Origin of the sequence: Stenotrophomonas sp. LST15-1-1.1, assembly GCF_040815575.1 — a bacterium.
Lineage (GTDB): Bacteria > Pseudomonadota > Gammaproteobacteria > Xanthomonadales > Xanthomonadaceae > Stenotrophomonas > Stenotrophomonas lactitubi_B.
Window position 1 is genome coordinate 339,373 of sequence record NZ_JBFPNJ010000029.1, and the last position, 110,889, is coordinate 450,261.

Consider the following 110,889-nt stretch of genomic DNA (forward strand, 5'->3'; position numbering starts at 1 on the left):
CTGGCCAACGGCGGCAAGCTGATCGCGCCGACCTTCGTCAAGGGCCAGCGCAACGAGGCACATCAGATCATCGACGAGAACGTCGCCAAGCAGGTGGTGGCGATGATGGAAACGGTGGTCACCCAGGGCGGCGCCAAGCAGGCGGCGGTGCTGGGCTATCGCGTGGCCGGCAAGACCGGTACCGCGCGCAAGACCGGCCCCGGCGGTTACGAGCGTGGCCACTACAACGCGCTGTTCGCTGGCGTGGTGCCGGCCACCAATCCGCGGTTCGCCACCGTCATCGTCATCAACGACCCGCAGGGCGGCAAGTTCTTCGGCGGCCTGGTGTCGGCGCCGGTCTACCACAACGTGATGGAAGGCACCCTGCGCCTGATGGACGTGCCGCTGGACGACTTGCAGTCGTGGCTGGCTGCGCAGCAGTCCGGAAAGATCGGGCATTCGGCCTCGGTGCTGCCGGTGCCGCCGGCCGAAGCCGCGCTGCCGGTGGATGCCGCCGCTGAATTCGATGCCGCGCTGCCCAGCGCGCAATCCCATGTGCCGCCCGCTACGGGAGGCACGCAATGAGTCCTTCGATGTTGCTTTCGCAGTTGCTTCCGGACGTGGCCCTGGCGGGCCATGATCCCGTTCTGACCGGCCTGGTGCTGGACAGCCGTGCCGTGCGCCCCGGCAATGCCTTCGTCGCCATCGCCGGTTTCGGCGCGCATGGCCTGGGCTTTGTCGAGCAGGCGCGCGCAGCCGGTGCCGGCGCCATCCTGTTCGAAGCACCGGCGCCCGCCGAACTGCCTGCACCGGCCGATGCCATCGCCGTGCCGGACCTGCGTGCGCGCTTGGGTGCGATGGCCGACCAGTTCCATGGCGCGCCTTCGCGGGCGATGACCATGGTTGGCGTGACCGGTACCAACGGGAAGACCTCCACCGTGCAGCTGCTGGCCCAGGCCTGGCACCTGCTCGGTACGCCCAGTGGCAGTATCGGCACGTTGGGCGCCGGACTTTATGGCGCGGTCGAGCCGACCGGTTTCACCACCCCGCTGGTGCTGCAGATGCATGCGCTGCTGGCACAGCTGCGCGACGACGGCGCGCGTGCGGTGGCGATGGAAGTCAGCTCGCATGCGCTGGACCAGGGCCGCGTGGATGCCGTGCACTACGACGTGGCGGTGTTCACCAACCTCACCCGCGATCACCTCGATTACCACGGCGACATGGCCAGCTACGGCGCGGCCAAGGCGCGGTTGTTCCACCGCCCGGGCCTGAAGGCGGCGGTGATCAATATTGACGATGCGTTCGGTCGCCAGCTGTTTGCCGGCCTGCCGGCGGGCGTGCAGGCGATCGGCCTGAGCTCGCGCGGTGCCGACGGCGCCAGCGTGCGCGCCGAAGCGCTGCAGCTGGATGGCCGCGGCATCGGGTTCGAGCTGATCATCGACGGCCAGCGCGCTGCGGTGCAGTCGCCGCTGCTGGGCCGCTTCAACGTGGACAACCTGCTGGCCGTGGCCGGCAGCCTGCATGCGCTGGGGCATCCGCTGCCGCGCATTGCCGAGGTGCTGTCGGCGCTGCAGCCGATCCGTGGCCGCATGAACCGCCTCGGCGGCGAAGACGGCCTGCCGACCGTGGTGGTCGACTACGCACACACCCCCGACGCGCTGGAACAGGCACTGGACAGCCTGCACGGCCACCTGCAGGGCACGCTGTTCTGCGTGTTCGGCTGTGGCGGCGAGCGCGATACCGGCAAGCGTCCGCAGATGGCTGCGATTGCCGAACGCCTGGCCAACCAGGTCATCGTCACCGACGACAACCCGCGTGGCGAAGATGGCGACGTGATCGTGGCCGACATCCTGGCCGGCTTCGCTGATGCCTCGACCGTGACCGTGCAGCGCAACCGCGCGCGCGCGATCGGCCTGGCGGTGAAGCGCGCCGGTGCCGGCGACATCATCCTGATTGCCGGCAAGGGCCATGAGCCGTACCAGGAAGTGAATGGCGTGCGCCATGACTTCGACGACACCGAAGTGGCCGCCGCGGCATTGGCCGCCAAGGTCGGTGTGCTTTCGGCGACGCGCATGGATGCGCTAGTGGCCCGGCCGCAGGACGCGGAAGAGGGCCCGCAGGCCGGGGAGGGCGCGGCATGAAGCGCACCCTGCTTTCGCTGATCGCGCACTGGGCCGGTGGCGAGATCCACGGCGACGACGTAGCCATCGATGCCATCAGCAACGATACCCGCAGCCTTGGCCCGGGCAGCCTGTACGTAGCGCTGCGTGGCGAACGCTTCGACGGCCATGACTTCGCCGCTGACGCGCAGGCACGTGGCGCCAGCGCGCTGCTGGTCGAGCGCCTGCTGCCGCTGGACCTGCCGCAGGTGCTGGTGGCCGACAGCGAGCGCGCGCTGGCGAAGATCGCCGCCGGCATGCAGCGCGACCGTGCCACCGAACTGTTCGCCATCACCGGCAGCAACGGCAAGACCAGCGTGAAGAGCCTGCTGCTGGCGATCCTGCAGCAGGTGGCCCAGCACGCGCAAAAGGTCGTCTACGCCAACCCGGGCAACCGCAACAACGAGATCGGCCTGCCGCTGGCAGTGATCGACGCACCGGAAGATGCCGACTACGCCGTCTACGAGATGGGCGCCGGCAAGCCGGGCGACATCGCCTACCTGACCGACATCGCGCGCCCGCGCTATGCCCTGGTCAACAACATCGCCCCGGCGCACCTGGAGCGGATGGGCAGCCTGCTCGGCGTGGCCGTGACCAAGGGCGCGATCTACGCCGCACTGCCGGCCGATGGCGTGGCCGTGATCAATGTCGACGACGCCTACGGGCGCTGGTTCGAACAGCATTTCATCGGTACCCCGGCACGTTGCCGGGTGCTGCGCTATGGCCTGGAACACACCGCCGACGTCACCGCGCGCGACATCCGCGCCGGTGCGCAGGGCAGCCGCTTCACCCTGGTCACGCCGATGGGCGAGGCGGGCGTGGTGCTGGGTCTGCCGGGCCGCCACAACATCAGCAATGCACTGGCCGCCGCCAGCCTGGCGCTTGCCGCCGGCATCGAACTGTCGCTGGTTGCCACAGGCCTGGCCGAAGCGCAGCCGGTGCCGGGCCGCCAGATTGCCCATCAGCTGCACAACGGGGCGGTGCTGGTGGACGACAGCTACAACGCCAACCCCGGTTCGCTGGCCGCCGCCATCGACGCACTGGCCGCCGCACCGGAAGAGGGCTGGCTGGTGCTGGGCGACATGCGCGAGCTGGGCCCCGATGCCGAGGCACTGCATGCACAGGCGGGTCTCCGCGCGCGTGCTGCCGGCCTCAAGCGCCTGTATGCATTGGGTCCGCTCAGTGCCGCCGCTGCCGCCGCGTTTGGCGAGGGCGGACGTCATTTCACCACCCATGACGCGCTGTCGCAGGCGCTGAAGGACGAGCTGCACGCCGGCGTGCGCTGCCTGGTCAAGGGTTCCCGTGGCAGCGCCATGGACACGATTGTCAAAGCGCTGCTGGCGCAAGGAGAGGAATCCCCGCATGTTGTATGAACTGGCTCGATGGTTGCAGCAGTTGGAGAGCCTGTTCGGGCTGTTCAACTACCAGACGTTCCGCGCCATCCTTGCCGCGTTGACGGCGCTGTTCCTGTCGCTGTGGCTCGGCCCGGCGATGATCCGCAAGCTTGCCCAGTTCAAGGGCGGCCAGCCGATCCGGACCGATGGTCCGCAGACCCATTTCTCCAAGGCCGGTACGCCGACCATGGGCGGTTCGCTGATCCTGCTCACCGTCACCCTGTCGGTGCTGATGTGGGCCGACCTGCGCAACCGCTACGTGTGGCTGGTGCTGGCGGTGATGCTGTGCTTCGGCGCCATCGGCTGGTACGACGACTGGATCAAGATCGTCCGTCGCGACCCGAACGGCCTGAAGTCACGCTGGAAGTACCTGCTGCAGTCGATCTTCGGCCTGGCTGCGGGCATCTTCCTGTTCCAGACCGCCGACGTGCCGGCGGCGCTGACCTTCTACATCCCGATGTTCAAGTCGGTGGCGCTGCCGCTGGCCGGCATCGGCTTCGTGGCCATCGCCTATTTCTGGATTGTCGGCTTCTCCAACGCGGTCAACCTGACCGACGGCCTGGATGGGCTGGCGATCATGCCGACCGTGCTGGTGGCCTGCGCGCTGGGCGTGTTCGCCTATGCCTCGGGCAACGCCGTGTTCGCCAACTACCTGCAGATCCCGCAGATTCCGGGCGCTGGTGAGCTGGTCATCATCTGCGCGGCAATCGCTGGCGCAGGGCTGGGCTTCCTCTGGTTCAACACCTATCCGGCCATGGTGTTCATGGGCGATATCGGCGCGCTGTCGCTGGGCGCGGTGCTGGGCACCATCGCGGTGATCACGCGCCAGGAACTGGTGCTGGTGATCATGGGCGGCGTGTTCGTCATCGAAACGCTGTCGGTGATGATCCAGGTCGCCTCGTTCAAGCTGACCGGCAAGCGCGTGTTCCGCATGGCGCCGATCCATCACCACTTCGAGCTGAAGGGCTGGCCGGAGCCGCGCGTGATCGTGCGCTTCTGGATCATCTCCGTCGTGCTGGTGCTGATCGGCCTGGCCACGTTGAAGGTACGCTGATGAATGACCTGTCGCACCAGGCAACACGCCTTGAGGCCATCGGTGGCAGCTACGACAAGTGGCTGCTCGGCGCGATGATCGCGCTCACCGGGCTGGGCGTGGTGATGGTCGCGTCCAGTTCGATCGCGTTGATGAGCAGCCCGTTCTACTACCTCAACCGCCACCTGATCTTCCTGGCGGTCGGCATCGTGCTGGCCATCATCGCCGCGCGCACCGAGCTGAAGACCATCGAGCAGTACAACCAGATGCTGCTGCTGGGCTGCTTCGCGCTGCTGGTGGTGGTGTTCATTCCCGGCCTGGGCAGCAGCGTCAACGGCGCCCGCCGCTGGATCAACCTGGGTATCTCCAAGTTCCAGACGGTCGAAGCGGTGAAGGTGCTCTACATCGTCTGGCTGTCCAGCTACCTGGTGCGCTTCCGCGACGAGGTCAACGCCACCTGGCCGGCGATGCTCAAGCCGCTGGGCGTGGCCGGTGCGCTGGTGGTGCTGCTGCTGCTGCAGCCCGACTTCGGTTCGTCCACCCTGCTGCTGGCGATCACTGCCGGCATGCTGGTGCTGGGCGGCGTGAACATGCCGCGCATGTCGATGCCGGTGGTGATCGGCCTGGTGGGCATGAGCGCGCTGGCGATCATCGAGCCGTACCGCATGCGCCGCATCACCTCCTTCCTCGACCCGTGGGCCGACCAGCAGGGCGACGGCTACCAGCTGTCCAACGCGCTGATGGCGGTGGGCCGCGGCGAGTGGACCGGCGTCGGCCTGGGCAATTCGGTGCAGAAGCTGTACTACCTGCCCGAGGCACATACCGATTTCATCTTCTCGGTCACTGCCGAGGAATTCGGCTTCCTCGGCACCTGCACGATCGTGGCCCTGTATGCGCTGCTGGTCGGCCGTACGTTCTGGCTCGGCATGCGCTGCGTGGAAATGAAGCGCCACTTCTCCGGCTACATCGCCTTCGGCATCGGCCTGTGGATCAGCATGCAGACCTTCGTTTCGATCGGCGTGAACCTGGGCATCCTGCCGACCAAGGGCCTGACCCTGCCGCTGATTTCGTCGGGCGGTTCGTCGGTGCTGATGACCTGCGTGGCGATGGGTCTGCTGCTGCGCGTGTCGTATGAGCTGAAGCGTGCCGAGCGCCGCCAGGCCGTGCGCATGGGCGCCGCCGACGACGTTGCTGGCCCGGCTCCGGCCGAGGCGCCAGCCGCACCGGTGGCGAAGAAGGTGCCGATGGCCGCCGAACCGGCCGCTGCGGAGCCGGCCGCCGTGCGCGGCACCAGCCGCCTGCAGTCGCGCGTCGAACCTACCTTCGGGAGGCTCGGATGAGCGCGGCCCAGAACAGCGCCCGGCCGGTGATGATCCTGGCCGGTGGTACCGGCGGGCATATCTTCCCGGGCCTGGCCGTGGCCCGCGTGCTGCGCGCCCGTGGCGTGCCGGTCACCTGGATGGGTGCTGATGGCGCCATGGAAACCCGCCTGGTTCCGCAGCACGGCATCCACATCGATACGCTGGCCATCACTGGTCTGCGTGGCAAGGGCAAGCTGGCGCTGCTGGCCGCACCGTGGCGCCTGATGCGCGCGCTGCGTGCGGCCGGCCTGATCATCCGTGATCGCCAGCCGCGTGCGGTGGTCGCCTTCGGTGGCTTCGCCTCCGGCCCCGGTGGCATGGCCGCGCGTCTGCACGGCCTGCCGTTGATCGTGCACGAACAGAATCGCGCGCCGGGCCTGACCAACCGCATCCTGTCGCGCTACACGCGCCGCCTGCTGACTGGTTTCCCGGGCACTTTTGCTGCACGCGAGGAATTCGTGGGCAATCCGGTGCGCGCCGAAATCGCCGCCGTCGCGCCACCGGAACAGCGGCTGGCCGATCGCAGTGGTCCGCTGCGCCTGCTGGTGCTCGGCGGCAGCCAGGGTGCTCGCGCGCTCAACAGTGGCGTGCCGCAGGCACTGGCCGCGCTCGGTGCGCAGGTGCCGGTGGTGGTGCGTCACCAGAGTGGCGAGAAGCTGCATGCCGAAGCGGTCGAGGCCTATGCCAAGGCCGGCGTGCAGGGCGACGTGACGCCGTTCATCGCCGACATGGCCGAAGCCTTCGCCTGGGCCGACCTGGTGGTGTGCCGTTCCGGCGCATCCACGCTGGCTGAACTCTGTGCGGTCGGCATCGGTAGTGTGCTGGTGCCATTCCCCGCTGCCGTCGACGATCACCAGACCCGCAATGCGGAGTATCTGGTCGAGCGCGACGCGGCCGTATTGCTGAAGCAGGACGAAACGCTGGCAGACGGCATTGCCGCGCTGCTGCGTGATCTGTCCGAAAATCCCGCCCGCCGCATGCAGATGGCGCAAGCCGCGCGTGCCCTGGCCAAGGTCGATGCCGCCGAGCGCATCGCCGATATCATTCTCGAGGAAGCTGTATGAAGAAGGCACGCTCCAGCGCCTGCCCTGCGCGAGGCCGCGCATGATCCGCCGCCTGCATGACACCAACGATCTGGTGCGCGCGTTCCCGCGCGTGCATTTCGTCGGCATCGGTGGCACCGGCATGAGCGGCATCGCCGAAGTGATGCTGACGCTTGGCTATGAAGTGTCCGGCTCGGACAACGCCGACAATGCTGCCACCCGGCGCCTGGCCGGCCTGGGCGCGCGCATCATGCGCGGCCATTCGGCTGCCAACGTGCTGGGTACGGACTGCGTGGTGGTCTCCAGCGCGATCCGCGAAGACAACCCGGAGCTGATGGAAGCACGCAGCCAGCGCATTCCGATCATGCCGCGCGCGGCGATGCTGGCCGAACTGATGCGCTTCCGCCGCGGCATCGCCGTGGCCGGTACCCATGGCAAGACCACCACCACCAGCCTGACCGCTGCGGTGCTGAGCGAAGGCGGGCTGGACCCGACCTTCGTGATCGGTGGCCAGCTGCTGGCAGCCGGTGCCAACGCCAAGCTCGGCGGTGGCCAGTGGCTGGTGGCCGAGGCCGATGAGAGCGACGGCAGCTTCCTGCGCCTGAATCCGTTGATGTCGATCATCACCAACATCGATTCCGACCATCTGGAGAACTACGGCAACGACTTCGCCCGCGTGCAGGCGGCGTTCGCCGAGTTCCTGCAGCGCCTGCCGTTCTACGGCCTGGCAGTGCTGTGCATCGACGACCCGGAAGTGGCCGCACTGGCCGCCAAGACCCCGCGCCACGTGATGAGCTACGGCATGAGCCCGCAGGCCGACGTGCGCGCCGAGAGCGTGGTGCAGGAGGGTTCGCGCATGCGCTTCACCCTGCGCCTGCCGCAGGGCACCAGCCAGGAAGTGGTGCTGGCGCTGCCGGGCAAGCACAACGTGCTCAATGCGCTGGCCGCTGCGGCGGTGGGCTGGCAGCTGGGCGTGTCTCCGGACACGATCGCGCGTGCGCTGGCCAGCTTCGCGGGCGTCGGTCGCCGCTTCAACGATCTGGGCGAAGTGACCACCGCCACGGGTGCCAAGGTCCGCATCATCGACGACTACGGTCACCATCCGAGCGAGCTGGAAGCGGTGTTCGCCGCTGCCCGTGGCGGCTGGGCCGACAAGCGCCTGGTGGTGGCCTTCCAGCCGCACCGCTACAGCCGTACCCGCGATCAGTTCGACAAGTTCGCCGCGGTGCTGTCGAGCGTTGATGCGCTGGTGCTGAGCGAGGTCTACCCGGCCGGTGAAGAGCCGATCGCCGGCGCCGATTCGCATGCGCTGGCCCGCGCCATCCGTGCGCGTGGCCGCAGCGAGCCGGTGGTGGTCGGCAAGGCGTCCGAACTCGCCACCGTGCTGCCCGACGTGCTGCAGGACGGTGATCTGCTGCTGATGATGGGTGCCGGCGACATCGGCGCCGTCGCAAGCCACATTGCCGTGGAAGGCTTCAAGGCGGAGGGCGAGGCGTGAGCACGCTGACCTTCCCGCCGCTGCGCAGCACCGACCCGGCCGTGTTCGGCCGCGTTGCCGTGCTGCTCGGTGGCAGTTCCAGCGAACGTGAGGTGTCGCTGGATTCGGGCCGCAACGTACTCGAAGCGCTGCAGTCGCGCGGCGTCGATGCGGTCGCCATCGACGGCATTCCGGCGCTGGCCAAGGCGCTGGCGGCCGGCGGCATCGATCGCGTGTTCAACATCCTGCACGGCCACAACGGTGGTGGTGAGGACGGCATCGTGCAGGGCCTGATGGACGCGTTCGGCGTGCCCTACACCGGCTCCAACGTGCTGGGCTCGGCCTTGAGCATGGACAAGATCCGCACCAAGCAGGTGTGGCTGTCGCTGGGCCTGCCGACCCCGCAGTACCGGAAGGTCGATGCGTCCACCGTGCATGCGCTGGCGGCCGAACTCGGCCTGCCGGTGGTGGTCAAGCCGGCCAACGAAGGCTCCAGCGTGGGCATCAGCCGGGTCACCGACGACGCCGGCCTGGACGAAGCGGTGGCCTTGGCCGCGCGCTACGACGGCCAGCTGCTGATGGAGCAGATGGTGGTCGGTGATGAACTGACCGTGGCCATCCTGGGCGATGTCGCGCTGCCGTCGATCCGCATCGTGCCCAAGGGCCAGTGGTACGACTACAACGCCAAGTACATCGCCGAAGACACCCAGTACCTGTGCCCGGGCCTGGATGGCGATGACGAAGAGGAGATCCGCCGCATCGCGCTGGCGGCCTTCCGCGCCGCAGGCTGCCGTGGCTGGGGTCGCGTGGATGTGATGCGTGACCGCGCCAGCGGCCGCTTCTTCCTACTGGAAGTGAACACCGCGCCGGGCATGACCAGCCATTCGCTGGTGCCCAAGGCGGCCGGGCAGGCTGGCATCAGCTTCGAGGAACTGGTGTGGCGCGTGCTGGAACAGACCCTGGAGGCATCGCACGCATGAACGCGGTGCTGCGCATCTTCGTCTGGCTGTTGGCACTGTCGGTGGTTGCACTGCCGGTGGTGGCCGTGGTCAATGGCTGGGTCGGCGCCGAGCGCTGGCCGCTGGCGAAGCTGCGCGTGCACGGTGAGTTCAAGCGGGTGCCGCCGGAACAGCTGCAGCAGGTGCTGCTGCCGTATGCACATGCCGGTTTCTTCGCGGTCAAGCTGCAGGACGCGCAGGACGCACTGGAAAAACTGCCGTGGGTGGAAAGCGCGCAGGTGCGCAAGCAGTGGCCGGACGTGCTGGAAGTGACGCTGGTCGAGCACAAGCCGTTCGCACGCTGGGGCGAAGGCCGCCTGCTGTCCGAGCAGGGCAAGCTGTTCCCCACGCCGAAGAAGCTGGCCGACCTGCAGCTGCCCGAGCTGGATGGCCCGGACAGCCAGACCGAGGAAGTGGTCAAGCTCTACAACGATTCGCGCGCGCTGTTCGCGCCGGCTGGCGTCGATGTGCGCCGGCTGACCATGGACGCGCGCGGCAGCTGGTCGCTGTTGCTGAGCAACGGCACTGAAGTGGTGGTCGGCCGCGACGACGCACGTTCGCGCCTGCAGCGCTTCGTGCGCGTGCTGCCGCAGCTGGCCAACCAGGCCGCGCCGATCGAGCGCGCCGACCTCCGATATACCAATGGTTTCACGCTGAGCTGGGGCACTCCGGCCGCCCCCGCCAATGCACCGGGCACCCCGGCACGAAGGACGCAGGAAAGAACATGAATCGCAAGGGTGACAAATCGCTGATCGTCGGCCTGGATATCGGCACCTCCAAGGTGGTGGCGCTGGTGGGCGAGTATTCGCCGGGCAATCCGATCGAAGTGATCGGCATCGGTTCCCATGAGTCGCGCGGCCTCAAGCGCGGCGTGGTGGTGGACATCGAATCGACCGTGCAGTCGATCCAGCGTGCGGTTGAAGAAGCCGAGCTGATGGCCGGCTGCGAGATCCGCTCGGTGTATGCCTCCATCTCCGGCAACCACGTGCAGTGCAAGAACTCGCCCGGCATCGTGCCGATCCGCGACGGCGAAGTGACCTGGGGCGACCTGGATCGCGTGCTTGATGCGGCCAAGGCCGTGGCGATCCCGGCCGACCAGAAGATCCTGCATGCGATCCCGCGCGAGTACGTGCTGGATGATTCGCAGGAAGGCATCCGCAACCCCGTCGGCATGACCGGCGTGCGCCTGGAGGTGCATGCGCACCTGGTGGTGTGCGCGCAGTCGGCCGCCGCCAACATCAGCAAGTGCGTGCAGCGCTGTGGCCTGCAGGTGGATGACCTGGTGCTGTCCTCGCTGGCCTCCAGCGTGGCGGTGCTGACCGCCGACGAGCGCGAGCTGGGCGTGGTGCTGGTCGACATGGGCGCCGGCACCACCGACATCGCGGTGTTCGTGCAGGGCGCGATCTGCCACACCGCCTCGCTGCCGATCGCCGGCGACCACGTGACCAACGACATCGCGCACATGCTGCGCACGCCGACCCCGGAAGCCGAGCAGATCAAGGTGCGCTATGCGTGTGCCCTGGCTCAGCTGGCCACCGCCGAGGAGAGCATCCAGGTGCCGTCGGTGGGTGATCGTCCGCCGCGCCGCATGCCGCGCCACGCGCTGGCGCAGGCCGTGCAGGGCCGCTACGAAGAAATCTTCGAAATGGTGCAGGCCGAACTGCGCCGCTCCGGCTTCGAGGAACTGGTGCGCGCCGGCATGGTGCTGACCGGTGGTGCCTCGAAGATGGAAGGCGTGGTCGAACTGGCCGAGGAAATGCTGCAGATGCCGGTGCGCGTGGGCATCCCGCAGCACGTCACCGGGCTGGGCGAAGTGGTGGGCAACCCGGTGCACGCCACCGGCGTGGGCCTGCTGCTGATGGGCAGCCAGATCGAGCATCCGCGCCGGCCGTCGCTGCCGACTGGTCGCGCTGGAAGCATGTTCAAGAAACTCAAGACCTGGTTCCGCGGCGAATTCTGACGCGGAGCCTGCACCACCCGGGCTCGCCCGGTTGCAACACCGGCAACACGACGCAACACCGGCAACACATAACCCACACAGCCGCAACGACGGCATGCAGCACGAAGGCAGGACGCCCGAACGCCCATGCAATCGAAAGCGGATACAACGAGGACACGGACATGGCGCATTTTGAACTGATCGAAAAGATGGCACCCAATGCGGTGATCAAGGTTGTTGGCGTGGGCGGCGGCGGCGGCAATGCCGTGGCGCACATGGTCAACTCGGCGGTGGATGGCGTGGAATTCATCACCGCCAACACCGACTCGCAGGCCATCAAGAATTGTGGTGCCAAGCTGCAGCTGCAGCTGGGTACCAATGTCACCAAGGGCCTGGGTGCAGGCGCGAATCCGGAAGTCGGCCGCCAGGCTGCGCTGGAAGACCGTGAGCGCATCATGGACGCGCTGCAGGGCGCGGACATGGTGTTCATCACCGCGGGCATGGGCGGTGGCACCGGTACCGGCGCTGCGCCGGTGGTGGCACAGCTGGCCAAGGAAATGGGCATCCTGACCGTGGCCGTGGTCACCAAGCCGTTCCCGTTCGAAGGCCGTCGCCGCATGCAGGTCGCGCTGAAGGGCATCGAAGAACTGAGCCAGCACTGCGACTCGCTGATCACCATCCCTAACGAGAAGCTGATCACCGTGCTGGGTCGCAACGCGACCATGATCCAGGCCTTCCGTGCCGCCAACGACGTGCTGCAGGGCGCCGTGCAGGGCATCGCCGACCTGATCGTGCGTCCGGGCCTGATCAACGTCGACTTCGCCGACGTGCGCACCGTCATGTCCGAAATGGGCCTGGCGATGATGGGTACCGGTACCGCCCGCGGCGATGACCGCGCGCAGGCCGCAGCCGAGTCGGCCATCCAGAACCCGCTGCTGGACGATGTGAACCTGGCCGGTGCCAACGGCATCCTGGTCAACATCACCGCCGGTGCCGACTTCACCATGGCCGAGTTCGACGAGATCGGCCGCACCATCGACGGCTTCGCTTCGGAAGACGCGACTGTGGTGGTGGGTACCGTGCTCGATCCGGACATGCAGGACGAAGTGCGCGTGACCGTGGTCGCCACGGGCCTGAACCGCGTCTCGGCCAGCAAGACCCAGCGTCCGGGCGAGCGTGCACCGATCAAGCTGGTCCGCAACGCCACCACCGGCCAGCCGGAGTTCGGCGAGTTCGACAACGGCGGTGATGCGGTGTCCAAGGCTGTCGGCGGCATGGGCCTGGGCCTGCGTCGGGCCAGCAGCGACAGCGTGGCGGCTTCCACCCCGTCGGCTCCGGCATCCTCGGCCCCGGCCGCGGCGGAACTGCCGAACGATTACCTGGACATCCCGGCGTTCCTGCGCCGCCAGGCGGACTGATCGACGCTGCCCGGGGCTTGTCCCCCCCGGGTTGCGCCACCATGTCCTGAAAACGCGGGCGCCGGGCCAGGATGGGCCCGGCCGCCCTGCTTCACGCGCGTCCTACCGGCGCGCCGGTGTGTCCTGCCGGCGTTTCAGCCGGGGTAGGGGACCCTGCGTGTTAATCTACTGTGTCACTTCCGGTCGTCCCCCCATGATCCAGCAACGCACCCTCAAGAACACGATCCGCGCCACCGGCGTAGGCCTGCACAGCGGTGACAAGGTCTACATGACCCTGCGTCCGGCGCCGGTCAACCATGGCATCGTGTTCCGGCGCGTGGACCTGGACCCGGTGGTGGAAGTACCTGCGAAGGCCGAGCTGGTCACCGAAGTGACCCTGTGCACCGGCCTGACCTGCAACGACGCCAAGATCCAGACCGTCGAACACCTGATGTCGGCCCTGGCCGGCCTGGGTGTGGACAACATCATCGTCGAACTGTCCTCGGCCGAGCTGCCGATCATGGACGGTTCGTCCGGCCCGTTCGTGTTCCTGCTGCAGTCGGCAGGCATCGTGGAACAGGATGCGCCCAAGCGCTTCATCCGCGTGCTGAAGACCGTGGAAGTGACCGAGGGCGACAAGGTGGCCCGCTTCACCCCCTACGAGGGTTACAAGCTGGGCTTCACCATCCAGTTCGACCACCCGATGATCCCGGCCAAGCAGTCGCGCCAGGAAATCGAGTTCTCGACGATGGCCTACACCAAGGAAATTTCCCGCGCGCGCACCTTCGGCTTCATGCGCGATCTGGAATACATGCGCGAGCGCAATCTCGGCCTCGGCGGTTCGATGGACAACGCCATCGTGCTCGATGAGTTCCGCGTGCTCAACGAAGACGGCCTGCGCTACGCCGACGAATTCGTGCGCCACAAGATCCTCGATGCGATCGGCGACCTCTATCTGGCCGGCGGCCAGGTGCTGGGTGCGTACGAGGGCTTCAAGTCCGGCCACGCGCTCAACAACAAGCTGGTGCGGGCGCTGATGGCCGATGCCACCGCCTGGGAATGGGTCACCTACGACTCGCCGGCGGTGCCGGACCCGGTGGTGTACGCCACGCCGGCCTATGCCTGATTACACAAGTCATTGAATTTGGATGAAAAAACGCCGCCTTCCAGGGCGGCGTTTGCGTTTCCGACGTTCCTTGAGGCCCTGGCGCAGTGGGTGACGCGACGGCCGGGCCGGGGTCACGGTTTTGTGAACCTGTTGGATCCGAAGCCTGAATTTAACGTTGTTTTAACAACAATCTAACGACTGCCCCACCGGGGCCAGCTAGGATGCGACCCGGCCCCCGAAATGTTTCACGCTGCGGTGACACGCGCGACGGGGAGTGGAGCAGGACGCTCCGCTGCTTTCAGGTTTCCCGCTTCGGTTTCGAAGGAAGGTCCTGCAGAGCTGCCAAGGCGTCGCGTAGCCCTTTGTGCGTGGCGGCTGAAACTGCGTGGGGTCCATTCCGGTTGTCGAGCGCTGGGGAGCGCGTGGGAGTGGGAGACGCAGTCTTGACGGTCACCTTGGTGGCCTTCAGCCCGATGGACCGGGCCGCGTCGAGCAACTGGGCTTCGGCAAGCCGCAACTTGGCATGCCAGACCGGGGACTCGACGAGAAAAACGAGGTGTTCCCCGTCCACATTGGCCAGCCGGCAACGGCTGCGCAGAGGTGGCGGCAACTGGGGGCGCAACTGACGGTCCAGCGCGTCGAGCCATAGGGCACGCCGCAGCGGGTTCCCGCTTTTGTCCGCCATCACTACATCCAGGGCCGGTTTCGGTCTGGATGCGGGACGAACGCTGGATTTCGGCTCAGACATGAAAACTCACTGATGGCATTCAAAAAGATCGTAATCAAAACGCGTGAAGGACAGGCCAAATCGGCGCTCACGCGTTTGCGGTTCTACTTCGAGGACCGCCCCCGAGCCCTGCTGGGCAGCGTGCTCGGCGCAGGTTGCATTATCGGCCTTGCCGGCGGCATTGGCGCCAGTGCGCTCAATGATTCGCGCCTGCAGGCCAAGGTCGAACGCCAGGAGGCCGAGCTGGCCAAGGTCCAGCGCGATGCGCAGACCCAGGTCAACGCGCTGGCCGCCCGCCTCGGCGAGCTGCAGGCGCAGGCCACCCGCCTGAACGCCCTGGGCGAGCGGCTGACCCAGATGGGCAAGCTGGAAGACGGCGAATTCGACTTCAACGAGACCCCCGGCCTCGGTGACGGCGATGCCGGCGGCCCGACCGCCGACATCCCGGTGAAGGACGTCAACGCCGACTTACAGGTGCTGGAGCAGCGCTTCGCTGCTTCAGGCCGCCAGTTGTCGGTGATGGAATCGCTGATGTTCGACCACCAGCTGCAGCAGAACGCCGTGCCCTCGCGCATGCCGATCCGCAACAGCTACGTCACTTCCGGCTTCGGTACCCGCGCTGACCCGTTCGGTCGCGGTGCCGCCACCCACAAGGGCATGGACTTCCATGCCCGCGTCGGTGACCCGGTGATGGCCGTGGCCGATGGCGTGGTCAGCTTCTCCGGGGTCAAGGGCGGTTACGGCAACGTGGTCGACGTCGATCACGGCAATGGCTACGTCACCCGCTACGCGCACAATTCGCGCCTGGTGGTGAAGGTCGGCGACCTCGTCCGCGCTGGCCAGGAAGTGGCCAAGGCCGGTTCCACCGGTCGTTCGACCGGCGCCCACGTGCACTTCGAGGTGTGGGAGAACGGCAACGTGGTCAACCCGCGCAAGTTCCTCGGCGATGGCGGCAATACCCCGGTCGGCCGCATCACCCGCGGTTGATTCCAACGCCGGGCGTGGCCCGGCGCTACCGGCACGCCGTCGGATGCCGGCGGTAGCGCGGGGCCATGCCCCGCGAGCGCGAAGCGCGGCCGCCAGGACCCCGGTCCCGGCCGCCTGGACGACCGCAAAGGGTTGAAACCCCTGCCGCCCATCCCAAGCTACAATGGGTGTTGCCATCGACAGGGCGCCAGGCGCCCTGTTTCGTTTGCGGCGGACGGATCCTCCCGGAGCCGTGCGGCATTCCCATCCAACCCGGTTCCTTCAATGATCAACAGCCTGCTTACCCGCGTATTTGGCAGTCGTAATGAACGACAGCTGCGCCAGCTCAACCGCATCGTCGCCAAGATCAATGCGCTGGAGCCGGAGATCGAGAAGCTTTCCGACGAGCAGCTGCAGGCCAAGACGCCGGAGTTCAAGCAGCGCATCGCCGGTGGCGAAGCCCTGGACAAGGTGTTGCCGGAAGCCTTCGCGGTCTGCCGCGAGGCCGGTCGACGCGTGCTGGGCATGCGCCACTACGACGTGCAGCTGATCGGCGGCATGGTGCTTCACCTGGGCAAGATCGCAGAAATGCGCACCGGTGAAGGCAAGACCCTGGTGGCGACCCTGCCGGTGTACCTCAACGCGCTGGAAGGCAAGGGCGTGCACGTGGTCACCGTGAACGACTACCTGGCCCGCCGCGATGCCGCGCAGATGGGCAAGCTGTACAACTGGCTGGGCCTGAGCGTGGGCGTGGTCTACCCGGGCATGCCGCACAGCGACAAGCGTGAAGCCTATGGTTCGGACATCACCTACGGCACCAACAACGAATTCGGTTTCGACTACCTGCGCGACAACATGGCGCTGTCCAAGGCTGACCGCTACCAGCGCGGCCTGCACTACGCCATCGTCGACGAAGTCGACTCCATCCTGATCGACGAAGCGCGTACCCCGCTGATCATCTCCGGCCCGGCCGACGATTCCCCGGAGCTGTACATCCGCGTCAACCGCATCGTGCCGAACCTGGTCAAGCAGGAAGCGGAAGACGGTGAGGGCGACTTCTGGGTCGATGAGAAGGGCAAGCAGGTGCACCTGTCCGAAGCGGGCATGGAGCACGCCGAGCAGCTGCTGGTCGAAGCGGGCATCCTCGATGCCGAGACCGAAGGCCTGTACGCGGCGCAGAACCTGACCGTGGTCCATCACCTCAACGCTGCGCTGCGCGCACACGCGATCTACCAGCGTGATGTGGACTACATCGTGCGCGATGGGGAAGTGGTCATCGTCGACGAATTCACCGGCCGTACCCTGGCCGGCCGCCGCTGGTCCGACGGCCTGCACCAGGCGGTGGAAGCGAAGGAAGGCGTGCCGGTGCAGCGCGAGAACCAGACGCTGGCGAGCATCACCTTCCAGAACCTGTTCCGCATGTACAAGAAGCTGTCCGGCATGACCGGTACGGCCGATACCGAAGCGTTCGAATTCCAGAGCATCTACGGCCTGGAAGTGGTGGTGATCCCGACCAACCGCCCGACCATCCGCAAGGACAGCCCGGACCAGGTGTTCCTCAACCGCAAGGGCAAGTTCAATGCGGTGCTGGCCGACATCGAAGAGTGCGCCAAGCGTGGCCAGCCGGTGCTGGTGGGTACCACCTCGATCGAAACCTCGGAAATGCTGTCCGAGCACCTGCGCAAGGCGGGTGTGAAGCACGAGGTGCTCAACGCCAAGCAGCATGACCGCGAAGCGACCATCGTCGCCAACGCCGGTCGTCCGGCGGCCGTGACCATCGCCACCAACATGGCCGGTCGTGGTACCGACATCGTGCTGGGTGGTTCGCTGGAAGCGGAAATCCACGAGCTGGGCGAAGGCGCGACTGACGAGCAGAAGGCCGCGATCAAGGCCGAATGGCAGAAGCGCCATGACGCGGTCAAGGCGGCGGGCGGCCTGCACATCGTCGGCACCGAGCGCCACGAATCGCGTCGTATCGACAACCAGCTGCGCGGCCGTTCGGGCCGCCAGGGTGACCCGGGTTCGTCCCGCTTCTACCTGTCGCTGGAAGACAACCTGATGCGCATCTTCGCCTCCGACTGGGTGCAGAAGGCCATGCGCATGATGGGCATGAAGGAAGACGACGTCATCGAGGACCGCCTTGTCAGCCGCCAGATTGAAAAGGCGCAGCGCAAGGTCGAGGCCCACAACTTCGACATCCGCAAGAACCTGCTGGATTTCGACGACGTCAACAACGACCAGCGCAAGGTGATCTACGCCCAGCGCGATGAACTGCTTGACGCCGAGTCGGTGAAGGACAACGTCGATGGCATCCGCGACGACGTGATCTTCGACATCGTCGCCCGCTTCGTGCCGCCGAACTCGGTGGACGAGCAGTGGGACCTGCGTGGCCTGGAAGCCACCCTGCAGTCGGACTTCGGCGTGGACATGTCGCTGACCGATCTGGTCAAGTCGCACGAGGAACTGGACGCCGAAGGCATCACCGCCAAGGTGCAGGAACGCATCAACCAGCACTTCGCCGAGAAGGAAGCGGGTGTGGGCGAAGAGACCATGCGCGCGCTGGAGAAGCACGTGATGCTGACCGTGCTCGACCAGAGCTGGAAGGAGCACCTGGCGCGCATGGATTACCTGCGCCAGGGCATCTACCTGCGCGGTTATGCGCAGAAGCAGCCGAAGCAGGAATACAAGAAGGAAGCCTTCGAGCTGTTCTCGGACATGCTGGAGAACGTCAAGCGCGAAGTAGTGACCCTGCTGGCTCGTGTGCGCATCCGCAGCGACGAGGAAGTGCAGGCCCTGGAAGCGGCCGAGCGCCAGCAGGTGGAAGCCCGCCTGAAGCAGTCGCAGTTCCAGCATCAGGACGCAGGCGGCTACAGTGCCGATGAGGAAGCGGCGCAGGTCGAGGCCGCCCAGCTGCAGCGTGACGAGCCGAAGATCGGTCGCAACGATCCGTGCCCGTGCGGCAGCGGCAAGAAGTACAAGCACTGCCACGGCCAGCTGAGCTGACCCCCGGAGAGCCCCGCGAAAGCGGGGCTTTCCTGTTATGGGCCTTGAAGCGTTCGGCGATTGCGCCGGTGCCCCGGTTTTCGGCATGCTCCCCCCCATGCCTTCCCCGAAACGATCGATCCACGTCGTAGCCGCCGTCATCACTGACGCCCGCGGCCGCATCCTGCTCAACCGCCGTACCGAAAGCCGCGACATGGCCGGCCTCTGGGAATTCCCGGGCGGCAAGCGCGAGCCCGGCGAGACCTCCGAACAGGCGTTGGTGCGCGAGCTGCACGAGGAGCTGGGCATCGAGGCCGAGGTGGGCGACTGGATCATGGACGTGCCGCAGCGCTACCCCGACAAGGACCTGACCCTGGAAGTGCGGCACGTGCGCAGCTGGAAGGGCGCCCCGCGCGGACGCGAGGGCCAGGCCATCACCTGGGTGGCGCCGGACAAGCTGGTCCGCTATTCCATGCCGCCGGCTGACCTGCCGGTGGTGGCCGTACTGCGCCAGCCAGACTGCTACCTGATCACCCCCGCACCAGAGGCGGATGAGGGTGGCCTGCAGCGTTGGCACGGCCAGCTGCAGCAGGCGGTCGCTTCGGGGCAGCAACGCATCCAGCTGCGCCTGCCCGCTGAGCATCCGCAGCGGCAGGGCATGATCGAGCAGGCTGTGCGCACGCATCGGCGCGGCGTGCAGTGGTTGCTCAACCGCGATATCGAGCTGGCACGCAACCTCGGCGTCGGCGTGCACCTGGGCAGCGAGCAGCTGCAGTCACTGCAGGAACGGCCGCTGCCGGCCGGGCAACTGGTGGCCGCCTCCTGCCACGATCTTGAACAGCTGTTGGCGGCACAGCGGCTCGGCTGCGATTTCGCGGTGCTGGGGCCGGTGCAGGCTACTGCGAGCCATCCCGATGCAGTGCCGTTGGGGTGGGAAGCCTTCGCCGCGATGCGCGCGCAGGTCTCGCTGCCGATCTACGCGCTTGGCGGCATGACACCGCAGCACGTGGCCGAAGCACGGCGTCATGGCGGGCAGGGCATCGCCGCCATCCGCGGCCTGTGGCCGGCGTAGCGCCATAGGTGGGATCGGATCCCCGCGAAGCGGGGCTCTGACCTCTTCGCTCGAATCCGGGGTCGGAGCCCTTTCCGCTGGAAAGGGATCCGACCCCTCACCGCAGACAGTAGATCCACGCCATGCGTGGATGGCGGTTCCGCAGCATCAGCTCACAACGTGATCCAGAAACACCCATATTGCCGCCGCAGCCCAAGCACGGTCGCCGCGCGCGTGGCGCTGCCCGGCAGGGTCTGCTCCAACCGGAGCCCGATCGGATGTCGCCGCGCAGTCGGTAGCGGCTCCGTCTCCGAATCCTGTGCGGCGATGTCCTGGCCCTCAACCATATCCTGCTGCGGATACACCGGTACCACATCCACCAGCGGCCGCCGCACCACCGATTCCAGCTGGCCAAGAATCCGCTGTGCGCCCGCATCGGACACCGCGCCCCACAGGTACAGCGAAGAGAGCCGGTTCACATCACCGATGGCGACCGCCGTGTGCAGGGCCTGCACCAGTTCACTCAACCGACGTGGGCAGCTGCTGCCGAGGCTGTCGCGCTGCAGGGTACTGCCGGAAGGCCCCGGTGGCGGACGCCGGGACTGCGCGCCCAGGCTGTCGCAGGGACGGTCGGTATAGACGCTTTGCCCCTGCGGATCGGTGCAGCGGTTCAAGCGCGTGGGCTGCGCCTGTGCGACGGCGCAGACGCCGGGCAGCAGCAGGACCAGCAACAGGGGCAGAGCGACCTTCATCTACGCAGCGTAGCGCCGAATGCGATAACGCAGCGTACTTTTCAGCCATGCAGCAACCTCAGTACCGAGACCGTCGGCTTGGCCAGGTTCAAGGTGTAGAAGTGCAGGCCCGGTGCGCCGCCTTCGACCAGGCGCTGGCAAAGCTTGGCCACCACTTCGGCACCGAACGCGCGCACCGATTCGGCGTCGTCACCGTAGGCCTGCATCTTGCGACTGATCCAGCGCGGGATTTCCGCACCGCACTGTTCGGAAAAGCGGCGCAGCTGGCTGAAGTTGGAGATCGGCATGATGCCCGGGGTGATCGGCACCTGCACGCCAAGCCGCTGCACTTCGTCGACGAAGTGGAAGTAGGCATCGGGGTTGAAGAAATATTGGGTGATCGCCGCATCAGCGCCCGCGTCGATCTTGGCCTTGAAGTGCTTCAGGTCGAGCAGGGCGTCCTGCGCCTGCGGATGCGTTTCCGGATACGCGCCCACTTCGATACGGAAGGCATCGCCGTGCTCGGCGCGGATGAAGGCGATCAGTTCGGAGGCGTAGCGCATGTCGCCGGGGAAACCCATGCCCGAAGGCAGATCGCCGCGCAGCGCGACCAGGCGCCGGCAGCCGATGGCGCGGTACAGCTTGAGCAGCTCTCGGATCTCCTGGCGGGTGCCACCCACGCAGGACAGATGCGGTGCCGCATCGAAGCCGTGGTGCTGGTTGAGATGGCGCACGGTCTCGGAGGTGTAGCTGAGGGTCGAGCCACCGGCGCCGAAGGTACAGGACACGTACTCCGGGGCATATGCCTTCAGCCTGGCCGCGGCACGGTCCAGCTGGGTGCGCTGTTCGTCGGTCTTGGGCGGATAGAACTCGAAGCTGATGGCGGTCATGGCAGGGGCAGCGGCGACGGGTGGGAAAGAGTATATCGCTTCATCAAGATGGATGTTCAGCAGGTGACTGGCTCAGCCCATCCCGGGCAGACGACCGTTCGCCCCGCTGACGGGCCGTTGCTCCGTAATCGCAACCGGGGCACCGGAAGCGGAGCCACGCTGGCCCCATTCCCGGCACCACCCACCTGATGAAGGAGCAGACGATGAAGATCTTCCTGGCGTTCTGGTACGCGATGAAGGCAATGGCGCGGCTGGCGTTGGTCGGCATGGCGATGGCGGTGCTTGGCTCGGGCCCGGCCCATGCCACCGCCGTCGACAAGGCCGCCGTTCCAGGCACAGTGCAGGTCGAGGTGGTCGGCAAGGGGCGTCCGTTGCTGATGATTCCCGGCCTGAACAGCAGTGCCGAGGTCTGGCGCGAGACCTGTCTGGCGCTGAGGGACGTGCAGTGCCATCTGGTGCAGCTGCCGGGTTTTGCCGGTGCGGCGCCTGCCGATCCGCGCCCGGCAGATTTCCTGCCGTCGATGCGCGATGAGCTGCTGGGCTATCTGCAGGCGCAGCACCTGCCGAAGGTTGCCGTGATCGGCCACAGCCTGGGAGGCGTGCTGGCGATGCAGATGGCTCTGAAGGCACCCGATGCCGTCGGTCCGCTGGTGATCGTGGATTCGCTGCCGTTCTATGCGGCGGTGATGAACCCGCAGGCTACCGCGCAGAACGTGGGGATGATGGCCGGGCAGTTGCGCGAAGGCCTGCTGGCGGCCGATGAGGCCAGCTTCAATGCACGCAACGACGCGACCGCCAAGGTCCTGACCCGCAGCACGCAGCATCTGCCGGAGCTCCAGCGCTGGGGGCGCGACAGTGATCGCACGAGCATGGCCGATGCGATGTACTCCATGCTGGTGCGCGATCTGCGTGAGGACATCGCCGGTATCAACACGCCGGTGCTGGTGCTGGGCAGCTGGGCCGCTTACCAGTCAATGGGTGGTACGGAAGCCAGTACCCGTGCGCAGTTCCAGGCGCAGTACGCGAAGCTGCCGGGTGTGCAGATCGAGATGAGCGCACAGGGCTACCACTTCCTGATGTGGGATGATCCGCGCTGGCTGCAGGAGCAGCTGCGCCGCTTCCTTGCCGCGCATTCCTGACCGCTGTATGCCCATCCTCTCGCCGCCAAGGCTGCCCATGGACGCCACCACGCCACCCCGTCGCTTCTGGACCCTCAACGCGCTGGCGTGGGCAGGCTATGCGGCGTACAGCCTGTGGCTGGGGGTGCGTGTCGGCGGCGGCACGCTGTTCAGCGGCGTGGTGTTGATCTCTCTCAGCATTGCCGTGTCCCTGTGGTTGTGCAGCGGCGCGCTGCGTTCGGTCGCGCTGCGACAGCGCTGGTGGGATGGCAGTCTGGGCAGCCTGGTGCTGAAGCTGGCCGCTGGCGTGGTGGTCGGCGCCAGCATTGCACAGGGGCTGACGGCGGCCTTGCTGCTGCCGGCACTCACCATGGGCTGGGTCCAGTTGCCCGGTGGACATGCCGACTATCAGCTGTCGTCGGTCGTGCTGTACTGGATGAACACCGCCTTGTTCCTGGTGATGTGGACGGGCCTGTGGGCGGGCCTGCATGGCCTGCGCCGCGCGCGCCACAGCGAGCTGGCGCGGTTGCGCGTGGAGGCGGAGCGCAGCGCCCTGGAGCGCGATGCGTTGCGTGCGCGGCTGAATCCACATTTCATGTTCAACGCATTGAACAACCTGCGCGCGCTGATCCTGGAGGATCCCGAGCGTGCCCGCGACATGGTCACCCGCCTGTCGCGCACGCTGCGCCACGCATTGGCACACAACCGCAGCGAGCAGGTGACCCTGGCCGAGGAGCTTGCAGTGGTCGATGACTACCTGGCCATCGAGGCGATCCACTTCGAACAGCGACTGCTGGTGCGGCGGGAGATAGCCGCAGAAGCTGTGCAGGCACATCTGCCAGCAATGGCACTACAGCTGTTGGTGGAGAACGCGATCAAACATGGCATTGCCAGCCGCGCGGGCGGCGGAGATGTACATATCCGTGCGTCGCTGGAAGATGGCCTGCTGCGCCTGCAGGTGGACAACCCGCTTGGCAACGCCAATGAACCCACCCTTGGCCATGGTGTCGGCCTGGCCTACCTGCGCACGCAACTGGGTACGCGTGGCCGTTTCGCCCTGCAGCCGATCGGCGACCGTATGCAGGCCCTGCTGGAGATTCCGCAATGACGGCCGTGCTGCGTGTGTTGATTGTCGACGATGCACGGCTGGCGCGGCAGGAGCTGCGCACGCTGCTGTCGTCGCTGCCATGGGTGCAGTGCGTGGGCGAGGCCGACGACGTGCCGGCCGCGCGCGAAGCCATCGCCACGCTGGCACCGGACCTGGTGCTGCTGGACGTGCAGATGCCCTCCGGCAGCGGCTTCGATGTACTGGACGGGCTGGAAAGGGTGCCTGCGGTGGTGTTCGTCACTGCCTATGACACTTACGCAGTACGCGCATTCCAGGCCAACGCGCTGGACTACCTGGTCAAGCCGGTGGAAGCCCCGCGCCTGCTGGAGGCGCTGGAGCGTGCACGCCAGCATGCGGAGCTGAGTACCGAAGCTCCAAGCAGTCACGGAACGTTGGGCGCGCAGGACCAGGTGTTCGTGCGGGAAGGCGAGCGCTGCTGGTTCGTGGCCGTTGCCGAGATCCGCCGGTTGGTGGTGGATGGCAACTACACGCGGCTGTGGTTCCGCGACCAGAACGCGTTGCTGGCCCGTAGCCTGAGCGCGTTGGAAGCACGCTTGCCGCCGGATCTTTTCTTTCGTGCCAACCGCAACACGCTGGTCAACCTGCGGCGCATCCGTGCGGTCGCGCCGAGCATCGGCGATGGTTACGATCTGGCGCTGGATGATGGCAGTGAAGTCGAGGTATCACGGCGGCAGGCACGGGAGCTGCGCGAGCGTATGGCGCTGTAGACGGCACCATACGGTTGGGCGAATCATCCCTGCATCGGCAAGCCGCGCAGGATCGCCCGCACGCCAAGGGTGTGTCGTTCGATCCGCAGCTGCAGGCCATGGTGATCGCACAGGCGACGCATGATGTCCAGGCCGAGACCGTTGCCCAGGCTGTCCGGGCCTTTTTCAAAAGGGCGTGGATCGGGCCAGTGACCAAGGGATGCGTCGCTGCCGGTGCTGTTGTACACCGACAGTTCGCCTGCTTCCATGCTGATGCGCACATGTCCCAGCGGTGTATGGGCGAAGGCATTGCCGATCAGATTGGCCAGCACCACGCGCAGCGCCGGTTCCGGCGCGCAGAGCGCCGCATCGTCGGCCAACGTCATCTGCACCTCCACCGGCCGTGCGCCAAGCAACGGCGCCTGTTCAACGATGACCCGCTCCAGCAGTGGCACCAGACGTACCTGCCCGGCGGGGGGCGCCTCGTCCTCGCGGGCCAGGGCCAGCAGTGCCGCCACCGCCTGCTGAAGCTGCAGCGCGGACAGGCGTATATGCTGCAGGTGCTGCTGACCGCGCTCGGACAGCCCGGGTTCGTGCAGCAACTGGCCGGCAGCGCTGGAAATCACCGCCAACGGTGTGCGCAGTTCGTGGCTGGCATCGCGGGTGAAGGCGTGTTCGCGGGCAACAAAGGCGGCCACCCGGGCGGACAGCCGGTCCACGGCACGCGCCAGCACACCGATCTCGTCATCGTCGAAGTGAGCAGCCAGGGCGGTGTCTTCCCGTGGCAGCAGTGGCAACGCCTCAACGTGCGCCACGAGCGAGTACAGAGGGCGCGTGCCACGGCGCGCAAGCCACACGCCCAGCAGGATCGCCAGCAGCACCATCACCAACGCGGTGCCGGCCAGCAGGGCCACTACTTCATCGCGGATCGGGCGCACCGCCAGTTGAGAGCTCACCTCGGCGATCAGCCAGGCAGGCCGTGACGGCGGTGGCGGATCCATGCGTCGCACGTGGTAGTGCCGGCCCTCGTCGCCGCTGAATTCAGAACGCCACGGCTCCTGGGTGAATGTGGTCTGCAGATCGCTTGGGAACGCGCTCGTGTCCTGATAAAGGCGGATGGCCGCATCACCCGGCGCCCGCCATCGACCCGTAGCTGCATGGACGGCGAGCTGCGCCGTCGCTTCACGGGCCAGCTGTGCATTGAAAACGCTGTCTTCCACGGCGTACATGAAGACAAGCGAATACAGCCCGAACACCGCAGCAATGAAGAGGGTGAAGGACGTAAACGCGACGACCAGGCGGCGGCGCAGGCGCTGGATCGGCCGCCGCTTCATGGCGAAGCCTCCAGCCGGAAGCCGACGCCGTGCACGGTACGCAGCATCTCACCGTCGAATGGCCGGCCCAGTACCTGGCGCAGCAGGTACAGATGCGAGCGCAACGGATCGGAGGGGGGCGCTTCATCTCCCCACAGGCGTTGCACCAGTTCGCTGCGGGTGACGGTGCGCGGCCAGGCTTCGGCCAGCGCCAGCAGGATGCGTTGTGGAACCTGCTGCAGCTCCAGCGGCGTGCCCGCGCGCCAAGCCTGGCCACTGCGCCGGTCGATGCTCAACGCACCGATCTGCAGCAGGTTCGGTTGACCCACGCGATGGCGCCGGGCGAGGGCAAGGCAACGGGCCAGCAGCTCTGCATCGTCGAACGGCTTGACCAGGTAGTCGTCCACGCCGGCAGCGAACCCCTGCAGCTTGTCGTCGATCGCATCGCGTGCAGTCAGCATCAACACCGGCACATGGCGGTCGCTGCATTCACGCAACCGCTGGCACAAGGTGATGCCGTCGATGCCAGGCAGTCCCACATCGAGCAGCAGCACGTCCGGTGGTGTTGCCAGCGCCAGCCGCAGGCCGACCTGGCCGTCGGCGGCGAAGTCGACCTGATGGCCCTGGGCCTGCAGCAGGTCGACGATGGCCGAGGCCAGCGGCAGGTTGTCTTCGATCAACAGCAGGCGCAGGCGCTCGGCGTCCATGATCAGGGCTGCATGCGGGCCAGGAGAGCCTTAGCTTCGTCCAGCTGCGGCTGCTTTTCCAGCAGTGCCAGCAACTGCTCGCGTGCCTGGGTCGTCCTGCCAAGGCGCCAGTGCGCATCGGCGATGGCCACGTCCAGTCGCGGTTCCTGCATGTGCGGGCGGGCCAGCTGCATGATGGTCAGTGCATTGGCGACCTGAGTGCCGTCGGCTGCGCCCTGCAGCTGCACGTACCCGAGCATGCCGATCAGCTCCACATGGAAATCGGTGCTGCGCTCAGCCAGCTGCCGCGCTGCGCTGTCATCGCGCCGCTGCAGGTGCTGCTCGACCAGGGCCATGCTGCGTTCGTCGCGCCAGGGCTCGCGCGTTGCAGGAGTGCGACCGCTGGCACGCACGAAGGCATCGGTGAGGGCTGCGGTCGAGAACGGGTTCTGCCCGGTCAGCAGCCGGCCATCGACCACCACCTTGGGCATCATCAGCGGTGCCTCCTGCCAGTGCGCCCCCAGTTCGCGCATGCGCGGCTCCAGCTGGAAGCTGAACTCCTTCGCCCAGCGCTTGCCGAACTGGGTTTCCTCTTCCTCGGTGAAGCCGGTCATCGTCCGGCCCTGCACAAGCGGGCGTCCATTGCCCAGGCGTACTTCCGCCAATGCTGCGGGGCCGTGGCAGACGGCCGCAACGACGCCGCCCTGTTCCCAGATGCTGGCGATGGTCTTCTGCAGGGCGATATCGCTTGGCAGGTCGAACATCGCGCCCTTGCCGCCGATCACCAGCACGCCCTGGTAGTCGGCGGCACGAAGCTGGTCTGTGGGAAGCGTGGCAGCCAGCTTGGCAACGGCCTGCTGATCGGCAAGCAGCGCCGCATTGAATGCTTCGGCGGGGTTGTACTTGTCTGCTTCCACGGCACCGCCGCGGGGGCTTGCCACATCGATGGCAAAGCCGTTGCGCTTGAGGATCAACCAGGCTTGGGCGAACTCGTCCATCTCGAAACCGGGACGGCTCTTGCCCTGCTCGCGGCCCTCGCTGCTGACCACCAGCAGCACGCGCGGCGGCTCTGGGGGGGCGGGGTCCGCCAGAACGGCCAACGGCAGCAGGACCAGCGCCAGCAGGTGGCTCGGGTTGAATCGGAACATGCTCGTCTCTCCTGGGGTGTGCGGCGCAGTGTGCGCGGTAGATGTGAAGCAGACTTCAAGCACGCCGGCGGTTAACCTGAGTCCCTGTTTCCGCATCACATCGCCATGTCCATCGTCCTCACCGATTTCGCCCGCCCCCGCCTGTTCCCCCGCGTGCCGCGCGGCAACACCATCCAGGACTGCAGCGCCGAGCAGTTCGAGGCGCACCTCAACGCGCATCCGCCGCTGAAGGTGCTCGATGGCTATGCGCCGTTCTGCAAACTGTTCGTGTACGAGAACTGGACCAGCACGCGCTGCCTGACGGTGCCGATCACCGAGGCCAACCGGCACCAGCTGCGCAGCGGCTACGAAGCGCGCAACCGCGAGGAACTGCCGGTGCTGGTGCGCTGGTTCGAGGGCGTGGAATCGCCGCGTGCCAACTACCTGGTGGTGATCCTGTACAGCGCCGAGCAGCTGGCGAAGGAGGGATCGCCGATTGCGGCGGACTGGGGCATCGTCGGCTGCATCTACACCGCCGAACCGGAAGAAGTGCCGATGGCGCCGATCACCATGATGCGCAATGCGCTGGGCGTGGAGGAGGGTGGTTCGGGCGTGCCGCTGGACCGCGAGGCGTACCAGCGTGCGGTGGCATTCTGGGAGAGCAACGCCAACTGGCGGCCGTGAGAACGCAACGTCGCCAAGCGCAGTGCGAGGCCGCCAGGTAGTGCCACGCCATGCGTGGCATCGACAGCGCGCCGGGATGTGAATTCGCGCCGGGTGCCGCGCGATACGATGCAGCCGCCATCACAGCAGGAAGCAATGATGATCAGGACGTGGATGCCGTGGGCGTTGGCACTGGGCGCCTTGCTGGGTTCATTCGACAGTTCGGCCCAGCGTTACGATGCTGCCGCGGCATGCGGTGGATTGACGGACGCGACATCCATCCAGGATGTGGGCGTCACCGCGCTGCAGGCACGTGTCCAGCAAGGGCGCTGCACACTGCACGTGGTGGCTGTTGATGCGGACGCATTGGCGCGCCAGCAACGCATGCTGGAAGCGGTGTCGATGGCCGCATGCAAGGCCGCCGTGGAACCGCAGCCATCTGCGCAGCCGCTCTCTCTGGAGCTGCGTTTGCCTGCACGTTGTCCGCTGTCGTCCAAGACCACGTTGTTCCCTGCCGCCAGCGGCAACTGGAAGCCCGGCATTCCGGAATATCCGGCTACGGCTGTCCGTGACGGGTTGCAGGGCAAAGTGCGTCTGAGGGCGCTGGTGAACGAGAACGGCCGGGTTGTTGCAGCGGTAGTACGCGTGTCCAGCGGTCACGCGGTGCTGGACACGGCAGCGGCCAAGGGGGTCCGCTCGTGGACCATGCAACGCGACGTGCAACAGCCTGCGCTGCCCGCCATGAGTGTGATGGAAGTGCCGGTGACCTTCGCCCTCAACGAATGATGGATGCGCCTGTCTGGCATCCGTAACCGGAACCGGCGCAACCAGCCTGGCGTAGACCCACCTTCGCGGCGGAGCCACGCCATGCGTGGCTTCAATCATCGGCGACCATGGTCCACTCCCACCACGGGTAGTGGTACTCGCGATCGGTGGCGTCCCACCGAAGGCCGCAGCTTGCGCAGGCCACTCGATGCCGGTCGCCCCAGCCATCCTCGGCCACGCCCTGTTCCAGCAGCCGCACATGCCCCTGTTCGATCAGCCGGCGTGGGTTGAAGAACAGGTAATCCGGATACAGCGCGCACAGGCAGCCGCTGCGTTCACGCCAATACCGCAGGCGGCGCAGTGCGGCTTTCAGGTGCACATCGTTGCTGATCAGCGCCCCGCCCAGCTGCACGCCATTGCAGGCGTGTTCGATGCGTTCGGCATGTGGCGCCAGTGCGTCAAGCGTCGTGGCGCTGAACAACCGCGCCAGCTGGCTGCTGGCCGCGTGTATACGGCTGGCATCGCGCGACAGCAGATCCTGCAGCAGCACGTCGGCCTGCGGATCGTCCAGCCGCGGCGGCGGCGATGTGGACCAGGGCCAGCGCATCAACGGGGCCTGCCGATCGCGGCGTAATGGCCACCGGTCAGGCGCAGCAGGTCGGCTGGTGCCAGTTCGACTTCCAGTCCACGCCGTCCCGCGCTGACATGCAACTGCGACAGTGTCTGCGCGCTGGCATCAAGGAAGCTGCGCAGGCGCTTCTTCTGCCCCAGCGGACTGATGCCACCGACCAGATAGCCGGTTGCGCGCTGCGCGGCATCGACGGCGGCCATCTCGCATTTCCTGCAGCCGGCCGCCCCGGCTAGTGCTTTCAGGTCGAGCTGCCCGGCGACCGGCACGATTGCTACCAGCAGCTCGTGGGTTTCGGTGCTGGCCAGCAGTGTCTTGAATACCTGTGCAGGGTCCAGGCCCAGCTTTTCGACGGCTTCGCCGCCGTAGGATTCGGCTTGGGCGTCGTGCACGTAGCTGTGCACGGTATGGGCGATCTTTTCGCGCTTGAGCAGGTTGATGGCCGGGGTCATGGGGGGAATCGTAGCGCGCGGCGGGTGCGTTGCCTTGACCGAGACTACTGCGGGTGGCGGCGAACAGCATCCACGCATGGCGTGGATCTACCTCGAGGCGAATGGATGACATCCACGCATGGCGTGGATACGGAACGCCCCGCGCACCAACGCAGAACGGGCGCCCGAAGGCGCCCGTTCTGCGTGTCGCATGCACCGGTAGTGCCAGCCGTTGGCCGGCACCTGCAGGCATCAGTAGCGGTAATGATCCGGCTTGAACGGACCTTCCACCGGCACGCCGATGTAGTCGGCCTGTTCCTGGCTCAGGGTGGTCAGCTTCACGCCGATCTTCTCCAGGTGCAGGCGGGCCACTTCTTCGTCCAGCTTCTTCGGCAGCAGGTACACCTTGTTCTCGTAGCTGCCCTTGTTGGCCCACAGGTCGATCTGGGCCAGGGTCTGGTTGGCGAACGAGTTGGACATCACGAAGCTCGGGTGGCCGGTGGCGCAGCCCAGGTTCACCAGGCGGCCTTCGGCCAGCAGGAAGATCGCGTTGCCGTTCGGGAAGATGTACTTGTCCACCTGCGGCTTGATGTTGACGTGCTTCACGCCCGGGAAGGCGACCAGCGCATCGACCTGGATCTCGTTGTCGAAGTGGCCGATGTTGCAGACGATGGCCTGGTCCTTCATCGCGCTCAGGTGCTCGATGCGGATGATGTCCTTGTTGCCGGTGGTGGTGACATACAGGTCGGCACGGCCCAGGGTCGACTCGATGGTGTTGACCTCGAAGCCTTCCATCGCGGCCTGCAGGGCGCAGATCGGGTCGATCTCGGTGACCACCACGCGCGCGCCGTAGGCACGCAGCGACGCAGCGCAGCCCTTGCCGACGTCACCGTAGCCGCAGACCACGGCGACCTTGCCGGCCAGCATCACGTCCATCGCGCGCTTCAGACCATCGGCCAGCGACTCGCGGCAGCCGTACAGGTTGTCGAACTTGCTCTTGGTGACCGAGTCGTTGACGTTGATCGCCGGGATCAGCAGGGTGCCGGCCTGTGCCAGCTGGTACAGGCGGTGCACGCCGGTGGTGGTTTCTTCCGAAACGCCCTTCCAGTCCTTGACCACGCGGCCCCAGTAACCCGGGCGCTCCTTGGCCACGCGCTTGAGCAGGTTCTTGATGACCTGTTCTTCGTGCGAGGCGGCCTTTTCGTCGACCCAGGTGCTGCCGTTTTCCAGCTCGTAGCCCTTGTGGATCAGCAGGGTCACGTCACCGCCGTCGTCGACCACCAGTTCCGGGCCGGTCAGGGTGCCGTCGGGCAGGGTGAAGGTCAGCGCGTCCAGGGTGCAGTCCCAGTACTCTTCCAGCGATTCGCCCTTCCAGGCGAACACGGGGGTGCCGGTGGCGGCGATCGCCGCGGCGGCGTGGTCCTGGGTCGAGAAGATGTTGCACGAGGCCCAGCGCACGTCGGCGCCGATGTCCTTCAGGGTCTCGATCAGCACCGCGGTCTGGATGGTCATGTGCAGCGAGCCGGTAACGCGCACGCCCTTCAGCGGCAGCTCGGCCTGGTACTTGCGGCGGATCGACATCAGGCCCGGCATCTCGTGCTCGGCGATGTCCAGCTCCTTGCGGCCCCAGTCGGCCAGGGTGATATCGCGGATCTTGTAATCGCCTTCGGTGGAGAAGGTCTTGGCAACAGCATTCATGCAGTAGCTCCGGTTGTGGGCGAGCGGATGCTCGCATCTGGCCGGGCGCCGTTGTTGCAAAGCCACCTGGCCGAGCCTGGCCGGTCTCAGGGGATCCGGTCGCAGCGCCCCTCGGCAGGGGAGGATGCCCATTATATCGCGCCTCCGCTGTGACACAGCGATGACCCAACCATCGGCAGATGGGCGGATGTGCGTGGCCTGTTAAGGTCGGGGGCTTCACGCAGCAAACAGGTGGAACAATGATGAGCACGCACGCACGCCGTAACCGGCGCCTGACTGGCCTGGTCCTGTCGATGGCGCTGCTGGCGGTGGTCCCGCAGGCCTGGGCTGCGGCACCCCAGGCGGCCGCGGCGCAGGCGCAGGGCGTGGCCGGTTATGAGCTGCCCTCGGCCGCACTGCAGGCCGTGGTCGACGCCCCGCGGGCGCCGTCGCTGTTCCTGTCGCCGCGACGCGATGTCGCCGCGCTGATGCAGATGCCTTCGCTGCCGTCGATCCAGGTGGTGGCACAGCCGGAGCTGAAGCTGGCCGGCCTGCGCATCAACCCGCGCTCCTTCTCCGACAGCCGCTTCAGCTTTGGCCAGAAGCTGTGGCTGATGAACGTGGCCGACGGCAAGGAGCGGCAGATCAGCGGGTTGCCGGCTTCGTTGTCGATTGCCAGCCTGACGTGGTCGCCGGACCAGAAGTGGCTGGCCTTCAACCAGGTCGATGCCGCTACCGGTGCCAACGAGCTGTGGCTGGTGGACGTGGCCGGCGGCAGTGCCCGTCGTCTGGTCGCTGGCCTGAACACCGTCCTGGGCAGTGGCTACCAGTGGTTGCCGGACAGCCGTGGGTTGGTGGTGTTCACCCGCCCGGCCAACCTGGGCGCCGCGCCGGCCGCAGATGGCATCCCGACCGGACCGGCCGTGCAGCAGACCAGCCAGGGCGGGGGCGTGGTCTCCATCCGTACCTACCAGGACCTGCTGAAGAACGAGGCCGACGCGCGCCAGTTCGATTACTACGCCACCACCCAGCCGGTGGAGGTCAGCCTGGACGGGCAGAGCCGTGCCATCGGTGCGGCCGGCATTTTCATGGGCTTTGCGGTGTCGCCCGATGGCCGCTTCGTGCTCAGCCAGCCGGTGCAGCGCCCGTACTCGTATGTGGTGCCGGTGAGCAGTTTTCCTCGCCGCATCGAAGTGCTCGACCGCAGCACCGGCAAGCTGGTGCACACCGTGGCGGTGCGTCCGCTGGTGGAAGGCCTGCCGACCGGCAACGATGCCGAAGTGACCGGCGTGCGTGACATCAGCTGGCGCGGCGACGCCGATGCCACCCTGGTGTGGGCCGAAGCGCAGGACGGCGGCGACCCGAACAGGGAGGCAAAGGTGCGCGATGCGGTGTTCATGCAGGCCGCACCATTCGACACGCCGCCGGTGACCCTGGCCCAGCTCGGCAGCCGTTACGCCGGCATCAGCTGGGGCCGTGGCGACCTGGCCCTGCTCAACGAATCGTGGTGGAAGACCCGCCGCAGCAAGACCTGGCTGATCGCACCGGACAACGCCAGCGCCGATGCCAGGCTGCTGTGGGACCGCGATGCGCAGGACCGCTACGCCGATCCGGGGCGTCCGCTGATGACCAGCGATGACCGCGGCCGCTCGCTGCTGCAGACCACCGCCGATGGTGGCAGCCTGTATCTGGCCGGTGCCGGTGCATCGCCGGAAGGCGACCGTCCGTTCGTCGATCGCTTCGACGTGGCCAGCGGCAAGGCGACCCGCCTGTTCCATTCGCAGGCACCGACCTACGCCGCGCCGGTGACGCTGCTGGATGCGCAGGCCAGTTCGCTGCTGATCAGCCGCGAGAGCCCGGACGAGCCGACCAACTTCTACGTGCAGTCGCTGGCCGACACCAACGCTGCCCCGCGTGCGCTGACCCACTTCGCCCATCCGCTGCCGCAGTTGAAGGGTGTGCAGAAAGAGCAGATCCGCTACAAGCGCAAGGACGGCGTGGACCTGACCGCGACCCTGCTGCTGCCGCCGGGCTACGACCCCAAGCGCGATGGTCCGCGGCCGCTGCTGATGTGGGCCTACCCGGGTGAGTTCAAGAGCGCCGCAGCCGCCAGCCAGGTGACCGATTCGCCGTACCGCTTCAACGCGATCAGCTACTGGGGCCCGCAGGTGTTCCTGGCCAAGGGCTATGTGGTGCTGGCCAGCCCGTCGATGCCGATCATCGGCGAAGGCGACAAGGAACCCAACGATACCTACATCGAACAGCTGGTCGCCAATGCGCAGGCCGCGGTGGACGAGGTGGTGCGTCGTGGCGTGACCGATCGCGAGCACATCGCCATCGGTGGCCATTCCTACGGTGCGTTCATGACCGCCAACCTGCTTGCGCATACCCGCCTGTTCAAGGCCGGCATCGCCCGCAGCGGCGCCTACAACCGCACGCTGACCCCGTTTGGTTTCCAGGCCGAAGAGCGCAATTACTGGCAGGCGCAGGACGTGTACCAGAAGATGGCACCGTTCAACTACGCCGACCGGATCAAGGATCCGATCCTCTTCATCCATGGCGTGGACGACAACAACTCGGGCACCTTCCCGCTGCAGAGCGAGCGCATGTTCGCTGCGGTGAAGGGGCTGGGCGGCACGGCCCGCCTGGTGATGCTGCCGAACGAGTCGCATGCCTACCGCGCCCGCGAATCGATCATGACCATGCTGGCCGAAAGCGAGCGCTGGCTGGAACAGACCATCGGCCCGGCCGAGCAGGGCAAGGCCAGGAAGAAGCGCTGACGCGCATGAGGGCGGCCCCCGCAACGGGGCCGCCTGTGCGGCTGCGCCGCCGCCCGAGCATGGGCTCGGTCGCTACACGGTATGGCGCGTGATGACGTCTGTAGAGCCGAGCCCACGCTCGGCTGCTTCTGCTGCGGATACGTGCAGATGAAACCATTTCCGCATCGCAGCATCGTGCGTAATCTGGTTTAGGCTTGGGGTCTGGATACGTTGACCGAGGCCTGTGCGTCGCCGATGAACGAGTACCGCAGCAGTATCGAGTTCGCTTCCCCCGATCTTCCCCTGCGTGACGATGTGCGCCGTCTCGGTGCACTGGTCGGCGACCTGCTGGTCGAGCAGGTGTCGGCGGCTTTCCTCGATGACGTCGAGGACGTGCGCACGCGTGCCATCGCCCGCCGCGAGAACCAGGCGCCGCTGTCCGAGCTTGCCGATGGCCTGGCCGGGCGTGCGCCGCAGCAGGCCGAGACCATGGTGCGTGCGTTCAGCACCTACTTCCAGGTGGTCAACATCGCCGAGCGGGTGCATCGCATTCGCCGCCGTCGCGACTACCAGCGCGCCGTTGCCGCGGCACCGCAACCCGATGGCCTGCAGGACGCCCTGCAGCACCTGAAGGCGCAGGGCGTCGGCGTGGACGAACTGGCGCAGTGGCTGCCACGCATCGATATCGAGCCGGTATTCACCGCGCACCCCACCGAGGCCGTGCGCCGCGCGCTGCTGGAAAAAGAGCAGCTGATGGTGGCCAGCCTGGTCGACAACCTCGACGGTCAGCGCACGCCGGGTGAGGCTGCCGCAGACGCCGCGCGCTTCCGCATGGCGTTGACCGCCTCGTGGCAGACCACCGATTCGTCGCCGGTGCGTCCGACCGTGGACGATGAGCGCGAACACGTCGGCTTCTATCTGGTGCAGGTGCTGTACCGGGTGATTCCGGTGCTGTACGAATCGCTGCAGCAGGCACTGCGCGATACCTATGGCGAGGAACTGCCGTTGCCACGCCTGCTGCGTTTCGGCACGTGGGTGGGCGGCGACATGGACGGCAATCCCAATGTGGATGCGCACACCATCCGCAACACGCTGGATGCACAGCGCGTTGCCGTGCTGGGCCAGTACCAGAAGGAACTGCTGCAGCTGGCCAGCCTGCTCAGCCAGTCCACCGAACGGGTGGGGGTGAGCGATGCACTGCAGGCGCGTGTCGCGCACTATCAGCAGTTGCTGCCCCAGGTGCAGTCGCGGCCACGCCATGCCGACATGCCGTACCGGTTGCTCAACGACCGCATGCGCGCGCGCCTGCAGGCCACGCTGGATGATGCCGACGGCGCTTATGCCGGCCCCGACGAGCTGATCGATGACCTGCAGCTGATCCTCGACAGCTTGCGTGCGAACCGTGGCGAACATGCCGGCGGCTTCGCCGTGCAGCGCCTGCTGTGGCGGGTGAAGACCTTCGGCTTCCATCTGGCGCGGCTGGATGTGCGCCAGGAATCGAGCGTGCATGCGCGCGCGCTGGCGGCGGTGCTGGGCGGCGACGCGGCATGGGATGCGTTGGATTCAGCTGGTCGCGCACGCCTGTTGGCGCCCCATGCCAGTGGTGAAACACCCTTGCCCGTTGGCGATGATGAGGGCAGCCAGCGCTTGGATGCGGTGTTCGCTGCATTGGCCGATGCGCGTGCGCGGCATGGTGGCGACGCGCTCGGCAGCTACATCATCTCGATGGCGCACGACCGTGGCGATGTGCTGGCGGTGCTGGCGCTGGCGCGCCGTGGTGGCCTGGTCGATGACGCCGGCGACGTGCCGCTGGATATCGCGCCGCTGTTCGAGACCGTGGACGATCTCAAGCGCGGCACCGCGACGCTGCGCGACCTGCTGGCCGATCCGGTGTATCGCGCGCATCTGCGTGCACGCGACGACGTGCAGATGGTGATGCTCGGTTATTCGGACAGCAGCAAGGACGGTGGCATTGCCGCCTCGCGCTGGGGCCTGCAACGCGCACAGGTTGAACTGCTGGAGGTGGCCGCCGAAGCGGGCCTGCGCCTGACCTTCTTCCATGGCCGCGGCGGCTCGATCAGCCGCGGTGGCGGCAAAACCACGCACGCGGTCGATGCCTCGCCACGTGGCAGCATCGATGGCCGCCTGCGGGTGACCGAACAGGGCGAGGTGATCCACCGCAAGTACGGCATCCGTGCGTTGGCGCTGCGTTCGCTGGAGCAGGCCACCGGTGCGGTACTGCGCGCCAGCCTGCGCCCGCGCGCCGCCGAGCCGCGCGAGGACGATTGGCGGCCGGTGATGGACGTGGTCGCCGGCTCCAGCAGCGAGGTCTATCGGGCGTTCGTCGGCCAGCCGCGTTTCATGGATTACTTCCGTACCGCTACGCCGATCGATGTGATCGAACGGATGACGCTGGGGTCGCGGCCGTCGCGCCGGCTCGGCCAGGATGCGGCGTTGACCAACCTGCGTGCGATTCCGTGGGTGTTTGCCTGGAGCCAGGCGCGCGCGGTGATTCCGGGCTGGTATGGCGTCGGCAGCGGCCTGCAGGCGGCGGTGGACGCCGGCCATGAAGCCACGCTGCGCGAGATGGCGCGTGACTGGCCGTTCTTCCGCACCTTCCTGGATGACATCGCGATGGTGCTGTCCAAGGGCGATATCACCATCGCCGAACAGTTCTCGCGCCTGTCAGGCGAGCTGCACGATGTGTTCTTCCCGCAGGTCCAGCGCGAACTGGAACTGACCCGGCATTGGCTGCTGGCGCTGATGGAGCAGCAGACCCTGTTGGACCACGACGCGCGGCTGGCGCTGTCGATCCGCCTGCGCAACCCCTATGTGGACCCGATCAGCGTGATGCAGGTGGACCTGCTGCAGCGCTGGCGCGAAAGCGGGCGCGAGGACGACGACCTGCTGCGCGCGCTGGTGGCCTGCGTGAATGGTGTTTCGCAGGGCGTGCAGAACACTGGGTGAAATGCATCCGCCGGGTGTGGCCCGGCGCTACCTGCTTCGGTGGATGCGGGGCTTGCCCCGCACGCCTTCATTCTTCCGGCGACGGCGGATTGGACGCCAGCAGTTCCAGGTGCCGCTGCTCCATTTCCTGGCGCAGCTGGCGGCGGATCAGCGCGGCGGCCTGGCGGCGCTTCTCGTCCGAACTGGCGGGCTGCAGCGATGGCACCGGCGTCGGCCGGCCTTCCTCGTCCACCGCCACCATGGTGAAGAAGCAGCTGTTGGCGTGGCGCACGCTGCGCTTGAGGATGTCCTCGGCAACCACCTTGACGCCGATTTCCATCGACGAGGTGCCGGTGTAGTTCACCGAGGCCAGGAAGGTGACCAGTTCGCCCACCGCGATCGGCTGGCGGAACACCACCTGGTCCACCGACAGGGTGACCACGTAGCGACCCGCATAGCGGCTGGCGCAGGCATAGGCCACCTGGTCGAGCAGACGCAGGATCGCGCCGCCGTGGACCTTGCCGGAGAAATTGGCCATCTCCGGCGACATCAGCACGGTCATGGACAGCTGGTGGGATTTGAGTTCGGTCGACATGGGGCGATTGTATCGGGCATGCATCGCCCTTGTAGAGCCGAGCCCATTGCTCGGCTGCTCTTGGCGCAGACAAAAAGAAAGCCGAGCATGGGCTCGGCTCTACAGGAAGCAGAAGGGCCGCTTTCGCGGCCCTTCGTCTGTCTTACTTCAGCTTCGCGTCGGCGCGCAGGGCGGCGGCGCGATCGGTCTTCTCCCAGGAGAAGGCCGTGGCGTTGACGGTCTCGCCTTCGCCGTTGATGTAGCTGAACTCCTTCGGCTTGCGGCCGAAGTGGCCGTAAGCCGCGGTCTGCTGGTACATCGGGTGGATCAGGTCCAGCATCTTGATGATGCCGTACGGACGCAGGTCGAAGTGCTTGCGGATCAGCTTCTCGATCTTGTCGTCGCTGATCTTGCCGGTGCCGAAGGTGGTGACCGAGATCGAGGTCGGCTCAGCCACGCCGATGGCGTAGGAGACCTGCACTTCGCAACGGTCGGCCAGGCCGGCGGCAACCACGTTCTTGGCGACGTAGCGGGCAGCGTAGGCGGCCGAACGGTCGACCTTGGACGGATCCTTGCCGGAGAACGCGCCACCACCGTGACGGGCCCAGCCGCCGTAGGTGTCGACGATGATCTTGCGACCGGTCAGGCCGCAGTCGCCCACCGGGCCGCCGATCTCGAACTTGCCGGTCGGGTTGATGTGGAACTTGGTGCCCTTGTGCAGCCACTTGGCCGGCAGCACCGGCTTGATGATCTCTTCGCGGACGGCCTCGATGAGGTCCTTCTGCTTGATGCCCGGGGCGTGCTGGGTCGACAGGACCACCGCATCGATGGCCGAGACCACGCCGTTTTCATAGCGCAGGGTGACCTGGCTCTTGGCGTCCGGGCGCAGCCAGGACAGCGCCGAGTTGCGCTTCTTGCGGATCTTGGCCTGCTGCTCGACCAGGCGGTGCGACAGGTGGATCGCCGCCGGCATGTAGCTGTCGGTTTCGTTGGTGGCATAGCCGAACATCAGGCCCTGGTCGCCAGCGCCCATTTCTTCCGGCTTCTTGCGGTCAACGCCCTGGGCGATGTGCGGGGACTGCTTGCCGATCAGGTTCAGCACGCCGCAGGTGGCGCCGTCGAAGCCGACGTCGGAGCTGTCATAGCCGATGTCCACGATGACCTTGCGGGTCAGCGCTTCCAGGTCGATCCAGGCGCTGGTGGTGATCTCGCCGGCAACGATGGCAACGCCGGTCTTGACCATGGTCTCGCAGGCCACGCGGGCGCGCTGGTCCTGGGTCAGGATCGCGTCCAGCACCGCATCGGAGATCTGGTCGGCAACCTTGTCCGGATGGCCTTCAGAGACCGACTCGGAGGTGAAGAGGTAGCTGGACATCAGGCTTAATATCCTTTGATTCGGATGGAAAGATGGGCGCGAATGATACACGGGGTGCGCCGCCTGTGCATTGTGAACCGGTATGGGTTGCCCGTGGTTAAGGTGTTGTGCCCGCCATGGCAAGGCCTGGCGGGCATTGCAGGGGCATCGTGCACAGGCAGTGTTCCACTGGCGTGACCATTGCCGCCCCCCGCCGGGCCCGGATGGGCCTGCGCAGGCGTCGTCATCATTCTGCCGCCAAACCGCCATCTGGCTGCCGCCTGCCGGGCGCAGGCTCTCGGCCAACCCGGCCGCCGGGCAGGAGTGGACACGCCATGCAGGAACTCGAACAGCGTCTGCAGCAACGCTATCCCGACTGGTTCCATGGCCGTCGCGGCCAACTGGCCCGGCCCCTGCTGCGCAGCGTCGGACGTTGGTCGCGGCTGGACCGGATCGAGGCGTTCCTGCGCCGCAATGCCAACGTGCGCGGTTTCGACTTCGTCGCCGCCGGATTGGATTTCATCGAGGGTCGCTACCATGTGGACCCCGCCGCGCTGGCGCGGATCCCGGCCACCGGCCGCCTGTTGATCGTGGCCAACCATCCGTCCGGCGCACTGGATGCCCTGGCCCTGCTGGACGCGGTCGGCCGCATCCGCCGTGATGTGCGGATCGTGGCCAACGATCTGCTGGGTGCGATCGGGCCGCTGCAGGACCTGCTGCTGCCGGTGCGCATCCTCGGTGGCAAGGTCCAGCGCACCAGCCTGCAGGCGGTGGAGCAGGCGCTGGCGGCCGAGCAGTGCGTGATCGTGTTCCCGGCCGGCGAGGTCTCGCGGCTGTCGCTGCTCGGCATCCGCGATGGTCGCTGGCAACGGGGGTTTGTCCGTTTTGCCCGCGCCGCCGCCGCACCTGTACTGCCGGTGCGTGTGGAAGCGCGCAACTCGGCGCTGTTCTACGGCGCGTCGACCCTGTTCAAGCCGGCCGGTACGGCCCTGCTGGCACGCGAGATGTTCGCCCGTCGTGGCCGGCCGCTGCGGCTGCGCATCGGCGAACCGATGCAGCTGGGGCAGGGTGACCCCGGCGCGCAGCTGCTGGCGGTGCGCCGCGCGGTATACGCCCTGGGGCGCACTACGCCGGTTGCCGAAGCCTGCCCGGCAGGACCCGAGCCGCTGGCCGCGCCGGTGCCGCCGGCACAGGTCGCCGCCGGGATTGCCGCCGCCACCGTGCTGGGACAGACCGCCGATGGCAAACAGATCCTGCTGGCCCGCTGTGCGGCTGATTCGCCGCTGCTGCTCGAGCTGGGGCGGCTGCGCGAACTGACCTTCCGCCAGGTGGGCGAGGGCACCGGGCGCAGTCGCGACCTGGACGACTTCGACCTGCACTACCAGCACATCGTGATCTGGGACGGCACCGCCCAGCGCATCGCCGGTGCCTACCGGATCATGCGTGGCGCGCAGGCATTGGCGCGCCGGGGCCTGGCCGGGCTCTACAGCGCTTCGTTGTTCCGCTATTCCGACGATGCCATTGCACGCATTGCCGAAGGCCTGGAACTGGGCCGCAGCTTCGTGGTGCCCGATTACTGGGGCAGCCGCAGCCTGGATTACCTGTGGCAAGGCATCGGCGCCTATCTGCAGTGCCAGCCCGGCATCCGCTATCTGTTCGGTGCGGTGTCGATCAGCGCCGCCTTGCCACGCGACGCACGCGAGCAGCTGGTGGCCTATTACCAGCGTTACTACGGTGCGGCCGATGGGCGGGTGCAATCGAACCGGCCGTTCCAGTACTTCGCTGCGCCACCGTGCTTCGGCGAACTGGATGCGGCGGCCGCCTTCGACGTGCTCAAGGCCAATCTCGCCGCGCTCGGCACTGGTGTGCCCACGTTGTACCGGCAGTACACCGACCTGTGCGAACCCGGCGGTGCACGGTTCCTGGCGTTCGGCGTCGACCCGGATTTCAGCGACTCGATTGACGGCCTGATCGAAGTGGACCTGCACGCGATCCGGCCACACAAGCGCAAACGCTACCTGCGCGATGCGGGGATGCCGGCATGAGCACGCTGGCGACCCTGGCACCGCATCGTCGCGCCGTGTTCGTCTCCGATGTGCATCTCGGGTCGCGGCATTGCCACGCCACCGAGCTTGCGCGTTTTCTCGGCACGCTGCGCTGTGAGCGCCTGTACCTGGTCGGCGACATCATCGACCTGTGGTGGATGGCACACCGGCGCGCCAACTGGCGGCAGTCGCACAGCGAGGTCATCCTGGCCCTGCACGCGCTGCGGCGCGCTGGTACCGAGATCATCTACATCCCCGGCAACCACGATGCATCGCTGCGCCAGGTATGCGGCCTGATGCTGCCGGCGATGCAGGTGCGCCGCCGCGCGATCCACACCACGGCCGATGGCCGCCGGCTGCTGGTGGCGCATGGCGACGACTATGACGGTGTCACCCACTTCGGTGGCCTGCAGGAGCGGTTTGGTGACTGGCTGTACTACCGCATCCTCACCGGCAACCATGTGTTGAACGCGGTGCGGCGTCGACTCGGGATGCGCTACTGGTCGCTGTCCGAATTCCTGAAACGGCAGAGCGGTGCGGCCGAACGCTACATCGAGCGCTTCGTGCAGGCGGGCCTGGATGATGTGCGCCGGCGTGGCCTGGATGGCATCGTCTGTGGACACATCCACCGCGCCGCACTGATCGAACGTGACGGTCTGGTCTACGCCAATGACGGCGACTGGGTGGAGAGCCTGACCGCGTTGGCCGAGGACCACGACGGCGCGTTGCGGCTGCTGGACCACAACGGGCAGACATTGGTCGAGCTGCCCGGCGCGCGGTTGTCGCAGGCGGCGTAAACCGCTCCTGTCGCGTCGAGCCATGCTCGACGGCGGGCGTGCAAGGTGGTCCCCCTGTAGAGCCGAGCCCATGCTCGGCTGTCGTGGCGCCGAACGAAGCGCAGCCGAGCATGGGCTCGGCGCTACATACGCCGCGCGCAACCCGCTAGCATCGGCCGATGGACTCATTGACCCAGATTGTTCTCGGCGGCGCCGTCGCTGCCGCCATCGCCCCGCCCGGACACCGCCGTGCCGCCCTGCTGGCCGGTGCCGCGCTCGGCACCCTGCCGGACCTGGATGCGCTGTGGCTGGGCGTTGCCGCCGCCGACCCGGTGGCGAACATGACCGACCACCGCAGTTTCAGCCATTCGCTGCTGGTGCTGCCGTGGGTAGCCGCGCTGATCTGGTGGCTGTTCAAGCGTTTCGGCAACGGCAGGGTGGCGCAATCGCCGCTGCGCTGGTTCTGGGCGATCCAGCTGGCGTTGGTCACCCATCCGGTGCTGGATGCGTTCACCGTCTACGGCACGCAGCTGTGGTGGCCGTTGCAGCCACATCCGGCGATGGGCTCGAGTGTCTTCATCATCGACCCCGGCTACACGGTGTGGCTGCTGCTGGGCTGCGTGCTGGCCTGGTTCGGTCGCGCGCGGCCGTGGGCCGGCAAGGTGCTTGGTGTTGCCTTGCTGCTCAGCAGTGCGTACCTGGGCTGGGGGCTGATCGCCAAGGCCCACGTCGACCGTGCCGCGCAGCAGAGCCTGGCCGCGATGGGCCTGGGTGACGCGCCGCGGTTCTCGGTGCCGATGCCGTTCAATACCCTGCTGTGGCGGGTGGTGGCGATGACTCCCAATGGCTACGTGGTGGGTGACCGCTCGCTGGTGGCCGATCATGCGCCGATGCGTTTCGAGGGGCATCCGTCCAACGTGCAGGCACTGCACGAAGCGGCGGGAATTCCAGTGGTACAGCGCCTGCAGTGGTTCAACCGTGGCTTCATGCGCGCACAGGTGGTGGACGGCAGGCTGGTGCTGAGCGACCTGCGCATGGGCCTGGAACCGGACTACACCTTCAACTTCGCGGTGGCCGAGCAGGTTGACGGCCAGTGGCGCGCGATCGTGCCCGAGCAGCTGCGGGTGGACTACAGCAGCCCGGCCGCGCGGGCCGATGCCGGTCGCCGGTTGTCGGCCATGTGGCAGCGCATCTGGCACCAGCCCGAACAGTAGATCCACGCCACGCGTGGATGGCGCAATGCCGCAGGCCGCTCAATACACCGTTGCGCGGCCCTGCACGAACGAATAGAAGAACACCGCGTTCGGATCGTTCTGCACCAGCCGGAACTCGCGACGCATGCCCTCCACCGTCGCTTCGTCCACCGTGCCGGCCTGCAGCAGCTGGTCGGCCGCCGACAGCAGCAGCTGTTCCCAGAACGCGATCATCGTCTTGCGACGTGCCGGTTCGCGGTTGTCCAGGTGGATGGTCTTGATCTCGGTGTGCACATCGCGGAAGCCGCCGGCCAGCAGCAGATTGCCCAGTTTGGCGCCAACGAACGGGTCACCGCCATGGTCGTACTGGAAATCGTTGAAGGCCATCCAGTAGCGCCAGATGTGCGGCGAATACGGATCAAGCAGGAACGAGGCATTCATCACCTCGGTGATATACACCGGCGAGCCCGGGGCGAGTACGCGGCGGACTTCACTCAGCACGCGCGCGGGCGAGGGGACGTGTTCCAGCACCCAGCACAGGAAGGCGGCATCGAAGGTGCGCGCCTCGAACGGCAGTTCGCCGGCATCGGCTTGCTGCAGCGTGTAACGGTCGCTGCACCACGGCGTGCGCGCCAGATTCCCGCGTGCGGTTTCCAGCTGCGTCTCGCTCAGGTCCACGCCGGTCACGTGCAGCTCGGGGAAGCGACGCAGCAGGATTTCGGTCTGTGCGCCCACGCCGCTGCCGACTTCCAGCAGACGCTTTGCGCCGCTGTAGTCGATCTGGCCGAAGATGCTCGACTCCAGCAGGCGCGCCTGGGTCATCAGGCGCTGCTGCTCGGTGCCGGAGAACCCGTGCAGGTAGGTCGGGGAAGAAATCGGCGGGGTCATGGCGGCGGGCTCAGGCAGCAGAAGACATTGCCGGTTCCCCGGCGATCAGGCGGTCGAAATAGTCGGTGGTCAGCGCGATCTGGCTGGCCGGATCTTCAGCACGGTTGACCACCGCGCGGAACGCGGCATTCTCCGGCCGGTCCTTGGCGTACCAGCCCAGGTGCTTGCGCGCGATGCGCACACCCTGCGGCTCGCCATAGAAGTCGTGCAGTGCGTGCAGGTGGCCGAGCAGGATGTCGCGCACTTCGGCCAGCGACGGCGGCGGCAGTTCCTCGCCGGTGGCCAGGTAATGCGCCACCTCGCGGAAGATCCACGGCCGGCCCTGTGCCGAGCGGCCGATCATCACCGCGTCCACGCCGGTCTGCTGCAGTACGAAGGCGGCCTTCTGCGGCGAATCGATATCGCCGTTGGCGATCACCGGGATGCGCAGCGCGGCCTTGATCTCGCCGATCGTGGCGTACTCGGCCTGGCCGGTGTAGTGCTGGTCGCGGGTACGACCGTGCACGGCCAGCGCCGCGATGCCACTGGCCTCGGCGATGCGGGCGATGACCGGGCCGTTGCGGTGGTCGCAGTCCCAGCCGGTGCGGATCTTCAGCGTCACCGGCACGTCCACCGCGTTGACCACGGCTTCCAGGATGCGCGCGACCAGCTGCTCGTCGCGCATCAGCGCCGACCCCGCCCAGGCGTTGCACACCTTCTTGGCCGGGCAACCCATGTTGATGTCGATGATCTGCGCGCCATGGTCGACGTTGTAGCGCGCCGCCTCGGCCAGCTGCTGCGGCTCGGTACCGGCGATCTGCACGCTGATCGGCGCGGGCTCACCGGCATGGTCCATGCGGTGGATCGATTTGCGCGTGTTCCAGAAGCGCGGGTCGCTGATGGTCATTTCCGAGGCGGCCAGGCCCGCGCCCAGCCGTTTGCACAGCAGGCGGAAGGGCTTGTCGGTGACGCCGGCCATGGGCGCAAGCACGACGTTGGGGGCAATGGAGTACGGGCCGATCTGCATGCGCCCATTGTAGGGCGCGGCCGGCGCCCCGGCGGGGTTGGCGGCCCGCCGGTTCAGGCCCATCCGGACCGACCTCATGCCGGACGGGCATCAGCAGATGCTTGATGGTCGCTTCCGTCGCCCCCAAGGGCGGGCGATGGTGGTGGGCTGGGCCGGCCGCCAACGCGCATCCACGCATGGCGTGGATCTACCAAGGGCCCGACCCGCTTGGATGGGGCCTGGCCCATGAACGTGAAAAGGCCCGGGTGTCTGCACACCCGGGCCCGATCATCCTCCCCGCGGGGAAGAGGCGTTACTTCACTTCAGCGTCGGCCGGGGTGAAGCGCGGCATTGCAGCGGCCGCGCCTTCCTTCTCGGTCGAGCGGCCGGCGAACTGGTTGGCGAAGCGCACGTGGCGGGCGAACGGAGCGTCCGGCACCTGGGCGAGCGAGGCCACCAGTGCACCGTTGAAGGCATCGCCGGCACCGGTGGTGTCGATCGCCTGCACCTGTTCGGCACCCACGCGGTAGTACGGCTGGGTGTCACCACGCAGATGCTCGTCGGCATGCGACACGAACACGCCCACCGAACCCAGGGTCACCACCACCGTGCCGTTGCCGACCAGCTTGCGGCACAGCGCGTGCAGGCTGGCACCGTCCAGCGCCGCAACGTCGTTGGCATCCACGCGCTCGCCGACATGACGGCCGAGCAGGGCGGCGAACTCGGTCTCGTTCGGGGTGATCACATCGGCCAGCTTGAGCAGGCCGATGGTCGAGGGTGCGTCGGCCGGTGCGGTGTTGAGCACGGTGGTGACACCGGCCTCGCGGGCCACCGCCAGTGCCGCTTCGATGGTCTGCACCGGCGATTCCAGCTGCACCAGCACCACCTTGGCGCCGGTCAGCAGGGCCTGCTGTTGCTGCACGAAGTCGGTGCTCAGCGCCGCGTTGGCGCCCGGGCCGATGACGATGGTGTTGCGGCCACGGGCATCGACATAGATGCCGGCGGTGCCGGTCGGCTCGCTGCTGGCTTCGGCGATCAGCGCGAAACCATCCTGCGCGGCCAGGTCACGGGCGGTGGCACCACCCGCATCGTCGCCCAGCGCGCACAGGAAGCTGGTGTCAGCGCCGGCACGGCAGGCGGCAACGGCCTGGTTGAAGCCCTTGCCACCCGGACCGGTGCTGTAGCGGCCGGCAATGGTCGCACCCGGTGCCGGCAGCGACTCGCACCGCCACACGTGATCGACATTGAAGGAACCGACGACAACGACACTGCTGCTCATAGGGAATCTTTTCTCAAACAAGGGTTCAGCTGAAATGCGTCAGCACGCCGGCGATGGTAGCCGTCATGAAGGTGGCGATGGTACCGCCCAGCACCGCGCGCAGGCCGAACTTGGCCAGGTCGTGGCGTCGTTCCGGTGCCAACCCGCCGATGCCGCCAATCTGGATCGCGATCGAACTGAAATTGGCGAAGCCGCACAGGGCGTAGGTGGCGATCAGGCGACCTTCGTCGGACAGGCTCATGCCCGGCACCTGGCCGTTCACGATACGCGACAGCTCCGTGTAGGCGACGAACTCATTGATCACGACCTTCTGGCCGATCAGCGAACCGACGGTGGTGGCGTCAGCCCACGGGGTGCCGATCACCCAAGCGATCGGGGCCAGCACGTAGCCGAAGATGGTCGACAGGTCGGTCGGCTTGCCGATCGCAGCCGCCAGGCCGGTGACTTCACCAATCCAGGTCAGCGGCGCATTGAGCAGGGCGATCAGGGCGATGAAGGCCAGCAGCATCGCGCCGATGTTCAGTGCCAGCTTCAGGCCGTCACCGGCGCCGGCAGCGGCCGCGTCGATGATGTTGCTGGAGGTCTTCTCCACTTCCATCTTGACCGTGCCGCGGGTCAGCGGGGTACCGGTTTCCGGAATCAGCAGCTTGGCCACGACCAGGGTGGCCGGGGCCGCCATGATGCTGGCCGCCAGCAGGTGCTTGGCGTAGAACGCCTGCTGCACCGGATCACCACCGCCGAGCATGCCCACGTACGCGGCAAGCACGCCGCCGGCGATATGGGCCATGCCGCCGATCATCATCGTCAGCAGCTCGGACTGGGTCATCTTGGCGATGTACGGACGCACCGTCAGCGGCGCCTCGGTCTGGCCGATGAACACGCTGGCGCAGACGCTGGTGGTTTCCGCACCGGACACGCGCATCACCTTGGTGATCGACCAGGCCATCACCCGCACGATCGCCTGCATGACATTGAGGTGGTACATGACCCCCATCAGCGCCGAGAAGAAGATGATCGTCGGCAGCACCTGGAAGGCGAAGATGAAACCGTAGTTCTTGGTGTCCATCAACGAGCCGAAGATGAAGCTTGAGCCCTCGTTGACGAAGCTCAGCACCTTCACGAAGCCCTGGCCCAGCGCATCGAACACGTCGCGCCCGCCCGGTACCAGGATCACCAGTGCCGCAAATGCGATCTGCAGGGTGATGCCGGTGGCGACCAGCTTCCAGTCCACCGCGCGCTTGTTGTTGGAAAACAGCCAGGTGATGCCGATCAGCACCGCCAAACCGAACAGGCCGAAGCCGATCCTGCCCAAACCTTCGACCATCTGAGTGACTCCCCTGGGGCGTCGCGAAAAACGGGAAGCCTAGTGCAGGGCAGGGGCCGGAGCAAGGAAAAGCCGTCTGCGCGCGGCCATCGGCTCCGATCAGGCCAGCAACAGCAAGGGGTTGCGCCTGCCGGGACAGGTAGAATGGTGGCTTGATCCCGGCCCGTATGCGGGCCCGCAGCAGGAGAATCGCATGCTCTACCGTCGCCTTGGCTCCACCGGTCTGCCGATTTCCGCCCTGTCTTTCGGCGCCTGGGTGACCTTTGGCGACCAGGTGCCGCGCGATGAGGCGCGCAACCTGGTAGCGGCCGCCTGGGACCATGGCATCAACTTCTTCGACAACGCCGAGGGCTATGCCAACGGCCGCGCTGAGCAGGTGATGGGCGATGTGATTGCCGACCTGCGCCTGCCACGCGATGGTTTCTGCGTGTCCAGCAAGGTGTTCTTCGGCAGTGCCAAGGACCCGCGGCCGACCCAGCGCGGCCTGTCGCGCAAGCACGTGACCGACGCCTGCCACGCCGCGCTCAAGCGCCTGCGGGTGGACTACCTGGACCTTTATTACTGTCATCGCCCGGATCCGGATGCCCCGATCGCTGAAACGGTGCATGCCATGGACACCCTGGTCCGGCAGGGCAAGGTGCTGTACTGGGGCACGTCGGAATGGTCGGCCAACCAGATCCAGGAAGCGGTGGACATCGCCGCGCGCCATAACCTGCAGGCACCGTCGATGGAGCAGCCGCAGTACAACCTGCTGCATCGGGAGCGGGTGGAGGTGGAGTACGCGCCGCTGTATGCCACCGCCGGGCTGGGCACCACGATCTTCTCGCCACTGGCCTCGGGCCTGCTGAGCGGCAAGTACGACGACGGCGTCCCCGCTGATGCGCGGCTGGGCCGCGAAGGCATGGGCTGGTTGCAGGACCTGGTGCTCGGCGACAACGCCGACGAGCGCCTGGCCCGGGTGCGTCGCTTCAGTGCAGTTGCCCGCGAGCTGGGCCATGCCCCGGCCAGCCTGGCCATCGCCTGGTGCCTGCGCAACCCCAACGTCTCCAGCGTGATCCTCGGCGCCAGCCGGGTCAGCCAGCTGCTGCAGAACCTGCAGGCGCTGGACGTGCTGGCGCAGGTGGACGACACCGGCTGGGCGCAGGTGGAAGCCGTATTCGCCTGAGGGCCGGGGACAGGTTGTAGGGCCGAGCCCACGCTCGGCCGGCCCTTCTATTCCTCGCAATGCCAAAATCAATAGATGCAATCTATCGAAATTCAAATTTCGATCATTAATTCCATCAATTAAGTTGAGAATGATTGTTGATTGTCAACTGAGAATCATTATCATTTAACTCGTCCCTCGCACGAGTCCAGATGCTCATGAATGCTCAACCTGTACTGCTGCGCCCCGAAACGCTGACCCTCCGCGACCGCCCGGTGCGTGTCGTGCCGCCGGAAGAGGTCATCGACAGCGAAGCCCTGCTCAAGGGCCGTCGTGAAATCCTGATCCAGCACGGTGACCGTTTCTACCGTCTGCGTCATACCAGCAACGACAAGCTGATCCTGACCAAGTAACGCGGTCTGGTCGCCCGCCTCCCTCCCTCCTGTCGGCAGCGCCGGCAGGGTGGGCGACCCGTCCGCTCCTGCTCTCTCCCCCTCGGTCTACCGTTCATGCCTGCTTGGCGTGGCGGTGGCCGGGGGTTCCCCTGCCTGACCGAACGATGCCGATGACCCGCCCGACTGCCCTTTCCATTGCCCTGTGGATGGCCCTGCCGCTGTCCGCCCATGCTGCTGCCGATGCCGCGCCTGATGCGCGCGAGTTCGATCGCGTGCAGGTCACCGCCACCCGTACCGAACGTGCGGTCAGCGATGTCGCCGCCACCGTCGATGTGATCGACCGCGAGCAGATGGACCGGCAGCTGGTGCAGGACATCAAGGATCTGGTGCGCTACGAGCCGGGCCTGTCGGTCAGCCGCAGCGCCACCCGCTTCGGCATCGGCAGCATCCGTATCCGCGGCCTGGACGGCAACCGTGTGCGTATCCAGACCGATGGCATCGCCATGCCGACCAGCTTCAACATCGGCTCGTTCTCCAACGCCAACCGCAACTTCACCGACCTGGACACGCTCAAGCGCGTGGAGATCGTGCGCGGACCGGCCAGCTCGCTGTACGGCTCGGATGCACTCGGCGGCGTGGTTGCCTTCGTCACCAAGGACCCGGCCGATTACCTGAAGGATGGCAAGGACAGCTATGTCGGCCTGAAGTTCGGCTACGACGGTGAGTGGAAAGGCCTGCTCGGCGGGGTGACCAGCGCCTTCGGGGGGGAACACTGGAGCGGCATGGTCAACATCAACCACCGCCAAGGCCAGGAAACCGACAACAAGGGTGATGTGCGCAGCAACGACAACACGCGCACCGCGGCCAACCCGCAGGACCGTGATGGTCGCAGCGGCCTGGCCAAGCTGGTCTATGCGCCCAGCGAAGACCAGCGTTTCCGCCTGACCGTGGAAGGCAACGAAGACAACACCGATACCAACGTGCTGTCCTCGATCGACCGCACCACCACCACCGGCATGAAGGCGCGCGACACGCAGAACCGCACCCGCGTGTCCTTCGCCCACGAGATGGATGCGCTGGACAAGGGCTTCGCCGACAGCCTGCACTGGCAGGTCTACACGCAGGACAGCGAAACCAGGCAGCGCACCAATGAGGCGCGCGCCAATGGCAGCACCCGCCATCGCGAGTTCAGTTTCGACCAGCGTGTGTACGGCCTGCAGGCGGTGTTCAACAAGGCCTTCAGCACCGGCAGCGTCGAACATGCGCTGACCTATGGCTTCGATGGTGCCCGCACCGAGATCCGCCAGAAGCGCGATGGTTACCAGGTCAGCAACCGTGGCGTGGTCAGCACGACGATCCTGCCCGACGCGTTCCCCGTGCGCGATTTCCCGATCAGCAAGACCACCGAGCTGGGCCTGTACGCGCAGGATGAAATGCGCCTGGCCGACGGCAAGCTGTCGCTGGTGCCGGGCGTGCGCGTGGACCGCTACGAACTGAAGCCGGATGTGGACAGCATCTTCGCCGAGGACAATCCGGGCGTGGCCGTGTCCGAACTGAAGAAGACCAGCGTGTCGCCGAAGTTCGGCCTGGTCTATCGTTTCACCGACGAGTGGTCGCTGTTCGCGGGCTATTCGCGTGGGTTCCGCTCGCCGCCGTACAACGACGTCAACCTCGGCTTCACCAACTTCGCCTTCGGCTACACCGCCATCCCCAATCCGGACCTGAAGCCGGAAACCAGCGACGGTGTAGAGCTGGGCATGCGCTTCCTCAGCCCGGCGGCGTACGTGAGCCTGAGCGGCTACTACAACGACTACAAGGACTTCATCGAGTCGCAGACGCTGGTGGGGACCAACGCGCAGGGCCTGATGGTGTTCCAGTCGCGCAACATCGCCGACGCGCGCATCTACGGCGCCGAACTGAAGGCCGGCGTCGACTTCGGCCAGATCAGCCCGGCGCTGCAGGGCTGGGCACTGCGCAGTGCGGTGGCGTGGTCGCGCGGCGACAACAAGACCGCCGATGTGCCGCTGGATTCGGTCGATCCGATGCGCGGCACCGTCGGCCTGATGTACGACACCGATAGCTGGGGCGTGGAACTGGCCGGCACCTTCGTCAAGCGCAAGGACCGCGTGGCCTCGGCCAGCATCCATCGCCCGGCCGGCTACGGCGTGGCCGACCTGATGGCGCACTGGAACTTCGCCCCGGGTGCGACCTTCAACGTCGGTGTCTTCAACCTGGGTGACAAGCGTTACATCGACTGGTCCAACGTCGGCTCGACCCTGTCGGCCAGCAGCACCGTTCTGGACCGCTATACCAGCCCCGGCCGCACTCTGTCGGCCAGCCTTGCCGTGTCCTGGTGATCCCATGAGCCGAGCCCTGTCTGCACGTCGCCTGCCGTCCTCCCTGTCGCGTTCGTCGCTGCGGGCCTGGCCTGCGCCGGCACAGCTGGCAGCGCTCGGCACCGTGTTGTGCCTGTACCACGCCGATGGCAACGAGCTTGGCGGCTGGCGCCAAGCGGTATCGGTGCACGCCTGCCAGGGCGTGGACAGCGAGGGCCTGCGCGAAAGCCTGTGCTTCCTCGATGCACGTGGCCGTTGCGTGTGGCGTCTTTACCTGTTGCCAGACAGTGATTTCCTGGCCTGGGACCGGCTGGTGGCGACGCTGCCGCCCGGTCCTTCGCACGATGCCGATGGCAGCGTTGGTGAGCGCCTGTGGCGGCGCCTTGCCGGGCATCTGGGCGGACAACGCTGGCGCCTGTGCACGCTGCGCCTGCACGCCGCCGACGAGGGCCGCACGCTCGCTGCCAGCCTGTCCACGCTGTCCTCGCTCGGTGCCGCCACCGCGCGCCGGATCGCGCGCATCGAAGGCGCCGAGGGCGAGCTGGCGATCGACGACTGCTGCTGTGCCGATGCCGCACGCCGCCCTGCCGCGCGCGCTCCGGGCGACCTGCCGCTGGTCCGCCTGTGACCTGACTGCGATGGATCGCCTGCTGGCCTGGATGGCCTTTCCACGAAACCTGCAACCCCGAAGGAAGACCCGATGAAGTTCCAGACAGCCAGCGCGATGGTGCTGCTCGCCGCCAGTGGCGCCGCCAGCGCGCAGCCCTCCGACATCGCCCGCGACCACGACAGCATCCTGGCCATGCAGGGTGAGTACACGGTGGATTTCGCCTTCGATGAGACCGTGCTGCTGAAGCCGGGCTACGAGCGCGCGCCGGCCATGCGCAGCGGCGGCAACGAAGTGGTGATCGTGGTCGAGGACACGCCGAAGCGCATCGTGCTGCAGCACCTGCTGCTGGACGAGAAGAGCGGCCATGTGACCAAGCACTGGCGCCAGGACTGGGTGTATGAAGCGCCGAACCGCTTCGAGTTCAGCGCCGACCAGACCTGGCAGGTGCGCACGATCCCGGCGGCGACCAACCAGGGCGCCTGGACCCAGTGCGTGTACGAAGTCAGCGATGCACCGCGCTACTGCGGCACCGGCACGTGGACCTATGGCAACAACGTGCCGACCTGGACCAGCGACATCAGCTGGCGGCCGCTGCCACGCCGCGAGTACACCAAGCGCAGTGATTACAACGCGCTGGCCGTGGTCAACCGCCACACGCTGACCCCGAACGGCTGGACCCACGAGCAGTTCAACACCAAGGTGCAGCGCAACGCGGATGGCAGCCAGGTCGAAATCGCCCGCGAATTCGGCTTCAACGACTACATCAGGACCACCGAGGTCGACTTCATCCCGGCGCGTGATTACTGGAAGGCCACTACCGGCTACTGGAGCAAGGTGCGCCAGCGCTGGGACGGCTTCCTGACCCAGGCCCCGGGCGTGCACCTGAAGACCAAGCTCGACGGCATGGCGATGATCATTCCGCTGTTCACCCAGGCCGAAGACGTGCAGGCCGGCAAGAAGGTGAAGGACACGCAGATCGACGACGTCTTCGCCAAGTACGTGGAAAAGGCGCCGAAGGAAGGTTGATCGCTGCGGCGGGTGTCGGACGTGCACTGCACTGGTGGGTGCCGAGCTTGCTCGGCACTGTATCCACGCATGGCGTGGATCTACTGGGGCTATCGGCACTGCATCCACGCATGGCGTGGATCTACTGGCATGCGCGGCGTGGATCTACTGGTGCTATCGCTGGTAGATCCACGCCATGCGTGGATGCTTTTGCTTTCACAACGGCGTCAGGCCTCGCGCAATGCCAATGCCGGTGGCGTGTGCAGGATCCGCCGGGTGCCCAACCAGCCGGCCAGCAGGCTCAGCGCAATGCCAAGCAGCCCACCCAGCAGCAGGCCCGGCCACGGCGGCAGCAGCGGCAGCTCGAACACCTTCTGCGACACCGCCACGCCGATCACCGCTGCCGCACCCACCGCCAGCAGCGCCGCCAGCGCGCCCAGCGCACCGAACTCGACCAGTACCGCGCCACGCAGCTGCCGCCGCGTTGCACCCAGCGTGCGCAGCACCGCGCTGTCATAGCGGCGCTCGCCCGCCGTCGCCTGCAGTGCCGCCAGCAGCACCAGCACGCCGGCCAGCAGGCTGAACACCATCACCAGCTGCACCGCCTGCGCTACCCGTTCCATCACATCGCGCACCTGCGAGATCACTGCATCCACGTCCAGCAGCGACAGGTTCGGCTGCGCGCGCACCAGGGCCCCGAGACCCGCCGCCTGTCCCGCTGGCAGGTGGAACGCCGACAGCAGGTTGTGCGGTGTATCGCCCACGGCATTCGGGTTCAACAGCACGAAGAAGTTCGGCCGGAAGGTGTTCCAGTCGGCCTTGCGCACGCTGGTGACGCTGAACTCGCGCTCCTGCTCGCCCACCGCAATGGTGATGCGATCACCCGGGTACACGCCGTAGCGCTTGGCCCAGCCGATCTCCACCGAGGCCTCGGCGGCGGTGCTGTCCGGTTTCCAGAACGTGCCGTTGACCAGTGTGTTGGCCGGCGGGAACGTGCTGCGCCAGCTGAAGTTCAGCGGACGGTTCTCGTCATCGTCGTCGCGCTGTCCTTCGCCCTGCGGCTGACTGTCGTCGGCCGGCGTGCGGTCCACCCGCAGCGGCGGCTTGCCGTTGATTGCGATCAGGCGGCCGGTGGCCATCGGTTCGATGCTGGCATCATCCGCACCCAGGCCCTGCAGCGCGGCCAGCACGCTGTCGCGCTGCTCGGGCTGGATGTTGATCAGGAAGTAGTTCGGCGTGTCCGCGGGCAGGCGCTCGCGCCACTGCTGCAGCAGGCCGGGGCCGATCACCGCCAGCAACAACAGCGCGCACAGCGACAGTGACAGCCCCACCAGCTGCATCACCGCCAGCATCCGCCGCCGTGTCAGCGCAGCCAGGCCCAAGCGCCAGTTGCCATGCAGACGATGCTGCAGGCCACGCAGCAGCTGCAGCAGCAGGAACCCGACCACGCCTGCAGCGACCGCCAGCCCGGCCAGGCCACCCAGCACCCACAGGGCCAGCTTCAGATCGCCGGTGACCTGCACCGCCAGTACCAGGCTGGCCGCCAGTGCGGCCACATAGGCCAGCAGCGAAGCAGGCGGCAAAGCGGCAAACGAGCGGTTGAGCACGCGCATCGGCGGCACGCCACGCAGGCGCAGCAGCGGCGGCAGTCCGAAGCCGAACAGCAGCAACAGGCCGATGCCCGCGCCGGTCAGCGCAGGCATCGCTTCGGGCAACGGCAGGCGTTGCGGCACCAAGCTGCCCAGTACCTGCACCAGTCCTTCCTGCGCCGCCATGCCCAGGCCGATGCCGATCGCACAGGCCGGCACGGCCAGCATCAGCAGCTGCAGGGCCAGGCCGGCCAGGATGTCGCGCTGGCGTGCGCCCAGGCAGCGCAGGATCGCCACCTGGTCGATGCGACGCAGGGCGAAGCGGTTGGCTGCCAGTGCGGTGGCGACGCCGGCCAGCAGCACTGCCAGCAGCGCGCTCAGGCCGAGGAAACGACCGGCCAGGTCGAAGGCCTGGCGCACCCCGCGCTGGGTATCGTTCACGCTGAGCAGGCGCATGCCCTTCACCTGCGGCAGCAGCCATTGCCGGAATGCGGCGATGTCGGTGGCCGGGCCGGCGAACATCAGCCGGTAGTTGATGCGGCTGCCGGGGCCGAGCAGGCCGGTGCCTTCCACATCGGCGCGGTTGACCAGCAGGGTCGGCGACAGCGTCAGCAGGTCGCCACCGGCATCGGGCTCGGATTCGATGATGCCGGCAATGCGCAGCGTGCCTGCACCGAATTCCAGATCGTCGCCGGCCTTCAGGCCCAGCGCCTGCAGCAGGCGTGGATCGGCATAGGCCTGGCCCTTGGCCGGCATGCCGGCATCGGCGATCAGCGCGCCGCCGGGCGTGGCGCGCACGCGCAGCGCGCCGCGCAGCGGATAGCCGGCTTCCACGGCCTTGATGCTGGCCATCTGGCTGGCATCGCCCTGGAACAGCACGCTGCCGAAGCTGGCCAGCCGCGTGTGCGCCAGGCCGCGTCGCTGCGCTTCGTCGGCGAACGCGGCAGGCGGGTCATCGCGCCCGGCCACGCCGAGGTCGCCGCCGAGCATTTCCGCCGCGCTGCCGGTCAGTGCCAGGTTGACGCGGTTGACCAGCGTGCCCACCGCCGTCATCACCGCCACGCCCAGTACCAGGGCCGCGAAGACGGTCAGCAGATCACCGGCCAGGGCTTCGCGGCGCAGCGCGCGCCACGCATGCCGCAGCAGGTTCATGCGTCCACTCCATGTTCCACCGGCTGCAGGCGGCCGTTGTCGATGCGATGGATGTACTGGCAGCGCTGCGCCAGGCGCAGATCATGGGTGACCAGCACCAGCGTGGTTCCGCTGCCGGCATTGAGTTCGAACAGCAGATCGCTGATGTGCTGGCCGGTGGCCTGGTCCAGCGAGCCGGTGGGCTCATCGGCGAACAGGATGCGCGGGCGGCTGACGAACGCGCGGGCGAGGGCGACACGCTGCTGCTCGCCGCCGGACAACTGCCGCGGATAGTGGCGGGCGCGGTGCGAGAGCCCTACCGCAGCCAGCACCTCATCCACCCGCGTGCGGTCCTCGCGCCCCGCCAATTCCAGCGGCAGCGCGATGTTTTCGGCCGCCGTCAGCGCCGGCAGCAGGTGGAAGCTCTGGAACACGAAGCCGACGTCGCGCGCGCGCAGCTGTGCACGGGCTTCTTCGTCCAATGCCGTCAGATCCTGGCCCGCCAGCGTGATGCGCCCACGACTGGGCAGGTCCAGCCCGGCCAGCAGGCCGAGCAGGGTGGTCTTGCCGGAACCGGAGGCGCCGACGATGGCCACGCTGGTGCCTTCATGGACGGTCAGGGTGATGTTGTCCAGTATGTGGACTTCACCCTCCGGGCCATGCACGGATTTGCCGACCTGGTCGACGGCGATGGCGACGGGCGCGCTGCGGGGGGACAGGCTGTCGATGAGGAGACTCCAATGCACAAGACGGGGTGGAGCCGGCAAGCCGGCGCAATGATGCTGCTGTTGCTAGGGTTGCTGCTGTTGCCGGCACTGGCGTGTGCCAAAGGTCCGGCCACCGGTACCGTGCTGGTGCTCGGCGACAGCCTCAGTGCCGCCCACAATATCCCGGCCGATGCAGGCTGGGTCAGCCTGCTGCAGCAGCGGGTCAGGCAGCAGTCGAAAACTCCGCCGCGCATCGTCAACGCCAGCATGAGCGGGGAAACCACCGCCGGCGCGCTGACCCGGCTGCCGGGCCTGCTCGCGCGGGAGAAGCCCACGGTGGTGGTGATCGCTCTCGGTGGCAACGATGCGCTGCGTGGCCTGACCCCGGCGCAGGTGCAGGGCAACCTGGAAAAAATGGTGCAGGCCAGCCAGAAGGCCGGTGCCAAGGTGCTGCTGCTGGGCATCGACGTGCCGCCCAACTATGGGCCGGGCTACCGCCAGCGCCTGGCGGCGGCGTACCGGACGCTGGCCACGCAGTACAAGGTGCCGTTGCTGCCGTTCCTGCTGGAAGGCGTGGCCCTGCAGCCGGGCTTGATGCAGGCAGATGGCCTGCATCCCACCGCGCAGGCGCAGCCGAAAGTGCTCGACAACGTATGGCCGCTGCTGAAACCGCTGCTGTGAGCACGCCATCTTCTTTTCATTGACGCAACTTCACATCGCGTGCACCGTCGATCGGGCATGTTTCACAAAGCTGAAGAAAAAGGGATTCTCATGCGTCAGACGAAGGAGACTTCCGGCTTGGTGCTGGTAGTCGAAGACAACCGCAACATCTCCGAGATGATCGGGGAGTACCTGGAAGGCCGTGGCTTCGAGGTGGACTATGCGCAGGATGGCCTGGACGGCTACCGTCTGGCTGCCGAGAACAGCTACGACGTGGTCGTGCTGGACCTGATGCTGCCGCGACTGGATGGCATCGAAGTATGCCGCCGGCTGCGCAACGATGCGCGCAAATCGACCCCGGTGCTGATGCTGACCGCGCGCGACACGCTGGATGACAAGCTCACCGGCCTCGGTTTTGGTGCCGATGATTACCTGACCAAGCCGTTCGCGATCCAGGAGCTGGAAGCCCGCCTGCGCGCGCTGATCCGCCGCGAACGTCGTCAGGTCGGTTCGGAAGTGCTCAAGGTCGCCGACCTGGTGCTCGATCCGGTCAGCATGCGAGCAACACGTGCCGGCACCGAACTGCAGCTGTCGCCGATCGGCCTGCGCCTGTTGACCATCCTGATGCGCGAATCGCCGCGTGTGGTCACCCGCCAGGAAATCGAGCGCGAAATATGGGGCAATGGCCTGCCTGATTCGGACACGTTGCGCAGCCACCTGTACAACCTGCGCAAGATCATCGACAAGCCGTTCGATCGGCCGCTGCTGCACACCGTGCAGAGCGCGGGCTATCGCATCGCCGATATCGCCCAGCCGATGGCCTGATCGACGTCGTGCCGGTGTTGCAGCAGAACCGGCACGGCTGTGGTCGGCAGGGAAGGGGTGAACGTTCCGGATGCCCGGTCGTCATCGTCCATGCACGATCACGGCACAGCGCGCTGCCTATAATCGCAGCGCTCTGACCGGGACATCGCAATGCCGCACGGCCTGCCGCGCAAGATCCGTATCGCCTTCATCCTGCAAGCCGTGCTGGCCAGCCTGGGTATCCTGCTGGGTGCCTGGCTGGTTTCGCTGGTGATCAAGCACAGCCTGGTGGGCGCTGCCCTGCGCGAAGAAGCGGCGTACTACTGGACGCTGCACGAGGCCTCGCCCGTGCAGCCGCCGCCCAATACCCAGAACATTCGTGGCTACCTGCTGGAACGCGGGCAGTCCAGCCTGTCGCTGCCTGCCAACCTGCGCACGTTGGAACCGGGTTTCCACGAACTGCCCGACGACGATCAGCTGGTGCTGGTCGACGCCCGTGAGGAGGGCCGCCTGTACCTGGTGTTCCTGCGCTCGCGCGCGGAGATGCTGGCGTTCTGGTTCGGCATCGTGCCGGTGCTGCTGACCCTGCTGGCGGTGTATGGCGCCTCGTGGATCACCTATCGCGCTTCCAAACGCCTGGTATCACCGGTGAACTGGCTGGCGCGGCGCGTCTCGCGCTGGGATCCAGGCCATCCGGAAGCGGCCGATCTGGAGCCGAACAAGCTGCCCGCGGACATGCAGGGCGAGACCCGGCAGCTGGCGGCAGCGCTGCATTCGCTGGCCAACCGGGTCACCGCGCATGTGGCACGCGAGCGCAACTTCACCCGTGATGCCAGCCATGAACTGCGCACGCCGCTGACGGTCATTCGCGTGGCCAGCGACATGGCGCTGGGCGATGAAAGCCTGGAGCCGCGCCTGCGCCGCAGCCTGCAGCGCATCCAGCGTGCCGGGCGGGACATGGAAGCGGTGATCGATGCGTTCCTGATCCTGGCCCGCGAGGCCGACGTCGAACCGCAGGTCGAGCTGTTCGATGTCAACGACATCGTCCGCTACGAGGTGGACAACGCCAATGAACTGCTGGTGGGCCGGCCGCTGGCGGTGCACCTGCACAGTGACGCGGCCGTGCAGCTGCACGCACCGCCGCGGGTGCTGCAGGTGGTGGTCAGCAACCTGGTGCGCAACGCCTGCAGCTATACCGACGAAGGTCGCATCGACGTGCACGTGCACAACGACCGGGTGGTGGTAAGCGATACCGGCATCGGCATGTCCGCCGACGCGCTGTCGCGTGCGTTCGAGCCGTTCTATCGTGCCGATCCCAGCCGCCCGCAGGGTACAGGTCTGGGGCTGTCGATCGTGCGTCGCCTGTGTGATCGCTTCGGCTGGAAGGTCAGTCTGGCCAGCGAGCTGGGCAAGGGCACCGAGGCGACGGTGATTTTCCGCTGAGGGCCGGGCTGCACCCGGCACCCGCAACCTCAACAGCAACAGCGGGCATTCCGTGGGACGGCGGGGCGCTGTGGGTGTGCGGGGCCGCCGTGAACCCGTCCATGGGGGCTTGGTCGCCGCATCCATGCGGCTCACACCCCGCAAACCCACAGCGCCCCGCCTTCGACAGGTTCCCGCCGCTGTTGGTAGGTGTCGACCTTGGTCGACACGTAGATCCACGCCATGCGTGGATGAGCGTCCCCGGTAGTGCCGGCCGCTGGCCGGCAACCCCAGCATCACTCAGTTGCAGTTGACCTTCGGCGCCAGCGCCTTGGTCCAGATCGCATAGCCGGCCGGGGTCATGTGCAGCATGTCCTCGCGGAACAATGTGGCATCAGGCTGGCCATCGGCGCCGAGCATCGGTGTGTAGATGTCGGTGTAGCCGGTGTTTGGCAGCTTCGCCAGCGCAGCCTTGATCTTCGCGTTGGCGTCGTTGATCGCCGGCAGAAGGTGCGCCCGCGACGGGCTGGGCTTGATGGAGACATATTCCACCTTCGTCTTCGGCAGGTCGCGATGCACGCGTTGCACGAAGGCCACCACATCGTCGCGGACCTGGGTCGCGCTTCGGCCGCTGTTGAGGTCGTTGTCGCCGGCGTAGAAGAACACCTTGCACGGCGCGTACGGCACGATGGCCTGGCCGGCATACCAGGTGCTGTCGCGGACTTCCGAGCCACCGAAGCCGCGGTTGAATACCGGTTGCCCCGGGAAGTCCTGGGCCAGGCTGTCCCACATGCGGAAGGACGAGCTGCCAATGAATTCGATGCCGCCGCGCGGCGGCGGATTGGTCCGGTCGGCGGTGGCGAAGGAGGCCATGTCGGCGGCCCAGGCCACGTTGGAGACCTGCGCGGGTACCTGCGGCGGCGCCGGCGGGCTCAGGGCCTGGGCGAGCGGCGCGGCCAGCAGGCCGAGCAGGATCAGGCAGGTGCGGGGTCGGGTCATCAGGCACTCCGGCAGGGCAGGGGGGCATCCATCATAGAAGCTGCTCCGGCCCCGCGCTTGGCCGTGCTGGGCCGTTCGCGGGGCCTTCCGGCAGGGCTTCCGGGCTGCCATTGCCGCCCTTGTGGCAAAATGGGGGCTGTCTGCCTATCCCTGTGCACCCATGATTCCCTGCCGTGCGTCTGAGCGGTCGCTGCGCCGCGCCCCTGTTGCTGGATGCTTCACCCGTGGCTGATCAGTTCGGCCACATGCCCCGCGGCCCGCGCCGTATCTTCCAGGCCGCCCGCTGGTCCTGGCAGGGCCTGCGAGCTGCCTGGCTGCATGAGTCCTCGTTCCGGCTGGAGGTGTACCTGCTGGTGCTGCTGACGCCGCTGGCGATCTGGCTGGGCCAGACCCCGGTGGAGCGCGCGCTGATGATCGGCTCGATGCTGCTGGTGCTGGCGATGGAGCTGGCCAACTCGGCCATCGAGGCGGTGATCGAGCGCTATGGCGCGGAAATCCATGAACTGGCCGGCCGCGCCAAGGACATGGGCTCGGCGGCAGTGTTCGTGCTGATGATGAACGTGCTGCTGTGCTGGGCCTTGGTGCTGGTGCCACGGTTGTTCCCGGCCAGCGTCGGCTGATCCTTCTTCCTCCCCCCTTGTTGAAGACTTCCCATGTCCCTTGAGTTTCTCGCCGATCCGAATGTCTGGTTGACCCTGTTCACCTTGAGCGCGCTGGAAATCGTGCTCGGCATCGACAACCTGGTGTTCATCTCCATCGCCGTCAGCAAGCTGCCCGAGAACCGCCGGCCGTTCGCGCGCCGCCTCGGCATCGCGGTGGCGTGCATCACCCGTATCGGCCTGCTGGTGTCGCTGGCGTACCTGGCGCACATGCAGGCGAACCTGTTCACCGTGGCCGGCATGGGCATCTCCATCCGCGACCTGGTGCTGATCGTCGGTGGCCTGTTCCTGATCATCAAGGGCTGGATGGAGATCAAGGAAATGATTTCCGGTGGCGAGGACGAGGATCCGACCACCACCAAGACCTCGGCCGTGTTCGGCTACGTGATCGCGCAGATCGCGATCATCGACATCGTGTTCTCGCTGGACTCGGTGATCACCGCCGTCGGCATCGCCGACCACGTGCCGGTGATGGTCGCTGCGATCCTGCTGTCGGTGGCGGTGATGCTGCTGGCGGCCAACCCGCTGGGCCGTTTCATCGATGCCAACCCGACCGTGAAGATGCTGGCCCTGGCCTTCATCCTGCTGATCGGTGCGGTGCTGATCCTGGACGGCCTGGACGTGCACGTGCCCAAGCCCTACATCTACGCCGCGATGGGCTTCTCGGTGCTGGTGGAGTGGCTGAACCTGCTGATGCGCCGCCGCGCACGCGAACACCACGTGCCGGGTGCCGGCGACTGGTAAGTACCACCCCGACCCCCCGGCCAGCGCCGGGGGTTCTGCTTTCCGGGCGCCGCTGTGCTCGCCGGGCATGGCCCGGCGCTACCCGGATGGCCGACTTGCCCGCCACTTGTGAATCGGGATCAACACTGTTTTCCCGCGCCGAGGCTTACTCCCGGCCGGCAAAGCGCGCAGGCTACGCGCTCATTTTCCACAGGGCCTGCGCCACGCAGGCAACCCCCATGAATTCCAGAGCCGCTTTGCTGGCACTCGCCGTCGGCGCCTTCGCCATTGGCACCACCGAGTTCACCCCGATGGGCCTGTTGCCGGTCATCGCCAGCGGAGCGGGGGTCAGCATTCCCACTGCCGGCATGCTGATCACCGCCTACGCGGTGGGCGTGATGCTGGGCGCGCCGGTGATGACCCTGCTGATGGGACGCTTCGGCAAGCGCACCGCGCTGATGCTGCTGATGTCGATCTTCGTGGTCGGCAACGTGCTGTCGGCGCTGGCCCCGAACTACGGCCTGCTGTTGCTGTCGCGGCTGGTGACCAGCCTCAATCACGGCGCGTTCTTCGGCATCGGCGCGGTGGTCGCCGCCAGCCTGGTGCCCAAGGACAAACAGGCGGCGGCAGTGGCGACGATGTTCATGGGCCTGACCATCGCCAACATCGGTGGCGTGCCGCTGGCGACCTGGGTTGGCCAGCAACTGGGTTGGCGTTTGGCTTTTGCCGGCACTGCCGTACTCGGCGTGGTGGCGATCACCGCATTGGCGATGGCACTGCCGCCGTCGGCCGCAGGCGCACGCCCGGATGTCCGGCGTGAACTGAAATCGATCATGCAACCGCAGGTACTGCTGGCGATGGCGACCACGGTGCTCGGCGCAGGTGCGATGTTCACTCTCTACACCTACGTGGCGCCGGTGTTGACCGAGCTGACCGGAGCGTCCAATGCCTTTATTGCATTGTCGTTGGCACTGATCGGTATTGGTTTCACCTTCGGTAACGGTATCGGTGGACGCATGGCCGACTGGTCGCTGGACGGCGCCACGCGCATTCTGCTGGCCATCCTGGCGGTGCTGATGTTCGTGCTGCCGTTGGCCTTCATGAGCCATGCGACTGCGGCGCTCGGCGTGTTGCTGTTTGGTGCAGCGACCTTCGCCATCGTGCCGCCGCTGCAGATCCGGGTGATGCAGGCCGCGAGCGAGGCGCCGGGACTGGCGTCGTCGATCAATGTTGGTGCGTTCAACCTCGGCAATGCACTGGGCGCGGCGCTGGGTGGTGCGGTGATCAGCCTTGGGCTGGGCTACGCGGCGATTCCGGTGGCCGGCGGCCTGCTGGCGGCGTCGGCGTTGCTGCTGGCGTGGCTGGGGCGTGCGCGCGCGCCGGCTGCTGAGGCTTGCTGAGGGGTTTGGCAGCAGGGCTGCGCCCTGCACCCGCAGAAGCCGGAGCAACAGCCAGAGCAACGTCAAAAGCGGGTTTGCTGTGGGATGGCGGGGTGGGTCAGCTTGCGGGGGACGCTGCAAGTACGTCCCTGTAAGCTCGGTCGCGCCATCCATGGCGCTCACGCCCCCGCAAGCTGACCCACCCCGCCTTCGACAGTTTTCCGCGATCTGTCGGGACGGCGTTCTGTGCTGTTGGTAGGTGTCGACCTTGGTCGACACAAATGTCTGAAGAATCGGTTTTCGCTTTTGATTTTTTTCTTTTGATCTTCCCGCGGTGCGCAGGAAACCGTCCGTGGCCGGGAGGGTGGGTTGGCTGGGGGCGTAAGCGCCAAGGATGGCGCGCCCGAGCCTACAAGGACGTATTCACGGCGTTCCCCAGCCAACCCACCCGCCCGGCCCACCCCGATATCCAGCAGACACAACCACCGCGGAGGGGGCGGCGCCCGATGGCCGACGATGGCCGACACTCTCCACACGCCCGTTAACACCGACCATGGCATGCTCGGCGCTCAGTCCACCCGGAGCCTTGGCCATGCGCCTGCTGACCCGCCTCATTCCCCTGTTGCTGCTGGCCTCCCTGCTGTCCGGCTGCGGCTACAACGCCATCCAGCAGAAGGACGAAGCGGTCAAGGCCAGCTGGTCCGAAGTGCTCAACCAGTACAAGCGCCGTGCCGACCTGGTGCCGAACCTGGTGCAGACCGTGAAGGGTTTCGCCAGCCAGGAAGAGCGCGTGCTGACCGAAGTCACCAATGCCCGCTCGCGCGTTGGCCAGATCAACGTCAACGCCGACGATGAAGCCTCGCTCAAGCAGTTCCAGCAGGCCCAGGGCGAACTCGGCAGCGCGCTGTCGCGACTGCTGGTGGTCACCGAGAACTACCCGGTGCTGAAGTCCGACCAGAACTTCCGCGATCTGCAGGCGCAGCTGGAAGGCACCGAGAACCGCATCACCGTCGCCCGGGGCCGCTACATCCAGCAGGTGCAGGACTACAACACCTACATCCGCTCGTTCCCGCAGCTGATCACCGCCAAGATCTTCGGCTACCAGCCCAAGCCGAACTTCACCGTGGAAAACGAAGCGCAGATCTCCAACGCGCCGGCGGTTGATTTCGGCAACGCGCCGCAGCAGCAGCCGGCCCCGGCTCCGGGCCACTGACCGATGCGCCTGGCCACCACGCTGCTGGCGCTGCTGTTGTGGCTGCCGTTGGGTGTGCAGGCGCAGACGCTGGCGCCGATCCCGGCGCTGGATTCGCCGGTGGTCGATACCACCGGCACCCTGGATGCCGCGCAGAAGCAGGCGCTGGTGCAGCAGGCGCTGGACCTGCAGCAGCGCAAGGGCAGCCAGATGCAGGTGCTGGTGGTGCCGACCACGCAGCCGGAAGACATCGCCCAGTACACCACCCGCGTGTTCGACCAGTGGCAGATCGGTCGCAAGGGCGTGGATGACGGCGTGCTGCTGGTGGTGGCCAAGGACGATCGGCGGGTGCGCATCGAACCGGGTTATGGCCTGGAGGGGGCGATTCCCGATGCGATCGCCAACCGGGTGATCCAGGAGTATCTGGTGCCACGCTTCCGCGCCAATGACTATGCCGGTGGCATCACCGATGCCACGGCGATGCTGGTGAAGATCATCGACGGCGAGCCGCTGCCGGCGCCGGTCAGCAGCCAGCAGGGACGAGCGCCCGACGGCGGCGGCGATACCTGGTTCCTGGCGTTGTTCATCGGTGTGTTCGCCGGCAGCATCCTGCGTGGCGTGTTCTCACGCGTACCGCGTCCGCTGCGCGGCCTGCTCGGTGGCGCCGGTGCGGCCGTTGCTGCCTTTCTGTTCACCTCCACACTGCTGGCCAGTGGCCTGGCCGGCGTGGTTGGCCTGGTGGTGGCGATGCTGTCCGGCCATCCGGGGCGTTTCGCTGGCGGTGGTGGTTGGGGCGGAGGCAGTTGGGGTGGCGGAGGCTTCGGCGGCGGTGGTGGATTTGGCGGTGGCGGTGGCGGCGGCTGGGGCGGTGGTGGTGGCCGCTCCGGCGGCGGCGGTGCGTCGGGGGGCTGGTGATGATCCAACGTTTTTGCAGGCATCTGTTTTCGCCATCGGTACGCCGGGCCTTCCCGCCGGCCACGCTGCAGGCGATCACCGAGGCGATCGCCGCGGGCGAGCAGCGCCATGGCGGCCAGGTGATGTTCGCGGTCGAGGCCGATCTGCCGCTGCACGCGCTGTGGCACAGGGTGACCCCGCGGCAGGCGGCCGAGCATGCCTTCGCCCGCCTGCGCACCTGGGATACCGCGCACAACAACGGCGTGCTGATCTACCTGCTGCTGGCCGACCATGCCATCGAGATCGTGGCCGACCGCGGCCTGCAGGGGCGGGTCGCGCCCGAGCAATGGCAGCGGGTCTGTACCCACCTGCGCGAGGGCCTGCGCGGCTCCCAGCCGGTGGCGGCGCTGCGCGATGCCATCGATGAGGTTTCCACCCTGCTGGAGGGGCACTTTCCGGCTTCGGCGCGGTCCGATCAGGACGGCCTGCCGGACACGCCGCAGATCCTGGGCTGAAGCCCGGCAATCGCGTGACCGGGGCCGCCGCGAGGCCGCTCCCGGGCGGCGCTAGAATATCGGCATCCCTGCAAGGCGCCCTTCATGATCTATTTCCACGACATCGACCCCATCGCCCTTTCGTTGGGACCGATCAAGGTGCACTGGTACGGCATCATGTACCTGCTCGGCTTCACCGCCGCCTGGCTGCTGGGGCGCAAGCGGATCGCCGACGGGCGCCTGCCGGGCGTCGATGCCAACGGCTTCTCCGACCTGCTGTTCTACGCCATGCTCGGCGTGGTGCTGGGCGGCCGCATCGGCTACATGCTGTTCTACGCGCTGGGCGATTTCCTGCACAACCCGCTGCTGCTGTTCAAGGTGTGGGACGGCGGCATGAGCTTCCACGGTGGCCTGCTGGGCGTGATCGCCGCCTGCTGGTGGTGGTCGCGCAAGCACGCGCTGCACTTCTTCGACACCATGGATTTCATGGCGCCGCTGGTGCCGCTGGGCCTGGGCTTTGGCCGCATCGGCAACTTCATCGGTGCCGAACTGTGGGGCAAGTACACCGACGGCAGCTGGGGCGTGGTGTTCCCGTCCGGCCTGCCTGCGCCGCTGAACCAGCTTGACCACGCCACCCTGCAGTCGCAGTTCGCCAGCGGTGCGCTCAATCAGTTCGCCCGCCACCCGTCGCAGTTGTATGAAGCGCTGCTGGAAGGGCTGGTGATGTTCGTGGTGTTGTGGACGGTGTCGGCCAAGCCGCGCCATCGCTATCTCATCGGCGGCCTGTTCGCGCTGCTGTACGGCATCTTCCGCTTCGCCGTGGAGTTCGTGCGCATGCCCGACAACGGCGTCTATGTGGCGTTCGGCTGGCTGACCAAGGGCCAGATCCTGTGCGTGCCGCTGATCGCCTTCGGCCTGGTGCTGCTGGTGATGTCGCGCCGCGCGCCGGTGCTGCAGCCGCAGCCGCTGGTGGTGGCGGAGGGCAAGGCATGAAGGCCTACCTGGACCTGCTTTCGCACGTGCTCGAACACGGCGCGGAGAAGAGCGACCGCACCGGCACCGGTACCCGCAGCGTGTTCGGCTGGCAGATGCGCTTCAACCTCAACGACGGCTTTCCGCTGGTCACCACCAAGAAGCTGCACCTGCGCTCGATCATCCACGAGCTGCTGTGGTTCCTGAAGGGCGATACCAACATCGGCTACCTCAAGGACAACCAGGTGCGCATCTGGGACGAGTGGGCCGACGACAACGGCGATCTCGGCCCGGTGTACGGCAAGCAGTGGCGCAGCTGGGCCACGGCCGACGGCGGCAGCATCGACCAGATGCAGTGGCTGGTGGACGAGATCAAGCGCAACCCGGATTCGCGGCGGCTGGTGGTTAGTGCCTGGAACGTCGGCGAGCTCTCGCAGATGGCGCTGATGCCGTGCCACAACCTGTTCCAGTTCTACGTGGTCGACGGCAAGCTCAGCTGCCAGCTGTACCAGCGCAGTGGCGACATCTTCCTCGGCGTGCCGTTCAACATCGCCAGCTACGCACTGCTGACCCACATGGTGGCGCAGGCCACTGGCCTGGGCGTGGGCGACTTCGTGCATACGCTGGGTGACGCGCACCTGTATTCGAACCACTTCGAGCAGGCCCGCGAGCAGCTGTCGCGTGAGCCGCGCGCGCTGCCGACGTTGTGGTTGAACCCGGAAGTGACCGATCTGTTCGGCTTCCAGTTCGACGACATCCGCATCGACGGCTACGATCCGCATCCGGCGATCAAGGCACCGGTGGCAGTGTGAGTGCGCGCCCACGCGTTGCGGCGCTGCTGGCATTGGCTGGCCTGGCGCCGCTGAGCCTGGCCCAGGCGGCGCCTGCAGACACCCTCGCATTGGCCCGGCAGGTCAACGAGCAGATCGTGCACAAGCACATGCGCGGGGAATTGCAGTCCTTCGTCCGGACGCTCGATAGCGGCGCCCTACTGCCCAACGACATACCGGCCGGCTGCCAGGCGCAGGTGCGCGAGGCGGTGACCGGCATGTACGCGGCGATGGCCGAGCACCTGAAGGCTGGCATCGAAGAGCCCGCCTACCAGCATGAGCTCGAGCAGCGCTTGGCGGTCGTCTATTCCAGCAAGGATCTGCAGGGATTCCTGGCGCGCAGCGGCAGCACGGACGTTGCCACGCTGTCCAGCGACATCCTGTCGGGACCGGGGCTAAAGGAGATCGAGGACGCGCAGATGAAGAGGATCCTCGAAGGCCTGGACGAGAATTCCACGTCGAACCCCGCGCTGGCTGCGGCGCTGCGCGCGGCCAGTACCGCCAACGAGGCCTGTACACGCCTGCAGATCGACGCCGGCTGAGGAGGCCGCACCATGAAACTTTCGATGATCGTTGCACTGGACCGCAATCGTGGCATCGGCCAGGGCAATGCCATGCCCTGGCACCTGCCGGACGACTTCAAGCACTTCAAGGCGTTGACCCTGGGCAAACCGATCCTGATGGGGCGCAAGACCGCCGAATCGATCGGCCGCGTGCTGCCGGGGCGGAGCAACCTGGTGCTGACCCGGAGCGGCCAGGTGCCGTTCGAGGGCATGCGTGCGGTGGCCTCGCTGGACGAGGCGAAAGCGATTGCGGAAGGTGAGGGCGCCAGTGAGCTGTGCATCATCGGTGGTGGCGAGATCTTCCGCCAACTGCTGGACCAGGCCAGTGATCTGTACCTGACCTGGGTGGATGCCGAAGTACCGGCCGATACCCATTTCCCCGAGGTGGACGCGCAGGACTGGCAGGAAGTGAGCAGCGAGCCGCATGCGGCGGACGAACGCCATGCCTACGCCTTCCGCTTCGTGCACTACGTGCGTCGCTGAGCGCGGAGTCCTGTAGAGCCGAGCCATGCTCGGCTGCTTTTGGCGGACACAAATCGCAGCCGAGCATGGCTCGGCTCTACAGCACCGCCTCACTCACGGCATCCGGTAGTGCCCGATGATGGTGTGCTGGAACAGCAGGTTCTCTTCCCGCGTGCCACGCGCGATGTTGTGCAGCACCAGCGGCGTGCCGTCGGCCAGGCGCCGGTCGGAGACGATGCCCACGTGCAGCAGGCCGTTGCCGTTGAGCTTCCAGGCAACGATGTCGCCGGCCGCGAAGTCGCTGGCGCGCGCACCGATCGGTTGCTGCCAGCCCTGGCGATCGAACCAGCGCATCAGGTTGGGCACGCGCCGATGGTCGATGTTCCGATCCGGTCGCGACAGGCCCCACAGCGCTGGATAGGCGCTGAAATCAGCGCGCATGTCTTCGTTCACGCGGACCTGCAGGTCCAGCCCCTGCGTACGCAGGGCGCGGACCACTACGTCGGTGCATACGCCGCGGTCAGCGGGCACGTCGCCACCGGGGTAAGCCAGTACCTGATAGGCAGGGTCGTAGCGGGTGGTGACGCCGATCTGCGCGCGCGCGGCTGCGACCAACGGAGGTGAGGGTGTCGGTGCCGTTGGAGGGGCGGCGGACCTGTCAGCGCCGGCGGTCGCTGGCGACGACGAGGGCTGGCAGCCGCTGGCCAGGGCCAGCGTCAGCAGCAGCACCGTCCATGGTGCGCGGTTGCCTGGCTTCATGCCGAAGGTGGCGTGCCGTTGTTGTTGTTGCCGCCACCACCACCACCACCGCGACGACGGCGTCGACGTGGGCGGTTGCCGGGGGCGCCAGCCGTTGCAGCGTTGCCGTTGCCGTTGCCTTGGCCGCTGTCCTTGCCTTGCCCTGCCGCGCGCTCATGGGCAGGCCGTGCAGGCGGCCGCGCGTTGGCGACGGGTGCCGGCACGTCACGCCCCGGGACCTGCACCACACGCAGCTCATCGGTGTCGAGCTGGATCGCGGTGAGCTTGCCGCCCCACACCGCGCCGGTGTCGATCGCGTGGATGCCCTGGGTGATGGTCAGGCCCAGCGCCGACCAATGGCCACAGACCACCTTCAGGTCGCGCTCGACCCGGCCCGGCACTTCGAACCAGGGATACAGACCCTGTTCCTGGGTGCCCGGCGTGCCCTTGTCTTCGATGCCGATGCGGCCGCGCGAGGTGCAGTAGCGCATGCGCGTCAGCACGTTGATGATCGCCCGCGAGCGCTCGTAGCCGGTCAGGTTGGGCGCCCAGCTGGGCTTGTCGCCGTACATGTTGCGGAACAGCTTGCGGTAGCCGGCGCCGTGCAGCTGCACTTCCACTTCGGCCGCATGCTTCTCGGCCATCTGCGTGGTCCACTTCGGCGCCAGGCCGGCATGCACCATCATCCAGCCCAGTTCGCGGTCCACGTGCACCAGCTTCTGCAGGCGCAGCCAGTCCAGCAGCACATCACGGTCTTCGGCCTGCACGATGCGCAGCAGGTCCGGGTTGACCTTGCGCTGTTCCTCTTCGGTGCGCGCACCGACGGCCAGCAGCGATAGGTCGTGGTTGCCGAGCACCACCACGCTGTGTTCGCGCAGCGAATGCACCAGCCGCAGTGTTTCCAGCGACTGTCCACCGCGGTTGACAAGGTCGCCGCAGAACCACAGGGTGTCCTGCGCCGGATCGAAGCGGATCTTTTCCAGCAGGCGCTGGGTTACGTCATAGCAGCCTTGCAGGTCGCCGATCGCCCATACACTCATCGTTCGGCCTCCGTGTCAGTGCAGGGTGCGCGGGATGGCCAGCACGAAGGGTGCGACCGGCGCGGCGAATTCGGTGCCATCGTCGGCCACCATGTCGTAATGGCCCTGCATCGTGCCGTGCTCGGTGCCGAGCATGACACCTGAGGTGTAATGGAAGTCTTCACCCGGGCGCAGTCGTGGCTGTTCGCCGATCACGCCATCGCCATCGACATGCTCGACGCGGCCGTTGGCATCGGTGATGCGCCAATGGCGCGCGATCAGGCGGGCGGCAACGCGGCCCTGGTTGTGGATGCGGATCGTATAGGCGAACGCATAGCGACCGTCTTCCGGCGCGGATTGGTCGTCGAGGAAGCGCGGGGCGACTTCGACGGAGATGGCATAAACGTCAGCGTCTTCCATACCGGCAGTGTAATCAGGTCGCATTGGCCAAAGCGATGAATTCAGCCACGTCCAGCTGTTCGGCGCGGGCGTCGGGACGCACGCCGGCGGCCACGAACTGCTCGGCACTGACCACGTTGTTCAGGGCATTGCGCAGGGTCTTGCGACGCTGGCCGAAGGCGGCCTTGACCACGTCGGCGAAGCGCTTGTGGTCCTTGATGTTGATCGTGGCCGGATCGCGCGGTATCAGCCGCACCACGGCCGAGTCGACCTTCGGCGGCGGCCTGAACGCACCCGGCGGCACCACGAACAGCGAGGTCACCTCGCAGTAGGCCTGCAGCATCACGCTGAGGCGGCCGAACACCTTGCTGCCGGGACCGGCGGCCATGCGATCGACCACTTCCTTCTGCAGCATGAAGTGCATGTCGGAAATCACCGCAGCGTGTTCCAGCGCATGGAACAGGATCGGCGAGGAGATGTTGTAGGGCAGGTTGCCGACCAGGCGGATCGGCTGGCCATCGGCCAGCTCGGTGAAATCGACCCGCAGCACGTCGCGGTTGACGATGGTCAGCTCGCCCAGCGGTTCGGCGGCGGCGGTCAACGGCGCGATCAGATCGCGGTCGAACTCGATCACCGTCATCTTCGGGTGTACGCGCAGCAGCGGCAGGGTGATCGCACCCTGGCCCGGGCCGATCTCGACCAGGCGGTCGCCGTCCTTGGGATTGACGGCCATCACGATCTTGTCGATGTAGTAGCGGTCGGCAAGGAAGTGCTGGCCGAGCTGCTTCTTGGCCGGGGCGGAAAACACCGTGCCGGAGGGGGAATGCGGGGAAGTCATGTGCTCAGTGTACGTTGCCGCGCCAGCCGCGCACACAGCGTTGTGGCGGCCTGCAGGCTGGAAGGATCGGCAATGCCGCGGCCGGCAAGATCCAGCGCGGTGCCGTGGTCGACCGCCACGCGCGGGTAGGGCAGGCCCAGGGTCAGGTTCACCGCCTGCTCGAAGCCGGAGTACTTCAGCACCGGCAGGCCCTGGTCGTGGTACATCGCCAGCACGGTGTCGAAGCCGGCCAGCTTGGCCGGCAGGAATGCGGTATCGGCCGGCAGCGGACCGATCAGGTCCATGCCTTCGTTGCGCAGGTGCTGCAGCAGCGGGATGACCAGATCCAGTTCCTCGCGACCGAGGTGGCCGTCTTCGCCGGCATGCGGGTTCAGGCCGAGCACGGCGATGCGCGGTGCGGCCAGGCCGAACTCGAGGCGCAGCGCGGCATGCACGGTGCGCAGGGTGTGTTCCAGGCCGGGGGCGGTGATCGCATCGGCGACCTCGCGCAGCGGCAGATGGGTGGTGGCCAGGGCAACGCGGACGATGTCGTTGGCCAGCATCATCACCACCTTCACCCCGGCCTGGTCGGCCAGCAGTTCGGTGGTGCCGCTGTAGGCGATGCCGCCCTGGTTGATCACTGCCTTGTGCACCGGGCCGGTCACCACGCCGTGCAGTTCACCGGACAGGCAGGCCTGGCCGGCACCCAGCAGGGCAGCGATCACCGCGCCCGCGTTGGCAGGGTCGGTATGGCCGAAACGGCTGGGGGTGCTGTTGGCGACGGCGCGCAGGCGCAGGTCACCCGGGACGCGGGCATGCGCATCTTCGGGCAGCAGCTGCAGGGGCAGGTTCAGCGCGGCAGCGGCCGCGCGCAGGGTGTCCGGATCGGCAAATGCCAGCAGCCGGCAATCATCGCGCGGCTGCTGGACCAGTCGAACACACAGCTCCGGGCCGATCCCGGCGGGCTCGCCCGGTACCAGAGCGAGCTCGGGGAGCATGGCTCAGGACTGCGGCGGCGTGGCGGTATTTTCCGCCCGGTCACCGCTGCGGAAGCTGACGTAGGCTTCGCCACGCAGTTCCTGCAGGAAGCGGTTGTACTCGTCTTCCAGCTTGCGGCGGCCGATGGTCTCGCGGACCTGGGCACGCTGGTTGTCGCTGCCCACGTCGGTCTGACGGGTGCCTACGCGCTGCACGATGTGCCAGCCCGCATCGGTGCGGAACGGCTGGCTCACGCCGCCGTCCTGGATGCCTGCCACCTGCTGGCCGAAGGCCGGGCCGAACGCGTCAGCCGGGAACCAGCCCAGATCGCCGCCCTGGCCCTTGCTGTTGGTGTCCTCGGACGATTCCTTGGCGACCTGCTGGAAGTCGGCACCGCCGGCAATGCGGGCGCGCAGGGTATCGATCTTGGCCTTGGCGGCTGCGTCGGACTGTGCATCGTCGACGCGCACCAGGATGTGGCGGCCGTGGTACTCGGTGACCGTATGGGTGCCTGCCGCCGCGCTGGCGTCACGCACTTCCACCAGCTTCAGCAGCTGGAAGCCGCTCGGGCCGCGGATCGGACCGACCACTTCGCCGGGCTTCATCTGCTGCATGGTCTGCGCGAACGCCGCCGGGATTTCATCCAGGGTGCGCCAGCCAAGGTCGCCGCCTTCCAGTGCATTGGGGCTGTCGGAATAACGCACGGCCGCCGCATTGAAGTCCAGTTCGCCCTTGTCCAGCAGGGCCTTCACGCCGTCGGCCTTCTTCTGGCCGGTGGCGATCTGCTCGGCGCTGGCGCCATCGGGCAGGGCGACCAGGATGTGTGCCAGATGGAACTGGTTGCCGGCATCGGCCTGCTGCTTCAGGGCAGCATCGACCTCGCCTTCGCTGACGCTGATGCGGCTCTGCGCAAAGCTCTGGCGCAGGCGCTGCACGGTGATCTCGTCACGCACCGAGGCGCGGAAATCGTTGAAGTCGATGCCGTCATGGGCCAGGCGCTGGCGCAGGGCATCCAGGGTCGAACCGTTCTGCTGGGCGATGGCATTCATCGCCTGGGTCAGTTCCTGGTCGCTGACACGGATGCCGCTGCCCTGGGCGCGGGCCACCTGCAGCTTGACCAGTACCAGACGTTCGAGCACCTGACGGCTGAGCACGTCATCGGGCGGAAGCTGGGCCTCGCGGCCGGCGTACTGCGCCTTGATGTTGGCGATCGCACGCTGGAGCTCGCTCTGCAGGATCACGTCCTCATCGACGACAGCAGCGATGCGGTCCAACGGCTGGGCCTCCTGCGCAAGAACCTGCAGGGGGGCGGACACGCTGGACACCGCCAGAAGCGATGCGAGGAGAACGGGGAAGCTCTTGGTCATGGGATCTGATTCGGATCGTAGTCATCGCGGGCCGCTCCGGTGTTGCTGGGCGGCACGAGATAGAGGTCGTCGCGGTTGTAGCCGAGGATAGCACGGCGCAAAGTGCGGTCCGTGTCCTGGCCGAGGGAGCTCAAGCCCTTGAGCACGAACTCGAGCTGGATGGAGTTGTTCATTTCGCCTTCGCGGTTGCGTACGTAGCGGCGGGCCACGGCGCGCACGGCCAGGCAGCAGCTGTCCCACTGTACGCCACCGATGATTTCCAGCGGCTCCTTGTCCTGCAACGAATAGTAATAACGGCCCACCAGGCTCCAGCGCTCGTTCAGCGGGTACAGGAACGACAGGTCGGCCTGTTCCAGCAGGGTGCGGTCATGCTTGTTGGCGTTGGCCGGGGCGCCGGAATTGATGCGGTAACGGTAGGTCAGGTTGACGACGCCGTCGTTGGACATCAGGTAGCGGGCGCGCACGCTGGCCAGATCCTCGCGCTTGTACTTGGGGTCCCACTGATAGGTGGCACCCAGCGTCCAGCGGTCGTTGATCATGTAGTTGCCATCGGCGATCCAGGCCGACTTGCCCTTTTCCACCGGTGCACCGCCGGGGGTCACGCTCACCCGCGATTCGTCGAAGTACTGGATCTGGCCGATGGAGGCCGAGAAGCGTTCCTTGCCGGTGGTCTGGTCGATGAAGCGGGTACCCAGCGCCAGGGTCAGCTGGTTGGCATCATTCTGGCGATCGGCGCCGGTATAGCGCGAATCGCGGAACAGCTGGCCCCAGCTGAAGGTGAAGTCGCGGGTATCAAAGATCGGCAGCTCGTCCTGGTTGCGATAGGGCGTGCGCAGGTAGAACAGGCGCGGCTCCAGGGTCTGCAGGAACGACTTGCCACCGAGGGTGGTCTCGCGGTCGAAGAACAGGCCGGCATCGAGGCTGGCGATCGGCAGGCTGCGGCTGGGCGAGGTGTTGCCGCGCAGCTGCTCCGGCGTGGCGGTGGCCGGATCGATGCCCTGCGAAACCAGGATGCTCCTGCGGGTGGCATCGGCCAGCCCGCGGTCCAGCTCGTAGCCGGTGTAACGGTAGGCCAGGGTCGGGGTGACGTACCAGGCCGCACCGCTGATCGGGAACGACACATAGGGCTTCACATCCAAGCGCGAGCCGCCGTACATGCGCTGGGTCTGGCCGTTGCGCGTGTACTGCAGGTCGGGGCCGGCCTCGGGCCCGTACTTGAAGTTGATGTCGTCGTGGGTGAAGCGCACTGCCTCGGCGTAGATGCCGGTCTCCAGCCAGGGCAGCAGCGGCTTGTCCCAGTTGAAGTACAGGCGCGGCTGGCGGTTGTAGGCCAGCGCGCGCTCGTCGAGGGTGTAGTCGGTCAGCTGCCAGCGGTCGGCCATGATGCCGGCCGTCCAGTTCTTGCCGGTGCCGTACAGGCCGACGGTGCTCTGCAGGTTCGACGCGGTGACGCCCACCAGGCGGTTGGCGAAGTCTTCCACGTAGCGCTCGTCGCTGACCCAGGCCAGGTTGGCGCGGGCCTGCCAATGGTCGTCGAGGTTGTGGTAGCCACCGAACACCACCCGGCCGCGATCACGGTCGCGCAGCTTGTCGTTGGGCATGTACGCGGTCAGCAGTTCGCCGCGGCCGCCTTCGTAGAGGTAGCGGAACTCGTTGTCGAGCATCAGCCCGCGTTGGCTCATGTAACGCGGGGTCAACGTGTCGTCGTAGTTCGGCGCCAGGTTGAAGTAGATCGGCTGCGCGTAATCAAAACCGTTGCGGCCGGACATGCCCAGCTGCGGGAACAGCAGGCCGGTCTTGCGCCGGTCATCGATCGGGAACTTGAAATAGGGCGCCCACAGGATCGGCACCTTGCCGATCCGCAGCACCGCGTTGCGGGCGGTGCCGAAGCCTTCATCGTTGTCGACTTCGATTTCCGGGGCCGTCAGCCGCCAAACCGGCTGCGACGGGTCGCAGGTGGTGTAGGTGGAGCGGTGCATCTGCCCGACCGCGCCCTGCAGGTCGACCGATTCGGCTTCGCCGTTGCCGCGGCGGGACACCAGCTGGTACTGGATGTCGGTGATCTTGTGGGTGTCGCTTTCCTGGTTGCCCTCGGCGCGCTTGGCGACCATCCGGATCGAGGCATCCTGGTAACGGACATTACCGTCGGCGACGTAGTTGCCGCTTTCGGTATCGAAGCTGAGCTTGTCGGTGCCGACGAACTGGTCACCCCGGCGCAGCGCCACGTTGCCTTGGTACTGCGGCACGGTGGTGGTGCCCAGCAGCTGGTCGCCCTCGATGTCGGTGGGCTGCTGTTCGCGCGCAGCGCTGGCGGCAGCCTTGTCCTGTCCGGGCACCGGCGTCGGTGCGTCGGTGAACGCAGGGATCACGTCGGTGGCCGGGCAAAGGCCCCAGTTGAGCGGCTTGTCATCGGCCCATGCCGGAAGGCAGACGGCGATGCTCAGGGGCAGGGGAAGCAGGCGGAGGGCTCGGCGCACGCGGTTCGGATTCGGGCGAAAACGGACGGTAGCTTGCCCCATCCCTTGCATAGGGGCAATGAAGGCCTCCCCCGATTGCCGGTTCGGGTTCATCCAGGCCCGTTGCCGGAAGGCGTCGCCATCAGTGCCTGCAGGTGGGCCACGCTGCACTCGGCCAGGGCCTGCAGGTCGTATCCTCCCTCCAGCATCGACACCACCCGGCCGGCCGCGTGACGGCGTGCCAGCGCGTGCAGTTCGCGGGTGATCCAGGCGAAATCGTCGGTTTCCAGCATCAGATCGGCCTGCGGGTCGCGCAGGTGGGCGTCGAAGCCGGCCGAGATCAGCAGCAGCTGCGGGCGGAAGTCGTCGATCGCCGGCAGCATCTCGTCGGCCCACACATTGCGGAAGCGGAAGCCACCACTGCCCGGCGGCAGCAGGATGTTCATCAGGTTGCCGGCGCCGCGGTCACGGCGCAGGCCGGATTCGGGGAACAGCCCGGCCTGGTGGGTGCTGTAGTAGGACACCCGGGCGTCGTGCTGGAAGATGTCCTGGGTGCCGTTGCCATGGTGGACATCGAAGTCGACCACCGCGATCCGTTCCAGGCCGTGGCGATCGCGGGCGTAGGCCGCAGCGATGGCGATGTTGTTGAGCAGGCAGAAGCCCATCGCGGTGCTGCTGGTGGCGTGGTGGCCGGGCGGACGCACCGCGCAGAAGGCCAGCGGATCCTCACCCAGCATCACCGCATCGACGGCGGCGACACCTGCGCCGGCGGCATGCACCGCGGCACTGGCCGAGCCCGGCGAGGTCCAGGTGTCCATGTCCAGCTGGCGCAGCGGCGCGGTCTGCGGTTGCAGCACCAGATCCAGCAGCGCGCTGTCGTGGACACGGGTCAGTTCACCGAACTTCGCTGGCGGTGCTTCGCGCCAGTCCAGTTGGCCGGGGAAGGCCTCGTGCAGTGCGTCGAGCACCACCTGCAGGCGCTGCGGGCATTCAGGATGGCCTGGGCCCGGATCGTGCAGCAGGCAGGCGGGATGGGTGAAGACCAGCATGGCGGCTCAGCGCTGGCGATGCTGTGGCTGCCACAGCGCTTCGCCGTGGCCATCGGCCCGTGCCAGCACCCGCGCCAGCACGAACAGCAGGTCCGACAGCCGGTTGAGGTACTGCAGCGCTTCGCTGCGCACCGGTTCAACGCGGGCCAGGGCCACCGTGTCGCGTTCGGCGCGGCGGACCACGGTGCGCGCGAGGTGGCAGCGCGCAGCGGCCTCGCCACCGGCCGGCAGGATGAACTCCTTCAGCATCGGCAGGTCGGCGTTGTAATGGTCCAGCTGCTGTTCCAGGGCCGATACGTCGGCGGCGTGGATCGCAGCATGGCCGGGAATGCACAGTTCGGCGCCCAGATCGAACAGCTGGTGCTGCAGGTGCACGACCAGTGCGCGGACGTCCTCGGGCAGCGGCACGGCCAGCAGCAGGCCGAGCGTGGCATTGGCTTCGTCGACGGTGCCATAGGACGCGACGCGCAGATCGTCCTTGCCGACCCGGCTGCCGTCACCCAGGCCGGTGCTGCCGTCGTCGCCGGTGCGGGTGTAGATGCGCGAGAGGCGATGACCCATGGCGCGGCTCAGTGGTGGATGTCGCGGCGGGCCTGCAGGAGCTTGAGCACCTGCTCCACGGCCAGCTGCAGTGCGGCGGCCAGGGCCACGTAGATCGCGGTGGTGCGCAGGTAGGGACCGAACCACTGTGCGTAGTTCTGCGCCCAGCCGGCCACGGTGGGCTCGGCCACGTTCTGGCTGGTCCAGTAGAAACCGCCCTGTGCCAGCAGATGGCACAGCGCCACCGACGCGACCAGCAGCAAGGCACCCTTGGCCAGCACCGACCACTGCGCGCTGCGGTAGTTGCGGCCCAGCAGCATGCCGCCGGCCCACATGGCGAAGTACGCCGGCAACAGCAGCCAGTAGCCCGGCGACACGCAGTAGTGCTGCCAGAAATCGAGGCCGCTGCTGCGGATGACGATCCAGTCGACCAGCACCGCGAACACCATCAGCAGCGGGAACGCCCAGCGGGTCCAGCGGGCGAGGTAGAAGCCGCCGATGAAGAACACCGCCCAGGACGCGTCCGGGATTGCCGCGAAGTGATTGACGCGGGTCGCCGCCAGCAACAGCACGAGCACTGACAGGACGAAGGCGCGGGGTGCGGAGTCGGACATGGCGGTGGGCCGGAGCGGATTCAGGTTTCATTCTAGCCCGGCGCGGCGCTTGGCGCAGGCGCGGCCGTGCCGGGCATGCAGGCGCGGCGAGCGCGTATCATGCCCCCATGAGTGAACGACATGACGTGCTGATCGTCGGTGGTGGTCTGGTGGGTGCCAGTCTGGCCATCGCCCTGGACCGGCTGGGCCGCGACGTGGGCCTGCTCGAAGCCAGCCCGGCTGGCGAGCTGCCAGCGGTGTTCGACCAGCGCAACCTCAGTTTTGCCGCAGCCACCATCAACGCGCTGACCGCGCTGGGGGTCATGCAGAAGCTGTCGATGGCGCCAGGCCCGATCCGCCGCATCCATGTCAGCCGCGCCGGTGATTTCGGCCGCGTGCAGCTCGATGCAACGGATTACGACCGGCCGTGGTTTGGCCAGGTGGTGGTGGCGCGTGATTTCGGCCAGGCGCTGGAAAGCCGGCTGCAGGAGCTGCCACGCCTGCGCCGCTACCGGCCGATGCGTTTCCTCGGTCTGGGCGAGGTGATTGATGGTTACCGCCAGGTGCGGGTGGCCGATGACAGCGGCGAGCGCGTGCTGCTGGCGCGGCTGGTGGTCGGTGCCGACGGCACCAGCAGCGGCGTGCGCGATGCGTTGGGCATCGAAGTTGATCGCCACGATTTCCAGCAGACGCTGTTCGTGGCCCGCGTGCGCAGCCAGCGCGCGCCCGACGGCACCGCCTGGGAGCGCTTCACCGATACCGGGCCGACGGCGTTGCTGCCGCGCGGCGACCGCCATTTCGGCACCGTGCACGGCGTTGCCCGTGACCAGGCCGAGGCGGTGATGGCGCTGGACGACACGGCCTGGCTGCAGCGCCTGCAGCAGGCCATCGGCTGGCGTGCGGGTCGCCTGCTCGACTCTGGTCCGCGCAGCGCCTATCCGCTGATCCAGGTACTGGCGCGCGCGCTGGTGGGGGAGCGCACGGTGCTGCTTGGCAATGCCGCGCAGACCATCCATCCGCTGGGTGCACAGGGCTTCAACCTCGGCCTGCGCGATGCGTTGACGTTGGCCGAGCTGCTGGAAGTGGAGGGCGACGCCGGCAGTGATGCGCTGCTACGGTCCTACGTAGCCCGCCGCGAGGAGGACCGCCGGCAGACGGTGGCGTTCTCCGGTGGTCTTGCCCGCCTGACCAGCAATCCGGCGCCGCTGCTGCGCCCCCTGCGCAGCCTGGGCCTGGTGGCCGCACAGCGCGCCTCGGTGCAGTCGATGCTGGTTGGTGGTGCGATGGGCTTCCGTGGCGACGTGCCGCGCCTGTGCCGTGGAGAAGCTGCATGAACCGCCGCGCACGCCTGGACGTAGTCATTGTGGGCGGCGGTGTGGTCGGTGCTGCCTGTGCGCTGGCCCTGGCCGATGCCGGCCTTGCAGTAGCGCTGGTGGAAGGTCGTGAACCTGCACCATGGCAGGCTGCACAGCCGGATCTGCGGGTGTTCGCCTTCGCTGCCGACAACGTGCAGTTGCTTCAGCGACTCGGCGTGTGGCCGACGATCACGCAGGCGCGCGCTTGGCCATACCGGCGCATGCAGGTGTGGGACGCGGCCGGTGGCGACGACCTGCTGTTCGACGCGGACCGCTTCGGCCGTCGCGAACTGGGTTTCATCGTCGAGAACGGCTTGCTGCAGGATCGCCTGTGGGCGGCGCTGCCGGCCGCCGGCGTGGAGCTGCATTGCCCGGCGCGCGTGGAAGCGCTCGAACAGGACGAGCACGGTGTGCGCCTGCGCCTGGATGATGGCCGTCGCATCGAAGCCGCGCTGGCCGTGGCTGCCGACGGTGCGGAATCGACCCTGCGCGGACTGGCCGGGATCGAGGTCGAGCGCCACGATTACCAGCAGCGCGGCGTGGTCGCCTATGTGGACAGCGAGCTGCCCAACCTGGCGACGGCCTGGCAGCGCTTCCTGCCGACCGGCCCGCTGGCGCTGCTGCCGGTGGCCGAGCGTCGCAGCTCCATCGTCTGGACGTTGCCCGACGACGAAGCGGCACGCGTACTGGCGCTGGACGAAGACGCATTCAATCGTGAACTGACCCGTGCCTTTGCCGCGCGCCTGGGTGAGCTGCGGCTGGCCTCGCCGCGCGCGGCGTTCCCGCTGCGCCGGCAGTTGGCCCGCCACTACGTGGCCGGTCGCGTGCTGGCGCTGGGCGATGCTGCCCACGTGGTGCATCCCCTGGCCGGGCAGGGTGTCAACCTCGGCCTGCGCGACGTCGCCGCCCTGCAGCACTGGCTGGCGCCGTCCGCCGAACGTCGTGGGCAGCCACGGTTGTCGCCGCAGCGTCTGCAGCGCTGGGCGCGTGAGCGTCGCAGCGACAACCAGATCGCTGCTTACAGCTTCGACGCGATCAACCGACTGTTCTCCAACGACGAGATGCACCTGACCCTGGCGCGTGGACGCGCGCTGGGCTGTGCGGGCAAGTGGCCGCCGCTGGTGCAGGCCTTCTGGAAGCGCGCCGCAGGGGTGTGACGGAGATGCCCTGGTAGATGCCAACCTTGGTTGGCGCGCGTGCACCGGATCATCCACCGGTAGCGCCGGGCCATGCCCGGCGAGCGCGCAGCGCGGTTCATGGATTCTGCCGGGCATGGCCCGGCGCTACCGCCGTCGTTGCAGTAGATCCACGCCATGCGTGGATGAAGAGCACGAGGGTGGATCAATCCACCAGCCAACCGGCCAGATCGGCGCGGTCCAGCTTGCCGCGGCGCTTCACGTCCAATGCATTGAATTCATCGGCAAGCGCCGGGTTCACCTGCGCCTCCTCACGGCTGATGAAGCCATCACCGTTCACGTCCAGCTCGGCGAAATGGATGCGGTACTGGCCGACCACGCTGGCCGGCGCCAGCGAACGCACCGTTACCGGGGTTTCGCCCAGCGGCACCACGATGTCGACACTGCCGGTCACGCGGCCGGCTGAAAGTGGCTGCTGGCGGACCACGCCACTGTCGTCGCGCAGCGGAGCGCTCTGTGCCGGTTGCGGGCGCGCCGGCTGTGCCAGTGCCGGCGATGCCAGCAACGCGGTACACAGCAGCAGGGAAATGCGCGGGGTGTTCATCAGCGCAGCGGCGACGCCAGCACCGTGATTTCCTCACGGTCGTGGTACAGCTGCTTGGCACGTACCACCAGCGGCTTGCCGGCCTGGTCCTGGAACAGGTCCAGGCACAGGCGCGTCTCGTCCCAGCGCTTCTTCATCGGCAGCTTCAGGTTGAAGATCGCGTGCCTGCACCAGCCTTCGCGGAACCAGGTGGCCATGCGTTCGGCGACGCGACGCGGCTGCTCGACCATGTCGCAGACCATCCAGTCCAGCGGCTGCTCCGGATGCCAATGGAAGCCATCGGCGCGCAGGTGCTCGACCAGGCCGGTATCCAGTACGTGCTGGCGCAGCGGGCCGTTGTCGATGCTCAGCACATGCACGTGCTGGCGGGTCAGCACCCAGGTCCAACCGCCCGGTGCGGCGCCGAGGTCGGCCGCGCGCATGCCCGGGCGAACCAGCGCTTCGCGTTCTTCCGGGGCGAGCAGGGTCAGCAATGCCTCGTCCAGCTTCAATGCCGAGCGCGAGGGTGCGTCGGGCAACAGCTTCAAACGCGGAATGCCCAATGCCCACGGCGCGCTGTCGTCCGGGTTGGCCACGCAGACAAAGGCGTGCGTGCCATCGACGAACACCACGTGCAGGCGCGGCAGGCGTGCGTTCGGTTTGTCGCTGAGTTTGCCGGCCTTGCGCAGCGCCGGGCGCAGGGCATTGCCGAACGCACGTGCAAGCCCGGACAGCGGCTTGCCGGCATCCGAATCGGGATGCTCCACCCACAGATCACCAAAGCGCGGCGCATCGGCCAGCACCTCCAGCATCGGGGTGATGCGGTCGGCCGGATCCAGCTGCGGCAGCTCGGCCAGCACCACCAGCTTCTGGCGGGCGAAGATCAGCTCGCGCCACGGCAGACGCGGTGCAAGCGCTGCGGCTTCGTCGCACATGAAGAGCACGTAGCCATCATTGCGCTGGGTACGGGCGTAACCGGCAAAACCGGCGGCACCTGCGCGGAACTGCAGTTCGCCGGCCAGCTCGGGCTCGAAGCCCTGCCGACACAGGCACAGCAGGCCGATGCCGGTCTCAGTAACGGGCGCCATCGCTTTCCCCATAGGCACGCAGCACGCTGCGCGCCGCATCGCGGTTCAGACCCTGCACCACGTCGATGCCACGCTTGTTGAGCTCACCCACCCAGTCGGCCGGCAGCGGGCCTTCATCGAACGGGGTCAGTTCTTCCACGTCGGCCGAACTGGCGCCGATCAGCAGGCGGTCGATGCCGGCCCACACGGTGGCGCCGTAGCACTGGCAGCAGGGCTGTGAGCTGGTGGCCAGGGTGATCGGCGACAGCACCGCGTTCAGGCGCGGGGTCTGCAGGCGCTGCTGGGCCAGCATGTAGGCCATGTTCTCGGCGTGCGCCAGCGAGGTCGAGTGCGGCATCACCCGGTTCACGCCGGCGGCGATCACCTTGTCATCCGGCCCGAACACCACCGCGCCGAACGGGCCGCCACTGGCGTGGTCGACGTTCAACCGCGACAGCTCGATCGCCAGCGCGACCTTGGCCTCATCGCCCGGATATCGACGATCCAGGTCGATCTGGTCGTGGATCCAGGCGGGAAGGGTCAGGTGGACTTGCGCGTACAGCATCGCGGGGGGGCCTCGTTGGGAGTGAAAGGAACAGGTGCAGCAGATGTCGGCGCGCAGTGTAGCGGCAGTGGCATGTACCGGGCGTGCGCGCTGGATTCAGGCCGGCGACGGTGAGCCGGTGCGGATCACCACGTACTGCTTGCGGAACTCCAGTCCCGCCTGCGGCCAGCGCGCGGCATAGGCGCGCAGCAGCGGCAGGGCAGGGGCGAAGTCATGGCCGTTGACCCGGCAGTCGGCTTCGCACTGGCCCTGCTCGTCGCGCGACGCGAACAGGCGGATGGCCAGGAAGTGGTGGGCCTTCAGCAGGTCGTCGAAGGCATCGATGCTCTTGGTGAACAGGCAGCAGGGACAGGAACCGTGATCGTCCTCGCTGCACACGGCAGCATCGTCCAGTTCGCCGGCGCGGTAATGGGCCAGCGGCCCCAGCACCACGGTGCGCTCGTGTTCTTCGCCTTCGTCGCCTGTCGGGTAGGTCAGCCCCATCATCGGCAGATCCGGCGCGTCTTCGGCACCGACGGCGGCCTGCAGGGTCGCCAGATCCACCCGCACCCAGGTGTCGAAGCCGGACAGCAACGACTCCTGTTCGGTCGCGCCATTGGCATGCTGGTATTCGAACAGGCCATCGGCGAACAGGCCGGCGTGGCGAGTCTCGATAACGGTGGAGGTCTGCCAGCCGCCGTTGTCGCGTTCGTTGCTGGAGACGCTGTGCGGCGTCAGCTGCAGGCCGCTGTCGAGCCGCAGGTCGCCGCCCTCGACGGTGCAGGCGATGTCACGGCCCAGCAGGACCTGTTGCAGCAGCGGCAGAAGTGCACTCGGGGCAGCGGACATGGCAGGGCCTGACAGGGGCAAGGAGGGGATGATGATGCAGGCAGCGGTTGCGCGGTGGCATTGCGTGCCTGCGCTCGCGCAGCAGGGCCCGCCGTTACCGCAGGTCGGCTACGCAGGCTTCAGCAGAGGATGAGGCAGTAGCGAGATGACGCGGGCGCCTTTGCGGCGCCCGCTCAGGTACTCAGGCCGACCAGGTGTCGCGCAGGGTCACGCTGCGGTTGAACACCGGCTTGGCTTCGGTGTGGTCGCGGCGGTCGGCGACGAAGTAGCCGGTACGCTCGAACTGGAACGACTGCTCCGGCGCGGCGCTGGCCGCGGCCGGCTCGACATAGCCGGTGACGGTGCGGCGCGATTCCGGATTGAGGTAATCGCGGTAGGTCTTGCCTTCCGATTCATCATCCGGGTTCGGCACCGAGAACAGGCGGTCGTACAGGCGGATCTCGGCCGGCACGCCATGCACGGCGCTGACCCAGTGGATGGTGCCCTTGACCTTGCGGTTGGCGCCTTCCATGCCCGGACGCGATTCCGGATCCAGCCAGCCGCGCAGCTCGGTGATGGTGCCGTCGGCATCCTTGATCACTTCGTCGCAGCGGATGATGCCGGCGCCGCGCAGGCGCACTTCGCCACCCGGCACCAGGCGCTTCCAGCCCTTCGGCGGCACTTCGGCGAAGTCCTCGCGGTCAATCCACACTTCGCGTGCGAACGGCACTTCGCGGGTACCGAAGCTCTCGTCCTTCGGGTGGTTGCTGAAGGTCAGCTGCTCTGCGTGGCCTTCGGCCAGGTTGGTCAGCACCAGCTTGACCGGGTCGACCACGGCCATGCGGCGCGGTGCGGCGCTGTCCAGGTCTTCGCGCAGCGCGCCTTCCAGCACGCTGAAATCGATCAGCGAATTCTGCTTGCTGATGCCCACGCGCTCGGCGAACAGGCGCATCGCTGCCGGGGTGTAGCCACGGCGACGCAGGCCCTGCAGGGTCGGCATGCGCGGGTCTTCCCAGCCGTCCACCAGCTGTTCGGTGACCAGCGCCATCAGCTTGCGCTTGCTCATCACCGTGTAGTTGATGTTCAGGCGCGAGAACTCGATCTGGCGCGGTTTGGCCGCTTCGCGCGGCAGGCCGGCGTCGACCAGCGGCTGGGTCAGCGCGTCATCGTGGGCGAAGTCGACGTTGTCCACGCACCAGTCGTACAGCGGGCGGTGGTCTTCGAATTCCAGCGTGCACAGCGAGTGGGTGATGCCCTCGATCGAATCGCCCAGCGCATGGGCGAAGTCGTACATCGGGTAGATCGGCCACGCGTTGCCGGTGTTCTGGTGCTCGACGTGCTTGATGCGGTACAGCGCCGGATCACGCAGGTTGATGTTGCCGCTGGCCATGTCGATCTTGGCGCGCACGGTGCGCGCGCCATCGGGGAATTCACCGGCACGCATGCGGCGGAACAGGTCGAGGTTCTCTTCGACGCTGCGGTCACGCCACGGCGACGGGCGGCCCGGCTCGGTCAGGGTGCCGCGGTAGGCGCGCACTTCCTCGGCCGACAGGTCGCAGACGTAGGCCTTGCCCTGTTCGATCAGCTTCTCGGCGGCCAGGTAATAGGTCTGGAAGTAGTCCGAGGCGTGGCGCAGCTCGTTCCATTCAAAGCCCAGCCAGCGCACGTCGTCCTGGATCGCGGCCACGTACTCCGGGTCTTCCTTGGCCGGATTGGTGTCGTCGAAACGCAGGTTGCAGACGCCGCTGAACTCACCGGCGATGCCGAAGTTCAGGCAGATCGACTTGGCGTGGCCGATGTGCAGGTAGCCGTTCGGCTCCGGCGGGAAGCGGGTCTTGATCGCCTGGTGCTTTCCGCTGGCCAGGTCCTCGCGCACGATCTGGCGGATGAAATCGCGCTTTTCGTGGCTGTCGGCGGGGGTCTCGGGGCTGGCGGGGGTGTGCTCTGACATGAGTCGGCGAAAGTAAGGCAGAAAGACTGCCAGTCTAACGCTTACCGGGAAGGGCTGCCCGGGTTGCCGCTACGCTCGCCGGGCATGGCCCGGCGCTACCATCCCGCACCTGTAGTGCCGGCCGCTGGCCGGCAACCTCCGGATGCCGCCCGCGGCACCATTCAGCCCCCGGGCGTATGCTGGAATCCTGTCCCAAGGAGCCGCCCGCATGCACATCGTGTACAAGGCCGACAATCTGTTCGACGCCCACCTGGTGAAGCACGCGCTGGAAGACGCCGGCATCCCCGCGTTCGTGTTCGGCGAGTCGCTGCTGGGTGGCATGGGCGAACTGCCGCTGTTCGGCGTTCTGCGGGTCGGTATCCCCGACGCCGCGCGACCACAGGCCGAGGATATCGTCGCCGCGCTGGACTTGGGCCACGCCCCCGGCGACCCCATTTCAGATGCCGACGACATTGCCGGCCTTCCGGCGTAGGAGCGCATCATGTTGGGAATCGGACAGGGCATCCTCGGCATCGGGGCCTTCAAGCAGCGCCTGCCGCGCCCGGAAGAAGCGCTGCCGGGCCGCGAGCAACCGCTGCCGCTGCACAGCAACCAGCACTTCGTGAACAGCCATCCGCTGAAGGACCGGTTCGCCGGCCTGCAGCAGATCCGCTTCGCGCTGGGCTGCTTCTGGGGCGCCGAGCGCAAATTCTGGAGCGAGCCGGGCGTGTACAGCACCTCGGTGGGCTATGCCGGTGGCATTACCCCGAACCCCACCTATGAAGAGGTCTGCTCGGGCCTGACCGGTCACACCGAAGTGGTGCAGGTGGTGTTCGACCCGGCGGTGGTGAGCCTGGAGCGGCTGCTGCAGCTGTTCTGGGAAAGCCACGACCCGACCCAGGGCATGCGCCAGGGCAACGACACCGGCACCCAGTACCGTTCGGCGATCCACGCCACCGATGAGGCGCAGTACGCGGCGGCGTTGGCCAGCGGCGAGGCCTACCAGGCGCAGCTGGCTGCGGCCGGCTATGGCCCGATCACCACTGAGATCGTGTACCCGGCGCCTGAGTACTACTACGCCGAGGACTACCACCAGCAGTACCTGGCGAAGAATCCGAACGGTTATTGCGGCATCGGCGGTACTGGCGTGAGCTGCCCGATCGGGCTGGATGTGGAGGTGCCGCGCTGACGCGCGGTGGTCCGCCTGCGGCGGGCAACGTCAACATCAACGTCAACAGCCAAAGCGGCTCTGGGTTGCTGGTGGTTGGGCGGGGCGGTGTGGGTTGGCAGGACACGCCGTGAACCCATCCATGGGGGCTCGATGGCGCCATCCATGGCGCCAACGGTCCTGCCAACCCACACCGCCCCGCCCCCGACAGTTTTCCGGTGACGGTGGGCAAGAGCATTGGTTACTGACGACCTGAAAGAAAACAAAAAGGACGCGGCATTCGCCGCGTCCTTTTTGTTTGTGAGCACGCGCAGCGCGCGACCCGCTTTAGCTCTTCTTTTCTTTCTACCGTGGCGGACCGCCGCAGGAAACTGTCAGAGGTCGGGCGGGTTGGGTTCGCGGGGGTGTCCGCCGCATGGATGCGGCGGCCAAGCCTCCAGGGACGGATTCACGGCGTCCCCCGCGAACCCAACCCGCCCGACCCAGCGCGGCTGTTGCTTCATGCAGTTCGCGACCAAGCCCCCCGCCACGAGGGGCTCAGCCGTTGGCCGGAATCACAGCGCCTCGCGGATCCGCTGACGCAGCGCTTCCAGATCCTTGGCAAACGCATCGATACCGGTCGCCAGCTTCTCGGTCGCCATCGGATCGGCCGCCAGATCGGCTGCGAACTTCGCCGCGTCGATCGGCGTCACCTGCACGGGCTCAGCGGCACCGGCCACCAGCTTGCGCGGCAGCGCGCCGTGGTCGGCGTCCAGCTTCTCCAGCAGGTCCGGCGAAATGGTCAGGCGGTCGCAGCCGGCCAGCGCTTCGATCTGCGCGGTCGAACGGAACGAGGCACCCATCACCACGGTCGGCGAACCGCGGCGCTTGAATTCGGCATACACGCCACGCACGAACACCACGCCCGGGTCCTCGTCGATGTTCGCCGGGGTCTGGCCGTTGGCCACGTACCAGTCGAGAATGCGGCCGACGAACGGCGAGATCAGGAACGCGCCCGCTTCGCTGCAGGCCAGTGCCTGGGTCGGGTTGAAGATCAGGGTCAGGTTGCAGTCGATGCCCTCGGCCTGCAGCACCCGCGCGGCTTCCACGCCTTCCCAGGTCGCGGCGATCTTGATCAGGATCTTCTCGCGCGGCACGCCGGCATCGGCGTACATCTGGATGAACTGGCGGGCCTTGGCTACGGTCGCGGCGGTGTCGTGGGCCTGGTCGGCATCGACCTCGGTGGACACGCGACCCGGTACCAGCGTGCTCAGCAGCGCGCCGACGCCGATGGTCAGGCGGTCGGCCACGGCGTGCACCACGGTCTCGCGGTCGCCGCCCTGCTGGCGGCCCCAGGCCAGCTCGCGTTCGATCAGTTCCGCATAGACCGGCAGGTCCAGCGCCTTCTTCACCAGGGTCGGATTGGTGGTGCAGTCCACCGGCTGCAGGCGCTTGATCGCCTCGTAGTCACCGGTATCGGCAACGACCACGGACAGTTCGCGCAGCTGGGACAGTTTGGACGGGGTACTCATTACGGCTCCTGGTGCGGGGATTGCAGGGAAACTGATCGCGCGCGGTGCGCAGCGCAGGTCAGGGACGGTCGTTGTGGACAGCGCTCACGCGCAGCCGCAGCTTGCGGCCGCCCGGGGCGGTCCAGTCGATGCTCTGGCCAACGGCCAGGCCAAGCAGGGCACTGCCGACGGGAGCCAGCACGGACACCTTGCCTTCATCGACATTGGCTTCGCGGGGGAAGACCAGGGTCAGGACATGCTTCTCGCCTGACACTTCATCTTCGCACTCCACGCGCGAATGCATCATGACGATGCCTTCGGGAATCTGGTCTGGCGGCAACACGGTCGCCCGGTTGAGTTCGTCGGCAAGCGCGCGCGCGGCCGGCGTCTGGCTGTTTGCCGGGGATTCGAGCATGGCGTCCAGGCGGTCCATGTCGAGGGTGGAAACGGTGATCGACGGCGGCAGGCCGCTGGCGGTGTTCATGGTGACGCTCCTTGGTTGAAAACCATGCAAAAGGCGGCACCTGCTGGCGCCGCCTGACTGTATTGTGGGGACAAATGCGGCCGGAATCGACTCCCGGCGCTTTCGATGCCCGGCTGCGGTGTCTCAGCCGTTCAGCACCGGCGCGTGCAGGGGGGCAGCATCGCCGTTGGCCGGGGCCAGCGCCTCCAGCGTAAACAGCGCATCGGGCAGGCGCTTGAACTGCTCGGCCAGCTCCATCAGGAACTCGTTCATTGCCGAGCTGCGGCGCCAGATCATGGCGATGCGACGGCTGGGACGGCCCTCGCCGACGAAGTCGAGCAGGCGGATGTTGTTCGAGCGCGGCACCGGCGGCTGCACCGACAGGCTGGGCAGCAGGGTGATGCCAACGTCGGCGGCGACCATCTGTCGCAGTGTTTCCAGGCTGGTGGCGCGGAATTCGGACTTTTCATTGGCGCCGAACAGGCGGCAGACTTCCAGCGCCTGGTCACGCAGGCAGTGGCCGTCTTCCAGCAGCAGCAGCTTCTGCGTGGCCAGTTCCTGTACGTCCAGATGCTCGCGCGTGGCCAGCGGATGGCGGCCGGACACGGCCAGCAGGAACGGCTCCTCGAACAGGAATTCGGCATGCAGCTGGTCGTCGATCACCGGCAGTGCCAACAGCGCGGCATCGAGCTTGCCCTCGCGCAGGCGCTCCAGCAGCACATCGCTCTTCTCTTCCACCAGCAGCAGTTCCAGCTCGGGGAAGCGGCTGCGGATGCGCGGAATCACGTGCGGCAACAGGTACGGGCCCAGGGTGGGAAAGATCCCCAGGCGCACGGTGCCCGCTTCGGGATCGCGGCTGCGTCGCGCCGCTTCCTTCAGCTGCTCCACTTCGGCCACGATCACCCGTGCCCGCGCGGCCGCTTCGTGGCCGGCGGGGGTCAGCATCACCTTGCGCGGCGCGCGTTCCACCAGCGGCAGGCCCAGTTCCTCTTCCAGCTTGCGGATCTGGGTGGACAGCGTGGGCTGGCTGACGAAGCAGGAGGCGGCGGCCCGGCCGAAGTGCTTGTGATCGGCCAGGGCCACCAGGTATTTCAGGTCACGCAGGTTCATCCTCAGACCTCTCGGGTACTGCACCGGCATGGTCGCCCTGCCGGTTGATGGTGCTCCCGATGGCCTGGGAACGTTGGATCAGGCCGCTTCGGCCACCGCGCCGCTGCTCTTGGGAACCGAGGAACGGATCAGGTGATCGAAAGCGCTCAGTGCGGCGGTCGAACCGGCGCCCATCGCGATGATGATCTGCTTGTAGGGTACCGTCGTGCAATCACCCGCGGCGAACACCCCCGGCAGATTGGTCTGCCCGCGGTCATCGATGACGATCTCGCCACGCGGCGAAAGAGCCACGGTGTCCTTCAGCCATTCGGTGTTCGGCAGCAGGCCGATCTGCACGAAGATGCCTTCCAGCTCGACGCGATGGGAGTCGCCGCCGATACGATCCTTGTAGACCAGGCCGGTGACGCGGCTGCCGTCGCCCAGTACTTCGGTGGTCTGCGCGCTGGTCAGCACGGTGACATTGGCCAGGCTGCGCAGCTTCTTCTGCAGCACTTCATCGGCACGCAGGCTGGAATCGAATTCCAGCAGGGTCACATGCGACACGATGCCGGCCAGATCGATGGCCGCTTCCACGCCGGAATTGCCACCGCCGATCACCGCCACGCGCTTGCCCTTGAACAGCGGGCCGTCGCAGTGCGGGCAGTAAGCCACGCCCTTGTTGCGGTACTGGTCTTCGCCGGGCACGTTCATCTGCCGCCAGCGTGCGCCGGTGGACAGGATCACCGAGCGCGACTTCAGCACCGCGCCGTTTTCCAGCTGCACCTGGACCAGGCCGTCTTCACCGGCCGGCACCAGCGCAGTGGCGCGCTGCAGGTCCATGATGTCGACTTCGTACTCGCGCACGTGCTGCTCCAGCGCCGCGGCCAGCTTCGGGCCTTCGGTCTCCTTCACCGAAATGAAGTTCTCGATCGCCATGGTGTCCAGCACCTGGCCACCGAAGCGCTCGGCGGCGATGCCGGTACGGATGCCCTTGCGCGCGGCGTAGATCGCCGCTGCGGCACCAGCGGGGCCACCGCCGACCACCAGCACGTCGAAGGCGGCCTTGGCGGCGATCTTCTCGGCATCGCGCTTGCTGGCGTTGGTGTCCAGCTTGGCCACGATCTGCTCCAGCGTCATGCGGCCCTGGTCGAACACCGCACCGTTGAGGTACACGGTCGGCACCGACATGACCTCGCGCTGCTCGACTTCCTCCTGGAACAACGCGCCGTCGATGGCCACGTGCTGGATGCGCGGGTTGAGCACGGCAGCCAGGTTCAGCGCCTGCACCACGTCCGGGCAGTTCTGGCAGGACAGCGAGAAGTAGGTTTCAAACCGGTAGTCGCCTTCCAGGTTCTGCACCTGCTCGATCAGCTCGGCGGTGGCCTTGGACGGATGCCCGCCGACCTGCAGCAGTGCCAGCACCAGCGAGGTGAACTCGTGGCCCATCGGCAGGCCGGCGAAGGTCAGGTGGATGTCCTGGCCCGGCGTACCCAGGTCGAAGGACGGCACGCGGCCCTGGCCATCGCGCAGCACCTGCAGCGAGATCTTGTCCGACAGGCTTTCCAGGGTCTGCAGCAGGTCCAGCATTTCCTGCGACTTGGCGCCGTCGTCGGCATGCGCGGTGATCTGGATCGGGCGGGTCACGCGCTCCAGATAGGTCTTCAGCTGCGACTGCAGGTTGGCGTCCAACATGGTCTTCTCCTGGCTTCAGGCAAAACGGGGGCGTGGCACCGCTGTAGAAGGTAGCGGACCAGCGAGGGGTAGGGGTGAACCCAAGGCAGCGACACCGTGGAAGGGGCTGGCTGGCCAAGGCTGGCGCGCGTTGGCTGTCTTGGGTTCACCCCCACGCCGGCGGGGGGACCGGCACGGGGATGAAGGGCGCGCCGCAGCGTGGGGCTGCGGCAGGCCGGTACTGCGGGGTACTGCTTTAGATCTTGCCGACCAGGTCCAGCGACGGGGTCAGGGTCTTTTCGCCTTCCTTCCACTTCGCCGGGCACACCTGGTTCGGGTTGGCGGCGGTGAACTGGGCAGCCTTCAGCTTGCGCAGGGTCTCGGAGACGTCACGGGCGATCTCGTTGGAGTGGATCTCCAGGGTCTTGATCACGCCTTCCGGGTTGATGATGAAGGTGCCACGCAGGGCCAGGCCTTCTTCTTCGATGTGCACGCCGAAGGCGCGGGTCAGCTGGTGGGTCGGGTCGCCGACCAGCGGGAACTGGGCCTTGCCGACGGCCGGCGAGGTTTCGTGCCAGACCTTGTGCGAGAAGTGGGTGTCGGTGGTGACGATGTAGACCTCGGCGCCGGCCTTCTTGAACTCGGCGTAATGGTCAGCGGCGTCTTCGATCTCGGTCGGGCAGTTGAAGGTGAAGGCTGCCGGCATGAAGATCAGGACCGACCACTGGCCCTTCAGGGTGCTGTCGGAGACCTTGATGAACTCGCCATTCAGGTAAGCGTTGGCTTCGAACGGCTGGATCTGGGTGTTGATCAGGGACATCGTTTTTCCTATGGGTGAAGGGGAGTGGGTGAATCGACAGGACCTAGGTTACTGGTTCCGTTTCGATAAGGACAATGCATTGATTACATCTATTTGATAGGCATAGACTATCAAAATCCAATGAGCAGGCACTGAACCCGGCCACGTCCATCCTGCAACTGCCTGTGTGACAAGGAAAATCGTCCTGGACGTGTGAAGAGGGCTGATAGCCCCTCCTTATCCCCTCTGGCGGAACCTGAACGGATTCCAGCATTCTCCAGCGTCGAGCCATGCCCGGCTGTGGATCCGTAGAGCCGAGCCCACGGTCGGCTGGGGCTACCGCGAACAGCAGCCGAGCATAGGCTCGGCTCTACAATTGCCGGATGTCTCTGCAACCCGAACCCACCCTTCGCCAAGTCGTGACCGACGCAAGTACCCGGCTGGGCGGCGTCGACGCCCGCCATGAGGCCGAACTGCTGCTGCTGCATGTGCTGGAGCGGCCGCGCAGCTGGTTGTTCGCGCATGCCACCGATCCGTTGCCGGCCGCCGAACAGGCCGCCTTCGAGGCCCTGCTGGGCCGTCGCCTTGCGGGCGAGCCTGTGGCTTACCTGACGGGTCGTCGCGGCTTCTGGACCCTGGACCTGGAGGTCGACCCGGCCACCCTGATTCCGCGGCCGGAGACCGAACTGCTGGTGGAACTGGCATTGGATCGCCTGCCGCCGGACCGCGCGCTGCAGCTGGCCGACCTCGGTACCGGCAGCGGTGCCATTGCGCTGGCTCTGGCCAGCGAGCGGCCGCAGGCGCACGTACTGGCCACCGACGCCAGTTCCGCTGCACTGGCGGTGGCGGCCCGCAACGCCGCGCGCCACGAGCTGGGCAACGTGCGTTTTGCCGAAGGTGGTCACGACTGGTATGCGCCGCTGCGCGGCGAACGCTTCGATCTGATCGCCAGCAATCCTCCCTACATCGCCAGCACTGATCCGCACCTGCAACAGGGCGACCTGCGCTTCGAACCGGCCACGGCGCTGGCCTCGGGCGTTGATGGGCTGGACGACATCCGCCGCATCGTTGCCGGCGGCGGCGACCACCTGCAGCCCGGCGGCTGGCTGCTGATCGAACACGGCTGGGACCAGGGAGATGCCATCGGCGCGCTGTTCGAACAGGCCGGCTACATCGACGTGCAGACCGTGCAGGACCTGGAACAGCGCGACCGGGTCACCCTGGGCCGGCGACCGGCCTAGAATGGGGGTTCTCCTGCCAAGGGCAGGGCACCACCACGGAGCTGCAAGCATGCGTACGCTGTACCCCGCCATCACCCCTTACGACGTCGGCACCCTGAAGGTCGACGACCGCCACACGCTGTACTTCGAACAGTGCGGCAACCCGGATGGCAAGCCGGTGGTGATGCTGCATGGTGGGCCGGGCGGCGGCTGCAGCGACAAGATGCGCCAGTTCCACGACCCGGCCAAGTACCGCATCATCCTGTTCGACCAGCGCGGCGCCGGTCGTTCCACCCCGCACGCCGATCTGGTGGACAACACCACCTGGGACCTGGTGGCCGACATCGAGAAGCTGCGCGAGCACCTGAAGGTCGATCGCTGGCAGGTGTTCGGTGGCAGCTGGGGCTCGACCCTTGCGCTGGCCTATGCGCAGACCCATCCGCAGCGCGTGACCGAACTGGTGCTGCGCGGCATCTTCATGCTACGCCGCTGGGAGCTGGAATGGTTCTACCAGGAAGGCGCCAACCGCCTGTTCCCGGACGCTTGGGAGCACTACCTCAAGCCGATTCCGGCGGTGGAGCGCCACGATCTGATCTCCGCCTTCCATCGCCGCCTGACCAGCGAAGACGAAGCAACGCGGCTGGATGCGGCCAAGGCCTGGGCGGTGTGGGAAGGCGCGACCAGCTTCCTGCACGTGGACGACGACTTCATCAACAGCCATGAAGACCCGCATTTCGCGCTGGCGTTCGCCCGCATCGAGAACCACTACTTCGTCAACGGCGGTTTCTTCGAAGTGGAAGACCAGCTGCTGCGCGACGCGCACCGCATCGCCGACATTCCGGGCGTGATCGTGCACGGCCGTTATGACGTGGTCTGCCCGCTGGCCAACGCCTGGGACCTGACCAAGGTGTGGCCGAAGGCGAAGCTGGAGATCACCCCGGCCTCGGGGCATTCGGCGTTCGAAGCAGAGAACGTCGACGCGCTGGTGCGTGCTACCGATAGTTTCGCCTGATCGGGCCGTGGTAGTGCCGGCCGCTGGCCGGCAACGCCTTACCGGTAGCGCCGGGCCATGCCTGGCGGCGATTCTCCCCTTGTTCAAGGCTGTCGCAATTGGCCTTGAACCGGGGCGAGGCGCGCTGGCACCGTGGACGTCCGTGCAGTTTTCGGCGACCCCACCATGTACACCCGCCTGCTGTTGACCAAGGAAAAGGCCTCTCCAACCGATGCATACGTTGGCGGCGGTGCGTTTCTTCCAGAGAACATACCTTGGCCAGCCTGTGTTGAAGGCCGTGCGCTCTTTCACCTGATGGCACTCCCTGCACATTGGTTCTATCCGCAGGGCGTTGCTGAGGATTTCTGGTTCTCAGTCTTCATCCCCACCGATACGCGGGATCATTCCCACTTCCGTCGGCTGCGCGCGGTGCAGGGAACTAGCGACGCAGTTGTGCTCGCATACAGGCGTGGCGGCGCATCCAGAAGCCGATGCATGAGCGACTCGCTTGAGCGCGGCCGTATCGAGCGTGTGGAGTGTTTGGAACCTGACGATGATGAGAACCTGGATTCCAAGCTGGATGGAATCGACGCATGGCTGCAGTTGCCCATGACGTGGAGTGGGGGCCGTCGCCGCTTGATGCTCTATGGGGCGGACATCGACGACATTCTGCCTTCGCATAAGGGCATCCTGTCGGATGGCATGGCGTATCTTTTCATTCCCGATCAGCCCGATTTTGCTCTCGGAGGGCGCGCCGGGGCGTTCTTCCTCCAATTGGGCTGAATCAGATTTCGCCACGTTGCGCGCTAGCTCTGCACCAAAGACCTCATCCACGCATGGCGTGGATCTACCACTGCCCGGCCAACAACGCGTTGGCCAGCACCTGCAGTTTCGGTGAGTGCTGGCGCGACGGCGGGTAGATCAACGACAGCGCGCGGCTGCGGCCTTCGAACGGCTGCAGCACGCGCTGCAGGCGGCCATCGGCCAGCGCGTCGGCCACCGCGAAATCCATCACCTGCACGATGCCGATGCCCGCAATCGCTGCCTCCACCAGCGGGTCGCCGCAGTCGAACACCATCCGCGTCGGCGGCGTGACCTCGCGCAGCTGCCCGTCCTGCAGGAACTGCCAGTCCACCAGCCGGCCGCTGCGCAGGTTGCGCACCGCCAGGCAGGCATGGTTCTGCAATGCCGCCACATCGGCCGGCTCACCCTGCGCGGCCAGGTAGGCCGGGCTGGCCACGGTCACCCAGCGCAGTGGCTTCAACGGCCGCGCCACCATGCGCTGGTCAGCGATGGTGCCGGTGCGCAGGGCGGCGTCGAAGCCTTCCTCCACCAGATCCACCAGCCGGTCGCTGAGCACCGCTTCCACTTGCAGTTGCGGGTGCCGCTCCAGCAACGGCCCCAGCAACGGCACCAGCACCCTGCGCCCGAACATCGAGGGCGCGCTGATCTTCAGCACACCCGAGGGCGTGCAGGGGCGGTCGGCCAGCAGCCGCTCGGCGTCTTCCATCCCGCACAGCAACGGTCCCACCTGCTCGACGAACTGCTGGCCATCCGGGGTCAGCGCGACATTGCGCGTATTCCGCTGCAGCAGCTTCACCCCCAGCGAGGCTTCCAGCCGGCCGATCGCGCGTGACAGCCCGGACTGGCTCAAGCCGAGCTGGCCGGCGGCGACGGTGAAGCTGCGCGCCTCAGCCACCTGCACCAGCATGCGCACTGCATTGAGGTCCATCGAGGATCCATTCATGCGGAAAATCATGACAGAAATCGCGCTGAGGGGGTTTATTGATTCAGCTGCATCAATGAGACTGCCGTCCCCCCTCCGAACCGGGCGCCGCATGCCTCCCCTGAAATACCCGCGCTGGGCGCTGACCCTGCTGGCCACCGCGCAGCTGATCATCGCTCTGGACGCCACCATCATCTTCGTCGCCCTGCACGACATGGGCCGCGCGCTGCAGATCAATGCGCAGCAGCTGCAGTGGGTGGTCAGCGCCTATACGGTGGCCTTTGGCGGCAGCCTGCTGCTGGGCGGGCGTGCGGCCGATCTGCTGGGACGCCGCCGCTTCTACCGGCTGGGCATGCTGCTGTTCGCCCTGGCTTCGCTGCTGGGTGCGCTGGCGCCCAATGCCACGCTGCTGATCGTGGCGCGTGCGGCGCAGGGCATCGGTGCGGCGCTGCTGTTTCCGGCCACCCTGGCCCTGATCAATACGCTGTATGCAGAAGGCCCGGTGCGCAACCGCGCGCTGGCAATCTGGAGCATGGCCAGCGCGGCGGGCCTCGCGCTGGGGACGCTGCTGGGCGGTGTACTGACCCAAGCCTTCGGTTGGCCGGCGGTGCTGGCGGTGATCGTGCCGTTGGCCACGGCCTGTGCGGTTGCTGCGGGCGCGTGGCTGCCGGCCGATGGCCCGCGCGTGCGCGGCCGTTCCTTCGACCTGGCCGGCTGCCTCACTGTCACCGCCGGCGGCAGCCTGCTGGTCACCACCCTGGTGCAGGGACCGGAGTGGGGTTGGACGGCGCCGGCCACGCTCATCTGCCTGCTGCTGTCAGCGGTACTGCTGACGCTGTTCGTGCAGATCGAAAAGCGCAGCCGGGACCCGCTGATGCAGTTCGCACTGCTGCGCCTGCCTGGCCTGCGTGCAGCACTCGGCCTGACCTTCGCGTTCATGAGCAGCTATGGCGTGCAGTACTACTTCCTGGCGCTGTACTTCCAGGATGGTTACGGCTGGAGCCCGCTGCAGGCTGGCATGGCCTTCCTGCTGCCGACGCTGGTGTGCACCTTCGGCATCCGCATTGCCGAGCGCATGCTGCAGCGCCGTTCGCCGCGGCAGGTGCTGGCATGGGGCTTCGCCGCCGGTGCCGTCGGCATCGCCGCGGTGGCGCTGGCGATGCCGCACGGCGCCGGCTACTGGCCGCTGCTGCCGGGCATCGTGGTGCTCAGCGTCGGCCAGGGCATGAGCTGGACGGCGATGTGGATCGTGGCCGGGCAGGGCGTGCCGGGTCCACAGCAGGGTGTCGCGTCCGGCATGGCCGCAACCGCACAGCAGATCGGCGGCGCGTTGGGGCTGGCGGTACTGGTGATGGTGGCCAACGCCGCGCGTGGCACGCAGGCGGCAACCAGTGCCGATGCCCTGCAGGGCATGGTCAATGCACAGTACGGCGCCGCGTTGTTCGCTGCGCTCGGCGTGGTCATCGCGCTGGGCCTGCGTTCGGCACGGGTAGACTGCGGCTCTCCCGACGCCCTGCCCAACGACGCATGATTGCATTGCTTGATCTTCGCCAGACGCTGGAGGCGTTTGCCTCCTGCAATGACGACCACGACGTATGGGCGTCATTCGGTTGGGTGCACGCTACCGATGACGATCTGCTGCAGGCGCGCTTCTGGTTGCCGGCCGATGAAGACGCCGCGTTCGATGATGACGGTGAGGTGCCCGAGGCCGCGCAGGCGCTGGGTCTGACGACCTGCCTGGAACCGGCTACGTTCGCTGACGTCCTGGATGTGCAGAAGCGCCAGCGTCCGCTTTCTTCCCTGCGCGATTACGCCCAAGCGTTGGCGTACTACGCAGAGTACGACGCCTTCCTGCAGGTGGAGGGTGTCGATGAAGCATTGGGCGAGGCGGGTGCTGCCGAGCAGGCCGCTGCGCGAGCAGCCGGCGTCGGGCCGGGCATCTTCGCTGCGTTCGAGCTGACGCTGGCGGGCTGTGCGGACGAGCAGATCAAGGTTGCGGCACAGCGCGTGGCGCACCTGCTCGACATTCCGGTGGGTGAAGCGCTGGCACGGTGCCGCGCGCTGCCGCTGGTGCTGGGGGAGATGCTGGATCGGCGCCGAGCACAGGCGATCAAGGATGATTTTGCAGCGATCGGCGCGACCGTGCAGGTGCGCGGTTACAAGCCGTTCCCGTGGATGGATGCGCCTTCATTGCGTTGAACAACACCATCCACGCATGGCGTGGATCTACTGGAATGCAACACCATGCGTGGATGCGGTCATCCAAACGCCAACAACTGCGGCTGCAACGCGCTGAAAATTCGCGCCAACCTCTGCGCCCACGCCTGCTGCCCGGCTTCATCGGCAATCAGGTCCTGGCGGATCTCCAGTTCCACATGCACCAGGCCGCGGCCTTCGCCATGCACCGGCACCGCATAGTCGCTGCTGCTGTTGACCGAATAGGGTTCGTTGTCGCCCACCACCAGGTCGCCTTCATCGCGCAGCGCCTGCAGCAGGGCGTGGGCAAAACGCGTGTCCTGGTGGTACAGCACGCCGGCATGCCACGGACGCTCAGCACCGTTCATCACCGGGGTGAAGCTGTGCATCATCACCAGCAGCGTCGGCCGTCCCGCATCGCGTCGCGCATCCAGTTCGGCGTCGATGCGTGCATGGTAGGGCGCGTGGATCGCATCGATGCGCTGCTGCCGCTGCGCGGGCGAGAGCCCGGCATTTCCCGGCACCACGGTGTGGTCGCTGATCTCGGGAATCAGCGTGGGCGAAACCAGCGGGCGGTTGCAGTCGATCAGCAGCCGCGAATAGGTCTGCTCGATCGCCCACGCATCCAGCCGCTCGGCCAGTGCACGGGTGGTGCCGCCGATGCCGATGTCCCAGCCGATATGGCGGTCCAGTTCGATCTGCGGCACTCCAAGATCGGCCAGCGCACGCGGTACCTGCTGGCCGGCATGATCGGCCAGCAGCAGGAACGGCGAAGCGCCCTGCGACCGGTGGATCGTGTAGATCGCCGGGTCGTCGGCGCCCAGCAGCGCCGGCAGCGCGTGCAGGCCGGCATCAGCCACGGGGGCGGCCGTCCAGGTGGTGCTCGATCATCCACAGGCCGGCCCACAGCTTGGCATCGGCTTCGTAGCCTTCGGCCATTTTCTGCACCAGCCAGGCCGCCGCCTGCGTACGCGGAATCTCATGCACGGTGATGTCTTCGCTCTCGTCGCCGCCGCCTTCGCCGATACGACGCAGGCCGGTGGCACGGACGAAGGCGATCTTCTCGCTGCTGGCACCGGAGGAGGTAGGACCGATCATCAGCACTTCAGCGTGCTCGGCGGTCCAGCCGGTTTCCTCTTCCAGCTCGCGTACTGCGGACACTTCGATGGACTCGCCCGCATCGATGTCGCCGACCAGCCCGGCCGGCATCTCGATGGTCGGTGCCTGCAGCGGTACGCGGAACTGTTCAACGAACAGCACCTTGTCCTCGGGGGTGACGGCGATGATGATCGCGGCCAGGCCGCCGGCGTGGGTGCGTTCGCTGTACTCCCAGCTGCCGCGCACGACCATGCGCTGGTACTTGCCTTCGTAGACGACACGCGGTGCTTCGGTATTGCGCTGGCTCATGCGGGCTCGCTGGAAGTGGGAGAAGTGGAAACGGGGTCGGAAATGCCGGCGGCATTGAACAGCCGGCGGCGGGTCATGGGGCCGAAGCGCAGGGTCTGGCACAGGCCGCCGAGCAGCTCCGGATCGGCCGCCTGGCGCGGCATGCCTGGCTGGCAACCTTCCAGTGGGGCGTCCAGTGCGATGGTGGTCAGCTGGCGCCAGAGCTGGGCATGCTCGCGCTGCTCACGCAGGCGCACCGCCATCTGCGCCGCGCCGCGCAGGCGCAGGAACGGCACTTCGTCGAGGCGTTCGTACAACACGTCCATGCTGCCGAAATGGGCCAGCAGCACGGCCGCCGACTTGGCGCCGACACCGCTGATGCCCGGAATGTTGTCGACCGCATCGCCACACAAGGCCAGGTAGTCGGCGATCTGGTGCGCGTGCACGCCGTGCCGGGCCTTTACCCCGGCCACGTTCCAGCGCTGGTTGCGTGCGTAATCCCACTGCTCGTCATGGTCGAGCAGCAGCTGCGACAGGTCCTTGTCGGCAGAGATGATCACGCCGCGATGGCTGGCGCGATGGCCATGCAGGGCGCTGCCGATCAGGTCGTCGGCTTCGTAATCATGATGGGCCAGTACCGCCAGGCCGAGCGCCGCGCACAGCGCCTTGCAGTGCACGAACTGGCGCTTGAGCGCTTCCGGTGCCGGGTCACGGTTGGCCTTGTAGGCCGGGTACAGGCGGTGGCGGAAGCCGCTGTCCAATGCTTCGTCGAAGGCGATGGCGATGTGCCGGGGGCGTTCGCGCTCAAGCAGGTCGAGCAGGAAACGCGCAAAACCATGCACGGCGTTGGTCGGCCAGCCCTGGCTGTCCTGGAACTCGTCCGGCAGCGAATGCCAGGCGCGGAATACGTAGATGCTGGCGTCGACCAGGTACAGCGGCGGCGGTGCCGGCAGGGTCATGCCGGCGGGGTCCAGTCACGCAGCAGGGCTGACGGGTCCGGCCGCTCGCGCTCGGGCACCTCGGCCTTGGGCGTGCCGATGTGGATGAAACCGGCAATGCCTTCGCCCTCGGCCAGCCCCAGATGGGCGTGCACGGCAGGATCGAACGCCATCCATGCGGTCAGCCACTGCGCACCGAAGCCCAGCGCCTGGGCCGCCTGCAACAGGGCAAAGCACACGCAGCCGGCGGTCATCAGCTGTTCCTGGGCGGGCACCTTCGGGTCCGGGCGCGGGCTGGCCACCACCACGATCACCAGCGGTGCATGGCTGAAGCGCTGGCGGTCCTTCTCGAACACGGCGTCGCCGGCATGCGGGTCGCGCTGACGGCTGCGCGCGGCCAGGAAGTCGCCCAGAGTGTGACGTGCATCGCCGGCGATCTTCAGGAAGCGGAACGGTACGCGCTTGCCGTGGTCGGGCACGCGCACCGCCGAGGTCAGCATCCGCTGCAGGGTGGCCGGGTCCGGTCCGGGCTCGCCCAGTTGCCGCGAGGGCACCGAGCGGCGGGCATCCAGGGCAAGCAGGGCAGCTGGGTCGGGCATGGAGTCTGAACCGGTCATCACGGGTCGCTGATTATAGTCGGGCAGGTAGATGACGCCGTTTGTGTCGCGTCAGGCCCCTGAATAGCAAACTGTGATGAACATCATGCCACTGGCGGATCACGGAGCCCCGCTTCCCCTCGCCTCGCAGGCCCTGCACGGCTTACGATACGCAATACTGCCGGGCCGCCGTTCATGAGGTTTGAAGTGAGGACTGTTTCACTGTCCGTGATGGGCTGGCCGGCCTACCATCGAGGGACCGGTGCATGGGGTGTACCGGCCGTCGCGATGTCCATGATGTCTGTCGCACCAGAGAAGGTGGGGAGCCTTCCCGAATGATGAGCGCGCCCACTCCGATGGGATCGCCGGGCCGTGACCCGGCCCAGCTCCAGCTTGCCCGGGACATCGTCCTGCCGGCGTTGTGCCAGGCCTTCGGCGCGGCACTGGCCCGCTTCGATGATGCCCTGTTCGACCGTGCCGGCAATGCCGGCTCGTCGCAGTTGCTGTTCCTGGACGCGATGCGCGAGCTGCGCCGCCGCCGTGAGGACATTGCCGGTGCGTTTGCCGGCCATCTCGGCCATGCCTGGGCCGGTCTGGCTGCGGGCGAGCCCGTCTCTGCCGAGCTGACCCTGTCCGGACCGGCCCAGGATGGCCTGAGCCTGGTGCCGGAACATGTACTGGAATCGCGGTTGGCGGTGCGCAACTTCGCCACCGTGCTGCTGCGCGACTTCAAGCCGGTGCTGGCGCGGCTTGACCGTCGCCTGGGCTGGCTGGGCGGCGGTATCGACCTCGATGCCGACCGCAACCCGATCAGCCCCGAGCATCTGGGCGTGGCCATCCACGAAGCCTTTGCCGGCTGTGAGCTGGCCCCGGAAGTGCATCTGGTGCTGATCAAGTTGTGCGAGCGCGACATGCGCGCGCCGGTGGGTCGCATCTACGAAAAGCTGGACGAGCATCTGGCCGCGGCCGGGGTGATGTCGCAGATGGGTGCCCCGCGCCGCCCACTGGCGGCGGCCCCGACGCAGCACGTTGCGCATGGCCTGGATGATCTGGTCGAGCAGCGCACGGCACCGGGCTTCGACAACGAATTCAATGACGACGAACAGGCCGCACCGGCCTGGGCGCAGCGATTTGCCGCGCGCTGGTCGGAGCGTCGTGGCCACATGCAGCAACACGCGGGTGGCGAAGAGAGCCCGTCCGGTGAAGCCTATTCCGGTCAGCAGGGCATGCTGCTGGAAGCGCTGCACGAACTGCTGCAGCAGACCCGCCACGTGCGCGAGGACGCAACTTCTGCGGCGCAGGTTGCGGTCGGCCAGCATCGCCCGTTGAGCCAGCGCGAAATGATGTCGGTGCTGTCGCTGTTGCAGGCCACGCCCAGTGCGACCCTGCGTGCAGCGATCGGCGAGGACGGTGAATCCTTGGCGCAGCGCTTGAAGAGCGAAGTGCTGTCCAGCGCCACCCGGCTGGGTGTCGACCCGGGCCAGACCCGGCTGGACGCGCAGGACGAGGATGCGATCGATCTGGTCGGCATGCTGTTCGATGTGATGCTCGATGAGCGTGAACTGGAAGGCCGCTCGCGTGAGCTGATCGGCCGCCTGGTGGTTCCGTTCGTGAAGGTGGCGATGCTGGACCGCCGCATGTTCGTGCAGAAGACCCATCCAGCGCGCAAGCTGCTCAACTCGCTGGCCGAGGCCTGCGAGGGCAACACCGGCGAAAGCCAGGCCGAGCGCATGCTGATGGCCAAGGTCGAAGAAATCATCGAGCGGCTGGTCGCCGAGTTCAACGAGAACCTGGCGATCTTCCTGACCCTGGAAGAAGAATTCCGCGATTTCCTGGTGCAGCACCGCCGTCGCGTGGGAATCGCCGAGCGTCGGGCCGCCGAGACCCAGCGCGGCCAGGAAAAGCTGGAAATGGCCCGTACCCGTGCCGGTGCCGAACTGGATCGCCGTATCGGCGATGCCACCTTGCCGCCGGCGATCGCCGAATTCCTGCGTCAGCCCTGGCAGCACCACCTGACCCTGGCGCTGCTGCGCGAAGGTGAGGAGGGTGCCTCGGTGGCCGAAGCGCTGACCTTGGCCGACGGCCTGCTGGAGGAAGTGGCCGAGGCGCGCCGGCAGATTGTCGGCAAGCCGTGGCTGCAGGCCTGGCAGCCGCTGCTGGCCAAGGTGTTTGCCAGCGTTGGCGTGCATGGCGACGCAGCCACCGCAGCCATCGATGCGCTGCACGACACGCTGCAGGGCATCGCCGAATCGCGACCGGAGCTGGAGCGCGCGTTGCCCGAGCTGCCGCAGGTGGTGCTGCCCGCACCGCCGGCACCGGAAACGCCGGCCGTCGAGCTGGGCAGTACCTTCAATACCGACGATTTCGACAACGCCGATGCCGATCGCTTCCGCCGGATGGAAATCGGCAACTGGCTGGACTTCGTCGACAAGGATGGCAAGGTGCAGGCGGGCAAGCTGTCCTGGATCAGCCCGATTTCTTCGCGCCTGCTGTTCGTCAACCGTCGGGGCGTGCGCTTCTGCGTGGCCTCGCCCGAGGAACTGGCGGTGATGGTGCGGCTGGGTCGCCTGCGTCCCCACGTCGACGATGGCGCCTTCGACAGCGCCATGCAGGGCGTGCTTGATCGTCTCGACCCGGGTGGCGCGACGCTGCACTGAGCCGCGTACGCCTGCTAGGATCGGACCCACTCACCGATCAGCGGGAATCTACATGGCCGTGGCGTTGCTGGGGATCAAGGAGACCGCGCCGGGCGAACGACGCGTTGCGCTCACGCCTGAGACGGCGCGCAAGCTCGGTGCGCTGGGCATCACCGTGTGGTACCAGCCCGGTGCGGGCCAGGCCGCCGGTTTCACCGATGCCGCCTACGACGACGCAGGTGCCCGCGCCTTCGACGCCGCCCGTTGGGCCGAGATCGACATTCTGCTGTGCGTGCAGGCGCCACCGGCCGAGGTGCTGGCCCAGCTCAAGCCAGGCGCCAGCGTGGTCGGTCTGCTGACCCCGGCGGCCGACCCGGCGCTGGCGGCGTTGGCCGCCGATGACCGCCTGCATCTGTTCCCGTTGCAGCAGTTGCCGCGTACCACGCGCGCGCAGGCGATGGACGTACTCAGTTCGCAGGCCGGCATGGCCGGCTACAAGGCGGCATTGATCGCTGCCGAACGGGCGCCGCGTTTCTTCCCGATGCTGACCACTGCGGCCGGAACCGTGCGTCCGGCCAAGGTGCTGGTGATCGGCGCCGGTGTCGCCGGCCTGCAGGCCATTGCCACCTCGCGCCGCCTGGGTGCGCAGGTGGAGGGCTTCGACGTGCGCCCGGAAACCCGCGAACAGATCCAGTCGCTCGGTGCGCGCTTCCTCGATCTCGGGGTAAGCGCGGTGGGCGAGGGCGGTTATGCGCGGGCGCTGACCGACGAAGAGCGCGCCGAACAGCAGCGCCGCCTGGGCGACCATCTGCGCAGCGTGGACGTGGTGGTCTGCACGGCCGCCGTGCCGGGACGCCGGGCGCCGACGATCGTCACCGCCGCAATGGTCGAAGGCATGGCTGCAGGCAGCGTGATCGTCGATCTGGCCGCAGAGAGTGGTGGCAACTGCGAACTGACCCAGCCCGGCGAATGCATCGAGCACCAGGGCGTGACCATCGACGGTCCGCTGGGCCTGGCCAGCCGGGGCGCCACCCAGGCCAGCGAGATGTACGCGCGCAACCTGACGAACTTCGTCGCCCTGTTCGTGCGCGACGGCCAGCTTGGTTTCGACTGGGAAGACGAGCTGCTGGCGAAGACGCGCTGGCAGGCGTGATCGGCATGGGGTCAGATCCCTTTGCCTGCGGCAAAGGGATCTGACCCCCGGTCTCGCCCGCAGATCGCGGGTTACCGCGGCTTCGCTGGCGGCGGATTGTCCCGCACCCATTCCCTGCGTTCGTCCGCGCTCATCTGCGACCAGCGCTCGCGCATGGCGTCGCGCTGGGCAGGGCTGAGGTCACGCATCTGGCCGAACAGCGCCCGGGCCTGCTCGCGTTGTTCCGGGCTCATGTGTTCGAAGCGGCGCAGGCCGCGGCGGGCCTTGTCGCGCTCTTCCGGGCTCATCGACTGCCAGCGCTGGCCGTGCGACAGCATGCGCTGGCGCTGCGCGGCGTCGGCGCCGTTCCAGCGGTCACGCAGCGGCGCCAGCAGCGCTTCACGCTGGGCCGGGCTCAGCTGTTCCCAGTTCGGCAGCGGCACGGCAGCCGCAGGGGCCGGCCGCGCGGCAGGCGCTGGTGCGGTGGTCTGCGCCACAGCCGATGCGGCCGGCAGCAGGGTCAGGGCGATCAGCAGGGGCAGGGAGGGGTATCGCAACATGGTTCACTCCATCGCCAGGTCGTTGTCGCCCAGCCACAGGTACAGATCGGGATTCTCGTCGTACAGCACGCCATTGTCTTCTTCTGCGGCCACGATCGGCGCCATGGTGCCGCCCTGATGCTCGCCCGGGCCCACGAACTGGACACCGACGCCCAGCGCGATCACCAGCGAACAGGCGCTGGCCAGCCACCAGCGCCAGCGCCCGGCGTGCGCCGTACTGGCGTTGTGACGGGCACTACGCAGGCGTGCCAGCGTGGCCGGCGACAGCGCCTGCAACGACTGCGCGTGCAGGCTGCGCAGGGCGTCATCGGAAGGCAGGGGGCGGTTCACAGGTGCATCTCCAGTTGATTCTGCAGCGCCTGTCGGGCGCGCGCCAGATGGGTCTTTACCGCGCCCTCGCTGCAGCCCATGGCGCGGGCGGTGGTGGCGCCGTCCAGGTCCTGCAGCACGCGCAGGGTGAAGGCTTCGCGCTGGCGGGCGGGCAGCTCGCGCAGTGCCTGCACCAGCTGCTGGTACTGCTGGCGCTGCTCGTGCGCCTGCGCGGGGTCCGGGCCGGGGTCGGCCCAGTCGATCTCGCCACCGTCGGCGTCCTGGTTGTCGCGCCAGAACGGCAGGCGGAAGCGGCGGCGGCGCTGCAGGTCGATCACCCGCCGGCGCAGGATGCTCCAGAACAGCGGCGCCCACTCGGCGGCCGGCTTGTCGGCGTAGTCCAGCATGCGCATCAACGCGTCCTGCACCGCATCCATGGCGTCGTCGCGCTGGCGCAGGCCGGCTTCGGCGAAGCGGAACGCGCGGGGGCCGACGCTGGCCAGGAACGCTTCCAGCGACGCCGGCAGGGCATCGGTCTCGGCGCTCGGGGGGACAGGGCTGCTCACCAGCACAGGGTACGGTTCCTCGACAGGGGTCACCATCGACAACGCGTGAGTGCCGCCGTGGTTGACCGGGACGCGCGCGGGGTTCAGCCCGTGGTTATGATGGGGCGACGAAGACAGAGCAGGAGCGTTGCCGGTGAGTGACGGGTTCGTGGCGCTGTACATCTTCATGTTGGCCGCGATTGCCGGCCACGTGATCATTTCCCGGGTCCCGGTGATCCTGCATACCCCGTTGATGTCGGGCTCCAACTTCATCCACGGCATCGTGCTGATCGGCGCGATGGTGGTGCTGGGGCACGCGCAGACACCGCTGGAGAAAATCCTCGGGTTCCTTGCCGTGGTGCTCGGCGCCGGCAACGCAGCCGGTGGCTATGTGGTCACCGCGCGCATGCTGGAAATGTTCAAGCCGAGCGTGCGCAAGACCGGCAACGATGAACCGAAGGAGCCACAGGCTTGAACATCAGCACCGTCGAACTGCTCGATTGGCTGGTCAAGGCCAGCTACCTGGTTGCCGCCACCCTGTTCCTGCTCGGCCTGCAACGCATGGCCTCGCCGATGACCGCCAGCAGCGGTATCCGCTGGGCGGGGCTGGGCATGCTGCTGGCGACGGTGGCGACCTTCTTCCTGCCCGAACTGCACAACGTGCCGCTGATCCTGGTAGCACTGCTGCTGGGTGCCGGCCTGGCCTGGTGGTCGGCGGGCAAGGTCGCGGTCACCGACATGCCGCAGATGGTCGCGTTGTACAACGGCATGGGCGGTGGCTCGGCGGCGGCCATCGGCGCGGTGGAACTGCTGCGCTATGCCTTCCTGGCCAACCGCGATACCACCCACTGGAGCGCGCAGGCGCTGGCCGACCTGGCCGCGCGCCAGCCGTCCGGCACGGTGCTGGTGCTGGCCGTGGTCGGCGCAGCGATCGGTGCGGTGTCGCTGTCCGGCTCGGTGATCGCCTGGGCCAAACTCGATGGCCGCCTCGACAAGCGCGTGACCTGGCCCGGCCAGCAGGTGATGAACCTGCTGGTGGCGCTGGCCGTGGTGGTGCTGGGCATCATCGCTGCGAGCACGCTCAGCCCCTGGGCCATCGTCGCCTTCTTCGTGCTGGCGCTGGCGCTGGGCGTGTTGATGACGCTGCCGATCGGTGGCGCCGACATGCCCGTGGTGATCTCGCTGTACAACGCGTTCACCGGCCTGGCGGTGTCCTTCGAAGGCTACGTGCTGGGCAACGAGGCGCTGATCATCGCCGGCATGATGGTCGGCGCAGCGGGCATCCTGCTGACCCGGTTGATGGCCAAGGCGATGAACCGGCCGATCCGCAACGTGCTGTTCTCCAATTTCGGCGCTGGCGCCGGGGGGGAAGCACAGGCGATTTCCGGTTCGCAGAAGCCCATTGAAGCTGCCGACGTGGCCGCGATGATGGGCTTTGCCGAACGTGTGGTGATCGTGCCCGGCTATGGCATGGCCGTGGCCCAGGCCCAGCACAAGATCTGGGAACTGGCACAGCGCCTGATCACGCGCGGAGTGAAGGTCAAGTTCGCCATCCACCCGGTGGCCGGGCGCATGCCCGGGCACATGAACGTGCTGCTGGCCGAAGCGGGTGTGCCGTATGACCTGATCGCGGACATGGACGACATCAATCCCGAATTTGCCACCACCGACGTGGTGCTGGTGATCGGCGCCAACGACGTGGTCAATCCGGTGGCGCGCACCGATCCGGCCAGCCCGATCTACGGCATGCCGGTGCTGGACGTGGTCAACGCGCGCAATGTGGTGGTGATCAAGCGCGGCAAGGGCACCGGCTTTGCCGGCATCGAGAATGCGCTGTTCTACGCCGACAACACGCGCATGCTGTACGGCGATGGTGCCGAGGCGGCGGCCTCGCTGGTCAGTGAGCTGAAGGCGCTCGACGGCGGGCATTGAGGGTTGGGGGCGGATCCCTTTCCGTAGGAAAGGGCTCTGACCCCAGATTCAACCACCCCATCCACGCATGGCGTGGATCCATCAGGGCATCACCGGCGCGATCAACGCGCCAGCCACGCTCCAATCACAACGGCCACCGCCAGCCACAGCCATTCGACCACGCCATTGGCCAGGGTGATCAGCGTCCAGGCCAGGTGCGGGCCCATCCGCAGCGAGGCGTCCCAGGGGTTCAGGCCCATCGAGCCGCCCATCCAGGCACTGGCGATGGCCCAGTTCGCGATGGCGGCTACCAGCAGCGTGCCCAGCACGACCAGGGCGATGCGCAGCTTGCCGGGACCGAGCGTGCCCAGCCGCAGCATGAACACCAGTTCCAGGGCGGTCAGTACCGCCATCCAGCCGACCGGACGGCCGGTGAACAGGGCGATCAGCATCCAGGCGAGGGGGGCGGTGGCCAGCGCCAGCAACAACATGAAGGGCCAGAGCCAGGTAACGGTCCTGGCACGTGCGGCATTGGAGGACATCGAAGCTCCTGAAGGTCGCCCACAGGATACTGTGGTTTGCCGCAGTGCACCGGCGGGGGCCGGGCGCCTACGTTAGAATGCCGTCTTGCGTGGCTTCGGCCGCAGCCCCATATCGGTCCCCATGTATTCCCGTAGCAGCGAACCTGTCCACTTCGAACGCGATTGCGAGGCCGTGATGGTCCCGCAGGGCGACACCGTGACCCTGCCCGCCGGCAGCTATGGGTACATCACTCAGGCGCTGGGCGGCAGTTATTCGGTGTTTGTCGAGGGCAATCTGTTCCGTATCGCCGGCAAGGATGGCGATGCCATCGGCAAGGAGGCGCCGGCACCGCTGGAGCTTCCCGACGATGCCAGCGACGAGCAGGTCGAACAACTGGTGTGGCAGCAGCTGCGCACCTGTTTCGACCCTGAGATTCCGGTGAACATCGTCGAACTGGGCCTGGTCTACGAGGTCGAGATCAAGCACCTGGACGAAGGGCAGCGCGAGATCGATGTGAAGATGACCCTGACCGCGCCTGCGTGCGGCATGGGTGACATCCTGGTCGACGACGTGCGCAGCAAGCTTGAAATGATCCCGACGGTGGCTGAGGCCGACGTCGAGCTGGTCTTCGATCCGCCGTGGAACCAGCACATGATGTCCGAGGCCGCCCGGCTCGAAACCGGCATGCTTTGACCCACGGCCCGCAGTGACGCGGGCACGGCACTACCCGCAACCAGAACAGGAAATCTCCGGTGTCCCAGTCCATTCCCAGCTTCGCCGTCACCCGTTCGGACCACCCGCGCAGCGCTGAAGAGCGCGCCCAGATCCTGGAGAAGCCGGGCTTCGGCCTGCACTTCACCGACCACATGGTGGAAGTGCGCTGGGACAAGGACACCGGCTGGCACAACGCCAACGTGCGTGCCTACGGTCCGCTGCAGCTGGACCCGGCCGCGGCCGTGCTGCACTACGGCCAGGAGATCTTCGAGGGCATCAAGGCCTACCGCCACGCCGACGGTTCGATCTGGACCTTCCGCCCCGATGCCAACGGCCGTCGCCTGCAGCGTTCGGCGCAGCGCCTGGCGCTGCCGGAACTGCCGGTGGAGATCTTCGTCGAATCGCTGAAGCAGATGATCGCCGTCGACAGCGCCTGGGTGCCGTCGGCCGATGAGTCGAGCCTGTACTTCCGTCCGTTCATGATCGGCGACGAAGCGTTCCTCGGCGTGCGCGGCGCGCACAAGGCCGGTTACTACGTCATCGCCAGCCCGGCCGGCCCGTACTTCGCCAAGGGCGTCGCCCCGGTGTCGATCTGGCTGTCCACCGAGTACGCGCGTGCGGCCAAGGGCGGCACCGGTGCCGCCAAGTGTGGTGGCAACTACGCCGCGTCGCTGCTGCCGCAGCAGAAGGCGCAGGCACAGGGCTGCTCGCAGGTGCTGTTCCTGGACCCGGTCGAAGGCAAGTACCTGGAAGAACTGGGCGGCATGAACGTGTTCCTGGTCTACAAGGACGGCACGCTGGTCACGCCGGAACTGTCCGGCAGCATCCTTGAGGGGATCACCCGCGAGAGCATCCTGCAGCTGGCCCGCGACCGCGG

Annotated in this window: 104 protein-coding genes, 1 pseudogene and 1 riboswitch (2 of these 106 cut by a window edge); of the genes and pseudogenes, 58 read left to right on the forward strand and 47 right to left on the reverse strand. The window is 67.1% G+C overall.

Annotation, left to right across the window (positions count from 1 at the left end; all coding sequences use genetic code 11):
- The 12 genes and pseudogenes from MRBLST15_RS14135 to lpxC form a co-directional block, all read left to right on the forward strand.
- A protein-coding gene (locus tag MRBLST15_RS14135; protein WP_367786354.1) for a peptidoglycan D,D-transpeptidase FtsI family protein crosses the window boundary here: on the forward strand, positions 1–564 show its 3' portion. The gene continues 1,281 nt to the left of window position 1, outside the view; the window shows 564 of its 1,845 coding nt (coding positions 1,282–1,845); its start codon lies off the left edge, out of view; its stop codon occupies positions 562–564.
- Complete coding sequence (locus MRBLST15_RS14140; RefSeq protein ID WP_367786356.1) at positions 561–2,120, forward strand: UDP-N-acetylmuramoyl-L-alanyl-D-glutamate--2,6-diaminopimelate ligase; 1,560 nt, start codon at positions 561–563, stop codon at positions 2,118–2,120. Before MRBLST15_RS14135 ends, MRBLST15_RS14140 begins: the two co-directional genes overlap by 4 nt.
- A complete protein-coding gene (locus tag MRBLST15_RS14145) occupies positions 2,117–3,511 on the forward strand; it encodes a UDP-N-acetylmuramoyl-tripeptide--D-alanyl-D-alanine ligase (protein ID WP_089238769.1) in 1,395 nt (464 codons plus the stop codon). The genes MRBLST15_RS14140 and MRBLST15_RS14145 overlap by 4 nt, the downstream gene beginning before the upstream one ends.
- Positions 3,501–4,586, forward strand: coding sequence for a phospho-N-acetylmuramoyl-pentapeptide-transferase (gene mraY / locus MRBLST15_RS14150; RefSeq protein WP_025876592.1), 1,086 nt, complete (start codon positions 3,501–3,503; stop codon positions 4,584–4,586). The genes MRBLST15_RS14145 and mraY overlap by 11 nt, the downstream gene beginning before the upstream one ends.
- Positions 4,586–5,905, forward strand: a complete 1,320-nt coding sequence (ftsW, locus tag MRBLST15_RS14155; protein WP_367786358.1) for a putative lipid II flippase FtsW — start codon at positions 4,586–4,588, stop codon at positions 5,903–5,905. The genes mraY and ftsW overlap by 1 nt, the downstream gene beginning before the upstream one ends.
- Positions 5,902–6,990: an undecaprenyldiphospho-muramoylpentapeptide beta-N-acetylglucosaminyltransferase gene (gene murG, locus MRBLST15_RS14160; RefSeq protein WP_367786360.1), complete on the forward strand. Its 1,089-nt coding sequence runs from the start codon at positions 5,902–5,904 to the stop codon at positions 6,988–6,990. The genes ftsW and murG overlap by 4 nt, the downstream gene beginning before the upstream one ends.
- A gap of 40 nt (positions 6,991–7,030) precedes the next feature.
- Positions 7,031–8,467 carry a UDP-N-acetylmuramate--L-alanine ligase gene (gene murC / locus MRBLST15_RS14165; protein ID WP_312704797.1) on the forward strand — a complete coding sequence of 479 codons (1,437 nt, stop codon included), beginning with the start codon at positions 7,031–7,033 and terminating at the stop codon, positions 8,465–8,467.
- Complete coding sequence (locus MRBLST15_RS14170) at positions 8,464–9,426, forward strand: D-alanine--D-alanine ligase (RefSeq protein WP_230110842.1); 963 nt, start codon at positions 8,464–8,466, stop codon at positions 9,424–9,426. The genes murC and MRBLST15_RS14170 overlap by 4 nt, the downstream gene beginning before the upstream one ends.
- Positions 9,423–10,100: pseudogene (locus tag MRBLST15_RS14175) on the forward strand (cell division protein FtsQ/DivIB); the annotation flags it as partial. The gene MRBLST15_RS14170 and the pseudogene MRBLST15_RS14175, both read left to right, overlap by 4 nt.
- A gap of 68 nt (positions 10,101–10,168) precedes the next feature.
- A complete protein-coding gene (gene ftsA / locus MRBLST15_RS14180) occupies positions 10,169–11,404 on the forward strand; it encodes a cell division protein FtsA (RefSeq protein ID WP_025876580.1) in 1,236 nt (411 codons plus the stop codon).
- Between the two features lie 161 nt (positions 11,405–11,565).
- A complete protein-coding gene (ftsZ, locus tag MRBLST15_RS14185; protein WP_025876577.1) occupies positions 11,566–12,801 on the forward strand; it encodes a cell division protein FtsZ in 1,236 nt (411 codons plus the stop codon).
- A gap of 193 nt (positions 12,802–12,994) precedes the next feature.
- A complete protein-coding gene (gene lpxC / locus MRBLST15_RS14190; protein WP_089238783.1) occupies positions 12,995–13,906 on the forward strand; it encodes a UDP-3-O-acyl-N-acetylglucosamine deacetylase in 912 nt (303 codons plus the stop codon).
- A gap of 280 nt (positions 13,907–14,186) precedes the next feature.
- Here lpxC and MRBLST15_RS14195 read toward each other — a convergent pair whose 3' ends face one another.
- Positions 14,187–14,636 (reverse strand): DUF721 domain-containing protein, encoded by a 450-nt coding sequence (locus MRBLST15_RS14195; RefSeq protein ID WP_162292002.1) that lies wholly within the window; start codon positions 14,634–14,636, stop codon positions 14,187–14,189.
- A 12-nt stretch (positions 14,637–14,648) separates the two neighbouring features.
- Between MRBLST15_RS14195 and MRBLST15_RS14200 the strand changes: the two genes are divergently transcribed.
- The 3 genes from MRBLST15_RS14200 (at position 14,649) to MRBLST15_RS14210 (ending at position 19,635) form a co-directional block, all read left to right on the forward strand.
- Positions 14,649–15,602 (forward strand): M23 family metallopeptidase, encoded by a 954-nt coding sequence (locus MRBLST15_RS14200; protein WP_236509083.1) that lies wholly within the window; start codon positions 14,649–14,651, stop codon positions 15,600–15,602.
- Between the two features lie 264 nt (positions 15,603–15,866).
- Positions 15,867–18,584 (forward strand): preprotein translocase subunit SecA, encoded by a 2,718-nt coding sequence (gene secA, locus MRBLST15_RS14205; protein ID WP_099820293.1) that lies wholly within the window; start codon positions 15,867–15,869, stop codon positions 18,582–18,584.
- Positions 18,585–18,681: 97 nt separating this feature from the next.
- Positions 18,682–19,635 (forward strand): Nudix family hydrolase, encoded by a 954-nt coding sequence (locus MRBLST15_RS14210; RefSeq protein ID WP_367786365.1) that lies wholly within the window; start codon positions 18,682–18,684, stop codon positions 19,633–19,635.
- Between the two features lie 152 nt (positions 19,636–19,787).
- Here the strand turns inward: MRBLST15_RS14210 and MRBLST15_RS14215 are convergent, their stop codons facing one another.
- Positions 19,788–20,366, reverse strand: a complete 579-nt coding sequence (locus MRBLST15_RS14215; RefSeq protein WP_367786367.1) for a DUF4124 domain-containing protein — start codon at positions 20,364–20,366, stop codon at positions 19,788–19,790.
- Positions 20,367–20,407: 41 nt separating this feature from the next.
- Positions 20,408–21,235 carry a methylenetetrahydrofolate reductase [NAD(P)H] gene (metF, locus tag MRBLST15_RS14220; RefSeq protein ID WP_265951547.1) on the reverse strand — a complete coding sequence of 276 codons (828 nt, stop codon included), beginning with the start codon at positions 21,233–21,235 and terminating at the stop codon, positions 20,408–20,410.
- Between the two features lie 203 nt (positions 21,236–21,438).
- Between metF and MRBLST15_RS14225 the strand changes: the two genes are divergently transcribed.
- From MRBLST15_RS14225 to MRBLST15_RS14235, 3 genes are read left to right on the forward strand one after another with little or no spacing between them, the layout of a single operon-like run.
- A complete protein-coding gene (locus MRBLST15_RS14225; protein WP_367786369.1) occupies positions 21,439–22,374 on the forward strand; it encodes an alpha/beta fold hydrolase in 936 nt (311 codons plus the stop codon).
- Positions 22,375–22,411: 37 nt separating this feature from the next.
- Positions 22,412–23,461 carry a sensor histidine kinase gene (locus MRBLST15_RS14230; RefSeq protein ID WP_367786371.1) on the forward strand — a complete coding sequence of 350 codons (1,050 nt, stop codon included), beginning with the start codon at positions 22,412–22,414 and terminating at the stop codon, positions 23,459–23,461.
- Entirely contained in the window at positions 23,458–24,189 is a 732-nt protein-coding gene (locus tag MRBLST15_RS14235; RefSeq protein ID WP_367786373.1) for a LytR/AlgR family response regulator transcription factor, read from the forward strand. Before MRBLST15_RS14230 ends, MRBLST15_RS14235 begins: the two co-directional genes overlap by 4 nt.
- Positions 24,190–24,212: 23 nt before the next feature.
- Here MRBLST15_RS14235 and MRBLST15_RS14240 read toward each other — a convergent pair whose 3' ends face one another.
- The 3 genes from MRBLST15_RS14240 to MRBLST15_RS14250 are packed head-to-tail and all read right to left on the reverse strand — an operon-like array spanning position 24,213 to position 27,315.
- The gene (locus MRBLST15_RS14240; RefSeq protein WP_367786375.1) at positions 24,213–25,502 is read right to left on the reverse strand and encodes a sensor histidine kinase; all 1,290 of its coding nucleotides are present in this window, start codon (positions 25,500–25,502) and stop codon (positions 24,213–24,215) included.
- On the reverse strand, positions 25,499–26,188 hold the full coding sequence (locus tag MRBLST15_RS14245; RefSeq protein ID WP_367786377.1) for a response regulator transcription factor: 690 nt from the start codon (positions 26,186–26,188) through the stop codon (positions 25,499–25,501). Before MRBLST15_RS14245 ends, MRBLST15_RS14240 begins: the two co-directional genes overlap by 4 nt.
- 2 nt (positions 26,189–26,190) lie before the next feature.
- On the reverse strand, positions 26,191–27,315 hold the full coding sequence (locus MRBLST15_RS14250; protein ID WP_367786379.1) for a type 1 glutamine amidotransferase domain-containing protein: 1,125 nt from the start codon (positions 27,313–27,315) through the stop codon (positions 26,191–26,193).
- A gap of 105 nt (positions 27,316–27,420) precedes the next feature.
- Between MRBLST15_RS14250 and MRBLST15_RS14255 the strand changes: the two genes are divergently transcribed.
- A complete protein-coding gene (locus tag MRBLST15_RS14255) occupies positions 27,421–27,978 on the forward strand; it encodes a DUF3228 family protein (protein ID WP_265951551.1) in 558 nt (185 codons plus the stop codon).
- A 138-nt stretch (positions 27,979–28,116) separates the two neighbouring features.
- Entirely contained in the window at positions 28,117–28,743 is a 627-nt protein-coding gene (locus MRBLST15_RS14260) for a TonB family protein (protein ID WP_265951552.1), read from the forward strand.
- 91 nt (positions 28,744–28,834) lie between these two features.
- Here MRBLST15_RS14260 and MRBLST15_RS14265 read toward each other — a convergent pair whose 3' ends face one another.
- The 3 genes from MRBLST15_RS14265 to ahcY form a co-directional block, all read right to left on the reverse strand.
- Positions 28,835–29,329, reverse strand: coding sequence for a hypothetical protein (locus MRBLST15_RS14265; protein WP_265951553.1), 495 nt, complete (start codon positions 29,327–29,329; stop codon positions 28,835–28,837).
- A complete protein-coding gene (ybaK, locus tag MRBLST15_RS14270) occupies positions 29,329–29,802 on the reverse strand; it encodes a Cys-tRNA(Pro) deacylase (protein WP_265951554.1) in 474 nt (157 codons plus the stop codon). The genes MRBLST15_RS14265 and ybaK overlap by 1 nt, the downstream gene beginning before the upstream one ends.
- Before the next feature lie 231 nt (positions 29,803–30,033).
- Positions 30,034–31,479 (reverse strand): adenosylhomocysteinase, encoded by a 1,446-nt coding sequence (gene ahcY, locus MRBLST15_RS14275; RefSeq protein ID WP_180166765.1) that lies wholly within the window; start codon positions 31,477–31,479, stop codon positions 30,034–30,036.
- 36 nt (positions 31,480–31,515) lie between these two features.
- A riboswitch (S-adenosyl-L-homocysteine riboswitch) is annotated at positions 31,516–31,598 on the reverse strand.
- 123 nt (positions 31,599–31,721) lie between these two features.
- On the opposite strand from ahcY, the gene MRBLST15_RS14280 reads away from it, so the two are divergent.
- On the forward strand, positions 31,722–34,238 hold the full coding sequence (locus MRBLST15_RS14280; protein WP_367786382.1) for a S9 family peptidase: 2,517 nt from the start codon (positions 31,722–31,724) through the stop codon (positions 34,236–34,238).
- 234 nt (positions 34,239–34,472) lie between these two features.
- Complete coding sequence (ppc, locus tag MRBLST15_RS14285) at positions 34,473–37,184, forward strand: phosphoenolpyruvate carboxylase (protein WP_367786495.1); 2,712 nt, start codon at positions 34,473–34,475, stop codon at positions 37,182–37,184.
- A 67-nt stretch (positions 37,185–37,251) separates the two neighbouring features.
- Here ppc and MRBLST15_RS14290 read toward each other — a convergent pair whose 3' ends face one another.
- Positions 37,252–37,758 carry an acyl-CoA thioesterase gene (locus MRBLST15_RS14290; protein ID WP_089238821.1) on the reverse strand — a complete coding sequence of 169 codons (507 nt, stop codon included), beginning with the start codon at positions 37,756–37,758 and terminating at the stop codon, positions 37,252–37,254.
- Positions 37,759–37,900: 142 nt separating this feature from the next.
- Positions 37,901–39,112, reverse strand: a complete 1,212-nt coding sequence (gene metK, locus MRBLST15_RS14295) for a methionine adenosyltransferase (RefSeq protein ID WP_117309554.1) — start codon at positions 39,110–39,112, stop codon at positions 37,901–37,903.
- 314 nt (positions 39,113–39,426) lie between these two features.
- Between metK and MRBLST15_RS14300 the strand changes: the two genes are divergently transcribed.
- The 3 genes from MRBLST15_RS14300 to MRBLST15_RS14310 all read left to right on the forward strand — a co-directional run bounded on the left by MRBLST15_RS14300 (position 39,427) and on the right by MRBLST15_RS14310 (position 43,126).
- Positions 39,427–41,136: a lysophospholipid acyltransferase family protein gene (locus MRBLST15_RS14300; RefSeq protein WP_265951556.1), complete on the forward strand. Its 1,710-nt coding sequence runs from the start codon at positions 39,427–39,429 to the stop codon at positions 41,134–41,136.
- Positions 41,133–41,933, forward strand: a complete 801-nt coding sequence (locus tag MRBLST15_RS14305) for a UDP-2,3-diacylglucosamine diphosphatase (RefSeq protein ID WP_312704808.1) — start codon at positions 41,133–41,135, stop codon at positions 41,931–41,933. The genes MRBLST15_RS14300 and MRBLST15_RS14305 overlap by 4 nt, the downstream gene beginning before the upstream one ends.
- Positions 41,934–42,091: 158 nt before the next feature.
- Complete coding sequence (locus MRBLST15_RS14310; RefSeq protein ID WP_367786385.1) at positions 42,092–43,126, forward strand: metal-dependent hydrolase; 1,035 nt, start codon at positions 42,092–42,094, stop codon at positions 43,124–43,126.
- A 39-nt stretch (positions 43,127–43,165) separates the two neighbouring features.
- Here the strand turns inward: MRBLST15_RS14310 and MRBLST15_RS14315 are convergent, their stop codons facing one another.
- The 4 genes from MRBLST15_RS14315 to MRBLST15_RS14330 all read right to left on the reverse strand — a co-directional run bounded on the left by MRBLST15_RS14315 (position 43,166) and on the right by MRBLST15_RS14330 (position 47,581).
- Positions 43,166–43,993 (reverse strand): methyltransferase domain-containing protein, encoded by an 828-nt coding sequence (locus MRBLST15_RS14315; RefSeq protein WP_265951559.1) that lies wholly within the window; start codon positions 43,991–43,993, stop codon positions 43,166–43,168.
- 10 nt (positions 43,994–44,003) lie between these two features.
- On the reverse strand, positions 44,004–44,999 hold the full coding sequence (dusB, locus tag MRBLST15_RS14320) for a tRNA dihydrouridine synthase DusB (RefSeq protein WP_099820273.1): 996 nt from the start codon (positions 44,997–44,999) through the stop codon (positions 44,004–44,006).
- Positions 45,000–45,291: 292 nt separating this feature from the next.
- Positions 45,292–46,257 carry a ribokinase gene (locus MRBLST15_RS14325; protein ID WP_205406073.1) on the reverse strand — a complete coding sequence of 322 codons (966 nt, stop codon included), beginning with the start codon at positions 46,255–46,257 and terminating at the stop codon, positions 45,292–45,294.
- 25 nt (positions 46,258–46,282) lie between these two features.
- Positions 46,283–47,581 (reverse strand): NupC/NupG family nucleoside CNT transporter, encoded by a 1,299-nt coding sequence (locus MRBLST15_RS14330; protein WP_312704811.1) that lies wholly within the window; start codon positions 47,579–47,581, stop codon positions 46,283–46,285.
- A 193-nt stretch (positions 47,582–47,774) separates the two neighbouring features.
- On the opposite strand from MRBLST15_RS14330, the gene MRBLST15_RS14335 reads away from it, so the two are divergent.
- The 5 genes from MRBLST15_RS14335 to MRBLST15_RS14355 all read left to right on the forward strand — a co-directional run bounded on the left by MRBLST15_RS14335 (position 47,775) and on the right by MRBLST15_RS14355 (position 53,092).
- Entirely contained in the window at positions 47,775–48,746 is a 972-nt protein-coding gene (locus MRBLST15_RS14335) for a potassium channel beta subunit family protein (RefSeq protein ID WP_312704812.1), read from the forward strand.
- A gap of 197 nt (positions 48,747–48,943) precedes the next feature.
- Positions 48,944–49,138, forward strand: a complete 195-nt coding sequence (gene hemP, locus MRBLST15_RS14340) for a hemin uptake protein HemP (protein ID WP_005412278.1) — start codon at positions 48,944–48,946, stop codon at positions 49,136–49,138.
- A 152-nt stretch (positions 49,139–49,290) separates the two neighbouring features.
- Complete coding sequence (locus MRBLST15_RS14345) at positions 49,291–51,477, forward strand: TonB-dependent hemoglobin/transferrin/lactoferrin family receptor (RefSeq protein ID WP_312704813.1); 2,187 nt, start codon at positions 49,291–49,293, stop codon at positions 51,475–51,477.
- 4 nt (positions 51,478–51,481) lie between these two features.
- Positions 51,482–52,084 carry a Hemin transport protein gene (locus MRBLST15_RS14350; RefSeq protein ID WP_265951565.1) on the forward strand — a complete coding sequence of 201 codons (603 nt, stop codon included), beginning with the start codon at positions 51,482–51,484 and terminating at the stop codon, positions 52,082–52,084.
- 72 nt (positions 52,085–52,156) lie between these two features.
- A complete protein-coding gene (locus MRBLST15_RS14355) occupies positions 52,157–53,092 on the forward strand; it encodes a DUF6607 family protein (protein ID WP_367786391.1) in 936 nt (311 codons plus the stop codon).
- A gap of 206 nt (positions 53,093–53,298) precedes the next feature.
- On the opposite strand, the gene MRBLST15_RS14360 is transcribed toward MRBLST15_RS14355, so the two are convergent.
- Both MRBLST15_RS14360 and MRBLST15_RS14365 read right to left on the reverse strand, forming a co-directional pair.
- On the reverse strand, positions 53,299–55,812 hold the full coding sequence (locus MRBLST15_RS14360; RefSeq protein ID WP_367786393.1) for an ABC transporter permease: 2,514 nt from the start codon (positions 55,810–55,812) through the stop codon (positions 53,299–53,301).
- Positions 55,809–56,456: an ABC transporter ATP-binding protein gene (locus tag MRBLST15_RS14365; protein ID WP_033832045.1), complete on the reverse strand. Its 648-nt coding sequence runs from the start codon at positions 56,454–56,456 to the stop codon at positions 55,809–55,811. The genes MRBLST15_RS14360 and MRBLST15_RS14365 overlap by 4 nt, the downstream gene beginning before the upstream one ends.
- A gap of 75 nt (positions 56,457–56,531) precedes the next feature.
- Here MRBLST15_RS14365 and MRBLST15_RS14370 point away from each other — a divergent pair, with 75 nt between their 5' ends.
- The 3 genes from MRBLST15_RS14370 (at position 56,532) to MRBLST15_RS14380 (ending at position 59,405) form a co-directional block, all read left to right on the forward strand.
- Complete coding sequence (locus tag MRBLST15_RS14370; RefSeq protein WP_367786395.1) at positions 56,532–57,179, forward strand: arylesterase; 648 nt, start codon at positions 56,532–56,534, stop codon at positions 57,177–57,179.
- A 90-nt stretch (positions 57,180–57,269) separates the two neighbouring features.
- Positions 57,270–57,983, forward strand: a complete 714-nt coding sequence (locus tag MRBLST15_RS14375; RefSeq protein ID WP_002811889.1) for a response regulator transcription factor — start codon at positions 57,270–57,272, stop codon at positions 57,981–57,983.
- 150 nt (positions 57,984–58,133) lie between these two features.
- The gene (locus MRBLST15_RS14380; RefSeq protein ID WP_032974932.1) at positions 58,134–59,405 is read left to right on the forward strand and encodes a sensor histidine kinase; all 1,272 of its coding nucleotides are present in this window, start codon (positions 58,134–58,136) and stop codon (positions 59,403–59,405) included.
- 279 nt (positions 59,406–59,684) lie between these two features.
- Here MRBLST15_RS14380 and MRBLST15_RS14385 read toward each other — a convergent pair whose 3' ends face one another.
- Positions 59,685–60,383, reverse strand: coding sequence for an SGNH/GDSL hydrolase family protein (locus MRBLST15_RS14385; RefSeq protein ID WP_367786400.1), 699 nt, complete (start codon positions 60,381–60,383; stop codon positions 59,685–59,687).
- Positions 60,384–60,607: 224 nt separating this feature from the next.
- On the opposite strand from MRBLST15_RS14385, the gene MRBLST15_RS14390 reads away from it, so the two are divergent.
- From MRBLST15_RS14390 to MRBLST15_RS14435, 10 genes are all read left to right on the forward strand, one after another.
- Positions 60,608–61,003 carry a diacylglycerol kinase gene (locus MRBLST15_RS14390; RefSeq protein WP_025877898.1) on the forward strand — a complete coding sequence of 132 codons (396 nt, stop codon included), beginning with the start codon at positions 60,608–60,610 and terminating at the stop codon, positions 61,001–61,003.
- A 33-nt stretch (positions 61,004–61,036) separates the two neighbouring features.
- Positions 61,037–61,786 carry a TerC family protein gene (locus tag MRBLST15_RS14395; RefSeq protein ID WP_100463001.1) on the forward strand — a complete coding sequence of 250 codons (750 nt, stop codon included), beginning with the start codon at positions 61,037–61,039 and terminating at the stop codon, positions 61,784–61,786.
- Positions 61,787–62,004: 218 nt separating this feature from the next.
- Complete coding sequence (locus MRBLST15_RS14400) at positions 62,005–63,165, forward strand: MFS transporter (protein ID WP_367786402.1); 1,161 nt, start codon at positions 62,005–62,007, stop codon at positions 63,163–63,165.
- 571 nt (positions 63,166–63,736) lie between these two features.
- Complete coding sequence (locus MRBLST15_RS14405; protein ID WP_025877902.1) at positions 63,737–64,357, forward strand: LemA family protein; 621 nt, start codon at positions 63,737–63,739, stop codon at positions 64,355–64,357.
- 3 nt (positions 64,358–64,360) lie between these two features.
- Positions 64,361–65,251, forward strand: coding sequence for a TPM domain-containing protein (locus tag MRBLST15_RS14410; protein WP_367786404.1), 891 nt, complete (start codon positions 64,361–64,363; stop codon positions 65,249–65,251).
- Entirely contained in the window at positions 65,251–65,745 is a 495-nt protein-coding gene (locus tag MRBLST15_RS14415; RefSeq protein WP_312704820.1) for a TPM domain-containing protein, read from the forward strand. The genes MRBLST15_RS14410 and MRBLST15_RS14415 overlap by 1 nt, the downstream gene beginning before the upstream one ends.
- 84 nt (positions 65,746–65,829) lie before the next feature.
- On the forward strand, positions 65,830–66,717 hold the full coding sequence (gene lgt, locus MRBLST15_RS14420) for a prolipoprotein diacylglyceryl transferase (RefSeq protein WP_100551599.1): 888 nt from the start codon (positions 65,830–65,832) through the stop codon (positions 66,715–66,717).
- Positions 66,714–67,508 carry a thymidylate synthase gene (locus MRBLST15_RS14425; RefSeq protein ID WP_100463025.1) on the forward strand — a complete coding sequence of 265 codons (795 nt, stop codon included), beginning with the start codon at positions 66,714–66,716 and terminating at the stop codon, positions 67,506–67,508. Before lgt ends, MRBLST15_RS14425 begins: the two co-directional genes overlap by 4 nt.
- The gene (locus MRBLST15_RS14430) at positions 67,505–68,068 is read left to right on the forward strand and encodes a hypothetical protein (protein ID WP_367786407.1); all 564 of its coding nucleotides are present in this window, start codon (positions 67,505–67,507) and stop codon (positions 68,066–68,068) included. The genes MRBLST15_RS14425 and MRBLST15_RS14430 overlap by 4 nt, the downstream gene beginning before the upstream one ends.
- A 12-nt stretch (positions 68,069–68,080) precedes the next feature.
- On the forward strand, positions 68,081–68,572 hold the full coding sequence (locus MRBLST15_RS14435; protein ID WP_367786409.1) for a dihydrofolate reductase: 492 nt from the start codon (positions 68,081–68,083) through the stop codon (positions 68,570–68,572).
- Between the two features lie 93 nt (positions 68,573–68,665).
- On the opposite strand, the gene MRBLST15_RS14440 is transcribed toward MRBLST15_RS14435, so the two are convergent.
- The 10 genes from MRBLST15_RS14440 to MRBLST15_RS14485 form a co-directional block, all read right to left on the reverse strand.
- The gene (locus MRBLST15_RS14440) at positions 68,666–69,310 is read right to left on the reverse strand and encodes a DUF1287 domain-containing protein (RefSeq protein ID WP_367786411.1); all 645 of its coding nucleotides are present in this window, start codon (positions 69,308–69,310) and stop codon (positions 68,666–68,668) included.
- A complete protein-coding gene (locus MRBLST15_RS14445) occupies positions 69,307–70,329 on the reverse strand; it encodes a symmetrical bis(5'-nucleosyl)-tetraphosphatase (protein WP_367786413.1) in 1,023 nt (340 codons plus the stop codon). Before MRBLST15_RS14445 ends, MRBLST15_RS14440 begins: the two co-directional genes overlap by 4 nt.
- A gap of 15 nt (positions 70,330–70,344) precedes the next feature.
- Positions 70,345–70,728, reverse strand: coding sequence for a Co2+/Mg2+ efflux protein ApaG (apaG, locus tag MRBLST15_RS14450; protein WP_312704825.1), 384 nt, complete (start codon positions 70,726–70,728; stop codon positions 70,345–70,347).
- A 13-nt stretch (positions 70,729–70,741) separates the two neighbouring features.
- On the reverse strand, positions 70,742–71,545 hold the full coding sequence (gene rsmA, locus MRBLST15_RS14455; protein WP_367786415.1) for a 16S rRNA (adenine(1518)-N(6)/adenine(1519)-N(6))-dimethyltransferase RsmA: 804 nt from the start codon (positions 71,543–71,545) through the stop codon (positions 70,742–70,744).
- Positions 71,542–72,522: a 4-hydroxythreonine-4-phosphate dehydrogenase PdxA gene (gene pdxA, locus MRBLST15_RS14460; protein WP_367786417.1), complete on the reverse strand. Its 981-nt coding sequence runs from the start codon at positions 72,520–72,522 to the stop codon at positions 71,542–71,544. Before pdxA ends, rsmA begins: the two co-directional genes overlap by 4 nt.
- 3 nt (positions 72,523–72,525) lie before the next feature.
- Positions 72,526–73,869, reverse strand: a complete 1,344-nt coding sequence (locus tag MRBLST15_RS14465; RefSeq protein ID WP_265953808.1) for a peptidylprolyl isomerase — start codon at positions 73,867–73,869, stop codon at positions 72,526–72,528.
- A complete protein-coding gene (gene lptD, locus MRBLST15_RS14470; protein ID WP_312704828.1) occupies positions 73,866–76,346 on the reverse strand; it encodes an LPS-assembly protein LptD in 2,481 nt (826 codons plus the stop codon). The genes MRBLST15_RS14465 and lptD overlap by 4 nt, the downstream gene beginning before the upstream one ends.
- Positions 76,347–76,435: 89 nt before the next feature.
- Positions 76,436–77,374 carry a histone deacetylase family protein gene (locus tag MRBLST15_RS14475; protein WP_265953804.1) on the reverse strand — a complete coding sequence of 313 codons (939 nt, stop codon included), beginning with the start codon at positions 77,372–77,374 and terminating at the stop codon, positions 76,436–76,438.
- A 6-nt stretch (positions 77,375–77,380) separates the two neighbouring features.
- Positions 77,381–77,935, reverse strand: coding sequence for a cob(I)yrinic acid a,c-diamide adenosyltransferase (locus MRBLST15_RS14480; protein WP_025877925.1), 555 nt, complete (start codon positions 77,933–77,935; stop codon positions 77,381–77,383).
- An 8-nt stretch (positions 77,936–77,943) separates the two neighbouring features.
- The gene (locus MRBLST15_RS14485; protein WP_367786420.1) at positions 77,944–78,528 is read right to left on the reverse strand and encodes a hypothetical protein; all 585 of its coding nucleotides are present in this window, start codon (positions 78,526–78,528) and stop codon (positions 77,944–77,946) included.
- 107 nt (positions 78,529–78,635) lie between these two features.
- Between MRBLST15_RS14485 and ubiH the strand changes: the two genes are divergently transcribed.
- Both ubiH and MRBLST15_RS14495 read left to right on the forward strand, forming a co-directional pair.
- Positions 78,636–79,841 (forward strand): 2-octaprenyl-6-methoxyphenyl hydroxylase, encoded by a 1,206-nt coding sequence (gene ubiH / locus MRBLST15_RS14490; RefSeq protein ID WP_367786422.1) that lies wholly within the window; start codon positions 78,636–78,638, stop codon positions 79,839–79,841.
- Positions 79,838–81,019, forward strand: coding sequence for a UbiH/UbiF family hydroxylase (locus MRBLST15_RS14495; RefSeq protein WP_367786424.1), 1,182 nt, complete (start codon positions 79,838–79,840; stop codon positions 81,017–81,019). The genes ubiH and MRBLST15_RS14495 overlap by 4 nt, the downstream gene beginning before the upstream one ends.
- 184 nt (positions 81,020–81,203) lie before the next feature.
- Here MRBLST15_RS14495 and MRBLST15_RS14500 read toward each other — a convergent pair whose 3' ends face one another.
- From MRBLST15_RS14500 to MRBLST15_RS14520, 5 genes are all read right to left on the reverse strand, one after another.
- The gene (locus MRBLST15_RS14500; RefSeq protein ID WP_367786426.1) at positions 81,204–81,602 is read right to left on the reverse strand and encodes an EF-hand domain-containing protein; all 399 of its coding nucleotides are present in this window, start codon (positions 81,600–81,602) and stop codon (positions 81,204–81,206) included.
- Positions 81,602–82,669 carry a 23S rRNA (cytidine(2498)-2'-O)-methyltransferase RlmM gene (rlmM, locus tag MRBLST15_RS14505; RefSeq protein ID WP_099820243.1) on the reverse strand — a complete coding sequence of 356 codons (1,068 nt, stop codon included), beginning with the start codon at positions 82,667–82,669 and terminating at the stop codon, positions 81,602–81,604. Before rlmM ends, MRBLST15_RS14500 begins: the two co-directional genes overlap by 1 nt.
- Positions 82,653–83,213 (reverse strand): nucleoside deaminase, encoded by a 561-nt coding sequence (locus MRBLST15_RS14510; protein ID WP_059066057.1) that lies wholly within the window; start codon positions 83,211–83,213, stop codon positions 82,653–82,655. Before MRBLST15_RS14510 ends, rlmM begins: the two co-directional genes overlap by 17 nt.
- A gap of 96 nt (positions 83,214–83,309) precedes the next feature.
- A complete protein-coding gene (locus tag MRBLST15_RS14515) occupies positions 83,310–84,041 on the reverse strand; it encodes a DUF6348 family protein (protein WP_265953788.1) in 732 nt (243 codons plus the stop codon).
- Positions 84,042–84,222: 181 nt separating this feature from the next.
- Positions 84,223–85,971, reverse strand: a complete 1,749-nt coding sequence (locus tag MRBLST15_RS14520; protein WP_367786429.1) for a glutamine--tRNA ligase/YqeY domain fusion protein — start codon at positions 85,969–85,971, stop codon at positions 84,223–84,225.
- A gap of 208 nt (positions 85,972–86,179) precedes the next feature.
- Here MRBLST15_RS14520 and MRBLST15_RS14525 point away from each other — a divergent pair, with 208 nt between their 5' ends.
- Entirely contained in the window at positions 86,180–86,443 is a 264-nt protein-coding gene (locus MRBLST15_RS14525) for a DUF2007 domain-containing protein (RefSeq protein WP_089238899.1), read from the forward strand.
- Positions 86,444–86,473: 30 nt separating this feature from the next.
- Positions 86,474–87,139, forward strand: a complete 666-nt coding sequence (gene msrA, locus MRBLST15_RS14530) for a peptide-methionine (S)-S-oxide reductase MsrA (protein ID WP_312704846.1) — start codon at positions 86,474–86,476, stop codon at positions 87,137–87,139.
- Positions 87,140–87,672: 533 nt separating this feature from the next.
- Here msrA and MRBLST15_RS14535 read toward each other — a convergent pair.
- The 5 genes from MRBLST15_RS14535 to ahpC form a co-directional block, all read right to left on the reverse strand.
- The gene (locus MRBLST15_RS14535) at positions 87,673–88,629 is read right to left on the reverse strand and encodes a transaldolase (protein WP_367786431.1); all 957 of its coding nucleotides are present in this window, start codon (positions 88,627–88,629) and stop codon (positions 87,673–87,675) included.
- A gap of 58 nt (positions 88,630–88,687) precedes the next feature.
- The gene (gene rnk / locus MRBLST15_RS14540; protein WP_089238903.1) at positions 88,688–89,092 is read right to left on the reverse strand and encodes a nucleoside diphosphate kinase regulator; all 405 of its coding nucleotides are present in this window, start codon (positions 89,090–89,092) and stop codon (positions 88,688–88,690) included.
- Between the two features lie 123 nt (positions 89,093–89,215).
- On the reverse strand, positions 89,216–90,181 hold the full coding sequence (locus MRBLST15_RS14545) for a LysR substrate-binding domain-containing protein (protein ID WP_367786433.1): 966 nt from the start codon (positions 90,179–90,181) through the stop codon (positions 89,216–89,218).
- Between the two features lie 78 nt (positions 90,182–90,259).
- Positions 90,260–91,852 carry an alkyl hydroperoxide reductase subunit F gene (gene ahpF, locus MRBLST15_RS14550; protein WP_367786435.1) on the reverse strand — a complete coding sequence of 531 codons (1,593 nt, stop codon included), beginning with the start codon at positions 91,850–91,852 and terminating at the stop codon, positions 90,260–90,262.
- 235 nt (positions 91,853–92,087) lie between these two features.
- Positions 92,088–92,651, reverse strand: coding sequence for an alkyl hydroperoxide reductase subunit C (gene ahpC / locus MRBLST15_RS14555; RefSeq protein ID WP_025877950.1), 564 nt, complete (start codon positions 92,649–92,651; stop codon positions 92,088–92,090).
- Between the two features lie 362 nt (positions 92,652–93,013).
- On the opposite strand from ahpC, the gene prmC reads away from it, so the two are divergent.
- From prmC to MRBLST15_RS14570, 3 genes are all read left to right on the forward strand, one after another.
- Complete coding sequence (gene prmC / locus MRBLST15_RS14560) at positions 93,014–93,871, forward strand: peptide chain release factor N(5)-glutamine methyltransferase (RefSeq protein WP_367786437.1); 858 nt, start codon at positions 93,014–93,016, stop codon at positions 93,869–93,871.
- Between the two features lie 49 nt (positions 93,872–93,920).
- The gene (gene pip, locus MRBLST15_RS14565; protein WP_032977488.1) at positions 93,921–94,862 is read left to right on the forward strand and encodes a prolyl aminopeptidase; all 942 of its coding nucleotides are present in this window, start codon (positions 93,921–93,923) and stop codon (positions 94,860–94,862) included.
- A gap of 165 nt (positions 94,863–95,027) precedes the next feature.
- Positions 95,028–95,624, forward strand: a complete 597-nt coding sequence (locus MRBLST15_RS14570; RefSeq protein WP_367786439.1) for a hypothetical protein — start codon at positions 95,028–95,030, stop codon at positions 95,622–95,624.
- A 64-nt stretch (positions 95,625–95,688) separates the two neighbouring features.
- Here the strand turns inward: MRBLST15_RS14570 and MRBLST15_RS14575 are convergent, their stop codons facing one another.
- Positions 95,689–96,573: a LysR family transcriptional regulator gene (locus MRBLST15_RS14575; RefSeq protein WP_367786498.1), complete on the reverse strand. Its 885-nt coding sequence runs from the start codon at positions 96,571–96,573 to the stop codon at positions 95,689–95,691.
- A gap of 106 nt (positions 96,574–96,679) precedes the next feature.
- On the opposite strand from MRBLST15_RS14575, the gene MRBLST15_RS14580 reads away from it, so the two are divergent.
- Both MRBLST15_RS14580 and MRBLST15_RS14585 read left to right on the forward strand, forming a co-directional pair.
- On the forward strand, positions 96,680–98,098 hold the full coding sequence (locus MRBLST15_RS14580; RefSeq protein WP_367786441.1) for an MFS transporter: 1,419 nt from the start codon (positions 96,680–96,682) through the stop codon (positions 98,096–98,098).
- On the forward strand, positions 98,095–98,766 hold the full coding sequence (locus MRBLST15_RS14585) for a DUF7716 domain-containing protein (RefSeq protein WP_367786443.1): 672 nt from the start codon (positions 98,095–98,097) through the stop codon (positions 98,764–98,766). Before MRBLST15_RS14580 ends, MRBLST15_RS14585 begins: the two co-directional genes overlap by 4 nt.
- Positions 98,767–98,825: 59 nt before the next feature.
- On the opposite strand, the gene MRBLST15_RS14590 is transcribed toward MRBLST15_RS14585, so the two are convergent.
- Genes MRBLST15_RS14590 through MRBLST15_RS14605 form a run of 4 tightly spaced genes read right to left on the reverse strand, consistent with a single transcriptional unit; the run spans position 98,826 to position 101,686 of the window.
- On the reverse strand, positions 98,826–99,623 hold the full coding sequence (locus tag MRBLST15_RS14590) for an N-formylglutamate amidohydrolase (protein ID WP_367786445.1): 798 nt from the start codon (positions 99,621–99,623) through the stop codon (positions 98,826–98,828).
- Entirely contained in the window at positions 99,616–100,170 is a 555-nt protein-coding gene (locus MRBLST15_RS14595) for an NUDIX hydrolase (protein WP_089238921.1), read from the reverse strand. Before MRBLST15_RS14595 ends, MRBLST15_RS14590 begins: the two co-directional genes overlap by 8 nt.
- On the reverse strand, positions 100,167–101,108 hold the full coding sequence (locus tag MRBLST15_RS14600; RefSeq protein ID WP_367786447.1) for a 5'-3' exonuclease: 942 nt from the start codon (positions 101,106–101,108) through the stop codon (positions 100,167–100,169). Before MRBLST15_RS14600 ends, MRBLST15_RS14595 begins: the two co-directional genes overlap by 4 nt.
- Entirely contained in the window at positions 101,105–101,686 is a 582-nt protein-coding gene (locus tag MRBLST15_RS14605) for a nitroreductase family protein (RefSeq protein ID WP_265953482.1), read from the reverse strand. The genes MRBLST15_RS14600 and MRBLST15_RS14605 overlap by 4 nt, the downstream gene beginning before the upstream one ends.
- Positions 101,687–102,018: 332 nt before the next feature.
- Here MRBLST15_RS14605 and MRBLST15_RS14610 point away from each other — a divergent pair, with 332 nt between their 5' ends.
- Together MRBLST15_RS14610 and MRBLST15_RS14615 are read left to right on the forward strand one after the other, a co-directional pair.
- Complete coding sequence (locus tag MRBLST15_RS14610; RefSeq protein ID WP_367786449.1) at positions 102,019–104,340, forward strand: DUF1631 domain-containing protein; 2,322 nt, start codon at positions 102,019–102,021, stop codon at positions 104,338–104,340.
- Between the two features lie 52 nt (positions 104,341–104,392).
- Positions 104,393–105,472: an NAD(P) transhydrogenase subunit alpha gene (locus tag MRBLST15_RS14615; protein ID WP_367786451.1), complete on the forward strand. Its 1,080-nt coding sequence runs from the start codon at positions 104,393–104,395 to the stop codon at positions 105,470–105,472.
- A gap of 71 nt (positions 105,473–105,543) precedes the next feature.
- On the opposite strand, the gene MRBLST15_RS14620 is transcribed toward MRBLST15_RS14615, so the two are convergent.
- The 3 genes from MRBLST15_RS14620 to MRBLST15_RS14630 are packed head-to-tail and all read right to left on the reverse strand — an operon-like array spanning position 105,544 to position 106,922.
- Positions 105,544–106,011 carry a DUF3106 domain-containing protein gene (locus MRBLST15_RS14620; RefSeq protein WP_367786453.1) on the reverse strand — a complete coding sequence of 156 codons (468 nt, stop codon included), beginning with the start codon at positions 106,009–106,011 and terminating at the stop codon, positions 105,544–105,546.
- A gap of 3 nt (positions 106,012–106,014) precedes the next feature.
- Positions 106,015–106,341 carry a hypothetical protein gene (locus tag MRBLST15_RS14625; protein ID WP_265953478.1) on the reverse strand — a complete coding sequence of 109 codons (327 nt, stop codon included), beginning with the start codon at positions 106,339–106,341 and terminating at the stop codon, positions 106,015–106,017.
- Entirely contained in the window at positions 106,338–106,922 is a 585-nt protein-coding gene (locus MRBLST15_RS14630) for an RNA polymerase sigma factor (protein ID WP_367786455.1), read from the reverse strand. Before MRBLST15_RS14630 ends, MRBLST15_RS14625 begins: the two co-directional genes overlap by 4 nt.
- Positions 106,923–107,019: 97 nt before the next feature.
- Here MRBLST15_RS14630 and MRBLST15_RS14635 point away from each other — a divergent pair, with 97 nt between their 5' ends.
- Together MRBLST15_RS14635 and MRBLST15_RS14640 are read left to right on the forward strand one after the other, a co-directional pair.
- A complete protein-coding gene (locus MRBLST15_RS14635) occupies positions 107,020–107,340 on the forward strand; it encodes an NAD(P) transhydrogenase subunit alpha (protein ID WP_089238935.1) in 321 nt (106 codons plus the stop codon).
- Positions 107,337–108,797 carry an NAD(P)(+) transhydrogenase (Re/Si-specific) subunit beta gene (locus MRBLST15_RS14640; protein ID WP_265953476.1) on the forward strand — a complete coding sequence of 487 codons (1,461 nt, stop codon included), beginning with the start codon at positions 107,337–107,339 and terminating at the stop codon, positions 108,795–108,797. The genes MRBLST15_RS14635 and MRBLST15_RS14640 overlap by 4 nt, the downstream gene beginning before the upstream one ends.
- A 101-nt stretch (positions 108,798–108,898) precedes the next feature.
- Here MRBLST15_RS14640 and MRBLST15_RS14645 read toward each other — a convergent pair whose 3' ends face one another.
- Positions 108,899–109,318, reverse strand: coding sequence for a hypothetical protein (locus MRBLST15_RS14645; protein WP_089238939.1), 420 nt, complete (start codon positions 109,316–109,318; stop codon positions 108,899–108,901).
- A gap of 121 nt (positions 109,319–109,439) precedes the next feature.
- On the opposite strand from MRBLST15_RS14645, the gene sufT reads away from it, so the two are divergent.
- Together sufT and MRBLST15_RS14655 are read left to right on the forward strand one after the other, a co-directional pair.
- Positions 109,440–109,991: a putative Fe-S cluster assembly protein SufT gene (gene sufT / locus MRBLST15_RS14650; RefSeq protein WP_025877975.1), complete on the forward strand. Its 552-nt coding sequence runs from the start codon at positions 109,440–109,442 to the stop codon at positions 109,989–109,991.
- A 59-nt stretch (positions 109,992–110,050) separates the two neighbouring features.
- On the forward strand, positions 110,051–110,889 hold the 5' portion of the coding sequence (locus MRBLST15_RS14655; RefSeq protein ID WP_099820222.1) for a branched-chain amino acid aminotransferase. The gene runs 256 nt beyond the window's last position; only the first 839 of its 1,095 coding nucleotides appear in the window; its start codon is at positions 110,051–110,053; its stop codon lies beyond the right edge, outside the window.

What these genes read in the sequence shown, in the direction of transcription:
- MRBLST15_RS14315 (WP_265951559.1), bottom strand. Translation starts at nt 43,993, where the DNA reads ATGACCCCGCCGATTTCTTCCCCGACCTACCTGCACGGGTTCTCCGGC.
- murC (WP_312704797.1), top strand. Translation starts at nt 7,031, where the DNA reads ATGATCCGCCGCCTGCATGACACCAACGATCTGGTGCGCGCGTTCCCG.
- ybaK (WP_265951554.1), bottom strand. Translation starts at nt 29,802, where the DNA reads ATGACCCCGGCCATCAACCTGCTCAAGCGCGAAAAGATCGCCCATACC.
- MRBLST15_RS14440 (WP_367786411.1), bottom strand. Translation starts at nt 69,310, where the DNA reads ATGAAGCCAGGCAACCGCGCACCATGGACGGTGCTGCTGCTGACGCTG.
- ahpC (WP_025877950.1), bottom strand. Translation starts at nt 92,651, where the DNA reads ATGTCCCTGATCAACACCCAGATCCAGCCGTTCGAAGCCAACGCTTAC.
- MRBLST15_RS14350 (WP_265951565.1), top strand. Translation starts at nt 51,482, where the DNA reads ATGAGCCGAGCCCTGTCTGCACGTCGCCTGCCGTCCTCCCTGTCGCGT.
- metK (WP_117309554.1), bottom strand. Translation starts at nt 39,112, where the DNA reads ATGTCCAGCTACCTCTTCACCTCCGAGTCGGTCTCTGAAGGCCATCCG.
- MRBLST15_RS14615 (WP_367786451.1), top strand. Translation starts at nt 104,393, where the DNA reads ATGGCCGTGGCGTTGCTGGGGATCAAGGAGACCGCGCCGGGCGAACGA.
- MRBLST15_RS14235 (WP_367786373.1), top strand. Translation starts at nt 23,458, where the DNA reads ATGACGGCCGTGCTGCGTGTGTTGATTGTCGACGATGCACGGCTGGCG.
- MRBLST15_RS14210 (WP_367786365.1), top strand. Translation starts at nt 18,682, where the DNA reads ATGCCTTCCCCGAAACGATCGATCCACGTCGTAGCCGCCGTCATCACT.
- MRBLST15_RS14605 (WP_265953482.1), bottom strand. Translation starts at nt 101,686, where the DNA reads ATGCCCGACCCAGCTGCCCTGCTTGCCCTGGATGCCCGCCGCTCGGTG.
- MRBLST15_RS14580 (WP_367786441.1), top strand. Translation starts at nt 96,680, where the DNA reads ATGCCTCCCCTGAAATACCCGCGCTGGGCGCTGACCCTGCTGGCCACC.
- metF (WP_265951547.1), bottom strand. Translation starts at nt 21,235, where the DNA reads ATGACCGCCATCAGCTTCGAGTTCTATCCGCCCAAGACCGACGAACAG.
- MRBLST15_RS14240 (WP_367786375.1), bottom strand. Translation starts at nt 25,502, where the DNA reads ATGAAGCGGCGGCCGATCCAGCGCCTGCGCCGCCGCCTGGTCGTCGCG.
- dusB (WP_099820273.1), bottom strand. Translation starts at nt 44,999, where the DNA reads ATGCAGATCGGCCCGTACTCCATTGCCCCCAACGTCGTGCTTGCGCCC.
- MRBLST15_RS14250 (WP_367786379.1), bottom strand. Translation starts at nt 27,315, where the DNA reads ATGTTCCGATTCAACCCGAGCCACCTGCTGGCGCTGGTCCTGCTGCCG.
- MRBLST15_RS14260 (WP_265951552.1), top strand. Translation starts at nt 28,117, where the DNA reads ATGATCAGGACGTGGATGCCGTGGGCGTTGGCACTGGGCGCCTTGCTG.
- MRBLST15_RS14300 (WP_265951556.1), top strand. Translation starts at nt 39,427, where the DNA reads ATGCAGGAACTCGAACAGCGTCTGCAGCAACGCTATCCCGACTGGTTC.
- MRBLST15_RS14510 (WP_059066057.1), bottom strand. Translation starts at nt 83,213, where the DNA reads ATGCTGTACGCGCAAGTCCACCTGACCCTTCCCGCCTGGATCCACGAC.
- MRBLST15_RS14360 (WP_367786393.1), bottom strand. Translation starts at nt 55,812, where the DNA reads ATGAACCTGCTGCGGCATGCGTGGCGCGCGCTGCGCCGCGAAGCCCTG.
- MRBLST15_RS14475 (WP_265953804.1), bottom strand. Translation starts at nt 77,374, where the DNA reads ATGCTGGTCTTCACCCATCCCGCCTGCCTGCTGCACGATCCGGGCCCA.
- MRBLST15_RS14570 (WP_367786439.1), top strand. Translation starts at nt 95,028, where the DNA reads ATGTACACCCGCCTGCTGTTGACCAAGGAAAAGGCCTCTCCAACCGAT.
- MRBLST15_RS14535 (WP_367786431.1), bottom strand. Translation starts at nt 88,629, where the DNA reads ATGAGTACCCCGTCCAAACTGTCCCAGCTGCGCGAACTGTCCGTGGTC.
- ahpF (WP_367786435.1), bottom strand. Translation starts at nt 91,852, where the DNA reads ATGTTGGACGCCAACCTGCAGTCGCAGCTGAAGACCTATCTGGAGCGC.
- MRBLST15_RS14225 (WP_367786369.1), top strand. Translation starts at nt 21,439, where the DNA reads ATGAAGATCTTCCTGGCGTTCTGGTACGCGATGAAGGCAATGGCGCGG.
- MRBLST15_RS14330 (WP_312704811.1), bottom strand. Translation starts at nt 47,581, where the DNA reads ATGGTCGAAGGTTTGGGCAGGATCGGCTTCGGCCTGTTCGGTTTGGCG.
- ftsA (WP_025876580.1), top strand. Translation starts at nt 10,169, where the DNA reads ATGAATCGCAAGGGTGACAAATCGCTGATCGTCGGCCTGGATATCGGC.
- MRBLST15_RS14405 (WP_025877902.1), top strand. Translation starts at nt 63,737, where the DNA reads ATGCGCCTGCTGACCCGCCTCATTCCCCTGTTGCTGCTGGCCTCCCTG.
- MRBLST15_RS14145 (WP_089238769.1), top strand. Translation starts at nt 2,117, where the DNA reads ATGAAGCGCACCCTGCTTTCGCTGATCGCGCACTGGGCCGGTGGCGAG.
- MRBLST15_RS14355 (WP_367786391.1), top strand. Translation starts at nt 52,157, where the DNA reads ATGAAGTTCCAGACAGCCAGCGCGATGGTGCTGCTCGCCGCCAGTGGC.
- rlmM (WP_099820243.1), bottom strand. Translation starts at nt 82,669, where the DNA reads ATGGCGCCCGTTACTGAGACCGGCATCGGCCTGCTGTGCCTGTGTCGG.
- MRBLST15_RS14200 (WP_236509083.1), top strand. Translation starts at nt 14,649, where the DNA reads ATGGCATTCAAAAAGATCGTAATCAAAACGCGTGAAGGACAGGCCAAA.
- MRBLST15_RS14230 (WP_367786371.1), top strand. Translation starts at nt 22,412, where the DNA reads ATGGACGCCACCACGCCACCCCGTCGCTTCTGGACCCTCAACGCGCTG.
- MRBLST15_RS14575 (WP_367786498.1), bottom strand. Translation starts at nt 96,573, where the DNA reads ATGGACCTCAATGCAGTGCGCATGCTGGTGCAGGTGGCTGAGGCGCGC.
- ftsW (WP_367786358.1), top strand. Translation starts at nt 4,586, where the DNA reads ATGAATGACCTGTCGCACCAGGCAACACGCCTTGAGGCCATCGGTGGC.
- mraY (WP_025876592.1), top strand. Translation starts at nt 3,501, where the DNA reads ATGTTGTATGAACTGGCTCGATGGTTGCAGCAGTTGGAGAGCCTGTTC.
- MRBLST15_RS14375 (WP_002811889.1), top strand. Translation starts at nt 57,270, where the DNA reads ATGCGTCAGACGAAGGAGACTTCCGGCTTGGTGCTGGTAGTCGAAGAC.
- MRBLST15_RS14345 (WP_312704813.1), top strand. Translation starts at nt 49,291, where the DNA reads ATGACCCGCCCGACTGCCCTTTCCATTGCCCTGTGGATGGCCCTGCCG.
- MRBLST15_RS14445 (WP_367786413.1), bottom strand. Translation starts at nt 70,329, where the DNA reads ATGAGTGTATGGGCGATCGGCGACCTGCAAGGCTGCTATGACGTAACC.
- MRBLST15_RS14515 (WP_265953788.1), bottom strand. Translation starts at nt 84,041, where the DNA reads ATGTCCGCTGCCCCGAGTGCACTTCTGCCGCTGCTGCAACAGGTCCTG.
- MRBLST15_RS14610 (WP_367786449.1), top strand. Translation starts at nt 102,019, where the DNA reads ATGATGAGCGCGCCCACTCCGATGGGATCGCCGGGCCGTGACCCGGCC.
- MRBLST15_RS14480 (WP_025877925.1), bottom strand. Translation starts at nt 77,935, where the DNA reads ATGGGTCATCGCCTCTCGCGCATCTACACCCGCACCGGCGACGACGGC.
- MRBLST15_RS14380 (WP_032974932.1), top strand. Translation starts at nt 58,134, where the DNA reads ATGCCGCACGGCCTGCCGCGCAAGATCCGTATCGCCTTCATCCTGCAA.
- MRBLST15_RS14545 (WP_367786433.1), bottom strand. Translation starts at nt 90,181, where the DNA reads ATGAACCTGCGTGACCTGAAATACCTGGTGGCCCTGGCCGATCACAAG.
- MRBLST15_RS14370 (WP_367786395.1), top strand. Translation starts at nt 56,532, where the DNA reads ATGCACAAGACGGGGTGGAGCCGGCAAGCCGGCGCAATGATGCTGCTG.
- rsmA (WP_367786415.1), bottom strand. Translation starts at nt 71,545, where the DNA reads ATGACTTCCCCGCATTCCCCCTCCGGCACGGTGTTTTCCGCCCCGGCC.
- MRBLST15_RS14310 (WP_367786385.1), top strand. Translation starts at nt 42,092, where the DNA reads ATGGACTCATTGACCCAGATTGTTCTCGGCGGCGCCGTCGCTGCCGCC.
- MRBLST15_RS14425 (WP_100463025.1), top strand. Translation starts at nt 66,714, where the DNA reads ATGAAGGCCTACCTGGACCTGCTTTCGCACGTGCTCGAACACGGCGCG.
- MRBLST15_RS14395 (WP_100463001.1), top strand. Translation starts at nt 61,037, where the DNA reads ATGTCCCTTGAGTTTCTCGCCGATCCGAATGTCTGGTTGACCCTGTTC.
- MRBLST15_RS14520 (WP_367786429.1), bottom strand. Translation starts at nt 85,971, where the DNA reads ATGTCAGAGCACACCCCCGCCAGCCCCGAGACCCCCGCCGACAGCCAC.
- secA (WP_099820293.1), top strand. Translation starts at nt 15,867, where the DNA reads ATGATCAACAGCCTGCTTACCCGCGTATTTGGCAGTCGTAATGAACGA.
- MRBLST15_RS14140 (WP_367786356.1), top strand. Translation starts at nt 561, where the DNA reads ATGAGTCCTTCGATGTTGCTTTCGCAGTTGCTTCCGGACGTGGCCCTG.
- pip (WP_032977488.1), top strand. Translation starts at nt 93,921, where the DNA reads ATGCGTACGCTGTACCCCGCCATCACCCCTTACGACGTCGGCACCCTG.
- MRBLST15_RS14525 (WP_089238899.1), top strand. Translation starts at nt 86,180, where the DNA reads ATGCACATCGTGTACAAGGCCGACAATCTGTTCGACGCCCACCTGGTG.
- sufT (WP_025877975.1), top strand. Translation starts at nt 109,440, where the DNA reads ATGTATTCCCGTAGCAGCGAACCTGTCCACTTCGAACGCGATTGCGAG.
- ppc (WP_367786495.1), top strand. Translation starts at nt 34,473, where the DNA reads ATGAACGAGTACCGCAGCAGTATCGAGTTCGCTTCCCCCGATCTTCCC.
- MRBLST15_RS14465 (WP_265953808.1), bottom strand. Translation starts at nt 73,869, where the DNA reads ATGACCAAGAGCTTCCCCGTTCTCCTCGCATCGCTTCTGGCGGTGTCC.
- MRBLST15_RS14290 (WP_089238821.1), bottom strand. Translation starts at nt 37,758, where the DNA reads ATGTCGACCGAACTCAAATCCCACCAGCTGTCCATGACCGTGCTGATG.
- MRBLST15_RS14645 (WP_089238939.1), bottom strand. Translation starts at nt 109,318, where the DNA reads ATGTCCTCCAATGCCGCACGTGCCAGGACCGTTACCTGGCTCTGGCCC.
- apaG (WP_312704825.1), bottom strand. Translation starts at nt 70,728, where the DNA reads ATGGAAGACGCTGACGTTTATGCCATCTCCGTCGAAGTCGCCCCGCGC.
- hemP (WP_005412278.1), top strand. Translation starts at nt 48,944, where the DNA reads ATGAATGCTCAACCTGTACTGCTGCGCCCCGAAACGCTGACCCTCCGC.
- MRBLST15_RS14595 (WP_089238921.1), bottom strand. Translation starts at nt 100,170, where the DNA reads ATGAGCCAGCGCAATACCGAAGCACCGCGTGTCGTCTACGAAGGCAAG.
- MRBLST15_RS14415 (WP_312704820.1), top strand. Translation starts at nt 65,251, where the DNA reads ATGATCCAACGTTTTTGCAGGCATCTGTTTTCGCCATCGGTACGCCGG.
- MRBLST15_RS14435 (WP_367786409.1), top strand. Translation starts at nt 68,081, where the DNA reads ATGAAACTTTCGATGATCGTTGCACTGGACCGCAATCGTGGCATCGGC.
- MRBLST15_RS14335 (WP_312704812.1), top strand. Translation starts at nt 47,775, where the DNA reads ATGCTCTACCGTCGCCTTGGCTCCACCGGTCTGCCGATTTCCGCCCTG.
- MRBLST15_RS14195 (WP_162292002.1), bottom strand. Translation starts at nt 14,636, where the DNA reads ATGTCTGAGCCGAAATCCAGCGTTCGTCCCGCATCCAGACCGAAACCG.
- ahcY (WP_180166765.1), bottom strand. Translation starts at nt 31,479, where the DNA reads ATGAATGCTGTTGCCAAGACCTTCTCCACCGAAGGCGATTACAAGATC.
- MRBLST15_RS14630 (WP_367786455.1), bottom strand. Translation starts at nt 106,922, where the DNA reads ATGGTGACCCCTGTCGAGGAACCGTACCCTGTGCTGGTGAGCAGCCCT.
- ubiH (WP_367786422.1), top strand. Translation starts at nt 78,636, where the DNA reads ATGAGTGAACGACATGACGTGCTGATCGTCGGTGGTGGTCTGGTGGGT.
- rnk (WP_089238903.1), bottom strand. Translation starts at nt 89,092, where the DNA reads ATGAACACCGCCAGCGGCCTGCCGCCGTCGATCACCGTTTCCACCCTC.
- MRBLST15_RS14600 (WP_367786447.1), bottom strand. Translation starts at nt 101,108, where the DNA reads ATGACCCTGCCGGCACCGCCGCCGCTGTACCTGGTCGACGCCAGCATC.
- lgt (WP_100551599.1), top strand. Translation starts at nt 65,830, where the DNA reads ATGATCTATTTCCACGACATCGACCCCATCGCCCTTTCGTTGGGACCG.
- MRBLST15_RS14410 (WP_367786404.1), top strand. Translation starts at nt 64,361, where the DNA reads ATGCGCCTGGCCACCACGCTGCTGGCGCTGCTGTTGTGGCTGCCGTTG.
- MRBLST15_RS14485 (WP_367786420.1), bottom strand. Translation starts at nt 78,528, where the DNA reads ATGTCCGACTCCGCACCCCGCGCCTTCGTCCTGTCAGTGCTCGTGCTG.
- MRBLST15_RS14385 (WP_367786400.1), bottom strand. Translation starts at nt 60,383, where the DNA reads ATGACCCGACCCCGCACCTGCCTGATCCTGCTCGGCCTGCTGGCCGCG.
- MRBLST15_RS14255 (WP_265951551.1), top strand. Translation starts at nt 27,421, where the DNA reads ATGTCCATCGTCCTCACCGATTTCGCCCGCCCCCGCCTGTTCCCCCGC.
- MRBLST15_RS14280 (WP_367786382.1), top strand. Translation starts at nt 31,722, where the DNA reads ATGAGCACGCACGCACGCCGTAACCGGCGCCTGACTGGCCTGGTCCTG.
- lpxC (WP_089238783.1), top strand. Translation starts at nt 12,995, where the DNA reads ATGATCCAGCAACGCACCCTCAAGAACACGATCCGCGCCACCGGCGTA.
- MRBLST15_RS14215 (WP_367786367.1), bottom strand. Translation starts at nt 20,366, where the DNA reads ATGAAGGTCGCTCTGCCCCTGTTGCTGGTCCTGCTGCTGCCCGGCGTC.
- MRBLST15_RS14400 (WP_367786402.1), top strand. Translation starts at nt 62,005, where the DNA reads ATGAATTCCAGAGCCGCTTTGCTGGCACTCGCCGTCGGCGCCTTCGCC.
- MRBLST15_RS14245 (WP_367786377.1), bottom strand. Translation starts at nt 26,188, where the DNA reads ATGGACGCCGAGCGCCTGCGCCTGCTGTTGATCGAAGACAACCTGCCG.
- pdxA (WP_367786417.1), bottom strand. Translation starts at nt 72,522, where the DNA reads ATGCTCCCCGAGCTCGCTCTGGTACCGGGCGAGCCCGCCGGGATCGGC.
- MRBLST15_RS14265 (WP_265951553.1), bottom strand. Translation starts at nt 29,329, where the DNA reads ATGCGCTGGCCCTGGTCCACATCGCCGCCGCCGCGGCTGGACGATCCG.
- MRBLST15_RS14500 (WP_367786426.1), bottom strand. Translation starts at nt 81,602, where the DNA reads ATGAACACCCCGCGCATTTCCCTGCTGCTGTGTACCGCGTTGCTGGCA.
- MRBLST15_RS14325 (WP_205406073.1), bottom strand. Translation starts at nt 46,257, where the DNA reads ATGAGCAGCAGTGTCGTTGTCGTCGGTTCCTTCAATGTCGATCACGTG.
- prmC (WP_367786437.1), top strand. Translation starts at nt 93,014, where the DNA reads ATGTCTCTGCAACCCGAACCCACCCTTCGCCAAGTCGTGACCGACGCA.
- ftsZ (WP_025876577.1), top strand. Translation starts at nt 11,566, where the DNA reads ATGGCGCATTTTGAACTGATCGAAAAGATGGCACCCAATGCGGTGATC.
- MRBLST15_RS14495 (WP_367786424.1), top strand. Translation starts at nt 79,838, where the DNA reads ATGAACCGCCGCGCACGCCTGGACGTAGTCATTGTGGGCGGCGGTGTG.
- MRBLST15_RS14620 (WP_367786453.1), bottom strand. Translation starts at nt 106,011, where the DNA reads ATGTTGCGATACCCCTCCCTGCCCCTGCTGATCGCCCTGACCCTGCTG.
- MRBLST15_RS14585 (WP_367786443.1), top strand. Translation starts at nt 98,095, where the DNA reads ATGATTGCATTGCTTGATCTTCGCCAGACGCTGGAGGCGTTTGCCTCC.
- MRBLST15_RS14305 (WP_312704808.1), top strand. Translation starts at nt 41,133, where the DNA reads ATGAGCACGCTGGCGACCCTGGCACCGCATCGTCGCGCCGTGTTCGTC.
- murG (WP_367786360.1), top strand. Translation starts at nt 5,902, where the DNA reads ATGAGCGCGGCCCAGAACAGCGCCCGGCCGGTGATGATCCTGGCCGGT.